We start from the raw sequence: 115343 nt of genomic DNA, 5'->3' as shown, positions 1-115343 counted from the left end.
GAAAGCAAGCCTTATCGGATCACGCTCCAGCTTGCCATACCGTCACCGAAGATCGAGCCCGGCGCATCCAAAATCCAATACGAAACAATTGATGCTCCCAGCATTGCCGAAGGCGTACGCATGCTGAAAGCCTATGTAGACAAGGAGCTCGACTTCGGCCATTGCAAGATGATGATTATCGGCGAGGAGCTGGCCAAGCGGGACATTAACCATTCCATCGATTGGATGCTGCGCAGACGGGACATTCAAAGCGTTGCTACACTTGCCGTGGGAAGGCCTACGGCAGAGAACGTGCTGCACGTACAGCCGGCATCCGAACGTTATCCAGGCAACTCGCTGCTGCTGTCCTTCGGGGCTGATGGCACGGAGTCATCGTACAATTATGCCGAGACGTTATCGGGGCTATCACGGAGAGTGACGGAGAAGGGCATGGATCCGGTGCTCGCGATCATTACGAATGACGGCAAGGAAAGCTACGTCATTAACCAGGTCGCTCTATTCGACAAGAGTAAGATCAAATTGATTTTATCTCCTACCGAGACCCAGTTGTTTAATCAAATGTCGGACCACTTTACGAAAGCATCCATGCATGGCATGTTCAAAGGCACACCCATGGTTATTGCGATCAATCAATTGAACTCCAGCTTCCGAATTAATGAAAAAACCGATCCTCTGCTCATAGCCGTGAAAATTAAAATGGATGTTGTATTTGAGGAAGCACCGAGCGGCCTGTTCGACAAGCCTTGGCAGCCGGTGGAGGATGCCTTGGCTTCCGAGTATGAAAAGGCAGCCGTAACGCTGCTGAAGAAGATCCAGCGCCATGGCATTGACCCCTTCGGATTCGGTCTTCGTTACCGCGCGACGCATTCCAGAGCGGATTCCTGGAATAATTGGACCCAGCTCTACCCGGATGCCAAGTTCAACGTAGAAGCGATGGTCAAAATCGAAGGTACCGGATTAATCAGATAACGGCAAGCCTTATGAGCAGGCTTGCCGTTCGTCTTGTTGCTATGTCGAAGAGATTCTGATCAGCCTGTCTGTGCCGCCAAGCTCCGATATAGTGGCCGCACCGATACCGAACATAGCCGCTCTTAGCTCAAATTCGATCCGTTCGAACTGTTCAATCAGCCCCTCGATCGACAAGGCGCTATTCTCTCCTGCAGCTTGCGGGAGCAGCGAACGACCGAAGCCCGCCATATTCGCGCCAAGCGCAATCGCTTTGGCGGCATCCACGCCGTTATGCAGCCCGCCGCTGGCAACGATGGGCATCGAGGGCAGCACAGCCCGTACTTCCGCTACACTCTCAGCGGTTGGGATACCCCATCCGGCGAACGCTTCGGCGGCCTGGCGGCGTACCGGATCGCTGACGCGGAACTTCTCAACCTGGCTCCATGATGTTCCGCCTGCTCCCGCCGCATCGATAAAGGCGACGCCTGCTTCGCTCAATCGGGCAGCTGTCCGGCCGTCGATCCCCCAGCCCACTTCCTTCACGCCAACGGGAACCGCTACGTTGCGGCACACTTCTTCAATTCGGCCAAGCAGTCCGCTGAAATCCGTATCGCCTTCAGGCTGGAATACTTCCTGCAAGGCATTAAGATGAAGGACAAGCGCATTCGCCTCGGCCAGATCGACCGCGCGCTGACATGCCTCCGGTCCCATCCCGTAATTCAGCTGGACAGCCCCAATGTTAGCGATGATCGGAATACGCGGCGCAAAGGCACGAATCTTGAAGGTAGAGGCAAGCTCCTCCTTCTCCAGTGCCGCGCGCATGGAGCCGAGCCCGATTGCCCAGCCTCGCTCTTCGGCAGCCATCGCGAGCCGCTTATTAATGGCACCCGCCTCATTGGTGCCGCCCGTCATTGAGCTGACAAGCAATGGCGCCCGCAGCGGCTGTCCGAACCATTCCGTATCCAGACGAATACGCTCGAACGACAGCTCGGGGAGCGCATTATGCTTGAAGCGATAGTCGTCAAACCCTGTTTGGATGCCGACACCGGCTACTTCCTCCTGCAGACAGATTCGAATATGCTCGCCTTTGCGCTTTTCGATATGGCCCTCGCTAGTTGACTTCAAAGATTGACCTCCTGGTTGCATGCCGCACCTCATGTTTACATCTGTTATGGGCGAGCTCTGCAAGATTGCTTTACCGATTAGCATAGCATATTTTTGAGGTTTGCGCTTCCACGGGACTCCTCAGTGACGGAATGGGACGATCCATCTGGAAACGGCTGCCGTCGCACTTGGACATAGAACTTAGTTTGTATATGATTCCCTAAATAAACCAATTAAACCTTCATTATCCTATGATTATTCCAATCAAATATTTGAATTTGTCGATCAAAATTATTGTGTATTGCTGCTCTTTCATATACACTTAAGACATACGACAAACGGTATACAACGGCAGCTTTTTCGCTCGTTGTTTAATTCAAACAATCAGGAGGCATTATCATGGACATCCGTATTTTTGAAACATCCGAAGAGCTTGATCTGTACGCAGCGGAGATCTTCCGCAAACTGATTAACGAAAAACCGAATGCGGTGCTGGGTCTTGCGACAGGATCGACACCTGTCGGCATTTATGCCAAAATGGTAGAAGACTACACTAACAAAAAAGTGAGCTTCAGCGGCGTTACAACGTATAATCTCGACGAATATGTGGGGCTAACGCCGGATAACGATCAAAGCTACGCCTACTATATGAATAAGAACCTCTTCTCGCATGTCGACATTCCGGCAATTCAGACGCACCTGCCCGACGGTATGGCTGAAAATCCGCAAGACGAATGCGTCCGCTATGAAGCGATGATTAACGCATGCCCTGCCGATATTCAGTTGCTCGGCCTTGGCCATAATGGACATATCGCATTCAACGAGCCAGATGAGCATCTGTCCGCAGGCACGCATGTTGTGAAGCTGAAAGAAGAGACTCTCGAAGCCAACGCCCGCTTCTTCGCATCCATCGACGAAGTGCCGAAGGAAGCGTACACGATGGGCATCGGCTCCATATTGAAGGCGAACACCATCTTGCTGGTCGTTCGCGGCTCCGACAAGGCGCATATTGTGAAAGAAGCGCTGACCGGTCCAATTACGACTAAGGTGCCTGCTTCCTTGCTGCAGACACATCCGCGAGTAACGGTTCTGCTTGATCGTGAAGCGGGAAGGATGCTGGGATAAATGACAATGAGCTCCCTGACTTGGAACATTCATAACGTTCATATCGTGCTGGAGGATCGGGTTGTAAAGGGTAGCGTGCAAGTATCAAACGGTCGTATTGCCGCGATCGTGCCGGAGGAGTCCTCCGAGGAGCTGCCTGCTGATGCAGAATCGGTGGATGGCAAAGGAGGCTGGCTGCTGCCAGGCTTTATCGACGTTCACGTGCACGGCGGCTTCGGAGGCGACTTCATGTATGCCAATAGCGAAAGCTTTGACCGGATTACGAAGTTCCATGCATCGCAAGGAACAACCGGCATGCTGGCTACCACGATGACGGCTTCGAAGGAAGCGATTGATGCTGTACTGGACGCCGTTGCGGAGTACCAGCAATCAGGCAATCAATATGCTCCGCTGCTGGGTGTGCATCTAGAAGGTCCATTTATTAGCGAGAAGTGGCCTGGCGCCCAAAATCCGGCTTACATTCAAGACCCTCAGCTGGAATGGCTGAAGGAATGGAATGAGAAGCATCCTGGCATGGTGAAGCTGCTGACGCTGGCTCCGGAGAAGAACAACTCCAAGGAAGCAATCGCTTGGATGTCGGAGAATGGCATCATTGCGGCAGCAGGCCATACGGATGCCGTCTATGACGAGGTCAAAGCTGCAGCCGACGCCGGACTGACGCATGCCGTTCATACGTACAACGCTATGCGAGGCCTGCATCACCGCGAGCCTGGCACGCTAGGCGCCGTATTGACCGATGATCGCATCTACACGGAGATTATCGCCGACGGTGAGCATGTGCATCCCGCCGCTATCGCGCTTATGCTGGCTGCCAAGCCGCTCGACCGAGTCATTATCGTGACGGACGCAATCGAAGCAGCAGGTATGCCTGACGGCACGTACGAGCTGGGCGGACTGGCCGTTGTGGTGAAGAACGGAACCGCGCGCCTGCGCGAGGGCAATGCGCTGGCTGGCAGCAGCTTGACGATGATTCGCGCATTCCGCTACATGCTGAACCATTCGAAGCTAGGCATTCTTGAAGTGAGCCAACTGGCTAGCGGCAACCCTGCGCGCGAGCTTGGCATCTTCGACCGCACCGGCTCCATCGCTGAAGGCAAGCAAGCCGATCTCGTGCTGGCAGACGCTGAATTCAACGTGGAATGCACTTGGGTGCAAGGCCGTACCGTATTTCATAAATCCGAATAAGCTTGAATTATAGATGCCAATATGACGAAATGAAGAAAAGGCGGTGCCGAGGATATAATCCCAGGCATCGCCTTTCTGGTTCTTACTTGATTGCCTGCTTCTGGAGGTCTGTATATCCAGCCACGATGCAACCCTTTAATCGAAAAAGAGCTGTCCCTTCGTCATGTCAGACTTTCGGGACAGCTCTTTATGGTTAATCCGTAAGGTGAATGGATACATGATGGCGCTTCAATTCCTCAGCCAACTCGCCGGTCAGCGGAGAATCGGTAATAACCGCCTTCAGCTCCGAGATTGCGGCTACGGAGAACAGCGACGTCCGATTCGCCTTCGTATGGTCGAATACCGCATATGTTTCCTGCGAACGCTTGATCAGCGCTTTGGCACTTTGCGCCTCTTGCTCGGAGTAGCTGGAGATGCCGCCCACTGCGGAGATGCCGTCAATACCGATGAACATCTTGCCGATATGCAACTGGGCAATCATCCCTTCGCCAAGCGGCCCGCACAGCTCGAAGCTATTATGCCGCATAATGCCGCCGGTCACAACAACCTGGATCGGACTGCCCGCCAGCTCCATAGCGATGTTGACCGCATTGGTGACGACGGTAATTCCTTTACGGGCCTTGAGCAGCTTCGCAAGCAGGAAGTTGGTTGTACCGCCGGAGAGGCCGATAACATCGCCTTCGACAATATGCTTGGCAGCCGTCTGGGCGATCTTCTCCTTCTCCAGAATCGACAAGCCTTCCTTCTCGGCGAAATGAAGCTCTCTCATGGTGCCCATCCCATCGTACATGGCGCCGCCAATTGTACGGATAACGGGATAAACGCCTTCCATCTGCTCCAGGTCCCGTCTGGCTGTCGCTTCCGAGCAGCCGAAGCGCTCGACCATCTCGACGATCGTGATGCGGCCCTGCTGCTTAAGCAGCTGCAGAATCGCCTCTCGGCGGCGCTGTCCCTTCGAACCGTTCCCTTCGATCACCATTAGCGCTCCACCCATGCCTTAGCCGACATGCGTTGCTCTACGACTTCCCATTCCGGCAGCGCTTCCCAATCTCCGCGCATCTGGACAACCAGTGAACCGTTAATGCTGGCAAGGCGAACCGCCTCGATTGGCGTCAGCCCCTTCATGATGCCTGCGAGGAAGCCTGCGCAGAAGCCGTCGCCGGCTCCTACCGTATCGACAACCTGCTCCGCCGGATAGAACGGGATAGCGGTCTCGACGCCCTTGTCGAGCACAACGGTCGCATCCCCCATACCTTTAATAACGCTAACGCCCTTCAGGGCATTCAAATGTTCCTTTATTTCTGCATAATCATCTGTATCATACAGCAGCTTCAGCTCGTCCCAGCCCGGCAAGAAGTAATCGGCGTCCGCAGCAAGCGGCAGCAGCGTCTTGCGCGCTTCTTCGATCGACCACAGCTTGAGACGCAAGTTAGGATCGAAGCTGACCAGAACGCCCGCTTCCTTGGCAATATCGACCGCCCGGCGAACCGTTCTGCGGCAATCCTCGCCCAAGGCGCAAGTAATGCCGGTCACATGCAGCAGCTTGGCGCTGCGAATATAATCCTCGTCCAAATCCTCTGGCGTCATTCTGCTTGCTGCCGACCCTTTGCGGAAATAATGGACGGCCAGTCTGCCCGCAACATGCTCACGGAACATCATGCCTGTCGGCGCTTCTCCGTTAAATCTCACACGGGAGATGTCAACACCTTCTCCGCGCAATGTCTTCATGATCAGCTTTCCGAACGGATCGTCGCCGAGCGCTCCGAACCAGCCCACGGAAGTACCGAGTCTGGCAAGGCCGATTGCAACATTGCTTTCCGCGCCGCCGAAGCTCTGCTCAAGCGTCGCTGCGCGCTCGAGCGATTTATGCTCTTCCGGCATAAATAGCGCCATCGACTCTCCGAACGTTACGATCTGAGGTGAACTTTCACGCACAACCATATCCCCCTAATAACCCGTTCTTTATCATTTTCCCTAGAGTGGTTTGTAAATAGGCTCCACCATGAAATAGATCATGGCAACGTACAGCACCAGGATAATAAGGCTCATCACTTTTGCTTTGTTGATTGGTGCAGAAGCGCTTTGACCGGCTTGAATCTGGCTTACAACCAGCTTAAGCGGCTTGGAGATAATCCCGCCGATTGCGGCGATAGCCAAAAATAAAACGGTAACAATTATCATCCAGATAACGGCATAGTCGCCTTGCGACATTAAGTAGCCGCCCGTCAATAATTGCAGCACCAGAAAATATTGGGCGATACGGTTCGCCGAAAGCAAGCCGGAGGCAAGGCCGCCTTGTCCCGTTCCCGCAAGCTTCGAAGCTCCTCCCAGCATAATAGGCAGCACGATATAGAATCCCATACCGACAGCGCCCAGAACGTGCAGTAACATCATTGCTCCAGACATTCTCAATTCCTCCTGTTTTGTTTTACCTATAATAAGTAGTTTATCAGAAACCGGACAATTTTCAAATGAACAAAAAGCAAAAACTGCCACAGCGAGCCTATTCGCCTGGCAGTCTTCTCTCTCATCATAGCGATTCATTGAGGGGCAATACAACCTCGAATACGGTTCCTTCGCCCGGTGAGCTCTTGACTTTGACTGTGCCTCCGTGAAGCTCCGTAATCTTATGGACGATCGACAGGCCCAGACCGTTGCCCTCTGCGGTTCTGGTCCGCTGCTTGTCGCCCTTGTAGAAGCGCTCGAAGATCCGCTGCTGATCCTCTTGCGAGATACCGATGCCCGTGTCGGACACCTCTACTCGCGCCGCATCCTCCACCTTCTTCAGCGAGATTCGGATGCTGCCGCCATGTGGTGTAAATTTGATCGCGTTATGCAGCAGATTCAGCCATATTTGACTAAGAAGCTCCTCATTGGCGCGAATAGGGCAGGGCTCTGTATCCAGCTCAATATCCAGCTCCTTGTCCAGCCATTGCGGCTCGCAAGAGAGGACAACATGCTCAAGCTGCGTATCCAGCCGGTAACGCTGCTTCTCCCACTCCACGTGATCGGATTCCAGTGACGTCAGCTTCATTAAATTATCGCTCAGCCGGGATAGCCGGACCGTCTCCTTTTCGATGATAGAGAGGTAGCGCCTTTGCTCCTCGCGGGAGAGATCCTCGCGCTGCAGCGTATTGGCAAATCCGCGAATCGAGGTGAGCGGCGACTGAATTTCATGCGACACATCCGAGATGAACTGCTGTCGCAGCCTCTCCACCTGCCGCAGCTCCTGCGTCATCTCATTGATGGAGTCGACGAATTCGCCGATTTGGCCGCGATACTTCCCTTCTTGATCAATAACGACATTGAAGTCGCCTTTGGCAATACGGCGAAGAGCTGCCATCATCTCATTCCAGACGACAACCTGCTTTGGACGCGTCACGATGCTGACCACAAATCCCAATAGGATCAGGATGAACAGGCCCAGCCCCCAGTTCACCAGTTGGACGATAAAATCGTTCCAGGAAACCGGATGCGTCTCATAAAACCATCTGGTGAGGAAATACGCCGCCGTAAACGCAACGCAGCATAGCAGAAACATTAGTGCGAGTGCGCCTGAGCCTTTCACCGCCATCTCGGTTTTGGAGATTTTCCGGTTCATTCCGCAGCCTCCATCCGGTAGCCGAGTCCCCGAACTGTTGTGATCTTGGCTGTGACGCCCCAGCCCGCAAACCGCTCGCGCAGCCGGTTCACATGGACATCGAGCGTTCGCTCGTTGCCGTCGAAGTCATATCCCCAAATGGACTCAATCAACGAGCCCCGCGAGAGCGTACGCCCCTTGTTGCCTATCAGCACGAAGAGCAGCTCAAATTCCTTCGGCGGCAGCGTCACGGCTTCGCCATTCACGCTCATCTGGTACGTAGACCGGTCCATCGTCAGCCCGCCTGCCGACACTTGCTGGGAGGTTGCAATGCGGTACCGCTTCATGAGTGCCCGCACGCGGACGACCAGCTCCTGCGGATCAAACGGCTTGACAATATAGTCGTCTGTCCCGATGTGGAAGCCCTTCACTTTATCCCGCAGTTCGCCTTTGGCCGTGATCATCAATATAGGGATATCATAGTGCTCGCGCAGATTGCGGCACAGCTCCCAGCCATCCATATTCGGCATCATAATATCCAAAATAACCATGTCTGCCGGTGACGCATCCATAATGTCCATCGCTTCCATGCCATCGGACGCCTGCTGCACCTGATAGCCTTCCTTTGCCAATATGACGCTCACAAGCTCCCGGATATGGGGATCATCGTCTACAATAAGCACATAACCCATATGCTATCCCTCCTCGCTTTGTCAGGCTGTTTTATTCATCTTCAATTGTCCATCCGCAAATTCCCGGTACAAGGTATGCGAGCGGTACAATTGCTCATGCGTTCCTTTGCCGGTTATCTGTCCCTTTTCCAAAAATATGATCGTATCCGCATCCACCACCGTAGATAAGCGATGTGCGATGACGAGCGTCGTACGGCCGGCCATCAAGTTTTTGAGCGCGTCCTGCACGACCTCCTCCGACTTGCTGTCCAGATTGGAGGTCGCTTCATCCAGCATAAGCAGCTCCGGGTCGCGAAGCAGCGCTCTTGCGATGGCGATACGTTGGCGCTGTCCCCCAGACAGCTTGATGCCACGCTCGCCCACTTCCGTATCATAACCGTCCGGCAGCTCGCGGATGAATCCGTCGGCATATGCCATGCGGGCGGCATTCTCCATCTCTTCGTCGCTGACCGCCCGGTCCAGCCCGTAGCTCAAATTATCGCGAATCGACCCGGCTATAATTGGACTCTCTTGGGAGACGTAGCCGATCTTGGACCGCCAGGAACGCAGCTTCACGTCCGACAGCTCTTGACTGCCGATGCGGATGCTTCCTGAGGTGGGCGAGTAGAAACGCTCCAGCAGGGAGAACATCGTCGTCTTGCCGCTGCCGCTAGGTCCTACGATCGCGGTAACCTTGCCCGCTTCAATCTTCATACTAACATCTTGCAGAATCGGCTCCTCCGGCTTATAAGCGAATGAGACCCGATCCAGTGTTATGGTCTTGCGAATATGCTCAGTATCGCTGCCGCTATTCTGATTCTCTTCCTCCGCGCCCATAATGGCGATAATGCTGTCGGTTGCGCCCATCGCCTTCTGAAACTGCGTGAAAAACTGTGAAATTTGCGTAATCGGCAGCATGATCTGGAACAAATACATGATGAAGGCGACCAGCTCGCCGGCTGTCATCGCCCCCGACGATACCTGCACGCCGCCGAAGCCGATCAAGCCAACCAGCAGCAGCAATATAATAAAGGAAATGACTGGCGCAATCAATGCCTGCATCTTGGCTTCCTTTAGACCGAAGCGGAATAGATTCATAATGCCTTTACGGCCTTGCTCATACTCCATCGGCTCTGAGCCGGATGCCTTCACCAGCCTGATCTCCGAGATGACCCGATTGATAACTGATGTAAACTTCGCGTTTTCCTCCTGCGTTTCCTTGGAAATCTTGTACATGCGAGATCCAATCGGAACCATAATAAGCGCCGCTACCGGGAAGACGACCAGCATCACGAGCGTCATTTGCCAGTTCATGTAGAACAAAATGGCCAGCGCCCCGATTACAGACAAGATGCCGGTGAAGAAGCCTGTAATATGCTCGGTAATTAAGCTTTTCAGAATAGCCGTATCATTCGTGAGTCTGCTAATCGTCTCCCCCGATGACTTGTTGTCGTAATACGGCACAGGCAGGCGCAGCAGCTTGCTCCATAGCCGTTCTCGAATGGAGGATACGATCTTGTTGCCGCTGTAATGGAGCCAATAGACCGACAGCCCTCCCGCTACAACCTGCGCGATGAATGCCGCTGCAATACCGATAATCTGCCCGGAACCAAGTGATCCGAATGAAAAGCCGTTCACCAGTTCTTTTGTAAATAACGGAATCGTAAGCCCGACCAGCGTCGTGACCACACTTAACAGCACAGCCAGCCCCAGCAGCAGCTTAGGAGGATTCGTCTCCATAATGAGCCGCGCAAACCGCTTGACCGCACCTTTCTTTTTCCCTTGTTCCATCTCTCCACTTCCTATCTGTATCTGTTCTATATCCTTACTGTACCTTCCCTGTTTAAACGGAATGTAAACAAGGATACAAAACTGAGCCGTCCCCAAAAACTTAGATGACTACAGGACGGAGCTTATAAATACCTGCGCACGGCTGTTCATACCAACTGCACAAGAACAATTCTTCCAATCGATACAAAAGCGAACGAAATCGCTTCTCCTTCAAAAAAAGAAGCCCGACCTTTGTAAAATGGAAGGGTCGAGCAACCATTTCAAAGGAGACTTCTTTTGTCATTCAAAAGTATGAGCGTATGATGCTGATTCTGTATAAAAGGAGAGAAGACAGAATGCTGTGACTTTCATTGTCTGTCCGAACGATTCTCTAAGCCGAGTTTCTCGGCTTAGAGCGCGGGCGCGGGCTCGCGGAGCGACTGCAAGCCGAGTTTCTCGGCTTAGAGCGCGGGCGCGGGCTCGCGGAGCGACTGCAAGCCGAGTTTCTCGGCTTAGAGCGCGGGAGCGGGCTCGCGGCGCGGCTGCAGGCCGAGTTTCTCGGCTTAGAGCGCGGAAAGAAGCTCGTAGGTTCATCCGTCCTTTGTCCGCTTAGCGTGTGTTATGCTTTCGGAAAAAGTAGAACGTGAGCGGTGCGAAAACTACGATGAACAGAGCTCCAATGCCGATGCCCCATGCAAGGTCAGCTGCAGTAGCCGTTCCATGCATAAGCCCTCTGAGAGCAGATGCCGCAAGGCTGATCGGGTTATAATCAACGATGCTTCCCAGCCAGCCAGGCATCGTAGCCGAGTCGACAAAGATGCTGCTTGCAAAGAGCAGCGGATAAATCATGACCATGCTTGTGCCGGAGACCGTCTCTGGCTTCTTCACCACAATGCCCATCATGGCAAATATCCAGCTAATGCTGAAGGCAAAGAAAACGGCATAACCAAGAGCCATCAATACGCCTCCCGCTCCTCCTTCTGGGCGAAAACCGAGCAGAAGACCGATGCCGATCGTGACTATCGATGCGACCACATATCGCAAGGAATCGGTGATGATCGGCCCCAGCACGCTCGCCGGCGGCCAGACGGACATCGTCCGGAACCGGTTATGCACACCCTTCGCAATATCCTGGCATAACGTGGTCCCGCTATAGACGGTCATAGGACCCACAATGAGAACCAAAGCGCCGGGGAGCAGGAACTGAATGTATTCGGAGGTAGATCCCGCAATGGCGCCGCCGAACAAATACGTGAAGATAAGCAGCATCAGAACGGGCGATGCCAGACAATCCACGATAAAGCCAAACGGGTTGTTTTTAACGCCAAGGAAGGTTCTTCTCATAAATACGCCTGTTGCGGCAGCACGCCCCGGCCTCCGCGGAACAGCACGACGGATGAGCCAGATCGGCTGGCCCGATGAGTCCACAGAGTGGGTTTTGTTCATGTTACCGCCTCCTTGTTGCGCGCATCAGTTAGCGAGAGGAATACCTCATCAAGGCTTGGCTCGGAGAGAGCGAATTCCACTACTGGACAGTGATGATCCATAAGCGTCTGAATGGCCCGACTAGCCAGCCGCTCATCCGGCGAAGGAACCCTGATCATTAGCAGATCTTCCTCATCCTGCGTGATATGCAGTCCGTGATCGTCAGCCAGCAGCCGGATATAAGGTTCAAGCACGACCTGCTCCTTCAAGTGAATCGTCAGCGTCTTCCCCCCGACGGCAGCTTTCAGCTCCCTTGGCGTTCCTTCAGCTATGATGCACCCCTCATTCAGCACAGCGACCCGGTCTGCCAGCCGGTCAGCCTCCTCCAGATATTGGGTTGTCAGCAATACCGTCGTACCCTGCTTCAACAAGGAGCGCACGACCTCCCATACTTGCAAACGGCTCTGAGGGTCCAGTCCCGTCGTCGGCTCATCCAGGAAGATAACCTCCGGCTGGGCCAATACGCTTGCCGCGATGTCCAGACGCCTTCTCATGCCACCCGAGTATTGCTCTACAAGGCGGTGCTTCGCCTCCTCAAGTCCGAAGGCGGGCAATAGCTCATTGGCTAATTGCCGCGCTTCCTTCCAAGAGTAGCCGTAGAGCTTGGCGAACATCGCCAAGTTCTCAAAGCCGGACATCCCTTCATCCAGCGCAGCGAACTGCCCTGTCAGACTGATTTTGCCCCGGACAGCTGCCGCCTCCTTCACGACATCGAGCCCCCCGATCCGCGCCGTACCGCCATCCGGCAAGATCAGCGTGGACAACATTTCGACAACCGTTGTTTTGCCCGCGCCATTCGGGCCTAGCAGGGCGAACAGCTCTCCTTGGCGAATCTTAAGATCAATTCCTTTCACAACTTCCCTGTTGCGGTATGACTTTCGAAGCTGATTAACTTCAATGGCAAGTGACATCGCCTTACTCCTTTCATACGAAAAAGCAAATACTTGGATGTACCGGATATCCGGCCGTATACCATACAGGACCTATCTGCCCCATAACGCTTTAAATAAATTGATCCTTATGCTCGAGCACCCACTCGGTGAGCGTTCTCGCCGGCTTGCCGGTCACCTGCTCCACCGTCGGCAGCACCGTGAACCCGATTTCAGGCGGATTTTTGCCCATCTGGACAAAAAATGCGATGGATTCCTCGTCATAGCCCTGCTCGCTCCATCTTTGTCTGGCTTCCTCCTCCGACAGCTCCTCGAAGCGAATGTCCTTGCCTGTCGCATCCGCGATCACCTTGACCGCCTCAATCCTTGACAACGCCTCCGGCCCTGTCAAGTAATAGCTTTGGCCATGATGCCCGCCATTAACAAGCGCCGCGACGGATACGGCCGCGATATCTCCTTCGTGAATTCGGGCGCTGCGCACAGAGCCGAACGGCTCCCGGACAACCCCCTCCGCTTGAATTGACGGCTGCCAATCGATTAGCGCATTGGACATGAATTCCACAGGCATAAGCATCGTCCATTCCAGCAAGCTTGCTTTAAGCGCCTCTTCAAGCGGCCCTTCTTCATATGACATCAGCAGGGATACCCGCTGCACGCCCGCTTCCTCTGCAAGCCGGATTAGGGCTGGATCGGTATTCCACGGCAGATACGAATCATAGCTGGAAGCGATCAAATGAATGCCGGTAACGCCCGTCAGCGCCTCCCGCAGCGTATCCGCCTTTGTCAAATCGCCCGCTACCGCCTCTGCCCCTTCGGGCAATTGCGCCGTCTCCGGATTACGAGTAACAGCCTTTACCCGCACCCCTTTATTCACTAGCTGCTCCACCACATGTCTTCCAATCGTTCCTGTTGCGCCAGTTACCAGAATCGTCATCTGTTACGGCCTCCTTTAGTTTTCATATCTTGTACGAATAGCATCAAGCTGGTTCAACAATTGCTGCCTTAGGTCTTCTGGAGATACAATCTCGACAATCGGACCGAAGCTGAGGATTACGGATAAGGCATAAGCTGGCGAAAAAAACAGCGTATGCACATCGATATGCGTGCCCCGGTGTGCGCACTGGCCTTGAAACTGCTCGAAAATACGCGGCTGATTAGTGGCCTCAAAACGAAGATGAACCTCAATGGCCTGCACATTCTCCTCCCCCATCGATGCAGACATCTCGAGCCTTGGGCGGAATGGTCCCTCCGTCACCTGAAGCTGAGACATACGGGATACCTTGAAGCAACGCTGAGCCTGCTTCAACAGGCAGTGTCCCTCCACATACCACCAGCCCCGGTCCCAATACAACCGGACGGGCTCCACGCTTCTCTCCGATTCGTTCCCCGCCGAGTCCCTGTACGAGAACGTAACGACTCGTTGCAGTCCGATCGCTTCATACAGAGGCTTGATCGCATCCTTCTCCAATACCGAAGCGCTTGCGTCGATAATAATGGGGTTCGGACTGCCTCCGTTCAGCAGGGCGGGCTGCAAGCTGCCCAGCTTATGAACGATCGACGTGATTTTGTTCCCGACCGCTTCTTCCATCCCTTTTAGCAGATGAAAAATGACGGACAAGTCATCGATGGAAAAATGCTGCTTCGACAAGTAATAGCCGTCCATCAGCTCGAAGCCCCCGACCACGCCGGAGAAGGACACAACGGGTATTCCGGCCTCGTTAATCAAATCCAAGTCACGGTAGATCGTACGGATGGACACTTCGAAGCGGGCGGCCAGCTCTGCCGCTGTAACCCGTTTTTTCGTCATCAGCTCTATCGTAATACCAAGCAAACGTTCCAGCTTCACACCGTTCCCCTCTCTTCCGGGATACTAACTCCGATCCGCTACAAGGATCATAACGCAGAAAATATGACATCTTGTATGTCAGTGTTTAAAGACGATAGTTAACTCTTTTCAGCATTTATATCTGATAAAAAAAGAAAAGCGGCATCAGGCATTGTGGCCAGATCCCGCTTCATGTATGAATTAAATGCCTTTCACTGCAAACCGCGTGAAGTGCGTATGGCTTCCATGCATTGTCGCAAAGCCGACGCCGCCATTCAGATAAGGCTGGTCGTTATCCTCGTAAGACAATAACGTCTCACCATTCCATTCTACCGTGAACTTAGCACCCTTTGCCGTAACAGCGATGGTATAGGCTTGTCCTGCCTCCCAAGGAAAATCAACTTCCTTTAAGACCTCATAGCCGTTGTTGTTTTTGAGAAGCGCAAGCTTGCCGCCTAGCGCCAGGCCCACAGCATAGCTCCGAATGCCCCCTTGTACGCGAGTCAACATATAATGGCCCTCACCCAGCTTCGGAATAAGCTCGGCCTCCAGTCGATAATCGGTCCAAGCAGGATCTCCGGTATAGCATTCTGCCGGTTCACCCGCATAGCTGCCGCTCAACTCGCCATCCTCCAGCGTCCATATGCCTCTCAAATATGAGAATTGGCTGACTTCGACATGCAGGTTGTTCCAGACTTCAAGACGCTCTTGTTTGAAGTCAATCTCATAATGTGGCTGACCAGAGAAGCTGAATTCATCCACATAGACAATTAAATCCATCGACCGTCCATCAAGCGGGATAAGCTCGACGCCGGCTTCCTCCAGACAAGCACCGGACAAATAAGGGATATCAAAGGCAGCCTCTTGCCATTGCCCAGGGATAAGCTGAATCGGCTCCCCATAATATCTTTCATTGCGATTGCCATCCTTCACATACATCACCGCTTTGACCGGTACTGGCGAGTCCTGCGGCAGCATCAGCTGCGCCGAGATAGATTGTCCCGGGTACAGAATCGGCGAGAAGCTAGGGTCATAGCGGCTGTCATCGAAGTCTGCTGGACGGTAATACGTCTGATGATAAAGCCGGTAGGCTTCTCCGCCTTGCACCTTGTCGAACACAACTTTTAATGAACGAGAGCCTGAATAAGCGTACTCTGTCGTATTTTCAAGCAAAGCCCTCACATGAGCTTCGTCGCTCGTATCCGTCCTCATCGCATGCGTAGAGCCAGGGTATTCGAAATGGAATTTCGGTCCTTGGCCCAGCAAGATCGCTGCCCATTCCTGCGGCATTGCCTCGCCAGCTATGAGATAGCCGAACCGGGATATATAAGCTGCACATGATGGCAAATCCGTAATATTAAGCGATCCCATCACGCTGGAGCTGCACATAAAATCGTTGATTGGAGCTCTCCACCCGTCCCCAATGCCGTCCAAGCCTACGTATACACCTAGAATAGCACCAACATTGCCTACATTACAGTCGGTATCCCAGCCACACATGTTGCAAATATTGATCGTACGCGAGAAATCGCCTGCGCCATATAACATCGATAATAGGATAACACCCGAGTTCGGAATGATATGGCAGTTGCCCGGGTACTTGTCATACCCAAAGTGGTCTCTGACATACATAAAGCAATCGCGCCAATTGTCCGGATGCTCCAGGTGGAAGGCTATAATAGCATCCGCCATTTTCCGATAATCGCTACTCTTTGGAATAACATTCAATCCTGCATCGATTACCTCCTCTATACTGCCAGCCGTATATGCGGCCGAGATTGCGGCAGCGATAAAACGACCTCCATATATGCCTTCGCCATCATGCGATACACTGGCTGCCTTCTCCGCGTATTCAGCGGCTAGCTCTGGATTGCCTGGAGCAATCATTCCCCAAACGTCGATGAAGATCTGACCGCCAATTTGTTCTGCAACCACTGCGCCATTTTGCTCAATTGATCCCGATCTAGGCGCCATGATGCCATTCTTCAAATTCAGATAAGCAGTATGCTCCGTCGACACTCCGTAGCCGCCCCACCAGTAGAAGCCATGCTGGTCTGGCGCATAGTTCAGCCAAGTAAGTCCGATCTGCTCCGGCGTGATCTCCCGTGTATGTGTATAATCCTCAAGAGCCCGAAGGAAAAACATAGGCCCATTTGTGTCATCATCGGCTGCAAAGTTGCGGAAATGATGCGGGTAGCTTGTGATTTCCCCAAAAACGCGCTGCAGCCTTTCATAGCTCCAATTCTCTACATTTGCGCCATGCCGGACACCCACCATCTTGCCGAGCCATCCCGCATAGGTACGTTCGATGTAATCGGGTTGCAATCCTTTAGAGCTTACGGGAGGTACTGTCGATTTTCCCATGTCACTGTCTCCTGTCCTTTTATATGAATTTGGTATGGGTCAACTTTTGATTTCAGAATTATAGGATGAACAAGCTCATGTCTTGTTATCAAGACTGGGTTTACTTCTCGTCCATCATCCTCAGTGAATGAAACAAAACACCCGGGTCGTCGTAAATGATCGGAAAAATCGCATCCGTGCGCCATTTATTAATGGGTTTTGCAGGTTGCCTAAGCATTCAAGTCATGTTGCTATCAATCTAACGAATTATTTTAATGAAACTTTTCGAACCGGTTCGAAAATTAGTATCACACGGTCTTCTTGAATTGTCAAGAGACCGAATGTACAGCTTTGATGTCATTCTATCAGGACTCCGTTACCTTTACTGTAGATTCCCGCACGATCAGCCGAGGCTCCAGCTGCACTTTACGCAGCGGCGTAGACTGTCCCTCTTTGATCCGTTTTATCAGCAGCTCTGCGGCAATTCGCCCCGTCTCTGCCGTCAGGTTGGAGACAGTAGTCACTCGCGGCTTGGTAATCGTTGACCAGCTAATATCGTCTACCCCTACTACCGTAATGTCCTCCGGAACTCGAACGCCGATCTCCAGAAGCCGCTGGATGAGTCCAATGGCGATCATATCGTTGGCAGCATATACGCCGTCTGGCAGCTCTGGAAGATGGGTTAAGTAGTCCGCCGCTTGTATGCCTGTCTGCAAGGAGAATTCGGAGCCAATGTAGACATTATCGGGCTTAAACTTCATGAAATTGGCGCTAAGCGCCCCTTCATAAGCGGCGTACCTCGTCCCCTGATGCACCTCCTTGGGACCACCGGCGTACGCAATATTGATACAGCCGATTCGAATCAGATGCTCCATCGCAAGCGTTCCTTCCGGCTTGGAGAGATGCACCATATCCGCATTTACATCGTCACCCAGGTTGCCGATGAGGCATACGGGTACTGTGGAATGATTGATATACTTCTTTAGTGCAGCCGGGAAGCTAATTGTCGACATAATGATTCCGTCGATATGCATTTCATTGACTTTGCCCATAATCGAGAGCTCTTCCGACGGATTGCCATAATGGTTGATCAGCACAAGGCGGAAGCCGTTCTCCTTCGCCACCTGCTCTACCGCCCAAGCCAGCTCCGGGTAATAAGGATTGCGAATATCGTCTATAGCAAGCGCAATCTGCTGCTTCATATTCGTCTTTAGACTTCTTGCCAGCATATTAGGCCGGAAGCCTAGCTCTTCAATCGCTTGAAGCACTTTGCTGCGCGTTACCGGCTTGACGCCGGGTACATCGTTAATGATCCGTGACACCGTTGATTTCGCTACGCCTGCCCGCTTAGCTACATCGGCAATCGTAACCGAATCTGATTTGGACATCCCAATCTGCTCCTAAGTTTCGTACTTGTTCTATTCCGATTCTCATGGTACCGGTTCGATTTCATTATGTCATGAAAAGCGATACCCGACAACTGATCGCTAGGATGGGTTATCGGAAATTGAAAAAGACTGGCCCAACCTCAATGCGGCAACTTCATTAAATCGGCCATCCGGCAAACAAAAGACGGGGCTTTTTCTCCCCGTCTCTCACTTGATGAAGCTTCAAATCACTTGAATCACTTCGCGCCGCTAGGTATACCGTGCTTGCAAAGCACGCCGTGTATTGCGAAATAAGCTACGTCTGAAGGAAGCTCATCCTTAATCGGCTTCAGCCGCTCTGTGCCGACAAGCTCTATTGCTTTTAATATATTCTCTTCTTGGTGGGGTGGAATAATTCGGTCCCAGTCCACCTCATAGCCTTCGCCTGCACCGCGAATGATATGGCCCTCCACCGTCACTTGACTGAATCCTCGTTCCTTTGCAATCTCGGCTGTCGACATGCCAGAGTTGAATAGCTCCAGCGAATGCAGATGGCTGGGCTGCTCTCCTTGATCCGATTTTCTGGCAGCCGATGCTTGCTTGCTAGACCGGGAATAGCTCCCTGCTGCGGAACCACCGGATGATTGCTGGAAGCCGGCAACAATACCGATAATATCTTCCCCGTATTTGCTTCCCTTAGCCGCCCCGATCCCTTTCACGTCAAGCAGCTCGTCAATGGATGCCGGGTGAGCATTCGCAATATCTCGAAGGGTAGCATCGAAGAAAATCATAAATGGAGGCACGCCTTCCTTCGCCGCCGCGTCTCTGCGCCACGCTTTAAGCGCATCGAATAATGGGGACGAAACGGATGATGCCGATGCCGCCTGTCTTACGGACGCCCGCACCCGCTGCGATATCCTCTCCTTGCCTTCCAGAACAGGCAGCGCATTCGCCGTTAGCGAGACCGTCGGATATTGGCCTTCGCTAAGCCTCATGTACCCTTCCGCAACAAGCCAATACAGCCAATCCGCAACTTCCTTCTCCGGCAAGTGACGCATGAGTCCGTACGTCGTTAGCCGGTCCAGGCCAAATTCCAGCAGCCGCTTGTCGCGGGAGCCCTTCAGCACTTTTGCCGCCATCATCACGCCGAAGCGTCCCTTCATTCTGCCTACGCAAGAGAGCGCCATCTTTGCATCTTCCGTACGATCGACCGCTTCGCTCTTGTCCAGGCAGCTGCTGCATTTTCCGCATTGGGGGACGTCACTCTCTCCGAAGTAGTCTACAATAAACTGCTGCAGGCAGCGCTGCGTCCGGCTGTAATTCATCATCAAATGAAGCTTGGACATCTGAACGGACTTCCGCTCCGTATCCCCTGTTCCCTGCTCAATCAGGAAACGCTGAACCTGCATATCGGCCGGTTCGAAGAGCAGGATACAATCGCTCTCTTCCCCATCCCTGCCGGCTCTGCCCGCTTCTTGATAATATGACTCCAGGTCGCCTGGCATCTGCCAATGCAGGACGTATCGGACGTTGGGCTTGTCGATGCCCATGCCGAACGCGTTAGTCGCCACCATGACGCGGACCTGGTCGAACCGAAAGTTCTCTTGCGTCGCCGCCCGCTCGGTATCTGACAATCCGCCATGATAAATGCCTGATTCCAGCCCAAATTGCCGAACGATACCGCCGACTTCATCCGCTTCTTTTCTCGTAGCCGTATAGATAATTCCGGATTGATCCTCTCGTTGCTTTAAAAAATCTTTCAGGAACCGCTTCTTATCCACCCCACTCACGACGGACAAGGACAGATTGGGACGGGCAAAACCCGTCACATACCGGCGCGGATCATTCAACCTGAGCATATGAGCAATATCATCGGCTACCTCTTCTGTAGCCGTGGCCGTAAAAGCGGCCACAAGCGGACGATTCGGCATTCGGCCGATCCATCCGGCAAGCTGGCGATAGCTTGGACGGAAGTCATGTCCCCACTGGGAGACGCAATGCGCCTCGTCAATCGCGATGAGCGGAATGTGCAGCTGCTCCGACAGCGTCTGGAACATTGGGGCGTCCAGCCTCTCCGGTGCTACATACAACAGCTTGTATTCCCCTTGCATCGCCTTACGGAGCACTTCCCGGTACTCCGCCGCACCAAGCGAGCTATTCAGGAACGCTGCTGCTACACCTACGCGGTGCAGGCTGTCGACCTGATCCTTCATCAGCGAGATTAACGGCGATATTACCAAAGTTGTACCCGGCAGCAGCAGGGCCGGAATTTGATAACAAATCGATTTCCCGCCGCCCGTCGGCAAGATGGCCAGCGTATCGTGACCATCCACTATGCCCGCAATAATGTCTTCTTGACCTTTTCGAAACGAGTCGTATCCGTATATTTCCTTAAGCAAGTGTAATGCTTTCTCCATCTCTTACCGCAGCCTCCTCTCTTCCAAAACGGAAAGAACCCTGGCAGCGTTCTGTCAGGGTCCTCCCGTACTTTAAGTTAAAGCTATATAGGGATGAGACGAACGAGCCGCTGTTATTGTCCATTACTGCGTACGGCAAAACGGCTGTATATTTCTGTTTATCCCGTTTTTTGTTCGGATTAACCGGCTGTTACAATTTGAATCACGTTGCGTACGGATTGTGCGGACTGATCCAGCGCCGTTTGCTCTTCAGCCGTCAGCTCAAGCTCGATTACCTTCTCGATGCCGTCACCGCCGATTACAGCAGGCACGCCCATGAACAAATTCTCGTATCCGTATTCGCCCTCGAGGTACGCGATAACCGGAATAATGCGTTTTTTGTCTTTCAGCACAGCTTCCGTCATTTGTACGAGAGAAGCAGCCGGTGCGTAATAAGCGCTGCCGTTGCCGAGCAGATTGACAATCTCGCCGCCGCCAACTCGCGCACGCTTAACGATGGCTTCGATGCGGTCCGCCGGAATCAGCTTCTCGATCGGGATGCCTGCGACGTTGGAGTAACGTACAAGCGGCACCATGTCATCGCCATGCCCGCCAAGCACAAACCCGCGAACATCTTCCACCGACACGTTCAGCTCTTGCGCGATGAAGGTGCAATAACGGGCTGTATCCAGAACGCCGGACTGGCCGATAACGCGATTTTTAGGGAAGCCAAGCGACTGATAGGCGACGTAAGTCATTGCGTCTACCGGATTGCTCAGGATGATTACGTAAGCGTTAGGGCTTGTCGCTTTTACGCTTTCGCAGACGGATTTCACGATGCCGGCGTTGGTATTCACGAGATCATCACGGCTCATGCCGGGCTTGCGCGCAATGCCAGCCGTAATAATGACAACATCAGAATCCTTTGTATCCTCGTAGTTCGATGTACCGATAATGTTCGCATCAACACCGATAACCGGAGTGGCCTCCAGCATATCGAGCGCTTTGCCCTTCGTAGGGTTCTCCAGAGGCGCAATATCGACCAATACGATATCGCCAAGTTCCTTCTGCGCCAGCATAAGCGCTGTCGTCGCACCCGTGAAACCTGCACCTACAACCGTAATTTTCTTACGTTGAATAGCCATTACCAATGACCTCCCTATTCTCATCTATCGCGTAATCACATGATCATGCATCTATACCCTTTTATACACCTATCCGCATCAAAAGATACTCCTACCGCCGCACATCCTGCACGCCAGCGAGGTTTTAGTGGTGCGCGCCGCTCTAATGCCGAGTTTATCGGCTTACAGCACTCCAACTGCTCGCTGCACGCTCTCTAAGCCAAGTTTATCGGCTTGCAGCGCTCTTTTAAGCCCCACAATGCCTATGCGCCCCTGTACTCCCTCGTGCTTCGAGCGGGAATTCAGAGGCGCATCGCCGTGGCTCCCCCTAAGGGAGAGTTAAAGTAGATTCAATCAGGCGATCCCTCGGACGGCTTTATAGCCGCCAGCGAATAGGAAACCTAAACTACATGTTTTTGATGATTTCGTCAGCAAATGCCGAGCATTTCACTTCTGTTGCGCCTTCCATCAGGCGTGCGAAGTCATAAGTTACCGTTTTGTTGTTGATGGAAGTTTCCATGCCTTTATAGATCAGGTCAGCCGCTTCTTGCCAGCCCAGGTGCTCAAGCATCATAACGCCGGACAGAATTACGGAACCTGGGTTCACGACGTCTTTGTCCGCGTATTTAGGTGCAGTACCGTGAGTTGCTTCGAAAATAGCATGTCCAGTTAGGTAGTTGATGTTCGCGCCCGGTGCGATACCGATGCCGCCTACTTGTGCAGCCAGAGCGTCGGACAGGTAGTCCCCGTTCAGGTTCAAAGTAGCGATTACGTCGAAGTCAGTTGGACGAGTCAATACTTGTTGCAGCGCGATGTCCGCAATTGCGTCCTTCACGATCAGTTTGCCAGCAGCTTCAGCTTCTGCTTGTGCTTTGTTCGCAGCGTCAACGCCTTCAGCGTCTTTGATGCGGTCGTATTGGCCCCAAGTGAAGGTTTGCTCAGCGAATTCTTGCTCAGCAACTTCATAGCCCCAGTTTTTGAACGCGCCTTCTGTAAATTTCATGATGTTGCCTTTGTGAACCAGCGTAACCGATTTTCTGCCGTGCTTGATCGCATATTCGATCGCAGCGCGAGCCAGACGTTTCGAACCTTCAGCAGATACTGGCTTGATGCCGATACCGGAAGTTTCAGGGAAACGGATTTTGTTAGCGCCCATTTCATTTTGCAGGAACGCGATTACTTTTTTCACTTCTGCGGAACCTTCAGCGTACTCGATACCAGCGTAGATATCTTCAGTGTTCTCGCGGAAGATAACCATGTTAACCAGCTCAGGGCGTTTAACCGGGGAAGGTACGCCATCGAAGTAACGAACTGGACGCAGGCAAGTGTACAGGTCAAGCTCTTGACGAAGCGCAACGTTCAGGGAACGGATGCCACCGCCGATAGGCGTAGTCAGAGGACCTTTGATTGCTACGATGTATTCACGGATAGCTGTCAGTGTATCAGCTGGCAGCCACTCGCCGTATTCGTTGAATGCTTTTTCGCCGGCAAAAACTTCGTACCAAGCGATTTTTTTGGAGCCGCTGTAAGCTTTTTCTACAGCAGCGTCAAGAACGCGTTTCGAAGCGCGCCAGATGTCGCGTCCAGTACCGTCGCCCTCGATGAACGGGATGATCGGGTTGTTTGGCACTTGAAGCACGCCATTGTCAATAGAAATTTGCTCGCCTTCAGTTGGAAGAGCGTATTTTTCGAACTTAGCCATGAATAATTCCTCCTAAAAAGTTTTGTGATTAGAATCAACGATTAGCTGATTAGAGCAAAACTTACTTCGTAAGCATCGACCTAAGTTTTGTGATTAGAATCAACGATTAGTTGATTTGGAGCAAAACTTACTTCGTAAGTATCAACCTTAAGTATAGCGATCTTCTGCGACGATAACCAGCCCGCACGGGAAGGAGAACAAGCTTGCCGCTTGCCCTCGCTATATGCGGAAGCCTATGATCGATTAACGTTGCTCGATCGGGATGTATTTTGCATTGACAGGGCCGACGTAGTCCGCACGTGGGCGAATCAGACGGTTGTCTTGGTATTGCTCAAGGATATGTGCGCACCAGCCGGATACACGGCTAATTGCAAAGATTGGCGTGAACAGGTCGCGCGGAATTTCCAGTGCTGTGTATACCGATGCGGAGTAGAAGTCAACGTTCGGCTTCAGACCTTTTTGACCGGTTACGAGCTCTTCGATTTTAACTGACATTTCGTACAGCTCCATGTTGCCAGTCAGCTTGCCCAACTCGCGGGACATTTTTTGCAAATGCTTGGCGCGCGGGTCGCCGTTTTTGTAGACGCGGTGACCGAAGCCCATAATTTTTTGCTTGTTCGCAAGAGCATTGCCGATATAGCCTTCAACGTTCGCAAACGTGCCGATTTCTTCAAGCATAACCATAACGGCTTCGTTCGCGCCGCCATGCAGAGGGCCTTTCAGAGCGCCGATTGCGGAAGTTACACCGGAGTAAATGTCGGAAAGCGTCGCTACCGTTACGCGAGCGGCGAACGTGGAAGCATTCAGCTCGTGGTCGGCGTGCAGGACAAGCGCTTGATCCAAAGCCTTCACTGCCACTTCAGCCGGTTCTTTGCCAGTAAGCATATACAGGAAGTTGTAAGCAATGGATACGCCTTTCTTCGGAGCAACCGGTTCCTTGCCTTCGCGAATACGCGAGAAAGCAGCGATAACTGTAGGCAGCTGCGCCTGCAATTTAATCGCTTTCAGTTGGTTAGCCTCTGCAGTCATGTCGTTCGCCGAAGCGTCATACAGCGCTAGGCTGGATACTGCCGTACGAAGAGCCGCCATGGAGTTTGTATCTTTCGGATACAGTTTAATTTGATCGATTACTGCGCTAGGCACTTCCGAATATTCGTCAAGCTGCTTTTGCAGAACGTCAAGTTCGGAACGATTCGGGAGTTTGCCGTACCAGAGCAGATAAGCTACCTCTTCAAAGGAAGCGTTTTCTGCAAGATCGTCAATGTCGATGCCGCGATAAGTGAGGACTCCATCAATGATCGAACTGATGGAAGACGCTGCTGCGACGATTCCTTCCAGACCTTTAGTTGCTGTCATCGTTCTCTCTCCTTTATACTCGATATAGTTCTCATTCCAGGAATGGTAACGTTATTGATGCACTATCTTTAATCATAAATGATTTTTTCAATGAAGCCAACAAAATAGGACATAAAATTGCTTTATCGGCATCATTGATAATTTGAATCGGTTATGTACGCAGAGTATGCGCGGCCGTGCCGCGCAAATGTTCCCGACAGCTCATTATTCCACAATCCAAACACCAATATACTTCAAAAAAACCGGGACGATATGATAGAATGTCCCCAATACAGACGGCATGCTACCATGCCGGAACGGAGGTTTAACATGACTGGACAACGTATCGGCATCATCGACATCGGCTCCAACTCCGTCAGGCTCGTCGTGTACGAGAGAACAGCAGGCGGTGCCAACCGCGTCGTCGATGCCAGCAAACGATCCGCCAGACTAAGCGGAAAAATAGATGAAGAAGGCGCATTAACCGAAGAAGCGGTGTCCGAGCTTGTAGAGACGCTCCGACACTTCATGCGCATCTGCTCGCATCATGGCATCGGACATATTAGAGCCGTTGCGACAGCAGCTATCCGCAACGCGACCAACCGGGACTACGTCCTTGAGCGAATCAAGACCGATACCTCATTGACCATCGAGCTGCTGACCGGCGAGATGGAAGCTTCATTCGGCTTTCTCGGCATGATTAACTCGCTTAACGTGACGGACGGCTATCTGATTGACATCGGAGGCGGAAGCACAGAGCTGTCGCTATTCCGGAACCGGGAGCTGATCCATTCTGTGTCCTTTCCGTTCGGCTGCGTCAGCTTGAACAAGTCCTTCGACGCCAAAGAAGAACTGTCGGACGAGTCGCTGAAGGCGATTGAAGCCATAGTGACCGACGCCGCAATAAAGCATGACTGGATACATGAAGCGCCGGGACTTCCCCTCGTTGGCGTCGGAGGAACGGTTCGCGCGCTGGGCAAGGTGCACCAAGCCGTGCATCATTACGCATTCGAACAGACGCATAATTATGAACTCTCAGGAGCAGGCGTAGATGAGCTGTTCCAGACCATGAGAAGCCAGCCGCTGGAACGCAGACGCAAGCTGCCCGGCTTGTCCAAAGACAGGGCAGATGTCATTGTGCCAGGCGTTGCCGTGCTACGGATATTGTTCCGATTAGTGAGAGCATCTCATTATCAAATTTGCGGAGCTGGCCTTCGGGACGGTCTGTTCCATGCGACACGCTTTCCCGCACAGCCTAAGCTGAATGACCCGCTAGCCTACAGTTTGCAGAACTTGAACGCCCTGCATACTGAAGCGCCAAGACAGCATGTGATGCAAGTGAACCGTCTATCCCTGGAGCTATACGATGAGCTGCATCGCCGTATGCCCACAAGAGGCGACGCTCGCTCCAGACTGCTCCTTGATGCCGCCTCGCAGCTCCATCGAATTGGAGCGTCTATCGACTATTACGATTATGCGAGGCATTCCTTTTATCTAATAATCCATTCCCATTTGAATGGACTCTCACATCGAGAGATTATTATGACAGCGGCAATCGCATCGTTCAAAAGCAAAGGACGCATCAAAACCCAAACCGCGCCTTATCGCACGCTGATCCAAGATGAGGATATCGATCAAATATGCAAATTAGGCTTAATCCTTCAGCTGGCCGCTGCGTTAGATCGAAGCGAGACACAGGCGATCGGACAGATCGCCATCCGTCAAGCCGAGCCCCAGCTCCTTCTGCGGCCGCTTCATCCCCGCGGATCGCTGGCGGTAGAGCGCCGGGAAGTCGAAGAGCTGGCTTCCGATTTCAAGAAGCACTGGCATCTCACGCCTGTACTTGATCATTACCGAATGCACCGCTAGACTTCACCTTTCCACAGCGGAATCACCTTGGCTTCGAATTGGCTGCGGAATGGCTTGTCGCTTTTGCTGACAACCGGCTCATAGAGTCCGCTCGGTTTTAATTCCCTGGCCTTGACGTTATCCTCCAGGTTCAGCTTCAGCATATTGATCAAGATGACGCGCAGCTCAGAATCGAATACGGGACACATCAACTCGATCCGCTTCATGAGATTTCGCGTCATCCAATCTGCGCTGGAGAGATACACTTCCTCTTCCCCGTCATTGTAGAAATACATCACTCTGGCATGCTCCAAATAACGGTCCACTATGCTGATCACTTTAATATTTTCGCTGCGCCCGGCCACACCCGGCCTCAAACAGCAAACACCTCGTACGATCAAATCGATTTTCACACCGGCCTGTGACGCTTCATACAATTTATCAATTATATCTTGATTGGATAATGAATTCATCTTGGCGATAATATGCGCTTTCCGTCCGGCCAGCGCATTGGCCTTCTCCCGGTCGATCAGCCGGAATAGCTTCTCTCTCAGATCGGTAGGCGCCACTCCGAATGCCTTCCAGTTATAAGGAGAGGAATAGCCTGTAACCTCATTAAATAGGGCCGATGCGTCTCCGCCAATGACGGGATGCGAAGTAAATAAGCCGATGTCCGTATACAGCGTTGCTGTATTGTCATTGTAATTCCCTGTACCTACATGCACATAGCGGCGAAGCGTCCCTTGCTCGCGCCTGACGACCAGTAATATTTTGGCATGGGTTTTCAGTCCCACAAGACCATAGACGACATGACAGCCTGCCTTCTCCAGCTGTCTTGCCCAAGCGATATTGCGCTCCTCGTCAAACCGGGCTTTCAGCTCAACCACGACCGTAACCTGCTTGCCTGATTCCGCTGCCTTCGCAAGCGCCTGCACGAGCGCCGATTGTCCGCTGACGCGATAAAGCGTCATTTTGAGAGCCAGAACATCAGGATCATAAGCAGCCTGTAGTACAAAATCATTGACCGGCTCAAACGACTCGTACGGATGATAGACCAGCACATCCCGCTGCCGTATCACGTCAAACATATCATCCGACTCATCGAATTCACGAGGGTAGACCGGCTCCAGCTTCTCGTATCGCAAGTTATCATAGCCTGCCAAGCTCCCGGCAAACCGCAACAGAAAGCTGAGGTCAAGAGGTCCTTCGATCTCGAACAGATTATCCTCAATCTCCAGCTCCTCCCTAAGTGTTTGCAGTGCGTACGGATGCATTCCCTTCGCCACTTCAAGACGGACAGGAATACCCCACCTGCGCCGGCGCAGCTCCTTCTCAATCTCTTCCAGCAAATCCTCCGCCCCTTCTTCGTTCAGCGTCAGATCTGCGTTGCGGGTCAGCCGGAACGGATGGACAGAAAACGGCTCGTAGCCGTTGAACAACGTATGAATAAATTGCTCTATCAACTCTTCAAGCAGCACAAACTCTTGTTTCTTGCTATTCACTCTTCCTGGCACAGCTACGAATCTCGATAAAATCGATGGCACCTGCACAATGGCAAATAGCGGCTCTTCTTCTTCCTCTGCCCCTTCACGCTTCAGCAGTACCGCCAAATACAGTTCCTTCGTATGTACGAGAGGAAACGGTCTGCTCTGGTCTACGGCCATCGGCGTAAGGACCGGAAATACGATTTCATGGAAGTAATCGGATACGGATTTCTGCTGATTCGCATTCAGCTCATCCAGCGATCGAATACATATTCCTTCTTTGGCGAGGCAGCGTGTCACTTCACGATAGGTGCGGTATTGTTCGAACATCATACTGGTAGCGCGTTTTATTAGCCGCTTCCATAGACCTGCAGGCGTATATCCCGTAAAGTCCATTTTCGTCAAACCCGCTCTCATCTGATCCTGAATACCGGCCACTCGTACGCTCATGAATTCATCTAGATTACTGGACACGATAGACAGAAACTTCGCTCTCTCCAGCAATGGATTACGCGTGTCCTGCGCTTCTTCGAGCACTCTCCGATTGAATTCGATCCAGCTTAAATCCCGATTGACGTATGGGGACAACTGCTTCGTCATGGTAATCCATTTCCTCGCTTTCGATGTAACTTGCTATAGCAAGCCAAAGCATATGCTATCGATACCATTATGATAGATGACTATTTTTGGCACATTATCAATTTGTTAACTTCATGTAAACATTAAAAACGCCTGATCGTAAAGCCTCCATTGCGCATTCGTTTCTCCAGCCACTGCAATATCATATTGCGGAAGAGGGGTCTGGTGAACGGCAGGAGCATGATGATACCAAACAAATCGCTGAAAAATCCTGGAAGCAGTAACAACAGCCCGCCCAGCAGCACACATATCCCGTCTATCATTGCCCGGCCAGGGATTTGCCCAGATTGCATTTGTCTCTGCGCCTCCACCCATACTTTCCGGCCTTCAAACTGAGCGACCAATGCGCCTGCAGCGCTTAGTACGAGAATAAGCAGGAATGTATTCCAGCCGCCGATCCAATCGCCCATTCGGAGAATGCCCCAAATCTCAATGATGGGCACTATTATTATCGCTGCTAATATCCACCTATACATCATATTCCACCTTTCGCTTGTAGCATGCACATGATTATTTCCGGACCAGCAAGCGGTAGTAAGTCGATGTGATCGACTTACTTGGTGCGCATCAGCCCAGCGAGCGAGATTAAGTCGATGGGATCGACTTATACGGTGCGCCCTAACCCAGCAAGCGGGAATAAGTCGATGAAATCGACTTATATCGTACGCACTTACCCTGCAAGCAAGAATAAGTCGATGAGATCGACTTATATCGTACGCACTGGCCCGCAAGCAGGAATAAGTCGAAATAATCGACTTATACCGTACGCTCCAGCCCCTCACGCCTATCACTTACTTCCCGCTAATGAGCGCATACAACTCTGGAAGCACCCGGCTTAGCCTTGCCGGCTGCCACTGTTCATTCACCCAGACATGCTTGGTGCCGCCTTCGACCAGCAATTCTCCCGGGAGCTCATCGCCATATGCTGCCTTTGCTGCCTTGAACTCAGCCTCCGTCACTCTGCGGACCTGCGATTGAAACTCCACGCGCAGCGGTGAGCTGCTGGCAATACGAGTGCACACGACAACGAGATCGTCGTATTTGGCCGGAGCGACATACGTGCACTGAAGATCAACGACCGGCAGCAGCAGTCCTTTGCTTTCAATCGTCTTATAGTCGTATCCGGCCGACCTTATCCATTCCGTACGTCCAACTTCGAACCAGGTTACATAATTACCGTGAAAAACTACGCCCATCTGATCCGTTTCCTGATATCTGACCCGAATGGGATATAATGTCCATGCGCCTTCCGTCCCCACTTTTTCATCCCCCGTTCTATTGTTTGCGACTATGGCGTGCCCTAAGCTTACGGTTTGAAAAAACCTCTAACGAAGCCGTCATTAAAGAAGCGGCCGCATTAGAGGTTAGTCCGATAGTTGAATAAAAAGCGACGGTGAAGGCACCATCGCTTTCTATCCATTTATAAAGTTAAATTACAGTACTTTGGATTGGCCGGAGTAGATAAAGCCCGTTTCCGCATATACGGTAACTTCCATGCCGTCTTTCAGTGTATCCGTAGCACCTGTCACACCCAGAATGACCGGAACGCTCAGGTTAAGACCGCATACTGCCGCATGGCTCGTAATGCCGCCTTGCTCCGTAATAACCGCTCCCGCCTTCTCGAATGCAGGCATGTATTCCTTGTCTGTCGAGACAGCTACCAGAATGTCGCCTTGCTGTACTTTTTCATTCGCTTCTTGCGGCGTGCGAGCTACTACCAGCTTGCCCGTAACCGTCTGGCTGCCGATGCCTTGGCCTTTTGCCAAAAGCTCGCCAATGTGGTGGATTTTCATCAGGTTGGTTGTGCCTGCAAATCCTACCGGTACGCCTGCCGTAATGACAACCGTGTCGCCCAGTGCCAGCAAACCTGTGCCCATTGCGCCTTTGACCGCATTGTCGAACATTTCGTCTGTAGTGTCCGCGTCAGCTCCCTTAACCGGGATTACGCCCCAGCCCAGTGCCAGACGCTTCATTACTTTCGCATCCGTCGTAACCGCGATGATCGGTGCTTTCGGACGGTATTTGGATACCATGCGAGCTGTAAAGCCGCTTTGCGTGGAAGTAATGATCGCTTTTGCATTCAGATCCAAAGCGGAGTTTGCTACCGCTTGGCTGATTGCTTCCGTTACGGACGTTTGCTGAGCGTTCGCTTGCTTCGTGAAGATCTCACGATATTCAAGCGCGTTCTCCGCGCGCTCTGCAATACGGGACATCGTTTGAACCGATTCAACCGGATATTTGCCCGCAGCCGTCTCGCCGGAGAGCATGATGGCATCCGTCCCGTCGAAGATCGCATTCGCTACGTCACTCGCTTCTGCGCGAGTCGGACGAGGGTTGCGCTGCATGGAATCCAGCATTTGTGTTGCTGTAATAACCGGCTTGCCTGCGCGGTTACACTTCTTGATCATCATTTTTTGAACCAGCGGCACTTCTTCCGCCGGAATCTCAACGCCAAGGTCGCCACGGGCAACCATCAAACCGTCGGACACTTCCAGAATCTCGTCCAGGTTGTCTACGCCTTCCTGGTTCTCGATTTTGGAGATGATTTGGATGTGGCTCGCGTTGTGCTTCTCCAGCAATTCGCGGATTTCCAGAACGTCGCTTGCTTTACGCACGAAGGAAGCAGCGATAAAGTCGACGCCTTGCTCGATACCGAAGATGATATCGTTTGCGTCTTTTTCCGTGATGCCCGGCAACGAGATTTTGACGCCAGGAACGTTCACACCTTTTTTGCTCTTGATCGGACCGTTGTTCACGATACGGCAGTGAATTTCCGTGCCTTCAATCGCTTCTACCGTCAAGCCAATCAGGCCGTCGTCAATCAGGACGGTCGAACCGATAGACAGGTCATTGGGAAGATTATTGTATGTTACGGGAATACGCGTGCGGTCGCCCAGAATTTCTTCCGTAGTCAGCGTAATCGCATCGCCTTGCACCAACTCAATCGGCTCTTCCTTCAGCTTGCCCAGACGAATCTCAGGACCTTTCGTATCCAGCAAGATTGCTACCGACGTACCCATCTCGGCATTAGCCAATCCTACGTTTTTGATCCGGTTGCCATGTTCCTCGAAGTCACCGTGCGAGAAGTTAAGACGGGCTACGTTCATCCCGGCTTGGATCAGTTTTTTTGTGTTTTCCAGTGATTCGCTGGAAGGTCCGATTGTACAGACGATTTTAGTTTTGCGCATGTTATGTTTCCTCCGTTTAGTGCCTGAAATGTCATTATTGAATATAAATACACGCCTTCACGGGCTTGTCCCCCGCGTAATAGCGATTGTATACGTTAGTTAAGGGTTGGGGCAGCTTCCTGTCCCGCAGAATGGCTGGCTGCTGGTCCGCCCAGCTCGTTCCCTTGCTCCGCAGCCGCGGACGGCTCCCGGACTTCCCCAGCCGCTTCAAGCTCGGCCATCTGGAAATATCCGATTTTACGGAACTTGTTGTAGCGATCCTCAATCAGCTCATCAGCGCTCATTGCGAGAAGTTCTTGAAGATGAGTCCAAAGCCCTTCCTTAATACGCTCCGACTGATATTCAAGGTCGCGATGGGCGCCGCCTTGCGGCTCTTCGATAATCTGCTCAATAATGCCGAATTCCAGCAGATCCTTCGCAGTAATCTTCATGGCTTCGGCTGCCTGGTCGGCTCTCGAAGCGTCCTTCCAAAGAATCGATGCCGCGCCGTTCGGCGATATCGCCGAATAGATGGCGTTCTCCAGCATCAATACACGGTTGCCGACGCCAAGCGCCAGAGCGCCGCCGCTTCCGCCTTCACCGATGACAACGCAGATAATAGGCACACCGAAACCGGCCATCTCACGCAGGTTGCGCGCAATCGCTTCCGATTGACCGCGTTCCTCTGCCGTATTGCCCGGATAGGCGCCTTTGGTATCGATAAAGGTAATGATCGGGCGATTGAATTTGTTCGCCTGCTGCATGAGTCGCAGCGCTTTGCGGAAGCCTTCCGGATGGGGGCTGCCGAAGAAACGGGCGATATTCTCACGCGTATCCTTGCCCCGCTGATGACCGATGACCGTTACCGGCACCCCGTTCAGCTTAGCCAGACCGCCTACGATCGCCAGGTCGTCGGCGAATAGCCGATCGCCGTGCAGCTCCATAAAGTCGGTAAAGACCTCGCCGATGAAATCCAGCGATGTCGGACGTTGATGATGACGCGCAAGATGCATCTTCTGCGCTGCCGTCAGCTCGCTGTACAGCTCTTCTTCCAGCTGCTTGCAGCGTTCCTCCAGCCGAAGAATCTCTTCGGAGAAATCAATGCCTTTACCGACGCTCAAACTTTTCAGTTCTTTGATTTTTTGACGCAATTCCACAATGGGCTTCTCAAAGGGCAGTTCATTCGGCATGGAACGATTCCTCCTTCACGCAATGCATGTCCAGCAGCTTTGTAAGCGTCGCCTTCATATCCTTGCGGTGCACGACTTTATCCAGCTGACCGTGCTGCAAGTTGAACTCGGCCGTCTGGAAGTTGTCCGGAAGCTTCTGGCGGATCGTCTGCTCGATGACGATGCGTCCCGCAAAACCGATCAATGCGCCGGGCTCGGCCAAATTATAGTCGCCAAGACTCGCGAAGCTGGCGGATACGCCGCCTGTCGTCGGGTCAGTGAAGACGGAGATGTACAATCCGCCAGCCCCTTGGAACTTCGCCAGCGCAGCGCTTGTCTTGGCCATCTGCATCAGGCTCAGGATACTCTCCTGCATACGAGCGCCGCTCGATGTCGAGAAAATGATAAGAGGCAGCTTCTTCTCATGAGCCGCTTCGATCGCTCTTGTAATTTTCTCGCCAGCGACTGAGCCCATGCTTCCTGTAAAGAAGTCAAAGCTCATCACGGCAACAACCACAGGAAAGCCGCCAATCTTGCCTTCGCCCGTTATGACGGAATCGCGAAGATTCGACTTGGCTTTCTGCTGTTCAAGCTTATTGGCATAACCCGGGAAGGACAACGGATCGACCGATTCCATAGCGGCATCGTATTCCGTCAGCTTGCCGTCGTCCAGCGTCATGCCGATCCTCTCCCAAGCATTCAGCCGGTAATGATGCCCGCAAGAGGAGCAAACCTTCATGTTTTTTTCCAGCTCTTTGCTATATTGAATCGTGCCGCACTTGGAGCACTTATTCATCAAGCCTTCTGGAATATCACGCTTGGGACGCTCCGAAGGGATCGTCGCATATTTTTTTTTCGAAAATAAGTCCTTAATTTGCACTGTTACACCTCTCAAGGCGCAATAATGAACAATTAGCCATCAAGAGCGGAACAAGGAATTGAATACTTCCTGTACTTCCTCAAGCTCGCCTGACGGAACTAATATCTCATATTGCTGTTTAGACAGATTGACGGGCCGGACCTTTATCAAAAAACCTTCTTCCGTGAGCCGCTTCTTGATGTTTTCTGCCATTTTTGCTGTTGGTGCGATATAGATAACCGTCCACATCTTGGTACCTCCTGATAACCCCGCGTTAGCAAAGTTAACCTGTCGAACGTTCACGACTGTCGCCGTCCTGTCTAGTAAAACCAAACTAATCCCGCCAAAAGGCCATATGATGCCATAATGATAACATAGTTATGGCGAATCGGGCAAATGATATTGGATGGCTTTCGGATCGCCGTGAGCGATGCGGGCAGATGCCGCAGCCGCCAGACCGGCTACCAAATCGTCCAGAAAGACATGGATTTTTTCGCCTTTGACATTCAATTTGCGAATGATGCCTGGCTTCATTTTGTCCAAATATCCGAAGCTCGTAAGCCCGATCATGCCGTACACGTTCGTAATGCCAAGGGCAAGCGTCTCATCGACGCCATACAGCGATTCGTCGCGCTCCATAATGGATTGCAGCGGCTCAGGCAGAAGCTTCCGCTCAGCCAGCTCATCCAGAGCTATGCCTGTATATAATACATATTGCACTTCTCTCTTCTCCAGCACTGCTCGCACGCTTTCCCGGCACTCCTCTATGCGTAGATCTGAATTATACGGCGATTGCAGCGTATATACAATCTCTGCAATATCCTCAACCGTCACGCCGCGTGTCTCCAGCCATTTTTCGATTGCGTTCACGGACATCCTTCCTCTCGGGGCCTGCTTGTATCTCTATGCATATGCGTGGACAAGCCATAATGTGCATAGAAATACAAAATCCGATAAGAAGAGCGCCTGAGTGCTTATCTGATTACAGCTGAACCGGTACCCAGCAGCTCCTCGATCGCCCCCAGCAGCTTGGGTCCCGGCTTTACGCGATGGCTTGCGCTGAGCGCGATCGCTTTGCCTTCCCGTTCATAGAACAACGCGCAATCTATCGTTCCCGGATGGGACAAGAGCAATTCCTTCAGAGCGTTCAGCACATCCGCACGCTCGTTGCTCTCCGTAATTTTGATGTAGAGCAGCTGGCGCTTACCCGTCCTTGTCTCGCCACCGGCGGCAGGCCGGACAGCAGCGCTCGTCCCGGCAGGCTGCTGCCGATCACCGTCTCCATTCGAACGGAATGATGACTCTGTGGAGGCTTGACGCTGCGGCGCTTCTCTCGTAGAAGACATTCTACCAGATGCCCCGTGGGAAGAGGAATCTACGCTGGCGGCAGTCCGGGATTTCGATTCGGCAGCTTGCTGCTGAGTCCCGCCAGCCGATGCCGGACGACTGCTGTCCATTCTGGCCGACCGAGTGCGCGCTGCGTTACGCAGTCGTCTGACCTGGGCCGCCATATAGTCATCGGTTCCCTCGATCGGAACGACATCATCGACCAGCAGCTTGAAATCCTCGTCCTCATGCTGGACCTTCGCTTGTACAATGACGAGCCCGTCTTTGGCAAGCTTGGCGCCGACACGCTTCCATACGGCCGGGAATACGACAGCTTCCACTCGCATGATGCGATCCTCTACATCCATAAAACCCATCGCATTGCCTTTCTTATTGGTGAAAGGCTTGAGGCCCGCAACCATGACGCCGACTACAGCAATCGTCCCGTCCGCCGCATCGTTCAAGTCCACCAGACGGTCAAGCTCCAGCTGATCAAGCCGTTCTGCTACGGATTCCAGCGGATGGCCCGACAAATACATGCCTAGCAATTCGCGCTCGAAGTCCAGCTTTTGGGAAGTCGTGAACGGCCTGATGTCCGGCAGCTCTACATCCCAATTCTGCACCTCCTCGAAGCCGAACATCTCAATCTGCAGCTCTTCCTTCTCCTTGCGCCACTTCACCGCCGTCTCCACCGTCTCCTCCAGCGAAGCAAGCAGCTGGGCGCGGTGGCCCGGCAAGGAATCCAGCGCGCCGGCCTGGATCAGCGATTCCAGAACGCGCTTGTTCACGACGCGCAGATCGACCCGCTTACACAGATCGAGCAGGCTGGCGAACGGTCCGTTCTCCCGCTCCCGCAGCACAGCATCTATCGCTTGAGTGCCGACGTTCTTAATGGAAGCCAGCCCGAATCGTACCGCAGATTCCACAGGGGTGAACGACACGCTGCTTTCGTTCAAATCCGGCGGCAGCACCTCGATCCCCATCCGGCGGCATTCATCGGCGTATTCTGCCGTCTTGCGCATATTGCCCGTAACCGATGCCATCATGGAGGCCATAAAGGGTACAGGATAATGCGCCTTAAGCCAGGCTGTCTGGAATGCAAGCACACCATATGCCGCGGCATGCGCGCGCGGGAAGCCGTAATCGGCAAAGCGGACGATCATGTCATAGACCCGGTTGGCCTCCTCTTCACTGTAACCTTGCCCCAGGCTGCCCTTCACGAAGTGGGCGCGCTCCTCATCGAGCACCTCGCGCTTCTTCTTGGATACCGCACGGCGCAGCAAGTCGGCTTCACCGAGCGAGAAGCCCGCCATCAGAGAAGCAATCTGCATGATTTGCTCCTGGTAGACGATGATTCCGTACGTATCCTTCAGGATAGACTCAAGTTTCGGGTGAGGATAAGTGACATCCAACACACCATGCTTGCCCCCGATATACTTGGGTATAAATTCCATCGGACCCGGACGATACAAGGCCACCACCGAGATGATGTCTTCGAAGGCCGACGGCTTCATCTCCCGCAGTACTCGCCGCACGCCAGTCGACTCCAGCTGGAAGATGCCTGTCGTATCGCCTCGTCCAAGCATCGCATAGGTATCTGGGTCAGAATCGTCTATCGTGCGGAAATCAATTTCCTTCCGGAACAGCTCCTTCACCCAGGCAAGCGTTCGTTCAAGAATAGACAGCGTTCTTAGGCCCAGGAAGTCCATCTTGAGCAGGCCGATCGCCTCCAGATGCTCCATGGAATATTGGGTCAGCGGAATCGATTCGCTCCCGCCCTGCAGCGGAACGTAATCCGTCAGCGGCTCCTTCGAGATAATGACGCCTGCGGCGTGAGTCGAGGCATGACGGGGCATCCCCTCTACCTTGATCGCCATCTTCAGCAGCGCATCTGTCTTCGGCTGCCGCTCGCAGGCGGCTCGCAGCTCCTCGCTCTGGCGCAGCGCCTCCTCCAGTGTAATGCCAAGCTGATTCGGGATCAGCTTCGCGGCCCGGTCCACCTCTTGGAACGGCACGTTGAGCGCTCTGCCTACATCTCTGACCGCAGCCTTCGCGGCCATGGTGCCGAACGTAATAATTTGCGCCACATGCTCCTCGCCGTACTTGGCGGATACATAGGCAATAACTTCGTCGCGGCGCTCGTCGTTGAAGTCGATATCGATATCCGGCATTGATATCCGCTCTGGGTTCAGGAAGCGCTCGAACAGGAGCTTGTATTTCAGCGGATCGACATCGGTTATTCGCAGCGCGTAAGCGACGAGACTTCCTGCGGAGGAACCCCGGCCAGGACCGGTGCGTATGCCGCGTTCATGGGCGAAGCGAATGAAGTCCCATACGATCAGGAAGTAATCGCTGAACCCCATATTCTCGATAACGGACAACTCATAAGCCAGCCGCTCTTCAGCCTTCGCTCGGAAATCCGAGCCGTCCGTCCACTCCGGCAAACCCGCGTATCGCGACACAAGACCGCTCCCGCATAGCTCCGCCAAATATTGAGCAGAGGACGCTCCGGCGGGAACAGGCCGGAATACGGGCAGGGCTGCCCTGCCGAATGTCAGCTCCAGATTGCATTTGTCCGCAATTTCTACCGTATGGGCGATCGCCTCCGGCACATGGCGGAATAAAGCTGCCATCTCTTCGCCGCTCTTCATATATAGCTGGTCCGTCGACATGCGCATGCGGTCCCCATCCTCGACGGTCTTGCCCGTGCCGATACAGATGAGCACATCCTGCACGCTGGCATCTTCCGGCCGCAAATAATGCACGTCATTGGTCGCAACCAGCTTGATCCCCGTCTCCCGGGCAAGTTCGATCATGGCCGTCGCCACCTTCTTCTGCTCCAGCATCCCGTGATCCTGAAGCTCCAGGTAGAAGTCGTCCCCGAAGATCGTCCGGTAGCGAAGCGCGGCTTCCCTCGCCTCATCCATGCGGTCGTAGAGCAAATGCTGGGAGACCTCTCCCATCAAGCAGGAGCTGAGGCAGACCAAGCCCTCAGCATGCTTAGCCAGCGTCTCCATGTCCACTCTCGGCTTATAATGGAAACCCTCCAGATGGGCGATAGAGCTGAGCTTCATCAAATTGCGGTAGCCCGTCTCATCCTTCGCCAACACGATAAGATGATAGGTCGGATTATCCTTGCGCGCCCCCTTCTCGAATCGCGATCCCGCTGTCAAATACAGCTCGCAGCCGATAATCGGCTTGATCCCGTTCGCACGGCAAGCGCGATAGAACGGAATCGCCCCGTACATCACGCCGTGATCCGTCAAGGCAAGCGCGCGCATGCCCAGCTCGGCAGCACGGGATGCCAAGTCCCGTATGCGGGCGGCGCCGTCAAGGAGGCTATATTCGCTATGCGCATGCAGATGTACAAATGCCTTTTCTTGTCCGGCACTTACGCCCATGGTATGACCACCTTTCCTAGCAAACCTCTGTTCTCATTTTAAAGTTATCGCTATTTTATCATAATCGGGTTGGACACGCCCATAGAATGGTATAAAGCGCTGGGATTACGAATTGGAGGCAATGGGCATGAGCTATTTTTTATCAAAAGCGGGTATGGATTTTTTTATCGCCTTTGGCGTCGTCATCGGAGGAGCCACGCTGGCGGGCGTCGGCTCTGTCTTTATGCTGATGCCTCCTGCCACCGTTATGCTCGACACCGCACTCCGGCTGAAAATATGGGCCATCGTAGCCGCGATAGGCGGATCGATCGATCCCGTCAGAGTCATTGAAAGCAATATCTCATTAGGCCAGCTGTCGCCGGTGGCGCAGCAAATCTGCTTCATTCTGTTCGCCTTTCTGGGTGCGCACATGGCCACCGAGCTGGTCCGATTAATATGCAAAGGAGCGGTGTAGTCGATGAGACTGCCTCCGTTCGAACGATATATAAGAGGCATGCAGCTTATAGGCGTCTTCCTGCTGGGCATGCTGGCCGGAGCTGTCACGCTTAACTCCCTGTTTGTTGCGCAGTTTGAAGCTATGTATCATACAAAGAATGAACTGGAATCCAAGCTGGAGCAATACGAGCAAGATATTCGGGGGTTAAATCAATACAAAAACCAGCATACGGTCATTAAGAGCATTCAGTTGAGGCTCGCCGAAAACAATGGCAAGCGTACTCATCTGGACAAAGTGACCGAAGCGGAGCTGATTAAGCGTGTGAAGGAGGACCTCTCGATCTTCCTGGGCCAAAGCATCTATGAGGTCGACTCCGACGCCAAATTCACCCGCAAGATTCTGGAGAGGAAGGTCTATGAGGACATTAACGGAAAAGATTATGTGGTTGAGCTGCAGACGGTGCTGCTTGCAGACAATGTGCTTCAGATCTGGATGATTGCGCTGCCCCATGCCAAAGCTCCCGCTTCTTAAGAGGTTGTTCAAAAAATCCACTTTTGATCACGAAGGGGATCAGGAAGCCTACTCGACATCGAATAGGGCATTCAGCCGGAACTTCAGGTGCTCACAAAAGCTTCCACTACGCTCCGCTCCTCACTTCCCAGCTTCATCCCATCTTCTGCAGCGTTTTGAAAAAACGCATCATCGGAAGCATAAGCTCATGTGCTGAAAACCGGACTTTTTGAACACGCACTTGAAGCAAACACACACACAATCTGATACAATAGAAAACGATTGACAGCCGTGAACGCCGATAGCGGCGCCGGCCTCTATTTTTTGAATTAAAGGAGCTGTATAGGTAACATGGATCAACTGCTGCAATGGCTGCTCTTCCCGGGCATCCTGATTACGCTGGCGCTTTCGACCGTATTCAGTTTCAAGTCGCGGCGCGCTACAGACCCTAGAACAAGGGGCATTCAAGCCGCAAGAATGAACATAAGCATGGGTGGCATGCTGCTATTTATCGCCGCTGTCCAGCTATTCCTGTCCGCCGAATCTACGCTTCGCATCGTGATCGGCGCGATCTTTATCGTCATCGGCCTGTTCAACCTGTTCGCGGGCATCCGCAACTTAAGCGTCTATCGTTCCATGGCTGCAAGCGAGCAGACACAGCGTTAATACGGATCGATCATCTGGGCCGTCAGCATCGCCTTCGCGGCGAGTCCCTGCCGGTCCAGCACCTCGATCTCAAGCTTGGAGAATTTGCGGCTTAGCTCAAGCGGCCGCGGCTTTATCGTAATCTCACTATCGATTTGCACAGGTCTGACATAATAGGATGTCATGCTCTCCAGCAGGAAATCCCGCTTGCCGGTATCACGGATCATTCTTCTGGCGGCTTGCGCCATAAGTGTCGTCAAGAGCCCCTCTGAGGCCATACCGAGCGCGCCTGACATTTGCGGCGTAATAGCCCCTTTGTAGCTGATCCCCGCATCGTCCTGGCTGCTCTCCTCCGTCTGAATGAAGCCTGCCCACATCAAATCCTCGAACGTCTGTCCTGATTCCGGCTGCTTGCCCGCGAATCGCATTGCATCCAGCACCTCTTGCCGCGTCACGACGCCCAGCAGCTTGCGATGCCGATCGACGATCGGCAGCAGATCAATGCCCTCAGCCGCCATCGTATGTGCTGCGGATGTGACCGTAATATTGGGCGCTGCCGTAATAGGCTGCCTGGTCATCACCTTGTCCACCGCAATATCTTCCTTGGAGCCTACTGCATCCTTCGCCGTCATCATCCCGATTACCCTGCCCCGATCATCAACGACTGGAAAACGCGAATACCCTGTTTCCTTGGACAGCCTATTATAGTCCGTTACAGTAGCTCCGGTGCGAAGCACATCAGCTGGACGGCTGAATGTGACGATATCCTCGATCAGCATAATCTTCCGCTTGATAAGCCTGTCATACATCGCCCTGTTGATCATAGAAGCAACGGTATACGTATCGTGTCTGGATGACAGAATCGGCAAAGAGAGCTCGTCCGCTAGCGCAATCACCTCTTCGCTAGGCTCGAACCCTCCTGTAATCAGTACGCCTGCGCCCTGCTCCAGCGCCCTGCGGTGGACGTTCACGCGGTTTCCTACAATAAGCAGACTGCCTTGGTCGATATACCGAAGCATCGCTTCCAGCTCCATCGCGCCAATGACGAATTTGTGCAGCGTCTTGTCCAGCCCCTCGCCGCCTCCGAACAACCGGCCTTCCACAATTTGCGCAACCTCGCCGAACGTTAGTTGGTCCAGCGCGTCACGCCGCTTGCGGTCGATTCGCACGGTGCCGATTCTCTCCTTCGTGCTGACGAGGCCGGACGCTTCCGCTTCCTTGAATGCCTTGTATACGGTGCCTTCGCTCACGCTCAGCTCTTTTGCAATGGCTCTAACCGATATTTTCGTGCCGATCTTAAGTCCCTGTATATGTTGAAGAATTAGCTCATGCTTGGTCGTCGTATCATTGCCTGGCTCATGGATCGTACTCACGTTCGTTCCCTCCTCGTTAGCTCCATTATAGGACATGGAAACAAGAATCGGAAATCCGGAACGCTTGTCCTGAGCTTGGCAGCTTAATCTACCATTGCAACTCTACCTTCTTCACCTTCAGATGGGCGTCGACCGGCTGGCCGCTCGCCCCAAGCAGCTTCCATTTCTTAAGCAATACGTTCATGCTGTTCGCGTTAATGGCGCTCTCTGCTCCGTCTACTATAAATTGCTGCCAGTCATAATCGATCGGCACACGGTAGCGAAGCTTATGAATCGGATAATTCATATAATCGATAACCTGTTCCGGAATGGCCTCATAAATACTGGAAAACAGGAACGAACCGCTTTCGCTATAGGGCCTTTCTATCGGTTCCGATTTCAATTGCATCAAGTATTCGACCGTTTGCGTGTGCGCATTCACTCCGCAACTGAAAGTCCCCTTTGCTGTCGCGGACTTGTTAAGCCTGTGCGAGAAGCGATAGGTGAAGGACAGCGAGAACGACACATTGCAATAAAAAGCCCGGACCTTTCTATAAAATTCAAATTCCTCTACCATCATCCCTTCTTCACCCTGCTCCTTCAACTATTATCCCACCATTCTAACACATTTGTCATATTTATGTTAATTATAATAAATCATCCACCCCCGAGTCAATGACTATAGTAACGATTTAATATACATCCTATATAACGTTGAGACGCTGCGTTTAACCTTTTATCGTTAGGCTGAGGTGACTTTATGAGCGACATCGGACGTTTGGTCGGCGAGAACATACGCGCATTGCGCAGAGCCAAAGGGCTTAGTCAGGAGCAATTGGCGCTGCGCGCGGATATCAACGCTTCTTATATGGGACAAGTCGAGCGTGGTGACAAAAACCCGACGATCGACGTTCTGAGCAGAATTGCCGCCGCGCTGCATACGCCGCTGGAGACGATTGTGAACATCCATGCGGAGCCGCCAACCGAAGAAAGCGACGAGGCTGTGCGGTATGCTGACAAGATCGCAAGCCAGCTGTCGGGTCTAAGCGTCAAAGAACAAGAAGCCGTCTATAAACTAGTCAAGCAATTGGTTCAGTTCAAAGATTTGGAATAATACCAGCATCTATTGCCGCACACCAAAAAGGCCCCTATCAGGGGCCTTTATTGTTAAGCTTATTCCACCTAGAGACTATAGGGGCAGGCCTCGCGCCTCTCCCTTATCCTCTGCCTCTAGTGCGCTGCACAGTCTCTGCCCGCTTCGATATCCGCTTCTCCAGGGCCCGCTCCCACCGCTGCGCCTTCGCCCGCTTGATGCGGGCCATCTCCTTGCGCTTCCCTTCGCTCATGAGCAGCATATTCACATTGGCCGCTATGATGACCGCCGTAAAGGCGAGCCATACATACCAGAACAAATGGGCAGTACCGCCTCCCGCGCTTTGTCCCATTTGGGTCAACGCATAAAAAAGCATGCCCGAAGCAGCGATCAGATAGAATACATGACGGCCTTTACCCGGCAATTTTCGTTTGCGCTCCATACTCTCCTCCTTATTCACCCCGATGCGGACAACAATAGTCTTGTCCTTTGTACTTCTATTCTATGATCCGAATTCCGACTCTATGACTGCGGGAAGCGCTTCGCTCCGAACACGCATTCACCATCCGGTAGGCGAACTCATATGATGAATTAATTCGTGTAAAACACCTACAGGCCTCCATATCCCTCATCGCATGACCTTCTGGCTTGGAAGGAGATTAGAAATGCTAAGAACGAAAGTCGCCATACAAGTCATCGCTGCAAATCAGCTGCCCGAAGATACCATCGTGCTTGGCGAAGGCTACATCAAGCATTGGAAGATCCCTAGAGGACAGCATGTAGAGCTCAAGTTCGGCGCTTTCCGCCGGCACTTGAAAGTTATACCGGCAGCGAAGCTCGACGGCATGCGCATCAGCCAGTCGCTCGCAGCCAAAATGGGCTGGCCGCCAGACTCACCCGCACGCATCCATCTGCGTATGCATTACAAGACGGCTACCGGCATGCTGTCGCTTGGTCCGCTCATCGGCGTACTGGTAAGCCGCGACTTCCCCCAGACACCGGATAAGCCGTTCGGCACCATAACGATGTTCTGCCGAGAGCTGGTGGAAGCGTGCACGGCGCAAGGCGCGTACGTCTACTTCTTTACGCCCAACCACATCGGAAAGAGCGCCGATGCAGTCGAAGGCTGGACCTATTCAGGCGAATGGAAGCAGAGCCTGTTCCCCGCGCCCGATATTGTGAACAATCGCCTGACGACGCGAAAGCTGGAGAACAGCTATGAGGTGCAGAGGTTTATGAAAGAAACAAAGCTCTATCATTCCACCGTCTTCTTCAACGAAAAGTTTCTGGATAAGACCGAGGTGTTCGAAGCGCTTCAGAAGGACGAATCGCTCGTCCGGTACTTGCCGGAGTCGCATCCGCTGCGCAGCTATGCCACACTCCGGAGCATGTGCGGCAAATACAGCAATGTTTTTCTCAAGCCGGTACGAGGCAGTCTGGGCAAAGGCATCATTCGCATCTCCCATCTGGAGGGCGAAAGTTACCAAGCGCTGCATGCCACCCCCGCAGGCTCGCGCAAGCAGGTGTATCCCAATCTGACAAGGCTATACGCCTCAATCTCTTCAAAAATGAAATCAGTCCGCTATCAGATCCAGCAGGGCTTGCAACTGATTGAAATCCAGAAGAGGCCGGTCGACTTCCGTGCGCTCGTCCAGAAGAACGCCACCGGCAAATGGATGATCACCTCCATCGTCGCCCGTACAGCGGGCAATCAGCATTTTGTGTCCAATCTCGCGCGGGGTGGTACGCTCAGCACGGTAACCGCAGCCGTGTCCAAGTGCAATATGAACAGCAACATCAACCGGCTGGATACGACCGGGCGGCTCCGCAATGCGGCGCTTCAAATCGCCAAGGGCATCGACACCCATATTCCCGCCCACTTCGGGGAGCTTGGCATTGACCTTGCGCTCGATACAAGCGGCAAAGTATGGCTGCTCGAAGTCAATTCCAAGCCGTCCAAGAACGACAACACGCCGCTGAACGAAGGCAAGATCAGACCTTCCGTTCGAATGATGATCCAATACGCCCGCTTCCTTGCGGGCTTCTGACGGAGGCAGCTATGGAACACACGATATTGTACCTGGGCATTCTGACCGCACCGTTTCTTGGCCTTGCTTCAGAGGGGCGAATGACACCGCCGGAGCCTCGTCTATGCAGGGATCTGTCCGAGACTTCCGACCGATTGTCTGTGCACGCTTATGTCTTCACCTCTGAAGACTACGATCATGCTGCCGGAGAGCTGCGCGGCTGGTGCTGGCAGAACGGCGAATGGGTAAGGCAGTTAGTGCCGCTGCCGGATATCGTGTACGACAGAACCTTCTTCCATTCCAAAAGGGAGCGGCTGCGCTGCGAAGCTGCGCTGTCGGCCATCCATGCACGCAAAGCCCATCGCCGTATGAACGGAAGCTTGCCTTCGAAGCCGGTCGTCTACGACCGGCTTGCCGAGGACACGAGGCTTGCGCGTCACATCCCGCCAACCATTCGTTACGCTCCCGAGAGGCTGAAGCCGTTCCTCGCCTCGCATGGAGGGAGCGCCATTATAAAGCCCGCCGCCGGCATGCAAGGCAGGGGCGTCATCCTGATTCGGCAAGGATTGTGGAACGACGCGCTGTCAATCAAGGGCAGAACCCGCAGCAACCGCCCGTTCGAGCGTATCCTGCCGAATCTGGCGGAGCTGTCAGAGCGGCTCTCCCGATTTATGGGAGACTCCCCTTTTCTTATCCAGCCCTATCTGCAGCTGCGTGATCGCGAGGGACGCCCTTACGATATACGCGCGCTGATTCAGAAGGACGGGAGTGGCAAATGGAGAATAACCGGAGAGGCTGCGCGGATCGGCCGCAGCGGCTCCTTGACGTCCAACCTGCACGGGGGCGGGGAAGTTATGGACTCCTTCGCCCTGCTATCTGCCAATTTTGGCAAGCCTATGGCCGAACGTTTAATCCGTGAAATCCATACAATAAGTGGGCATACAGCAATACGGCTGGAGCATGGCTTTGGAAGATTCGGTGAGCTTGCCATGGATTTCGGGATTGAGCCGGACGGCTCGATATGGCTGCTGGAAGTCAACTCGAAGCCTGGCCGCGAAGCCTTCCGCCAGACCGGTCCGGATACCGTCTACGCCATGTCCATCGAACGACCGATTCGTTATGCCAGATACTTGAAGGACCGTTTATCGCCGACCTTTACCGCATCCGAGTCTGCATACGACCTTTTTCAGCCGCAACGTTAGATGGCCCATTCTAGGCAGGCCGAGGTCTTTACACGTTCAGGAGGTTCATCGATGAGTTTGACAACTTGCAACGTACACTTCTCACAGCAGTCCGATAAAATCGTCTATTTGTCCAGACCGCTCTACAGGCAGCTCAATCTAATTGACAATCGGTCGATCCATCTCAAGCTGGGCAATGAAGTCATTACCGCCGCGGTCAAGCAATTGAAGCGCGCCGGCAACCATCTCTATCTGTCCGCCGGGGTCCGCAATTCCATAAAGGTGCCGAAGTCGGGCAATGTCTATTTGCTGAGCACCGGGGAGAATGAATTGCAGCTTGGACCGCTAGTCGGCATCTTGACCGATACGATTCATCCCGCAGAAAGCTATCCCTTCGGCTCCCGCTCAGGCTTTATCAAGCAAGTGATCCGCACGGGCGACCGCAAGGCTTATATGTTCGGCTTTACACCCAGCGATATCAACTGGCAGCAAGAGACGGTCAACGGGTATTTCCTGAACACCCAAGGCAACTGGTACCGCAAAATCGTGCCTTTGCCCGATGTCGTCTACAACCGCCTGCCTAACCGCAAAGCGGAGATCTCCCCCTACATCAGCTCCGTGCGGGAGAGATTCGTGAAGAAGCAAATTCCGATCTTCAACTGGAGCTTTCTCAATAAAGCGGATGTCTACAAGCTGCTCGACAATGATCCGGAGGCGCTGGCGCATCTGCCGGAATCCGTATCCAATCCAACCCCCGCCAAAATGAAGGAGATGCTCGACCAGCATCAGTTCATCTATTACAAGCCGGGAGGCGGCAGTCTCGGGATCGGCATATACAGGCTGACCTACAATCCAAAACGGGGCTATTTCGTCCGTTACCGGAAAGGAAGCCAGAACGTACTGGCCCGCTACAGTACCTTCCAAAGCATGATGAAGATGCTGCAGGCCCGGCACGGCAGCCGGCTTAGTCAATATGTCGCCCAGCAAGGCATCCGCCTCATCGAGATAGACAAATGCCAGTTGGACTTCCGTTTTCATATGCACAAGAATGGCAGCAATCAATGGATTGCCGCCGGAATCGGCGCCAAGAAAGCCGGGCGCGGCAGCGTCACAACCCATGTCAAGAGCGGCGGATCGCTCATGACGCCCGAGCAGGCGCTAAGCCGCACCTTCGGCACTGAAGCCGGCGCGGTATTGGAGAAAGCGAAGCGCGTTGCCGTCAAGCTGTCCGAGGCCATCGAGCGGAATTATTCGCACCGGCTGGGCGAGCTCGGCCTTGATATCGGTATCGACAAATCCGGCAGCGTATGGATGTTCGAGGCCAACGCCAAGCCGGGACGCTCCATCTTCAAGCATCCTTCGCTGCGCTCTGAAGGAAAAGCATCCATCTCTTACATCTTTGATCATTGCCTGTATTTGAGCCGATTCAAAGGAGGTACCAACCTATGAACAGCTTAATCCAGGATGAAAGGTATGCGAAGGAGTCTTCCCGCCCTTCCGCCCACGTACTGGCGATCTTGACGGTAGACGATCCCGCAGGCGACTTCCGCGGCAACCGTTCCAACTTCGCCGATCTGATCCGTACCGGGCAATCATTAGGCTTCCTAGTCTATGTGCTGACCGTCAAACACTTGCATCTGCACCGAAAAATGCTGCGCGGCTACGTGTACAACAAAGAAGCAGGGGGCTGGCAGAAGCAGCCCGTTCCCTTCCCCGACATTATCTATAACCGCATTCCGCTGCGCGAGAACGAGGTTCAACCTGCTGTCCGCCAAAAAATCAATGCGTGTCGCAAGCATTCACGCGTCATTCTGTTCAATCCCTCCTTCTTCAACAAATGGGAACTGTTCGAATGGCTGAGCCAATCGAAGTCGACTCGGCCGTTCATTCCGACGACCAGGCGACTTATGTCAGTAAGCGGACTGGGGAGGCTGATGCGTAAGCACAGCTATCTCTATTTGAAGCCAGAAAGCGGCAAAGCGGGCAAGGGCATTATGACCGTCAAGGTGCACGGGGAGAAAAGCCTCCCCTATCGCCTTAAGATCCAGGAAAATAAAACCAGCTCCACCTACAGCTGCTCTTCCCTGCAAAAGCTCTGGACGCGAATCCAGAAGCAAAGCGGGGGCGAAGCCTATATTGCGCAGCAGGGCATTCAACTGGCATCCGTCAACGACCGCAGATTCGACCTGAGAGCGCTTGTGCAAAAAAATCGCAGAGGCTACTGGGAGCTGACAGGCATGGGCGCCCGTCTGGCAGGTGCGACCAGCATTACGACGCATGTGCCGAGAGGCGGACGGATCGAAGATCCAGAGAAACTGTTGACGTATTCATTCAACTCGGAGCAGGCTCATAAGCTATTGCAAAAAGCCAAATTCGCCGCCCTGACGATCGCAAGACAGATTGAGCGCGCATCCGGGCAGCGCCTTGGCGAGATGTCGATGGACCTTGGCGTCGACAGCAATGGGAACCTGTGGTTTTTTGAAGCTAACTCCAAGCCAATGAAATTCGATGAGCCTCACATTAGGCAAAAATCGCTTGAGCGCATATTCCACTACGGAGCTTATCTGGCACGGAAGAAAAAAATAAAACGAGCGGGAGGCGCGTAATGTGGAGCTGCTGCTGCTGACACCTGAAATGTGGATAAAAGAAAAGAGAAAGCTGCTTGGCTTTATTATACGATTCGGGGAAAAACGCATTACAGTAGCGTCGCTTCATGCGCTTCGAAGCCTTGAGCCCGCCTGGCTCATGGCGGATGAGAGCGGCTACAGCAAAGCAGCGGTAGTGATATCGAAGTCAGGCGGCCGCATCACCGGCCTCGGCTTCGCTGCCGAATGCGGTGATGGAGGCTGCGTTATCGTCGTCCATCCCGGCGCCCGCCGAACCGGCACGGGCAGCGCGATTATGCAGCGCATGATGCATGCGCTTGGCCATCTGGCTTGTCACGTCGCAGCCGATAATATCCCCAGTATGGCTCTCTGCTTCTCTCTCGGCATGAAAGCCGTCTCGATCCACAAAGGGCCTACCGGTAAATCGACGCTCCGTTTCGAGGGGGGAATTCAGCATGACGCAGCCCGTCCTGGGCATATTGACGCTATATCTCAATGACGCCGGCGCCCTGGAGGAGAGGGATTACTACCAAAGGATGACGGAAGAGGGGCGGCATCTTGGCATTGATGTATTCGTCTTTACGCCGGAGGATGTGCATTATAAGCGGAACCGGATACGGGGCCAGTTCTATCATCCCGATACGCGATCCTGGCACAAAAAATGGACGGATTTTCCCGATATGATCTTCGACCGCTGCCGAATCCAGCGCTCCCACAGGTTCGAGCAGTTGCTGAAGTTCAGGGCGCGTTATCCTAGCGAAACTTTCCTCAATCGCCCGCTTCGCAATAAGTGGACGATCCATTCCCTATTGGCCAAGGACGCCCGATTCAGTCCGTACTTACCGGCTACACGCTACTATGAAAGTGTGCAGGACGTCAAAGAAATGCTCAGAGTTCACTCCCAGCTGTACCTGAAACCGATTAACGGCACCGGCGGGCGGGGCATTCTCCGCATCGAGAAGGAACGTGACGGATTGCTGCTCATCCAAGGCCGAAACCACTCCAGGCGCATCATCCAGCCCAAGCGGATGAATGCCGGGCAACTGGGCGACTTCCTGGCCGGCTGGAAAGTGAAGGACACCCGGTATATCGTGCAGCAAGGTCTCCACTTAAAGCTGAAAAACGGACGCGTCCACGATTACCGGCTGCTCGTACAAAAGGACGGCAGCGGACAGTGGCAGGTGACGGGCTGCGCAGGCCGGGTTGGTGCGGCCGGCAGCATTACCGCCAATCTGCATGGCGGAGGCCGAGCCGTCAAGATGGATATTTTGCTTCGGTCATGGATCGGAGATGAAGCCAAAATGGCGAAGATTAAAGAGGATGTCGAGCGTTTCGGCGTATCCGTCGCTCAATATCTGGAGCTTTGCTATGACGCGCTCTGCGAGCTTGCCGTCGATATTGCCATTGATCGCAAAGGACGCATCTGGATGATTGAGGTCAATCCGAAGCCTGCCAGAGAAGTGTTCATACGGGCAGGCGAATCCGACGTCTACCGCAGCGCTATCGTCAAGCCGCTGGAATACGCCCTCTGGAAGTACAGGAGCATGAAAACCAGAGACGGCAGCGACGAGAAAACCAACTTATGATAGAACAAGACTGAAATAAACGCGTTCCTTCACCTCAGCAGTTCGATTAAGTCGGTAAGACCGACTTAATAGCGTCTGCTCGCCTCGGTGGTGGAAAAAAGTCGGTAAGACCGACTTAATGTTGTCCGTACGTCTCGGTGGCGGAAATAAGTTGGCAAGACCGACTTAATAGCGTCCGCTCGCCCCCCGTAGCGGGAAATTAGTCGGTAAGATCGACTTAAAGTCCTTCGGTAGAGGCCGGACCAGCAGTTTCAAGAAAGCGGCAATCGGCCAAAAGCAAGAAATGGCGATGCAGAGGGTCTCCTTAGCATCGCCATTTCTTTGCTGTTTTTTGATCAAACGATTCTTCTCGCCAATCGAGCTTACTAGCTTCTGTGACAGCCCCCTTCAGCTACAAATGCAAATCTGTCAGAATGGCTGCATGCCCAGCGTATCTACTTTCTCTCCTGTAATATCAACGCCCATCTGCTTCGTAATATCGCGGTAGTGGCCTGCACGGCGCTTGACCGGGCTGCCGTCCGTCTCGCCGAGATTCGCTTCCAGGCCGTTCAATACCATGATGGTGACGCCGAAGCCGCGGTTGCCGAGACCCTTGTCGATCTGCTCCTGCGTAGGCTTCCATTTGTTAATGATCACATCATGCGCGGATGGCTTCGGATCTTGCGGCGTCATCCAGAACAAGATGGCGGTCATATAGCCGACCTTGCCATCCTGCGCCAGAATTTCCGGCTTGTTCAGCAGCACGTTTTTGTCCCCATAAATAATGGAGCTGAATAGACCGTAGTTAAAGTTCCAGCTCATCATGATCGGACCGCGCCCGTAATAACGCTTGCCCTCTGCGCCCGGATACAGCTCGGCGCTGTTCGGATCGACGAAGTCGGACATATTGGCGCCTGTTCTGCCCGCTATGTTCTCGTTCCAGAAAAGCCCCCACTTCAGCTCGCCGCCAGGAGCCGTCGCCCAGCCGCCTCCCGTCTCATGGGACAGGTTCGCAAGGAAAGCTGCCAGCTCGCGCTTGCGATCCTTCTTGAAGCCTTCCTTCAGGAACGTGCCAAAATCAATGATAACGGTTTCAATTTCCTTCTTCTTGTTTTTCGAGGAGTTGAAATCGGCTGAGCGGCTGACCAGCGTCTCAATTCGGGCATCCTTGTCCAGCCGGTAGATTTCCTGTACGCCCGGGGCGTCACTGCGCGTACTGATCTTCAGCTTGATGTTCGCTACCTCCGTTACGGCGCTGATCAGATTTTCGTAAGAGAAATAATCGGTCTGGTTTTCTTTGTAATACTCTTTCTCCTTCGCGACTTCCTTCCAAGCCTTCGAACCCAGCCGGTACGGGAACAGCTCCTCGAAGTCCTGCTTCGTCAGCAGCGCACGTACCGCCTGGACTGCCTGGTCGGGCTTGTAATCCGGGTCGATCCCATCCCATTCCCTGCGAATATCCTGACGCGTCAGGAAGCGGTTCTCTCCAACGGCCAGATTGCTGCCTTCATACACAGCGGCGGCTTCGTGCTTCGTTGTGCTTATGACTGGCTGAGGCCCTGGCGCGGCAGATGCGGCAAGCGGCGTCAGCAGCAGGGCGGCACCAAGAGATAGGCAGGCCGTACGGTAGAGCATGTTGCGGGAACGCGATTCATTGCGTTGTAGCATGAACAAGTCTCCTTTACGAAAAATTAGTTTACCACTAAAAGATAAGCACGCAGACCGCGCTTGTACATAGAGCCGGAATCCTGCATAGAAAGGCCGATATGCCGATTTCCGATTCGTTTCTTCCATTGTCCGGCGGCGGGGCGGGATCAGCTTTAAGACTTCGCTGTCGAATTAGACAAAATGGTATATTATGCCATGTTTCCAAGGAACTACGAGAGAACTCGTTATCCGGGCGCTCCTGAGCGCAAAAAAATAACTGTCGAAATGAATTCGACAGTTCATTGTTGCCCAGATCTTACAGCTGAAGCTGCAGCAGCTCCCGGAAGTCGGAAATCCGCACATCCGCATCCGCAAGCTCCGAAGCACGGCCATAGCGCGCATAGGCGCATCCGATCGTCTTCAGGCCGTTGCCTCGTCCCGCTTCCACATCCGAAGAGCGGTCGCCCACCATCCACACGGCATGCTGTGAGCCCAGCTTATGGTCGTGAAGCAGCCTTGCGACCAGATCAACCTTGCTCGCCGTTTCGTATTCGCCCGCACTGTAGATGCCATTGAATAGCGAAGCAATCCCCTTATGCTCCGCAACTCCCTTCACATACCATTCCAGGCCATTGCTGGCGACAAACAATTTGGCGCCGTTCTCCTTCAGCTTCCGAAGCGTATCCTCAACATGCGGATACAGGGCGCCTTCGCCTTCCGCCAGTCCCTCCAGCTCATATTGCAGCAGCAGCTCATCCGCCCGCAGACGTGCCTCTTCGGTGCTGCCCGGCATAATCTCGCGCCATATATCATCCAACAGCATGCCGAGACATCCCAGCAAGCGCTCCGCTGGCGGGGCCTCTTCTACATACAATCCCTCTTCGCGAAGCGTCCGGAATACGCGCTCGTGCACCGGAATCAGCAGCTTATCCGTCTCAAATAATGTTCCGTCCATATCAAAAATGACGGCATCTGGCCGTCCTTGTTGCCCTATCGTCATGAAATGCGTCATCCTTTCAACCAAATTCCATCTATCATATCGGATGCCGACTGTTCCCGCAAGCCTCGCCCTACTTCCCCCGCCATGCGAGCAGAGCTAATCTGGAGACGCCATAGGGTCCGAGGTATGCGCCGCTGATCAGGAATGCAGGATTCAACAGCACGCTGTGAACCTCTGTCATGAATACTGTATCGTCAAGCAGCGTCTTCAAGACAGCTCCCGACACGGCAACAAAAAAGACAAATGCCGCGAAGCAACCCAGCCCGTCAAGCCATCTTCTTACCTTCTCGTACTTTCCCCCTGCTGCCGTGAGTGCGAGTGAAGCTGCCGCCAAGCCAATTACAATCATAATGATCATTCGATCTCCTCCTTTACTTGTTCGCCGCTATTGATAAAATGAACCGATTATGTCAAACTGTGTGTTGGACCAAAGGCCTCCGGCCAACACATGCGCATGACGCAAGGAAAGGACGTGACGGTGCCGTTATGACCAAATGGCTGCTTCGCGCCATGACGGAGCTTAGCTCCCGCAAATGGATTTCCCGCCTGACCGGCAAATTCGCCCAATCTTCGGCAAGCCGTCTTATGATTCCCCGATTCGCCAAGCTGTATGGCATCGCGGTGGAAGAAGCCGAGAAAGAGCTCCGGGAATATCGCACATTAAATGAATTTTTCACCCGCAGACTAAAGCCAGGCATGAGAACGATCGATTCCGGACCCGCTGCGCTGGCAAGCCCGGTCGATGCGGTCATAACCGGACTTGGCCCGATCAACGCGGGTACGATGATGAATATTAAAGGACAAGACTATACCGTCGATGAGCTCCTGAACGGTTCGTCAAGAGCGAAGTGCTATTATCACGGTTACTATATGGTTCTCTATTTAAGCCCGACCGATTATCACCGCATTCACGTTCCCGTATCGGGAGCCGTCACAGAGAATGTACATATTCCGGGCAAGGTTTATCCTGTCAATGATTTCGGCCTGAAGCACATGAAGCGAGTGCTCAGCCGGAACGAACGCCTGATCACGTACATTCGCCATCAGGGCGGAGAAGCGGCTGTCGTCAAAGTCGGCGCGATGAACGTAAGCAGCATCAAATACGCCGCTCCGCTGCCGAAGTCGGTGGAGAAGGGCGCCGAGCTTGCTTATTTTGAATTCGGCTCGACCGTTGTCCTGCTTCTGGAAGAGGACACCTTCACCCCGCGCCCTGATTTGAAGCTTGGCACAAAAGTGCGAATGGGCGAATCACTGGGCGAGTTGCGCGGGTGACCTCACACTCGCTCACCAGCTATGCTGTAATTGCAATATCAACTTATATGAAATTCATGCATACAGAAATGGCGGCGCTCCGTTTTATCTAGCGCCGCCATTTTGCTTGCCTTGACTGTCCAATTCAATTATTCGATATCTACCGGATGCTTGATCCCATCCTTGAAAAAATCCACATACAACTGCCCGTTGCTTCCCTTTACGGCATAGAAAACCTCCTGAACCGTTTTGCCGAGTACCTTTAGCTCTTTGTGCAGCCAATCGCGCGATATATGGTTATTTTCAATATTGCCGACTAATAATTGGCCGTCCATAATCAACTCGATCGGGACAGGCGTATGTACACTCGCCTTCAACTGCAAATCTTTTAGTGTCACATTTCTGTGCTCATCTTTTTTCATGACAGACAATTTGCCGTTCAGTTCCAGAAATGCGTGCTCCACCTCGCCAATATCAAAAATATCCTTCTGCCGCAGCAATTGATTCATCGAATCCAGCGTCAGATTATTTTTCTTTAAATTCTCTTCAAGAATTTTACCGTCTTCAATTAGGACTGTGGGAGTGCCCTCCGTCCACTTGCGGAGTTTTCTGTTGCGGATCAGAAGCTTAGCCAATACATAGGAGGTTCCTGTAAATACGATAAGCGATATAAGCAGATGGGTTACCTCAATTTTTTCGTTAAAGGCAAAATTCGCTCCAATCGCGCCCAAAATTACAGCTGTCACAAATTCATGGAAGTTCATGTTGGAGAGGGTCTGTTTGCCCAATATTCTAGTTATAAGCAGCAATGTAATAAAGGCGGAGATGCTCCTTATAAAGATGATGAAATGTTCGTACATTCATATCGCTCCAATCAGCCAGTTATCCAGTTCTTGTGTACCCGCTTGGGTATAAGTATGTTCCGAACCAGATAGGCATATCCCCATCACGCTCTTGCTCTAACATAAAAAAGAGCACAATCCGTAGATTGCGACTCTTGATCATGACACTATAGCATTTCACCTGATCTCAGACGGACTTCGTCCCGTATATTGCTTGAATTGGCGGCTGAAGAAGAAGATATCCCGATAGCCAAGCGCATCAGCTACCTCCGTCACATTCATGCCCGCATGCATAAGCAGATGCTGTGCACGATCGATTCGGGTGCGAATCATATAGGTCTGGACGGACATGCCGACCATCTCCTTGAATTTCGTCGAGAAATAACGGGGAGAAAGCTGGGCTCTCGTAGCCAGATCCTCTACCCGGTGCGGAATACCTGGATGCTGCCGGATATAATTCGCAATTTCATGTATGGCTTCAGTCAATTGATTGCTCGCCTTCTTCTCGATCGGGGCATGGTTATGATTGTCAGCCCTCAGCAACTGGATCAGAAGCGCCTTCAGCACGACCTTGGCTTCTTCCTCCGCGGCATAGGTTTGAACCAGGAACAGCCTGACGTATCTGGATAGCATATATTCGAAATCGACCGTTTCGTCCAGCACGCGATACCGTTCCGGAACTTGGTCTACCACACCATTGACCGAGAAATGAATATAGGTAAGCACTAAAGGCCTCTGCGGGTTATGCGTCGCGCTTGTGTAATCCCCAGGCCGGAACAGGAAGCAGCTCCCCGGCCCCACCTTGTAATGGACGCCGTTCACTTCAACCTCTCCTTCTCCGCTCCAGACATAGAACAAGTCGTAGTTCGCCATCGGCTTCTCGCGTCTGGCCCATCTCCACCCGGGCTCACAGGAGATCTTGGCGAAGGCTGGCTGCAGTCCTAGCGAATCGGGCGATATATGAAGCATAAGTGATCCTCCCTCGCATCATGCGCTGTTTCTATCGCGGGTAGGCGATGCCACAACGCTTCCTTCCTTTATTATAGTGGATTAACGCTATCAATCAATAGAAGGACTGCAAGCGCTAGCAACGATTATCCCAAAATTATTCACAATCCTGAATGGTTTGCGGCGAACAAAAATGGTATAATATCACGAACATTAGAAGTACAATAACGATTGAATTCGGAAGGATGGAATGAAATCCATGAACCCACTGGCAGAGCAATTAAATGAGACGTTGCAGAAGGAGAGTCCGAACGTCTACGCCATGTTGTCAAACCTAGGTAAAGCGATCTATTTCCCAAAAGAAGGAATTCTCAGCCAATCTGCTGAAGCGAAGACGAAGGCAACCAAGTTCAATGCTACCATCGGCATCGCGACAGAAGGCGGAAAGCCCATGCATCTTAAGCTCATTCAAGATACGCTAAGCGCCTATAATCCGAAGGATATATATGAATATGCACCACCAGCCGGAAAACCTGAGCTGCGGAGCGCTTGGCGCGCCAAAATGTTAAAGGACAACCCGTCGCTGGAAGGCGTGAGCTTCGGCAATCCGATCGTAACGAACGCGCTCACTCACGGACTAAGTATCGTAGCTGATCTCTTCGCTGACGAAGGAGACGCTGTCGTCATTCCGAATAAAAACTGGGAAAACTACGAGCTCACCTTCGGCATCCGCCGCGGCGCCGAGATCGTGGAGTACCCGCTCTATAACGAAAACATGCAATTCAACAGCGCTGCTTTGCGCGACGCGCTGCTCGCTCAGAAAGGTAAAGGCAAAGCGATCGTCCTGCTGAACTTCCCGAACAATCCGACCGGTTATACGCCTGGCGTTCGGGAATGCGAGGAAATCGTAGCTGCCATTCATGATGCTGCAGAGGCCGGCATTCATGTCGTTGCCGTAACCGACGATGCCTACTTCGGCCTGTTCTTTGAGGACTCGATTCAAGAATCGCTATTCTCGAAGCTGGCTGCGCTGCACCCGCGTGTCCTAGCTGTGAAGGTGGACGGTGCTACGAAGGAAGAATACGTATGGGGCTTCCGCGTCGGATTCATCACATTCGCTTCCGAATCACAGGCAACGCTGGCTGCGCTGGAGCAGAAGACGTTAGGCATTATCCGCTCGACGATCTCCAGCGGTCCGCATCCGTCACAGACCTTCGTGCTGCACGCGCTGCAGTCACCGGAATTCGAAGCACAGAAAGCCGAGAAGTTCGACATTATGAAGGGACGCGCCAATCGCGTCAAGTCACTGCTGGACAGCGGCCGGTATGGCGATACATGGGAATACTACCCGTTCAACTCCGGATATTTCATGTGTCTGAAGCTGACGACGGTATCCGCAGAGTCTGTCCGCCAGCATCTCTTGAACGAATACGGCATCGGCACCATCGCTTTGGGCGAGACAGATCTTCGTGTTGCCTTCTCCTGTATCGAAGAGGAGAATCTGGAGGAGCTGTTCGACTCGATCCACAAAGCGGTAACTGAAGTGGCCGCGCGATAAACTGATCTTTATACATGCGTTTATAAACAGCAAACCGCCCGGGGCATCTGCCTCGGGCGGTTTGCTTATGTTCTTCAGTCTTCGTCGGCATCGGATCTGATCTTGCGCCGCAGGCGCATTGGTCTGATCGCCAGATACGCCAAGGCGCCAATTAGCATGACAACAGGCGGTGTTACGATGCCGGTTAGCAGCAGCGGCAACGCTGCGGGCAGCCAAAGCAGCAGCAAACCTGCCGCCAGCGCAACCCGATCCACCTGAAGCAGCTGACTGGTCTGCTTGTCATCAGGAAGCGGATAGACATGCTTCCATACCGAATAGCGATGTACGCTCCGAAGCCCGCCAAGCTGCAGGCTGAATACGATGCCGAACAAGGCATATACAAAGGCGGTAACCCAGCCCGACAAGGAAGCCGCATCCGCAGTCATATAGTTCACGAGTGCGCCAAGCAGCAGGATACGAATCAGTATGCCGCCGATCTCGGAGCGGAACAGCGTGGCGCTGAACAGATAGTTGAACGTATACCGGTGCGCAAACGGAATACGCGGCAATAGCCAAGACAGATATGCTCTGCGCTTGATGCTGGACGGGAGCACCGGCACATCAATGAACAGGCCAAAAAACGCATAATAACGCCTCCGCGTCACCGCTTCCTCCGCAATCAGCCTCTCCCAAGGCAACCGATGCCGCTGCGGCAGCCGGTAGCACACGAACGCCAGCACCGCGCATAAAACGGTGAACAGCAAGGCTTGCCACGGAGGAGTTAATAGCCAAGCCGCAACCGCAAGACCCGTAAGCAGCCACCGCGCCGAACGCAGCAGCAGCCTCATACTGTTCCAGGCCAGCTTGCGCTCCTGCCATCCCCCGGCAGCATTGGCCGCTTTCAGAACAAGCGCGGCGAGTACGATCCATACCATGTCGCTTCCGGTGCCTGCTTGCCTATAGATAGGCAGATATAGCAGCATAACGGCAGCTGTAAGAAAAACGCTCTTCACGATGGTTCGCTGAAAGGAGGATCGAAGATAAGGCCCCATCTCGTATTCCCGCGGCATGAGATAGACGACGTCCGCGCCTGCTAGATAGGTACGCATGGGACTCCAGCATAATACAGGCGTCAATACTAACACCCCAACCTGCACAATGGGAAAGTCTGCTGGCACATCCCGTACAAGGGTGAAATATCCAATAGCCGAAGCGATGAACACCAGCGACAAAAAGGATGGAAAACCGCTCATCGCCATATAGCGGATATAAGGCTTGATCTCATTCCGGAAGTCTTTGGCCCTGCTGCGCCACAGCGCTGCCGGTTCATGATTGGCGGGCAGCATCAGTCTACTCCTCCGGCTACCAGCTTGTAGAAAGCATCCTCCAGCGTCCCGCTTCCGGCATCCATTCCCGCTGCGAGTCTGACGTCATCCAGATTGCCTTGCGCGGCAATTCTTCCATGGTGCATCACGATATACCGATCGCAATACGCCTCCACTGTGGATAAAATATGCGAGCTCATTAATATAGCCGCTCCTCCGCGCTTCACTTCGACCAATTGGTCAAGCAGCGAGCGAATGCCAAGCGGGTCGAGTCCCAGGAAAGGCTCGTCAATAATGTACAAAGGCGGCGAAGCCAGCAGCGCACTCATAATCATGACCTTCTGCTTCATGCCCTTGGACAGATGTGAAGCGAATGCCTTCCGCTTCGGCACCATCTGATACTGCTCCAGCAGCTTCGACGCTTGCTCCTCGTAATCCGAGCCAGGAACATTGTAAGCCATGCCGCTCAGCTGCAGATGCTCCTCTACGGTCAATTCATCGAAGAGCACCGGCGTCTCCGGCACATAGGCGAATGCCGAACGGTATTGCTGCGGCGATTCGTTCAGCGTGACGCCCGCTACCTTGATCCCGCCCTGATGGGGACTCATCAGCCCCAAAATATGTTTGATCGTCGTGCTTTTCCCTGCTCCGTTCAAGCCGATCAGTCCGACCATCTCGCCGGCCTTCAGCTCGAAGTTCAGATCATGGAGCACCGGTCTGCGCGGGCTATACCCGCCAGTCAATTGCTCGACCTTTAATATGGATTCCATATCAATCACCTTCTGCCTTCCAATTATCGCCTTCCTATTAGCTAGCATACCGAATCCTCAGCCTAATATCAAAAAAAGACTGTTTAACCCTATGGCTAAGAACACAAACTGCGTATGATTTATTAAACTTTATGGCTAAGACCACAAACTCCGCAAGATATATACAACCTAATGGCTAAGACCACAAACTCCGCAAGATATATTCTTCCGATCACTGTTGTATCCAGATTCCCTGAACAATAATATAGGTTGGAATCCGGATACAAAGGCGAACGCTATCGCTTCTCCAGAATATATCTTGCTCCATTTGCTTCGGCCACGCTGTACAACTTACGAAAATCCAATTCAAAAATCTCTAAAACCGGATTAATATAAAAATGGCGATGCCAGGAGTAATCTCCAGAGCACCGCCATTTCTCATTGTTGCAACTTCATATCAATTTACATGAGCATTATTTGATTTCAATCGTTTTAACGACGTTTTTGTCGCCCTTCACTTGAACCAGCTGGCCGTTCTTCAGCTTGGTAGCGTCGCCGACGATGGTGACGTTAGGATCGACATTATAGATAAGAACGGAATTTTGAGTGCTGTCAGCCGGGTTGATCGCAATGGTCGACAGCTTGGCCTGGGAGTTGAAGCCCAGTGTACTTACAACGCCTAGCTGTGTGAATGCAGTGCTCGCCTGGCCGTTTTCTGTCACTTCAATAAAGACCACTTTGTTCTGGTAAGTGCGCAGGAACAGCTTATCTCCCGCTTGCAGCGCGCTGATCGGCGACTTCTTGTCGTCGCGGAAGATGAAGACCGTCGGGTCAATCGCCAGCGTCAATTCCGTCTTGTCTGGCTTCACCAGCGTAAGCTTGCCATTCGCCGGCGCTGCTTTCAGCTGGCCGGAGATGGCTTGCGCGTCATGGTCCGGCATCTCGCCGTCTGTACGGTCAAGCAGCGCAGCAAGCTCAGCACGCGTAACCGGTTGGTTCGGACGGAATGTTTTGTTGCCATGCTTGTCTTCATAGCCGGTAATAATACCCTTCTGCAGCGCGAGCGCTACATAGCCGACGGAGCCAGCTGGAATCTCATGCGCATCCTTGAAGTCCAGCTTCGTGTTGTTCAGCGCTTTTGCTTCGTTCTCCAGCTTGAGCGCTTTGATCAACAGAATCGTCGACCATAGTCTTGATGCATTTTGCTCAGGCTTGATTTCTGTATCCGTCTCGAAGAACAGGTCGTTCTCCAGCGCTACAGCAACGTATCCGACTGCCCAAGGATATTTTTTCTTCAGCTTGTCCGCATCCTTGAAGTGAAGCTCTGTATTCATCTCCGTCGAAGATTCCGCTTGATCGCGCAGGCCCATCAGCCGTACCGCTGCAGTAAGCGTCTCGATGCGGGAGATTTTTTGCTTCGGCTTGAACGTGCCGTCCTCATAGCCGGTGAATACGCCTTTGGAAGCCAGACGCATAATGTATTCCAGCGCCCATTGCAGATCAGCCTCGTCCTCGAATTGCCATGTTATTTTCTTCTCTTTTTTATCGTCATTATCTTTGTCATGCTTGTTATCTTTATCTTTGCCTTTGCCTTTGTTCTTGTTTTGCTCATATTCCGATTTCCATTTGCCGTTTCCGTTGTTACTATGTTTCCCGTCAGCAAAGGCGGTGGTTGCTCCTGTTGCCAACATCACTAGCGCCGTAGCTGACAGCGCAGTTTTTTTCAACATTTTCATTTTAGACATAAAAAGCCACTCTCCTTTTTTTTGAACGATTGCGGGAAATACCGCTTTTTACCTTCGCCCATACCTTTCGGGGGGACTCGTTCGTTTAAAGGGGGTGGCTTTCTAAAAAAATATTTTATTCCGGCTTCGAAGCCGACTGGCGCTTCTCCTTCAACCACTTCGGAGCGCCCTTGTCTTTGGCTTCCCGTTTCCGGACCGCCTTGCTCTTCGCAGGCTTCACTTCAGGCTTGTCCTTCGCTCGCGCCGGCTTCTTCGGCGAAGGGGTCACACCACCGCCAGCGCGAGTGCGTGAAGCTGGTTCTGCGCTTCTTGCCGGGGCTGTCGGCTTCGCTGAGACGGATGCTTGTGCCGGTTTTCCGCCTTGCTCGGCTGATCGTTTACCAGTCTGCTCTACAGACGGCTTGGAAAGATTGCCTGTGCGTGCGCTCTCTCTAGCCAGGCGCTCCATCTTCGGTCTCGTCGCCTCGCGAAGCTCCTCCTCGGACAGCAGCTCGCCACGGTACATCGCCCGTTCGCTCAGATTGACGCCGAGCTGCTTGCGGAATTTCTCCATGATGAAGAGCTCATGCGGCGTGACGATCGTAATGACCGTGCCGCTGCGCCCCATTCTGCCCGTCCGGCCCGCGCGATGGACATAGTGATCCGCATCGACGGCAGGGTCAAGCTGAAGCACAAGCGGAAGTCCTTCGATATCCAGGCCGCGCGCCGCCACATCGGTCGCCAGCAGCAGCTGGCAGCGGCCTTCGCGGAACCGCTCCAGCGTCGCCGCTCTGCGCTGCTTGTCGGAATCGCCATAGAGCATCTCGACTGTGAAGCCTTCATAGCTCAGCTTGGATTCCCAATTGGCAATTTCATTGGTATCATTCAGGAACAGCAGCGCCGAAGACGGGTTAAGCAACCGGATGAGCCTTCTTGCTGTATCGGTCTTATCCCGCTTGTCGCTAATGACGTAATAGTTCTCGATCGTCTGCGAGACCCGGTGCTCCGGCGTCAGCTGGATACGCTGCGTGCCTCTCATCCAGCGGCCTTCGAACCGCGCCATAATGTCCGGATAAGTCGCGGAGAAAAACGCCGTCTGCCGCTCCTTGCCCATGCCGAACAATACGGCCTCCACTTCCTTCGTCGAGCCGAGCTGGAATACCTGGTCCGCTTCGTCGATGACGACATGACGCACATCGCTAAGCTTCAGCTTGCGATTTTTCAGCAATTCATGAATCCGTCCAGGCGTACCAATAACCAGCTGCGGACGAAGCTTCAGCTTCTCGACCTGACGCTTCATGGCGGCTCCGCCGATCAACTGCTGCACGCGGACGCCAATCGGCTCCGCATAACTCTGCGCAACGCGGACAATCTGCATCGCAAGCTCCTGCGTCGGAGACAGGATAACTGCCTGAATCGCTCCAGACTCCGTGTTGATCTGCTGCAACAACGGCAGCAGGAAGGCAAGCGTCTTGCCCGTGCCGGTCTGCGATCTTGCCGAGACATCATGTCCTGCCAGTATGGCCGGGATGGTCTCCGCTTGCACGGACGTTGGCTCCTTGATGCCGTTTTTGGCCAATTCTTCAATTAGTTTCTCTTGAATTCCTAGATCAGTCCAGGTTGTTCCGCTCATTGTTATACCTCGCTTATCTTCTATAACCCTATTGTTATCTTATTTCTTGTTGAACAGTCCGCCGAACAGCACATCCGCCATCCGCGGGAACAAACCGTAGAGCTTAATACCTATGGACGCCGTGCGCGGCAGATCCAGCTCGGCAGTCCGCTTCTCCATGACGCGCACGATGGCGCGGGAGACATATTCCGGCTTCATCATGAACCAGCTTACGTTTTTCACATAGGAGCCTGAAGGGTCGGCCAGCGCAAAAAACTCCGTGTCAATCGGTCCCGGATTGATGGCCGACACATGGATGCCTTGCGGCCTAAGCTCCATCCTAAGCGAATTCGTAAAGCCGAGCACAGCATGCTTCGTCGCCGAATAGCTGGTCGACTTGGAGGAGCCGATCTTGCCCGCCATTGAAGCCACGTTAACAATATGTCCCTCGCCGCGCCTCTGCATATAGGGCAGCACTGCCTTGACGCAGCGTACGATGCCCATATAGTTGGTTTCCATCATTGCCTGGAACCGCTCTACGGGCATCTCTGTAATCGTCTCGAATTGGCCGTATCCGGCATTGTTCAACAAAATATCGATTCTACCGTACTTTGCGATGACCGCAGCGACCGTGCTCTCTACGTCTTCGGTCTTCGTTACGTCCATAACGTAATAGGAGCATTCGCCTTGTATAGAGTCTGTCTGCTTCTTCAGCCTCTCGACATTTCGGCCGGTTAATACCGGTATCGCTCCCCGCTCGGCAAGCATCGAAGCCGTCATGGCGCCTATTCCGCTGGAAGCGCCCGAGATGAGTACGATTTTTCCTTTCAACATGCAGCATCACCCATCCCTCAGTGTACTCCATACCAAGCCCTCTAAGCAAAAAAAAGCTCCAAAAAGGAGCTTCTTCTGCATTAAGATGCAATAAGCACTTGAATGTCCAACTCGCCGATCCCGTCCATAATGAGAGGAATCGTCAGCGCTTGCGTAGCGTTGAACCCGGCCGACTGCGCCGATTGAATCAGCTTCGGCGGCGTAATATCCACCCTTACGCCCTGATTGTACAAGATGGTGCTGGCATTGCCGCTGATCATATTGCCAAGCTCGGAGATTGCGCTGCGTCCCATCTCATCGATCTCAGAGATGGCGTATCCGCCCATCATCGCCGATACCATCTTGAGAGCTACCTGTTCACTTAGTCCGAATACGATATCACCGTTCATTTGTCCGTTGAGGCCTATTTGAATCCAAATATAGTTTTCTACGAACTTAATGTCCTTGACTCCGAGCTGCCCTGTCGCAGGCTTGATCTGCACAAGCTGCTCGATTACGATTTTTGCTGACTCAAGAAACGGGTTTATATATTCTGCCTTCATAAAGAGGATGCGCTCCTTTTTCGACAAAATTCGCAATTTGTCTATTTTGCCACTATTATACTTGAAATAATAGGACAAGTATACTACTAGAAACGCATATCGATCTTAAGACCTACAAAAAAATAAGGCCGTATTCTAGTCTAAACGGCTTTGTCTTGGCTCGTTTTCCGGTAATGCATTCTAATTAGCCTAAGTCTTTCGTATAGGATTTCAACCGGCTGGCCGGGCTGAGCGGCTGCCTCATCCCCATACACATGCTGGAGTACAGGCTTCAGGTACCGGTCTCCGAGGGACGCCATTGCCTCCAGAATCTGCTCCCTCTCCTCCTCTGGAACTACGCTTAGCTCACGCTCAATAAGAGCGTCAACGTCATAACCTTCCTGCTCCAGCAATTCGATTCGCAAGAGAAGCTCCCTGCGCGGCAGCTTCAGCTCGGTCTGTAATTGGTCAAGCCCGCCCGCTTGCTGCAGAACGGCCAATATCCTCCGCTTCTCTTGCTGGCGGTCCATGATGCCCTTAAACTTGATTTCCTTTTGCTTATATAGCCAAGCCGTGTAGTGCTCTGCATCTAGCTTCTCCTGCACCCAATCCAAGGGAAATGACGTTTCCCGCGCCATGCCTGAGGTAAGGCCGATAATGGCATCGCCATAGGCCTCCTGCTTGCTCTTGCCCCAGCCCGGAATTTGCTTCAGCTCGTCCAGCGTCTGCGGGACAAACGCGCTGATCATCCACAGCATCCGGTTCGTTGCTACCAAATACGCGGAGCGCTTCTCTGCAGCGGCGGTCTTGCGACGCCACTCTCTCAGCGCTTGGAACAGCACTTCATCGGCATTCAGCTCTCCATAGCATTGCAGCATGGATGGCAGGCTGCCGCCGGAGGCGCGTCCGCTATCCAGCATGCCATCCATAATCGGGGCATAGCCCGCTCCCATCATTCTCGCTACGCCATACCGGAAAGCGGTCAGCATCTCCTCCCACGATATCCCCTCGAACCAGCGAAGCGGCTCCTTCTCTCCCTCTTCATCGGCACCAGCTTCCAGCCAGAGTACCGAATAACGCCCTCCCTCCTCGCATATGGACAGCTGGGCCGACTCGATTCGGCCTCCCTCCGCCGGCTTCTCAAACGTGTTCAAAAATACGATGTGCATAGCTTCTTCTCACCTTTCGTCATAGAAATTGGCGAATGCAAGAACGAACGCCCCCACTTCAGATATGCCGACAAATAAAAGCACCCCTTCCGCAAAGGCAGAAGAGGTGCTTCCTCACACGTCCATGATTCGATTGCCATTATACTAACATAATACGGAACAACAGGCAAGCATATCCTGTAATTCCGATGATGCTATTTCCTTATCTTTTACTCTGTATTCAGGTATAATGTTCTCAAAACCGATGCGGAGGTTATCACGATGGAACTGCCTCAATACGACTTTATGTCCGATACGACGGAAGACACGACTACGAGATTCACAACCTTTATTACGCCAAGCATGAAGCGTTTCGATCTGGCTGTGACGACGACGAACCGCTTCTACGGCAAGAAGCTCATTACGGATCTGCAGTCCGGCAAGACGGCTATCATCGGACCGGATGATCTGGAACAGGAAGGCTATCTGGAGCATACGTTCAAGCTGACTGAAGAAGAAGCCGGCGAGTTGGCCCAATTTCTTTACTTCGTCGTCGGCACGGTGAATTTTACCGATTAATTTCGGCAACCCTAGGATGGCAGACAACTGCTGAACAGGAGGAATTGACATTGGATCGGTTTGATTCGGAACAGCGTGACGCATACGAGGATCTGGCTACGGTCACTTCCCGTCAGAACGACCTTGCTCTTGAGGAATTCCCGGAAGGGCCTTACGGCTCGGATTTGATCAGTGAATCACTGGGCAAAAGCACGCCATGGAGCGTAGATCAGCGCTCCTCGCCGCGATTTGGATACGAGAACCAAGAGCTTCACGCCGGACTTCCTCGCCAATATCCAGGCGAAGACGATAACGCAACGATTCCGGAAGTGCAGGACGAACCATAGCCCTATCGATACAAAGGGGCTGTCCCAAGAGGGTAGCAACGGATAAGCCAGTCCCAAACGTTGAACGAAAAAGCCTTCAAAACCACCGCTAAGTGGGTTTGAAGGCTTCTTTATTGCTTGAAATCCTGTCTATAGCGGGGGCTAAAAAATCATAAAATGACTTTTGGGACAGCCCCTTCATATCTCATGAAGCGTAATCTCGCTTCTGACCATAAAACGCGCGTTTATGCCCGCTTGCCCGATCCCTTTGGAAATATAATAGGTCCCGCTCGGGCTGTGATGCAGTCCCTTGTAGATGCCTTTGGCCGGCAGCGGCCCCTTCTGTACAAAGGAAAAGAAAAACGGGATGTTCATCTGCTTCCCGTGCAGATGACCGGACATGAGATAGTCAAAGGGCCTGCGCAGGACAGGCACAATATTGGGGTCATGAGTGATGACGATGACCGGCTTCATGCCGTTGTTGCCGTCCACATCCCGATACGCTTCTTGTATCCGGCTATGGCCGGTTCCGTAGTTATCGATGCCCACGAGGATGAAATCAGCAAGCTCCCTCGATTCATTGCGCAGCACCGTTACGCCGTAACGCTCCATCACATCGATTATTCTCTGCACACCTGGGAAGTTATAATCGTGGTTGCCAAGCACCGAATAGACGGGTACACCTTCCTCGGCAATCATTCTAATATAGCGGTCCAGCTCCGGCAAACAACTTTCCTTGTACGTATAGTCGCCTGTTAGAAAAATATAGTCCGGCTTGGTTCTCTGAATCGCCTCTTGCAGCTTGCCGGAGGATACACGGAGCATATCCACATGCAAATCGCTAATCTGCAAGATACGGGCGCCGATGCCAAGCGGATGCCGCACCTGCTCAATCTTAAGCCAACGGGTAGGAACGATTAATGCAATATAGAGCAAAGCGGCCACAGCCGCAGCGACAGCGAGCAATTCCAGCAGCAGGTCCAATGGCGGCGCTCCTCTCCCCTCATCTTATAGGAATATAAGATTTAGTATAGAGAAATTGAGGCTACATTGCCACCGGCTGCTTGCTGCCGAGCAGGCTGCGGAACATGCCCCCCTGCTCCTCTGCGAGCGTCTGGAACTCTCCTGCCTGCACGATCCGGCCATCGTCGACCACGATAACATGATCCGCATCTTGAATCGTGGTATAGCGGTGGGCAATGACGATCATCGTCAGCTTCCCTCTCAGCCGCTCCAGCGCTTGCTGGATTTTGGATTCGTTCAGACTGTCCAGCGCGCTCGTCGCTTCATCAAGGATCAGGATCGAGGGCTTGCGCAGGATGGCCCGCGCCAGTACCAGCCGCTGCCGCTCTCCGCCGGAGAGCAGAACACCCCGGTCGCCAATGATCGTATCCAGCCCTTGGGGAAGCTCCCGCACAAATTCGATCGCCGACGAGAATTCCATGGCCTCCCACATCTCTTTCTCGGTCGCGTCCGGATCGATTGACAATAAATTGTCGCGGATACTGGCATGGTACAAGAAGGAATCCTGCGGTACGTAGCTGATGGACCTGCGAAGCCTCATCACCCCTTCCGGTTGAAGCGGCTTGCCGTCCACAGCCACGATTCCCCGCTCCGGCTCGATCAATCCCAGCAGCATATCGACAATGGTGCTTTTGCCAGCACCCGACTTGCCGACAATAGCCGTCATCCCGTTCACAGGAATGCGCAGGTTGACATCATGCAGCGTATAGTCCGGGCTGCTGCGGTCATAGCGGAAGAAAATATCCCTCAGCTCCAGCGCTTCATTCATAGGCAGCGGAAGCAGCTTCTCCTCGAACGCTCCTGTTAGCAATCCGCCCCGCTCTCGCTCCGCCTTGCATTCCAGTTGAAGCTCCATTAAAGCTCTGAAGGCAGGGATCGAGGAAGCCAGCTGCTCCAGATTGGATTGAATGCCGGTAAATCTGGGCCATAATCTGGCAAACAGCAGCGTGATCAGCAGCATCTGTCCACCCTGCGTATCGAACAGCGTCACCGCCGCAAAGATAAATACCGCGATCATGACGGCCGAAGCCCATTTATAGAACAGCTGCGAATTGTTTCGCACCTTGGTGAATTCGTATCGTTCGCGCTCGATCTTCGCCGACCAGTCTTGCAGCCAGCGATAACGGGATTGCTCGAGCGAGTTGCTTTTGATCTCTTTCATGCCGTTGAAGTGATCGGATATGCCCGCCAAATAGCTTTGAGCCAAGTCAACAGAGACGGCTCCCAGTTGTTTGGATTTGCGGATATAGCGCCGCGACAGCCATCCGATCAACAGGCCGCAGCCTAATATGAACAGCGTTAACGGCCAGGACAGCCACAAGGCCAGCCCAATCTGTATCAGTGTGAACGCAACAGAGGCGATCATCTGCAGGAACAAGAAGGCGCCATTCGTTACCCTTCCCAGCTCACCTGTCAATGCATTGATTAAATCCGATTTTCGTTTCCGTACAAAAAATGTCCAATTCGCTTGCAGCAGCAGCCGGTAAGTCTCCAGCCGCACATGATTGATAAAACCTGTATGTATGCGTACTTCCCGCAGGGATAAATTACGCTGGAGCAAGCTCTGGGCCGCTACCAATGCGATATAGAAACATAAAATAATAGTCAGTGACCAGGTGACCGGCATCTCTTGCAGGAAGGACAGAAAGCCAATACCCGGAATGATTGCCGTCGCGGACGGGATAATGCCGATAATGCCGATCAGCGGCAACAGCAATAGGACTGCCGCGCCATCCAGCAATCCGATCAACAGCATTCCGAAAAGATTGACATAAAGGATCTTTCCCGCGTACCTGTGGAGCTGGCCTGCAAAATACAGCAGCTGCTTCATACATTCATCGCTTTCCGGCCCTCGAATGCCATCGTTCGGGCAAACTTGCCTGTGACAGTAAATGACTTCATCTCTTCCGCCCCGGTAATATACCACGGGCCGCTGCGGAGCCAGGCATGCGCAATCATGCTGCCTTGTTCATTTTTGGCGGTCCCCAGATACAGTGTGCTTTCGATCCCGCGCCTCTCCAGCATTTTCATCCCGGCAACGGCACGTACGAGACACTTGCTCTCCCAGAAGGTATGCTCGCTCATCAAGTTAAGCGCATGCCGGACACGAGCCAGGTCCTTACGATGCGCTTCCGTCTCTTCATAATCCGTCTCCTTCATCGGCTCTCCCAGCCGGGCGGCCAAACCCGCGAAAGGACGGTGCAGCAGTTGGTACCGGGCCCAACCCATATAACAGGTTGCTTCGACAAGCAGCGCGATGGTGCGCCTATCATAAGACAACAGCAGCTTCAGCTTTCTCGCGATCGACATCGGTACACCAGCCTTAAATGCCGAACTGGACAAGCCGTTCCTCAGAGAGATGCGTCAGGAACGAGAATACTTGCTCCTCGCATGTCGTCCGGTCAATCTCGTATTCGTCCATCAATGTATTGACGATGGAACCGATCGTCTCCGGATACGCCATCATATCCCAGATGCGCCCGCCGATGGCGCCCAAATTGTAATACTTGCCGTTGTCGATGCTTAGAAGCACCTTCTCCCCGTTCATGTCGCTGGCAATATTGTTTTTGTTCTGCACAGCAAGCAAATCCAGCGAGAAGGCCTGGTGTTCCGGCTGGCTCATTAATTCCCCTTTATAAACCATGGACTGTTCCCTCCGTCGATATCGTATTCAAGACAAGATCGGCTAATTGAGGCGCAGTGAACGCGGATTCGCCACGGCGCAGCCGGTATATATTCAGCCTTGAGGCCAGTGCCGCCGATTGCTCAAAGTGCCACTTCATCACATTCATACGCTCGATCAGCTGATACCGGTATGTATGCTGGAACAATAGAGGCAGCCTCTCCAGCTTGCCGGCGGGCTCCACCGCAATGCCGTTATGCTCCGCATTCTTCGTCAGTTCGAAGACACCGCCGAGCGGCAACGAAGTGGACTCGAAGTTATCGGTCAGCGGAACGCAATATTTGGTCTCCCTGCCGAAGATCGAGCGCAGCGCTTCATAATTCTGCCCCATCGCCTCCAGACTGTTCTGCCATAGCTTCTGCTGGGGATAAGACGGCGCTACAGTCGGCTGTCCCGTAAGCGGATCGATCGACACGGCGATGACGTCATCGCTCAGCAGCCGGTAACCCTTTGCAATCAGCGCGGAAGCGAGCGTCGACTTGCCGGCGCCGGACTTGCCGACGATAGCATACGCCTTTCCATGAATGGCAAGCGCGCTGCCATGAAGCGGATAGATGCCCCGCTGCAACAGCACGATACCGAAGCAAGTGCCAAGCACATAAAGGCGGATTAAATCCTCATCCGCACCCGCATAAGGCGAGACAATGATCTTGTCGCCATCCTGCACGCGGAAGACGCCAGCATCAGGCATTTTGACCGTCACCGTATGGTCCTCGGCCACAAAATGATAGGGTTTCGCATCAAACCCGTTTTTCAGGAAGGGATCTACCTTCACCACGACATCCGCCGAAGCGCTGAGGCTATTCAGCTCCGAAAGCTCAGGCAGCACCATGTCGCTGTGGACGGATAAGCCGAAGGCTCTATATTGCAGTTTCACTTTCGTATCCAACATGTTTTGTTCACCCCACAAACGGAATCAACAAGCTCTTATACAGAACCGTATAAGAGCTTGCCCAGTCGCCATTTCCGACATTAGCTTGAAAACCGCGGGAACTCACTGTTGTTGCCAGGGTTATAAGCTTCATCAGTAAAAGGACCGTTGTGCGTCGAAGCCTCCGTCATTTGAACTTGAAGAACTTCCAATTCCGGCTTATTCCATTCTTTTTTTGCCATCATCATTCGTCACCTCCTTTCAAGCCGATTTCCGAAGAAACCGATACAGAATCATTAAGTACATGGCGGCGTTGACATCCCGTCCATACGCATCTGCGGATTGGACTCCATTCTTCAGACGGGCAAGCACACTCTCTACGACTCGTCCATCCACGATCTCAAGCATTCGGTCATCGCGGCCGATCTGCTGAAGCTCCTGATAGAACGATGTCCAATCCGGCAGCATCCGATGAAGCCAATCCGCTCCCTGCACACCGCGTACGGTCTCGTTCAGCCGGATCGAATCGGGCAGCAGCTTCTCCGTCGCACGCCTGACTAACGCACGCGACATCCCTTGCCTCACATATTGATCCTCTGGCAAAGACAGGCAGAAGCGAATGACTCGCAGATCATTGGTTGGATCGCGTTTCCACAGCTTATAGCGATGGGAAAGCTTGGCCGCAAGCGTATTGCTGGCATTCCAATGGAACAGCTCACGGAAGTGGTTCTTCTTGTCCTTGTACGTATCACCCGAGGCCAGCCAGCCGGAGTCGTCGATTCCGTATTCGCGTAATTGCTCATACACCCGGGTCCTTGCGGCAAATTCGGGATTGATGAGCGCATGATACGGACTCTCGGCAAGCTCTCCGTTCTTTCCTCTCAGGAAGGGGAACGCTTCTTTGCTGACGAGTGACAAGAGATGCCCTCGTCCCGAGCCGATCTTATAGCTGCGAGACCGAAGCTCGCCCATCAGCTTGATCCACCTCATTCGCTTTAGCAGCCGGGCATAATAAGGAATCGCGTCCCCCCACGAAATGGACAGGTTCCCTCTGCCTCCATTAAGAAGCACTCCGATGTTACGGTCGCTCGCTTCCTTGAAGATGCCCTTCAGCCAATACGAATTGCTATAAAATTTATATGGCATTTCCATTACATTCAACATGTCGTCGATATCCGAATAGGGATCAAGTCCTTCAAAATCGAGGCAATGGGACTGGATACCCCCGATATGCGTGACCGTCTTCTCGATATAGGGTCTCTCATTGGGCATATACCACTTGGACGTGTAATCCACAAAGTCGTGGACCGGCACATAACTGAACGTTTGAAGCGTCCGATTCTCTTCGCGAAGCCGTCTGGCGGCAAAGCTTACGACGGCTCCGGAATCCAGTCCGCCGCTGAGCTGCGCCCCGACCCCCCCGGCAGTGCGCACTCTGGCGTCGACTGCCTGCTGGAATACGTCGCGGAAAGCCTCTACATATTCACCGTCGGACTTCAGCTTCAGCATGCCAGGCGATTCCAACCTGCAATACCGGGACAAAGTGAGCTTGCCATCCTCCAGCACAAAGTAATGGGCAGGCGGGATTTGTCGAATGTCCTCGTATACCGTCTGGTCAGCGCTCGCGGCATCCACCACGGTCGAGATAGCCAAATATTGCGCAAGCCACCGCTCGTTGATGGTTCGGGTTCCCGCAGGCAGCTTCAGCAGCGGCTCCATCATAGAGCAGAAGCGGAACGCTATCCCGTCCCAGCTGTAGTAGAGCATTCTTCCGCCGGAGAAATCCCGCGCCCCATACAGCCTGCCGTTGCGATCGTCCCGAAGCACGAACGAAAAGTCGCCTACCAGCCGGGCAGCGGTCCCTGTCCCCCATTTCTCATAAGTCAACAGAATCAGTTCCTGATCGCTTATAGAGGCTCTGTCCCGCCGATGTACGCCAAGATTGTCGAACAGCTCCTCGCGATTGTCGATAATCGCGTCAGCAACAACGGCTAATCGGCGTTCCCGGTCGCAGAACGGATTAGGTACGCCGACCGATTCCGGAGTGATCCAGTGATTGTGCGCGCCCAAGTATGTAAGCCGGTCTTCCCAAGCCAGGACATCATCCGCAGTCTGATTGTCCCATGCCTGCAGCATGCGACTGCCCTCTTCTCGCAGCCGAACCCTTCCGATATCTCCGTGTACTCCCGCAATCGCGCTCATGTCTGCCTCCGAACCGGTCAGTTTCGTTCATTTTAACGAACAATTTTTCTATAAACTCATCCCGTCAGCCGACAGAACTAAGTTCTTTATTAAGAACACAATCTCATATTATCCTCAAATCATTCGGGTGTCAACCGTATTTTTCGCCCTTTTTTGGTTCATTTCGCAATCTTTTTGTTCGTTATTAAAAACAATAGAAAGCTTTCACTTCAATGGAAAATATTGAATGAACAGATCTTATTCTGTTATGCAATATCTTTTATGTACGGCAAATGGAACATAATCACTTTCGTTAATCACTATATTTCGCTATAATAAAAAAAAATGCATATAAGCATTAACGGAGGAGTTTGCTATGATCGGACAACGCATTCAGATGCTTCGCAAACGGAAGGGCCTTTCGTTAACTGAGCTCTCGCAGCGCGCAGGGGTTGCAAAATCGTATTTGAGCTCCATTGAACGTGGTCTTCAGCAAAACCCTTCCATACAGTTTCTTGAGAAAATAGGCGAGGTATTAAACGTGCCGGTCGAGGAATTTGTAAATAACGACCAATCGGAACGCCCAGCCGGGCTGGATCGGGATTGGGAAGATTTAGTAAGAGAAGCGATGAATTCCGGGGTAAGCAAAGAACAATTCAAAGAGTTTCTCGAATTTAATAAATGGAAATCAGGTCGTGAATAGCGCTGTATATCGTTATACAGCGCTCTCCTGTATAATGGATTGCCCTTCCTCTTGAAGGATACGCAGAACCTTGCTCACTTCTTCGGTTGTGAGTCCCTTTTCGCGCGCGCATATCATGAGCTCTACCCACTCCGCGTCCAGTTCCTGCTGGTTGTCCGATATTACTCGTCTCATCCTTTATATCCCCCATTCGTCGGGGCCGGTTGCACCACTGACTCCATGCGCTTAAGGTGCCCAGATACTAAACGCATTTCAACGTCTCCCTTTTTCCATATTGATTCCACAAGATGTATATTATCCTAACTCAAATGCACATGCTGTCGGTTCATGTCTCCATAATTTGAGAGATTATTTCTCAATTTGTCGAAATAATTAGAATGATATTTTTGCAATCGCATACATCACAAATTTCTTTGGCAGGCTGATCTGGTAGTCCCTTTTCCCCAATCTGGATAAATAAGCGGCGTCCCCGTTTTGAATGGCACGAATGTAGCGAAGGGGGAAATAAGCCGCCGCCGCCTCGTCCCTGGCGCACTCCAGAACAGCCGGATGAGAGCAATATTCGCGGATCGCGGACAACTGCTCCCGCTCCGGCAATCGTCCCGAAGACAGATTGCGCAGACAAGTGCGGAGCGTATTTAGCAGCATGACTCTGATTCCAAAGTAGTGGAATTGGATCTGGTGCCGGTAATGAGATTCCACCACTTCCTTCTGAATGAGAAATCCGTTCACCATATCATGGAACAGATGCGGCATATAGCGGCTCGTAGCTCCGCCTGCACGGTAATAGTAAAGGACATCGGGGATAATCTGAACCGACCGCGCCTTCAAAAACATCTCCAGATTCAGAAAAAGATCATCGCCAAAAAAACGAATCCGCGATACATAATGCCCGCTGGACAGCAGAAGCTCCCGCTTGTAGAGCTTGCCGTGCAGCTGCGGCGGGAAGGGATGGCCGTGCAGAAAAGCAGGTACGAGCTCGCTGCGGATCTCGTCAGTCTCATACCTCCTCTTTTGCTTGAAGTAGCGGCTGCCGTTGCTCCGTCTGGGCCATGCTGAATCATTCATGACTTTATACATATTGCATACCGTAATGTCCGCGTCATCGGCAAGAGCCGCCCCTACCAGCTTCTCCAGCAGCCGCTTGTCGGCCCAGTCGTCTGCATCCATATACAGAATATATGGGGCATCGGACAGCTCCAGCCCCAGCCTGCGAGCGGATATGCTGCCGGAATGAGACTGCCGGACATAGGAGATTCGGCTATCGCGTTCGGTATATTGCTTGCACAACGCATCGCTGCCATCGCTTGAACCGTCGTCAACCAGCAGCAGTCTCCAATTGGGGTAGGACTGCAGCCGGATCGAGCGGATGCAAGCATGCAGCTTCAGACCGGCATTATAGACGGGCACTACGATATCAATCTTGCTCACAAGCAGCACCTCGCCGATGGTAGATTATAAATGGTCACGAGGATAAGAACCCTGTGCCGGTTACGGCCTACAGCCGCTGAGCGACAGGCTCCGGCGCGCGGTACCCTCTTGGATTCATCGATTGCCAGCGCCAGGCGTCAAGGCACATCTCATCGATTCCTCTGGCGGCTTCCCAGCCCAGCTCCTGCCCCGCTTTCGACGCTTCCGCATAGCAAATCCCGATATCGCCCGGCCTTCTGGCGGCGATCCGATACGGAATCGTTTGCCCGGAAGCGCGTTTGAACGCCTCAATCATCTCCAGCACGCTGTACCCTCTGCCAGTACCGAGATTATAGGTGTGAATGCCTGCAGTCCGTTCGATTCTGCCCAGCGCCTTCAGATGGCCGATGGCCAAATCCACGACATGAATATAGTCACGAACACCCGTGCCGTCTATCGTCTCGTAATCACTGCCATAGACGGACACCTCGGACAGACGGCCTACCGCAACCTGGGCAATGTAGGGCATGAGATTGTTCGGAATGCCGCTGGGGTCCTCTCCGATCCGACCGCTCTCATGCGCGCCAACGGGATTGAAATAGCGCAGTATGGCTACGCTCCAGTTGGCATTCGATTGCGCCAGATCCATAAGCATCTGCTCGATCATCTGCTTGGTCCGCCCGTATGGATTAATGGCGCCGACGGGAGCCCCCTCATCAATCGGCACGCTCTCCGGCACACCGTACACGGTAGCCGAAGAGCTGAAGATGAGCTTGCGCACACCGTTGTCCTCCATCACCTCGCACAGCGTCGTCGTGCTCATGAGATTGGAATGATAATACCTGAGCGGCTGCTGCACGGACTCCCCAACCGCCTTCAGACCCGCAAAATGGATAACCGCCTCGATGCCGTGCTCTTTGAACACATGATCCAGCGAATCGCGATCGAGCAAATCGATAAAGTAGGAAGGGAATGTTTTGTTCGTAATCTCCGATACTCTCTTGAGCGCCTCCGGATGGCTGTTCGATAAATTATCCACAACAACAATGTCATAACCGGCATGAAGCAGCTCCACACAGGTATGACTGCCGATGTATCCGGCTCCGCCCGTAACAAGAATGGCCATGTTCCATCTCCTCCGCAATTTTCTAATGAGAACATTTTCGTTCTTTATAAAGAACATTGTAGCAGAACAATACCATTTTGTCTCTAATAACGAACAAAAGATTGCGATTTCGTCCAGAATTGCCGACGACAGGCAGAAGCATATTCTATAAAACGCACATACCATCTTCACCCGTCTATCATATGAATATCAGTGAACCGTCTTTATTCATTTTGAGAGAGGAGAGTAGATTGTATGGCTTCAAATAATAACGGTTACATCGATGTGAACGGACAGTCCTTTCTGATATACGACGATTCAGCCATCCAGTCCAGGCTGGATGCGATTATCGATCCTGATACCGGACAAATCAAGGCGTCCGCCATTCCCGACAACATCGGCCAAACGCCCGGCCCCACGGGACCGCAGGGACCACCCGGAGTGCAAGGTGCAACTGGCGCGACTGGCGCTCAGGGGCCCGCCGGGATGCAAGGTGCAACTGGCGCGACTGGCGCTCAAGGACCCGCCGGGCTGCAAGGCGCAACTGGCGCGACTGGCGCTCAAGGGCCGGCTGGGCTGCAAGGCACGACTGGCGCGACTGGCGCACAAGGCCCCGCCGGGCTGCAAGGTGCGACCGGAGCTACTGGCGCTCAAGGAACTGTGGGACTGCAAGGTGCGACTGGCGCAACAGGCGCTCAAGGTCCGGCAGGGCCAGCGGGTCAAGCAGGACCACAAGGACCGGTCGGTCCGCAAGGACTTCCCGGTCCCGCTGGCGCTGCCGGACCAAAGGGCGATACCGGGCCTACAGGACCGCAAGGGCCGCCCGGCTCAGGCTCAGGAGGAGGCGAAGCCGCAGCCTATCTGATCGAGCTTGCGAGATGGGGCATAACGCCCGGGCTTCCATCGAAGCCCTATACCGATCAGCATTACTTCATGGCCGATAAAAATATCGACGGCTTTAACAATGCCATCGCATGGGCATACGACAACGGGTATCGTTATCTATTTGTCCCGAAGAACGAATACGCCATTTGCTTCCCCAAGAGCATAACGATTGCCCAAAGCCATATGACGATCGATTTTGAAGGCTCGACCCTCAAGGTGCTCTATGATTCCGACCGCAAATCGCCATTCGATACGCGCACAGGTACGACGGCTTATTATCAATTCCCCGTCCAAAGCGGCATGAGCATTCAGCTCCCGGGGGTCACCGATTCCCATATCAAAAATCTGATTCTCATAGGCGACAAGGCAGACCGCAGCTTCACGAATGCAGCCGAAGCAGCGCATGAGGGCACCTACGGCATTCATCTTACAAAAGGCTCCTCCTTCTGCTCCGTCCGCAACAGCGTCATTAGCAGCTATATGGGAGACGGCATCTCCATCGACAGCGTATCCTTCTACGATTATGCCGAATTTGCTTTGGGGCTTACGGTCAATGAAGTGCATCGCCAGACTGGCGCTCTAATCCAGGCGAACGGCAAGACGCTTGTGTCGCAGCCCATCAACGTTCCAGCAGGCTATGACAGCTTCCTCGTTGCCGGGGCCGGCTATACCCGCCAGACCGCCTTGAATACGAAGGAAGTTGACGTCGCCTATTACGGTGCCAATAATACCTACCTTGGCCGCTATGACGCCAAAAAAATTTACACACCCATCTCCATTCCCCCCGGCGCCCGAACCTTCCGATTTATCTTCAACAACGAAACTTCCACGACTAAAAACATGCAAATTACGCTGAAGTTCGGATTGACTCCCCATCATAACCTGATCGAATACAACGAAGTCTACAATACGCATAGAGGCGGCATTACGCTCGGCGGCAACTACAACACGATTCAGAACAATATCATTCGCGACGGAACGGGGCTTCTCGACCGCAAGCCCGTCTTCAATGATCCGACCCGTTATGGCATTAATCAGGAGGATTCCTACGGGGAAAATTGCGTCATCCGCAACAATGTATTCTACAACCTGTACCACGGCATTCTGGTTGGATGCTGGTCGGTCGAGGTCCACAACAATCATCTGTACAATCTGTCCGGCATCGGGATTAACCTGTATTCGCTGCAAGTGGCGAACGTACGGGAAAACTTCCTGCATCGCTGCCAGTCCGGCATCGGCCTGATGACTGCCCATCTCCCCAACGCGCATGTCAATATCGAAAACAATACGCTGGTTAGCATCAGCAACACGAGCATGGCGGGCACGGGCTACGATGTGAACTTCCGCAACAACACGCTGATCGATTCCGCCAACTTCTCCTTGCCCGACGATGACCGCTTCATCTGCCGTGAGAATCACTTCATCTGGACCGAAAACTTCTCGGGCACACCGTTTGTTGTCGCGAACCGGATCGAGAGCTGCTCCTTCGAGGGCGTAACGATCCAGCGGGAATTGTACCTGCGCGCCTACGAGGTCATCGGGACGATCATGACGAACGTCAATGTGCGCATCGAGACGCGTTACCAGACAACAGCAGCAGAGAGCGTCACGTTCCGGGATTGCAAATTCAGAAACAGCCTGCTGAACAATCATATATTCGGCATGAAGCAGCGGACAGCTCAATTCCACTCCTGCAAGCTGACAGATTCGATTCTAAAGATCGGGAACATTAACACGCCTGGCGAATCTCCCATAATGCGACTTGAGCAATGCGACTTTATCATCCGTACGGCCACTTATCTCTTCCAGAGTGAATTCAATACCGGCTACGGCTGGATCGAGGTTGCCGACTCTCGAATTGGAATCGCCAATAGCGGCTTCGCTTATTTCCTGACAAACAACTTCAATGTGACCGGCACCACTAGCGTCTATCTGAAGCGTTCAACAATTAGCTATACCGGCACGGGACGGCTGAACCTGCAATATTACAATCCAACGAACAAAAAAGCGGTCAGAACCTTCGGCAACATCCGCAACATTTATACGCAAATCAATTTGCCGGTACCTGAAGGCGCGATCTATCTCAATTACGATCCCGACATCGAAGGGGTCAGCCCTCCCGGCCACGGATACTGGTTCCGCGGCGATCTGTACGGCAACGCCGCACCCGTAGCAGGCGGGTATGCAGGCTGGATATGCCTAACAGAAGGCTACGCAGCTACCCTGGCCTGGTCGGCAGCTACAGGCAAAACCAAAGGCGACCGGATTCAGTCGGGGGGCTATGTGTACGAGGCAGTCACCTCCGGCACAACCGGCGCGGCAGTGCCGGCATGGCCATCCGCCACCGGAGCTACCGTAGCCGACGGAAGCGTCACCTGGCAAAGAGTCGGACCGCTTGCCGTCTTCAAGCCTTACGGCTTAATTGCCCCATAATCAAAAAAGGCCATTCGGCGGGAGCACCCAGGGCGAATGGCCTTTATTTTTCCTCCGTACGCAGCAGCCGTGATGGAAGAAGACGCTTGAACGGATTAAACTTGGATGCGAATGATGCCGCGATACGGGCCAGATAAGCAAACTCCGGCGTTTTGAAAAACACGAGCAGATAGAGCAGATTAACTACAATAAGCACGATCACACCTTTGGCGAGAAAGGCCAGCAGAGAATGTGCAGGAAGCAGGCTGCTTACTGCATAAGAGGCTGCTAGAGCGCCCAAGCCCAGCAACGTGTAGAACAGGTACGTCCTGTAATAATGAAAGACGGAACGCTTGAATACTTTTTTGTATACCAAATACGGTGTGGTCCAGAAGGGCACAAGCAACGCGCTTAACAGTCCGCCTACGAATACGCCGACAAGTCCGATCTGCTGGACGAGCCATAGGGACAGTCCCAAATTAATGGCGGCCTGAATAAGCGGCGCAAACCGGTCCTCGTGGAAGATCCCTGCTGTCGTCTTCACCGAAGTAATCGTATTGCGCATGCCGCGCTCATAGAACATGATGACGAGCACCGCCAAGATGAGCCCGCTCATGCCAAAGTCCGGTCCTAGCCACAGCAGGATAAGCGGCTGGACGAGCAAGAACATCCCGATCGACAACAGCGAATAGAGCCAGAAGCTGAGCAGCAGCATGACTTTGTAGACATCGAAGATTTTGGCGGCGGATTCGACGGCCACCATATTGCCCACGCTGTGGTTCATGCCGGCGAACACCTGATTCAGAAAGGTCCGGCTTATGTCGAACAGCATTTTGTAGTTGGCATAGATGCCGACGGCAATGATGCTGACAAAGGTCGAGATCAGAATGCTTTCGATGCCGAAAATAAAGTAGTTGCCCACATTTTGCATAAATATGGCCTTCATATTTTTCATGAAGTTCGCTCTCGTCTCCGGGTCCAGGATGTCGGCTTTGCCGAAGCGGAGGAATGGATATTTTTTGTCCACGATACGTGCCAGGATAATCGATGTTGCTATCGTGATGATGCTGTCCACCGCCAAATACAGCAAGTAATTTTCCGTGTAGTACAAAATGGCGATGCGGATGCTGGTTGACACAATTGCCGATATCGAAAACACGATGGTGACAATATAGTTTTTTTGGTTCACGTTCAGATACGAATGCTTGTAGACGAATAAATAAGGCACGGCTGTATTCAGCAGAAATATGAGGTAGACCCATTCCAGATGCTTGACATCGGCATCCTGCACGATGATGTCCAGGAAAGGCATCACGCTAAGCCCCAGCAGCAGTACGATGACTGCGATGACCCGGTACGTATTGCGGTAGAGCTTCATAAGCGCCAGCACCTTAAGCCTGTTTCGCTCCGCCACCGGTTTGTACAGATTATAGATGATGCTGGAGCCGATACCCGCTTCCGCCAGGGAAAGCATGGCCAGCACACTCGTAAACAACGCATTAACGCCCAAATATTCGATGCCGAGGCTATTAATAAAGACGGTTCTCGACACGAAGCTCAGAATCGTAATAATGAGCTGATTCAACAAGCCTGCCGAGATGTTCAAAAAGCTGCTTTTGACTCTCATGGCTTGCTCCATTCACGCTGACCTACAGCCATGCGCAGCTCCGACCCTCCATCTATGGCCTGCCCGTATCGCTGGCCGAGCCGAATCGCAAAGCCTTGCGTGAACGGCAAGATGCCGAATAACGTAGAATACACCCCAATATCCTTCGTATCGCCTTGGGAAAATTCTACGGCTCCGTCCTTTCGCGTCACGCCCCGCAAATAATGCATCGCCTTCTCCACGCACTTCATGGCGGGAGCGGACAACTCCTCCAGCTCCGCCGCCTTGATGAGGAACCAGGCAAGCGTCACCGTCGCAGAGGAGTCCGGCCGGCTCTCCTTCCGCGTGACCGTCCAGCTCCAGCTGCCGCCCGGCTGCTGCAGCTTCATGACTGCTTCGGCGAATGCCTTTACGACATGCCTCAGCTCGCGCTTATACACATGATTGCTCGGCAATTCGCTCCACATATCGATCAGTCCGATCGCAAACCAGCCCAGCCCCCGTCCCCATCCGATAAGCCCAAGCGGCGCTTCACTGCCGATATCATAGGCATGAGCAGGAATACCCAGACCTTCATGAAAACCGAACTTTACAAATGCCCGTATTTGCTTCATCGCCAGCTCAAGGCTGGTCGTATCTCCGAACTTCATCCCATAAGCGATAAGGAACGGACAGATGAAGCCGATCGTATCCACGTAGCGGTATTCGCGCATCGCATTCCGGTAGCGAACCGTTCCGTCCTCGCCCACATGATCCTCGATGAGCCGCCGGATAGCGTCGAGGGCCGGCCGGTACCGGTCTGCTTGTATTCCGGGAATTTTCATGACGGCATATGCGAGGATGGCAGAGTCGACATGGCGTGGCGCATTCCGCCAATCCCCCTTGTCGGTGAAGGTCGCAGAGAGGAAGCGCTCCATCTCGTGCTTTACTCCGCTTTCCTCCGGCAGCTCCGAGAGTCCGAGCAGCAACGAAGCCCGCTGCCAATCCTGCAGCGCCGAAGCCGAATACCGGCCGTTCAACCGCTCAATCACCGTCAGCCTTGTCTGATCGGTCACCTTCGCAACTGGCGTCCGGTTCAGCCATTTGGCCCCTCTGGCTGCAACAGCCGAATGCCAGAGCGCATGCTGATCATGCCTGCCGATATGAATGCGCCTCAGCCAGGTGCCAAGCAGCGGAACCAGGTCGTGAAGCGACAGAGCCGCTATACTAACAATCAATATAAAGGCAAGGATCCAACCTGCCGATAGGAGCTCCATATGTTCAGTTCGCCTCCAACCATTCTCCATCATGTACGAGCTCATACAGCTTGCGTACTTCATTCTCCGTTCCCAAAGCTTCCTCCGCCAGTCTGGCGGCAAAAGCTTCCCGCAGCTCCGGTTGCTCGATCAGCCGTCTAATCCCATCGGCGATCGCCTGAGGCTTGATCTCTACCACAAGCCCGTTGCTGCCATGCTCGATCTGGTCCGCTACCGTCGTGAAGGCGGTGGCGACGATCGGCTTCCCCATAATTTTTGCCTCGTCGATCGCAATGGATTTCCCTTCATACCGCGACGGCTGGACGACAATATCAGCCAGCTTCAAATAAGGATAGGGATTGTCTACAGCACCCAGCAGCCGCACATGCTCCTGAAGGCCATAACGCTCGATCAGCGACGTAAGCGACTCTCGTTCTTCCTTGCTACCCTCGCCGAGCACCGTCCAGTCCACAGCTACGCCCATGTCCCTCAGCAGCCTCGCCGCTTCGATGGCAAGATCGATCCCCTTGACATGATGCAGCCTTGCAATCGTCAGCAAGCGAACGGCGTTGCCCCGTTCGGCGGGAAGCTCTTCTTGGGCAAGCCTGCGAATGATGGCGGGAGACACGACATTATGAATGACCTTCACCTTGGCTTCAAGCTCTCCGAACATATCCTTCACGGAACTGCCGCATTCCTCCGACACGGTCACGATATGATCGAGCACTTGAAAGTACGGTTCATCCAGCCGCCGGTCCATGCCCATATTGGCATAGTTGGTATGAATCCAGCCGATTTTGCGCCGGGCCTTTACTTTATCGATCACATAATAGATCGGCGTCTTCTCCAGAAAACCGATCGCGGCATCGTATTGATCCTCCAACTGCTTGAACGTACGGACAATATGCCGCCAAGCCAGCTGCTCTCTTCTGGCCGCATTGTCCTCAGTGCGCATGACGAGACCCAGATATAAACGAGGCAGCACCGAGCGGAAGGCCCCTCTCCGAATACACTTCACTATTGCGGAGCGGATCGGCATATCGTAATAATGATAATCCGCGGGCGGCTGCAGAAGCTTCACCTGCTTCGGGACATGCCCGAGGAACATGCCTTCGCGCTTGAACAAGAGCAGGTCCACCTCAAACCGGTTATAGTCGATCACCTGCAATAGCGAGACGAGCGCTTTCTCCGCGCCGCCACAGTCCAGGTGATTCATGACGAACAGCAATTTCGGCTTCATGAATCAGCCTCCTACCAGCTTATAGAGCTTATGAATTTCTTCTTCCGTTCCCAGCTTCTCCTCCGACAGCGTCTTCGCAAGACGCCCCGCTAGCTCTGGCTCGTCGATCAGCCGGGCAATCGCCGTGGCGACGCCTTCAGGGTCCATCGATGCGATCAGCCCGTTGGCACCGTCACGGATCTGGTCCTTCGCCGTCGTAAAATTCGTAACGACGATCGGCTTATACATAATTTTGGCCTCGTCAATCGCGATGGACTTGCCTTCGAATCGGGAAGGCTGGACATAAATATCGCATTGGCGGGTATAGGGATACGGATTGGCCCGGAGGCCAAGCAGGATGAACCGCTCCTCCATACCATGCTTCCGGATGAGCTCCTGCAGCACTTCCCGCTCCTCCCCTTCCCCGATAATAAACCAGCGGATATTGTACCCGTTCGCCACGAGCCTCGCGCAAGCCTCTACCGCAAGCGGCAGGCCCTTCTGCGCATGAAGCCTCCCGATCGTCAGCAGAATGGTCTCGCCCGCCCGCCGTCCATATACTTCGCCGGCTTGCTGCTCGCCCAGACGATGGATAATGGTCGGCGACACGATATTGTAGATCGTGCTGATCTTTCGGTCATATTCCGGGAACCGGCGTTTCAGGATGTCCTCGCACTCCTCGGACACGGTAATGATATGATCCAGCTTCCCGAAATACGGCTTATCGAATTTGGGGTCCATCTCCAGCTTGTCGTAATCGATATGAATCCAGCCGATTCGTTTGTCCGCTCTCACTTTATCCACGCAGAAGTAGGTCGAAGACTTCTCCAGAAAACCAATCGCCACATCATATTTCTGCTCCAGCGTATCGAGCGACCGGGCCATGTACTTCCAGCTATGCTGCTCGGTAACAGAGCTGCCGCTACGGTGTTTGTTCCGCAGCGTATAACGCAGGCGGCTATAGGCCAGGCCGATATGGCCGGATGCCCATAACGTCCTCAACGAGCGGAAGAGAGGCAGCGTGAACGCATCGAACAACGACTGCGACTCCAGCAATCTCACTTCCTTCGGCAGCGCATCCAGGAAGATGCCCTCCCGGTTGAACAGAAACAGATCGACCTCATACCGGTCGAAATCGATATGCGAGAGCATCGTGACAAGGCTCTTCTCCCCGCCGCCCGCAGCTAGGCTCGGCATCACAAACAGCAGCTTCTTCTTCATAGTCACCTCACGCCAATTCGGCCAAGTATTGGACAGCCCGATGCGACAACTGCTGAAGACGGGGGACGGACCCGCGCAGCGCGTCCCTCAGCGCCGCCTCATCCCGTACCATCTCGTCGAAGGCGCCCTTCAGCTTATCGCCGCTTGATATGTCCTGTATGCCGAGCACCAGCTTCTCCTCGCCGAACAAGTCCTTGGCGATGCCTTTGGACTTAACGCTGTAGCCCAGCACCACCGTCGGAACCGTGTTGGAGTACGCGGCGATGGTCGCATGAGTCCGTGCGCCGATAAAAAACCGCATTCTCGCAATGTATCCTTTATACTGAATCGCGTTCAGATGATCCGGCAGCAGCAGCACACGGCCGGTATGCTTGTATTGCTCGTAGTACGCCTGCAGCACCTCATAGTCGTTGTTGCCCTCCTGCATCACATGAGGCGTCAGAGCGATCGTCATGTCGGTCGAATCCAGCATATGCCGGATCAGCTCGTGAACAGCGGCTTTGGACTCTTGATTCCTCTTCCAGACGAGCGGACTGAAGTTCAGCCCTACAGTATTGCCTTCCTGCCAGCCTTCAGGGAGCGCCAGCTCTTCCTTCTCCATCGTGAACGCCGGGTCCGCCACCAGCCTGACATTCGTCAGCCCTTTCGCCTTCAGCATCTCGTACGTCAGCGTCTCGCGGGCGAGAATCAGATCATAGCCGGCGAGATCCTGGAGCTTCGCCGGCGACATGTCTTCCTCGCCGATGGAGCAGCCCCACAGAACAAGCTTCTTCCCTTGGCGCTTCACTCTGCGGTTCACCTCATACCAGCCCGGCTGCTCGCCGTAGCAATAATTGTCTCCCCCGATCGACAAGCAGACATCCATATGGTCGATATGCCTGATGATATTGTCATGGATCTTCCCCAGCGCATAGGATTCGTCCTGGAACAGCTTGTTTCTGACTGAAGAGACCAGCCAGTCATAGGAGTACTTGCGCAGCGGAGAGGGCGAGCCGTCGTATACATCGTCCAGCTTCGTAATGGATTGATCGGTATGCGGGTTGTCGGACAGCAGATACACCTGCGCGCCGCCGATCCCCTCTTTAATAATGGAAGCCGATGAGCGGACGATCGCTTCGCAGCCGCGATTCATGCTTCCTCCATGGCCGTACATCATAATCTTCATGATGAAGTACCTTCCTTTATCCTTTATTTCGGGCATTGCTATAAGCGGTAATGCAATATAAGCCAAGCGGCGAACGGAGCAGCATAAGCCGGATCAGAACCCGCTCGTATCTTCCCATCCGCTCCTCATTCAGCCCCTTGTAGCGCTCCAGCGCCTCGCGCAGCAGCCATTGATTAAGCAGCGTGCGGACGTAGCGGTATTTTTGACTAAAGCTAACCGGCGTTGACGCGGAATAATAAGCATGAATAATGGAAATCGCCGACCTGACGAATTTATTCAGCTTAAGCGGCTCCAGCTTCTCCTTGTCGAGCGCAGCCGTCACATCGTCCGGCAATTCCGATTGATAGACCTCAAGGGTGCGGGCGAAATAATCAACCGACTCCGTCCGTCTTGTGGCGCTCCCCTCTGTCTCCCGGTAGTAGTAGCCGGCGTAATCGAGGCAGATGCCTCCTCTGGCGTAGCAAAGAAAACGCATGTTGAAAAGGCCGTCTTCGCCCAGCGCGACAGACTGAGGGAACGACAAGCCGTAAGTGTCGATGATTTCCTTCCGGTACAGCTTATTGCATACGGAATTGCAGCTGTCGGATTCTACGAATACCGGCAATACCCATTCCCGCAGGTAGGCCTGGTCCATCCGTACGCCAGTCAAGAACGGGCCGTGAATGACCGACTCCTTGCCGTCTGCTGATCTCATGTAGCCGGAGTAGACGACATCGCCATCCGCTACAGCGGCATACAGCGTGCCAAACAGCTCAGGAGCCGCCCAATCATCCGCATCGACGAAGCCGACGAACTCGCCCCTTGCTGCCGCCAGTCCCGCATTGCGCGCTGCGCTTACGCCCGCATTGGCTTGCTGAATGACGACGATTCGCTGATCCCGCTCACGATAACGCTCTAATATTTCGGCGCTTCTATCGCGGGAGCCGTCATCGACAAATATAAATTCGCAATTGGCAAGCGTCTGTGCAAGAAGAGAATCGATGCAAGCCGGCAGATAGGCCTCTGCATTATAGACCGGAATAATGACACTAACCTTGGGCCGTCCTGCCGACACGCTGCTTGTATGCATGGTTCTCCTCCTCCCGCTCTGGCGCTGCTCCTTCAATCCAGTTGTACAGCTTGGCAAGCTCGCCGGCATTTCCGTAATCCATTCCTTCGACCGCCGCTATCAAGCGTTCTCTTAGCGGAGTATCCCGGTACAAACGTTCAATGGCATCAGCAATTGATTCTGCATTTGCGTCGCAGATGATTCCATCCATGCCGTCGCACACCTGGCTGCCCGAAGTCGGGTAATTGGTAATGAGGACGGGTTTGCCCACAATTTGCGCCTCCGTTACCGTCACGGCTTTGCCTTCATAACGGGAAGGCTGTACATAGAGGTCGCAGGCTTTCATATAGGGATAAGGATTCTGCTTCTTCCCATGCAAAATAACCCGCTCTTGGAGCCCGTACTCCGCGATCTTCGCCCGCAGCTCCCCTTCAGTTCCGCCGAAGCCGACGATATGCCACTTCACTTTATGGAAACCTCTGGAATCCAGCAGCCGGACCGCTTCAATCGCCATATCAAAGCCTTTTACATAAGACAGCCTGCCTACCGATACGATGTTGAAGCTGTCGTTATCCATGCCCTCTGCCTCCTCTTCCAGCGCCTTGCTGCGAATATAGGCCGGAGAGGCGATATTCTCGACCAGAAACATCTTGCCGGACAAAGCCGGATACTGGCTAAGGAAGGCTTCCGTACAAGCCTCCGATATCGAGGCGATGCCGTCATACCGGGCCCACATCGCTTCATCGACCGTATTGTCGATCTGGAGCTTGGTGTAGTCCGTATGAATCCAGGCCAGCTTCTTATCTGCCTTGACCCTCTTCAGCATAAAGTCATGGGGCCAGGCGTAGCTGATGGCCGCATCATAGCGCTTGTCGATTGAAGGCAGCAGCGACGACATATATTTCGACACCAACTGCAATTGGATATACCCCGAGCCCTCCGACAGCTTGAGCCGTCTAGCCTTGGCATCGGCGATCAGCTTCACCAAGAGGCGCACAGCCACGCTGGCGATCCGGCCTTCCTTCAAGCATTGCTTCATCGGCTTGCGGAATACCGTGTAGCTGCTCTTCTCTGGAAGGAGCTGAACAGCGGGCGGCAATTGCTCCAGCAGATCGCCTTGGTGGGAGAATACAAGCAGGTCTACCTCATACCGCTCGTAATCGAAGTGCTCCAGCATATTAATGAGACTTCGCTCGATGCCCCCGATCTCCATGTCGTATACCGAGATGAGAATACGCTTCTTCATAGGGACTCCTTGGCGGCGAGCGAAGCCGATTCGGGATCGATCGGAATCAGTCGTTTCTCCCGCTTATTCGCAAATAAAGTATGGGCGGGCACATGACCCTTCACGACACTTCCTGCCGCTATAACCGCATGGTCTTCAATCGTGGTGTCCCGCAAAATGACCACATTCGATCCGATCCACACATGCTTCCCAATCGACACCTGACCAATCAGAAGATGCTCATCCCCCGTATGCTTGTAATTATGGTCATGATCGTTGATGCATACATTGGGAGCAATCTTCGTGTAAGCGCCGATGGATATCCGGTTGACGCAATTCATATTGCAATTGTCGTTAATGAACACATAATCGCCCAGCTCCAGCTCGCCTTCGTGGTCAATGCGAATGCTGGCATTTTTGCGAATGAATACATATTTACCGATGCGCATCCGCGACCGCTTGCCTAGCAGCTCGATGGTGCTGTTCGCTTGCATGAAGAAGATCGTGCTTTTGATCTTGCCGAAACTGAACAACCGCGCCAGCAGCCCTCTCAGCCATGCAAAAAACTGCACACGATTCATCGCCATGAAGCTGGTTATGCCTCTGGATCGATATTGGGTGCCGATCGTTTGCAGCGCTTTGACCCATGTTCCCATATTTATGCTCCCCTCCAGCGCGCCTGGCCTCTAGGCGCTTGCTTCCCGCTTCTTCTCCGAGGAGCGGCTACATATTTTCCTCGATGCCCACAAAATCGGCCGCAGCGGAAAATATAAAAAATGCAGCTTGGCCGGCAAAGGCAGCGTCTTGGTGTCCTCGGCCAGCGGATGCAGAATGCTGGCGAAAAACAGCAGCTTCTGTCTGGTCGTCATGAGCGCCAGCAAATATTGCCTGTGATAACGTTCGACGTCTTTCGGCACGGGCGGACTGTGCAGATTAACCATTCTCTGAACATAGAACAGCGTATCCTCCGCCAGCCACTCCGCTTTGCGGGACGCCAGAATGGGCCGCATCTCTTCCCGAAGAGGCGCGGCAAGCAGCTTGGCAGCGAGGCATAGGGCCTGCCCGCCGATATGGAGCAGCTGATGCTTCCGCAGCAGCAGAATGAGCTTCGGCCAATTCAGCTTCTGATTCATGAGCTGCTTAATATCGAGCAGCCAGCGCAGTCTCGACCAGCCATGGCGGGCTCCGTGAGATACGAGAAACAGGAACAGGTCCTCACGTCCCAAATAATAGATCGGCCGGCTGATCAGCGCGCTCTGTCTTCTTCTGCTCCAGAGCTCCTCAAAGCCGGGCTCCTTCGACGGCGCCGGATTCAACCGCCAATGCACCTCGACCTTGATTCCCTTCTGGGGATGCATATAGGTCATATGGTGATGACGCCACTTCCAGTCATTGAGCACGCTCGTAATATATTCATCCTTCACATAACCGAGAGAAAGCAAATGCGCCTCCGCCGCCTCAAGGCGGTCCATTGGCACCAGAATATCGAGATCGCAGGACGTGCGCAGCGATACGTCGCCATAGAGATCGGCAGCGATGACCGGCCCCTTCAGGAACAGCACGCGAATATCTTTATTCAAAAATTGGCTGGCCAGCAGCTCCATCTCTCCGCTTAGCGCCAGCATCTGAATCGTATTCCGGTAATAGTCCCGCTGGAACATGCCCATGACGAATGCCGGTACCCGTATCGGTCTTAGCTCCTGAAGCTTGCGGTTAACCGTCGGGAACACCCGATGATGTCTGGCCAGCGCGATGAACTCATGCCAATCGGCGTCCTGCATCAGCTCCCAATGCTCGAACGTCAGCACCGCCCCTTCCTCCATCTCCAGCAGCGCGAGCAGCAGCTTCAGCTCCTGGGAGAATTCTCCGCTATGATCGTTTCTCATAAGTCTCCCCTTCGCAATCATTCGCAAATAACGAACAAAATTCTACTTTTGTTCTATAAAACGAACACAATTACAGATTATCATCCGTCTTCCAATCTGTCAATTATTGCTTGCGGATACAGCCAAATTTTATGGAAAGATGGCAATATGCTAGAATAATAGATAGGACGTGCTGCAGCCGGAAACCCTGACTCCGCGAGTCCGGGAACCCTTCCGGCTGCAAAAACGAACCCTTCATCGCTCCGCAACTGCGGGTTATCCCCGCTGTTAAAGCTATGCTGTCGTTCAACTTCAATCATTTTCTATTGTGAACTGTTCGGAGGAATGTCTGATGTCAAAACGTATCATTATATTCGGAGCCGGAGGCCATGCGAAGACGGTCGTGGATACGGTTGAAAAAGAAGGTATCTACGAAATTGCCGGCCTGCTGGATCAGCACCTCTCTGCGGGAGAGCAGGTATACGGCTGCACGGTGCTGGGGAGTGATGATTGGCTGGAGGCCCATGCCGATACGATCGACGGCGCGATCGTGGCCATAGGCGACAACTGGACGCGCGGCCTCGTCGTCCAAAGCCTGAAGCGCAGGTTCCCTGCATTGCCATTCGCAACGGCCGTTCATCCCTCCGCCCAAATAGCAAGAGGAGCCCGCATCGGCGCAGGCTCGGTCATCATGGCGGGCGCTGTCGTGAACAGCGACGCGATTATAGGCGAACATGGCATTCTCTATCCGGGCACATCGGTTGATCATGATTCAAGGGTCGGAAGCTTTGTCAGCTTTGCGCCGAGATGCGCCACTGGCGGCAATGTCACCATCGGCGATTACACCGCCGTCGCCATCGGCGCCGTCCTGATTCACGGCCGTACCATCGGCGAGCATTGTGTCATCGGCGCAGGCGCGACGGTCGTCTCGGATGTGCCGCCGCATACGGTAGCTTACGGCACGCCTGCCCGCGTCATTCGTTCCAGAGCCTCAGGCGACCGTTACCTTTAGTTGACTGCTTTGGCGGTTAATCCGGTTAATTGATGCATCACATCTTCTATCACATCGATCACTCTTCCCTGATCCTCCAGAGTCAGACTGGAACCGGAAGGCAGGCATATCCCTCTCAGGAACAGATCCTCGCAGACGGCCGTGCCTGCCGCCGAATGCGTATAGAAGGCATTGTCACTGAATAGCGGCTGCATATGCAGCGGCTTCCACAGCGGCCGCACTTCGATATTGGCCCTGATCATGGCTGCCATGATCTGCTGAATCATATAATCGGCATGCGGGCTGTCGATGGTCAGCGCGGTCAGCCAGCGATTGGAGCGCGTTCCCGGCAGCTCCGGCATAAAACGAATCTCTTCCCAATGCTTGAGCCCTTCCTCATAGATATGGTAGACATTCCTTCTGGCTTCGACGCGCTCGTTCAGCACTTCGAGCTGCGCTCTGCCGATGCCTGCCAGCACATTGCTCATCCGGTAATTGTAGCCCAGCTGGCTATGCTGGTAATGCGGGGCCTCATCCCTGGCCTGAGTCGCCAGAAAGCGCGCCTTCTCCAGTGCAAGAATGTCGTTGGATACGAGCATGCCCCCGCCTGATGTCGTAATGATTTTGTTGCCGTTAAAGGAGAAAATGCCGAACCGGCCAAACGTACCGCTTTGACGCCCCTCGCAGGTCGAGCCGAGCGACTCTGCGGCATCCTCCACAATGGGAACCCCATAGCGCTCACAAATACTCGTAATAGCCAACATATCGGCCATACACCCGTAGAGATGGACAACAATGACCGCCTTGGGAAGCTGTCCGAATCTTGCGCCAAGAGCTAGCGCTCGCTCCAGTGCAGCGGGTGACATATTCCATGATTCCGGATCGGAATCGATGAAGACCGGCTCTGCGCCCAAGTAGCGGATCGGATTGGCGCTGGCAATAAACGTGAAGCTCGGGCAGCATACGCGATCTCCCTCGCCCACGCCGAGCAGGCGCAGCGCGAGATGGATCGCCGCCGTACCAGAGCTGACAGCCGCTGCTCCGCCTGAGCCGACATAGCCTGATATTTCGCTTTCGAATGCATTAATATGGGGGCCGAGCGGCGCGATCCAATTGTTCATGAACGCCTCCCCGATATAGGCTTGTTCCTGGCCGCTCATATGCGGCGGCGATAAATAGATTCTGGCATTTGCAGATGCGGACAAAGGGCATCTCATCCTTTCTGATTGCTTGCATTGCCTTCGAAGAGGGGCATGGTCACATGATTGCCGTTGCTGATGCCATCGGACTTTGCCACTCGTTTAACGGTTAACAGCAATATTTTCATATCCAGCCAAAAGCTTCTGTTCTCCACATACCAGACATCCTTGAGGAACCTCTCCTCCCAGGTCACGGCATTGCGGCCGTTCACTTGCGCCCATCCGGTAATGCCCGGCCTGACCAGATGCCGCTTCGCCTGCTCCGCCGTATAGAGGGGCAAATACGCCATCAGCAGCGGACGCGGGCCGACCAGGCTCAGCTCTCCCTTTACCACATTCAGCAGCTGGGGCAGCTCATCCAGACTGAGCTTTCGCAGCAGCTGGCCAAGCGGCGTCAGCCGCAAATGATCCGACAGCAGCTTCCCCTCCGCATCTCTTCCATCCGTCATCGTGCGAAACTTGAACAGCTGGAACGGCTTCCCGTGCATCCCTGGCCTGATCTGCCGGAACAGAACCGGTCTTCCCAGCTTCGTGCCGACCAAGACGGCAACAACTGCCAGTACAGGCGACAGCAGCAGGAGCAGAGCGGAGGCGACGACAAGATCAAAACTTCGTTTCATCATCGTATGGTTTCTCCTCTTTCTCTATGTATAAAACCAGGTCGTGTCTGAGAACTCAGAGGGCAGCAAATTTTGCCGAATTTTCGTTCCATGCAAGGCGCGTTTGTGAAGGCGTACCGGGGGTACGTCAAGCAAACGGAACGCAGCAGGGGGCGAAAAGGCGGTGAAAGGTGCTACTGAACGGGTTTTCAGACACGACCCAGGTCGTGTATGCAAACTCCGAAGTAAGCAGGTTTGCATACACTCCCTAGGACTGCACGAGCCACTTTCGCATTTTGGAGATGACTTTGGGACCTACCACCCTCCCCGCGACCCGTTTAATTCCGCTCTTCAGCCGGACATGCGCCGGGAGCCAGGATTGGGCAAAGTGGTGGATCGTATAGCTGTCCGCCGTCAAATAACTGCCTCCATTAATGTAATCGTATGGACTGAAGAAGGTTCGCGGATAGAAGATGACGCCGTTGCTCAGGACTTGATGCTCGCCGTTCAGCTTCAGTCCGTCCCGCTTGCAATGCTCGGATATGACAGCGGTATTCGTCAGCATATCGAAGGTGCCGTCCGGCAGCAGGAACGCTCTGCCTGCATATTCATCCAGCAGCGCCTTAATCCACCGATGTCCTGGGGTCGCTCCCATGGTGCCAGACTGCAAATACGTCTCGTCTTCGAATCCCGTAAAAGCATCATGGGCCAGTAAGTCGTCAAGGGGCTTCACCACTTCCACATCGGTATCCAGATAGATCCCGCCGTACTGATGGAGCGCATGCAGCCTTACATAATCACTGACAAATGCGAACTTGCGGGCGTTGTACGCTTCCTTCGTGTAGCGGCTCTGCCCGACGTCGAACAGGTCCTCGTTCCACTCCATGAACTGGTATCCGCTCAGATGCTTCTCCCAGCTTCTCATGCATTTTTTGATCTTCTTCGATTTCTCCCCGCGCCCGAACCAGCAGTAATGGATGATGCGCGGGATTCGTTCCGAATCTTGCATAGGGCTTCCTCCTAAAAAGTTTGCGTAAGCAAACTTATCTTCGTAAGCATAGGCTTAAGTTTGCGTATGCAAACTTATCTTCGTAAGCATAGGCTTAAAACGGCCATTTGATATAGTCGCTGGTGTAGCGAATATCGAGAATAATGACATTTTCATAGAAGAAATACAGGAAATAAAAGCATATGAACGTCAAGTATACGAAGCGCTGATCCTTTTCCCGGAACAGCTTAATCATCCACCCCATCAGAATGAGCTGGTACAGGGTGAAGTAAATGCCAAGCCGGGCAAAAATCCAGTTTTGGGTCGAGATCAGCATAATGACCGCTCCCACCAGCGACAGATTGACGATCACATCGCTTTGCGGAAATATCGCCTTCAGCTTATCTCTGCCAAGGTAAGCGATAATAAGCGGAATCGCGTAGATGACCACCCGGATAAAGTTCGCTCCGCCCTCCTGGAAGTTCTCATACTCCGAATATTTCGTATTCTCGATCACGCTGAAGAGCGCTGTGGAAAAGTAGTTGAAGCCGACCACGATGAGAATCGCTACCCCGAGCATCAAGCTCGTCGTCAGTGTCCAGGCCCTTCTTCGCACCAGGAAGTAGATCGGCACCATGATGAGTGCACTCTGATGAAAAAACGATGCGATCAGGACAACCGGGAAGTATACCTTCCACTTTCCATCCAGCAATGACTTGATTGCCGCAAATACGATCGCAGCCGCCAGGTACTGGCGAATGCCGTTCATCGATACGATGAACGCGCCGGTTGTGATATAGGCGAACAGGCTGAACTCTACCAGCCTTGAATACCGATAGAAGACGATCACGATCAACAGATTCGTCACGAGCGCCGTCAGGAATATCATCAGCTGCGGATCGGGCGTCAATTGCTTCAATAGCATTTGAAATAGATTAAAGCCGATATCCTCCGACTGCAGAACAGATTCCCATGTAAAGTCAGTCACTTGATAGCCGTGCATGTAGAGATAGGTATCGCCTATGTTGTTGCGCAAGCCCGCCACCAGAATCAAGCAAAGCGCTGCCAGAACGATATATCCTCGATTCGGCCGTATGGTCAGGGGCATTCTCCCGGTCTCCAGGGACAGGAACCTGCCCATGAACGCGCACAAAAACACGGCCGTCAGTGTGAACCATATCATTTCCATTTGCGTTGTTCCCTCCAGGCTTGCGCGATAAGCGTCATCCGTTCTTCATGACGGTGCTTCGTTTCGTCCGGTTCAAATAAACATACAGCGCCACACCGAGCGGCACGGCAAGCAGCGTCGTCCATCGCCGCGGCGACTCGGACAGAAACCGCCGGTTGCGCAGAATCAGATTGCTGGATACATAATGAACGGCTTCCCGAAATCTGTCCTTATAGGTGATGGCATATTGCATGGCAGTTTTGCGGAAGAAGGAAAACCCACGCGGATTGCGCAAATATTGCTTCAGAATGTTCATACTGGAGCCGTCTGTCCGATATTCGACGATGCAGACCACCTCATCCATCAAGAGAAGGGGCTGCTGCTGATCGATCAAAATATACTTGTAGGAGAGAGGACAATACTTCTCACCTTCGAACACCGGATACGGCGGACAGCCGCGTGTCAGCTCCGAGCGGTAGATCAGCTTTTTGTCACCCTTCACCCCATGCTTGGCATACAGCTCCGACTGGGTCGCACTCTGGAGTCCGGCGGGCAGCCTTGTGCCGATGACCGCTCCGTCCGGCGAGGCGTCGAGCGCCGCGATGCCGGCGTATCGATCGCTGCCGTGCCACTTCCAGAACGTCAGAATGGCCTCCATCGCATGATCGGTCATATAGTCGTCCGAATCGATGCAGACGTTCAGCTCCGTACGGATATGCTCATACGCCGTATTGTGGGCGCCATGCATCCCTTGATTCGCCTGATAAATATATTCAATCGGGAAATCCGCTTCCCGCTTCCAGCCCTCCACCAGCTCGGCCGTGCCGTCAGTAGACCCGTCATCTATGATGAGCCATATAAAATCCTTGTTGGTCTGGCGCAGCAGACTTTCATAGCAAAGATGCAGCGTATAGGCGCGATTGAACGTCGGTGTAAACACGGTAATTGAAGGTTCCATCCGTAAGTCCGCTCCTTCTTATTGCGATGATGCCGCAGCAGTCTCAAGCTGCTGCCGATAGAATGCGTCCAGCCATTCCGCCATGGCTGCTGCGTCATAGCCTCTGTCCCGAAGCATGGCCTTCGTATCGGCATGCTCATACGATGCGCTTAGAATAGCGCTGCTCCACTCGTCAGGCGACAGATCCAGCGAGAGGAATGACACCCGGTTCGTCACATCCGTCTCCTTCGTAATGCGGTCGGATACGATGCAGGTCAATCCCGCAGCCTGCGCCTCTACCAATACGACGGGCAGTCCTTCGAATAAGGAAGGGAACAGGAACAGGTCCATCCCTTGCAGCAGTCTTGCGACATCCTCGCGTACTCCCAGGAACCGGATCGACTGCGTCAGGCCCCTTCTCTCGGCCTCCTTCTCGATAGCGGGACGCAAGTAGCCGTCTCCCGCAAGCACCAGCAGCGCGTCCTTCCTGCGCCGATGGAGCGATTCAAATATATCGAGCAAAAACGCGTGGTTCTTCTGTTCGTTGAACCGTCCGATATGGCCGATCACAAGCGAGTCACCCGCATTCAGCTCTGCTCTGACCTCCGCTCTCGTCCCCTCGTCGAAGCGGAAGTCTTCCGTATTGACGGCATTGTTCAGCACCGTCACCGGCTGCCCCTGCTTCTTCCCGTACAGCCATTCGCCCGCCCTAGCCGAGCAAGCGAAGTAGTGGCTCGGATTGCCTTTGATCGCCGCTCTAGCGTAGAGCCGGAACGGATATTTGTAATCCAGCGCGAGGTCGCTCAAGTGGCTATGAATGATGCGGCATGGCACACCGGCTTTTTTGGCCGCGCGTATGGCGAATCCGCTGTTCTCATTCATGTGGGCATGAACAACCTTGTATTCCTTGTGCCCTGCGAAGAAGGTGTCCAGCTCCTTGAAGTAGCGGCGGTAATTGCCCGGCCTGATCGGGGGCATGCGGAAGATGTTGCCGCCCAGCGAGATAATTTCCTTGTCGTAATGCCCTTCCTCCGACCGGTGCACGAGGAAATCAAACTGAATGCCGTTTGTACTCATTTGCCGGTAATAGTTCATGAGCATCGTTTCCAGCCCGCCCCGGTTCATGATGGTGACGACCTGCAGGATGCGAATCGGCTCCATGGTTGTTTCCCCCTTTCCTTTTCATTCGCAGCAGCTCTATGCCGTTCAGCATGGCGTATATCGGCAAGGCCAGCCTTAGCTTCGCCGCCGTAAAAAACAGCTTCCATACAAGCGGAGAAGCCGAAGCGTCGAATTCGGCCAGCGCCGCCTTCATCCTGGGCTGCGCCAGCAGCTCTTTGATCTGATTCAGCTTCCCCCTGAATGTAGAAGGGTTGGAGCGGCTAATGATATTCAGGCCCAGTCCCATCACATTCAGCGCGATCCTGTTGCTCAGCGCCTTGCGGTATTCGGCAGCATTCTTGCTGTCTTCAACCGCAGCCTCCAGCTCCTCGTATTGCACGAGGAACCGCTTCAAGAGATCCGGCTTGTGGCGGGTCGTAATGGAACCTTCGTTGGCTTTCCAATAATGATAATAAGGCCGGTTCAAAAACAGGAAAGAGCTTGCCTTGCGGAATGCCATCACGTTGAACAGCGTATCCTCGTTGCTTCCGATCACAGACAAATCCTGGAATGCGATGCCGGTTTCTTTCAACAGCTCCGAGCGATACAGCTTCGACCATACCGTTCCCCAAGCATCCAGATGCTCCGGCGATGCTGTCTCCGCTCCGATCGGCCCAACCAGCCGCCGGGTCATGCCAGACTGTACCTCATCGCCTCTAAGGAGCGTCATATCCGGCAGCGGGAACGCCTTGGGATTGGCATGCGTGCCGAACTCCCGCGTATAGCCGCACATGACGATATCCGCATCATGCTCAAGCGCAGCGGCATGCATCTCGCCGTACATCTCGCCATCCACCCAATCGTCGGGATCGACAAAGCCAATATATTGGCCGCGGCAGGACGCCAAGCCCAGATTGCGGGCGGCAGCAACGCCTCCATTGGCGGAATCGATAATCCGAATTCGGGCATCGGCAGCGGCGTACCGCTTAAGTACGGCCAGGCTGCCATCCGTCGATCCGTCGTTGACGGCAATAATCTCGAAGAGCGGGTACGTCTGCGCCAGCAAGCTGTCCAGACATCTGGGAAGGTAGCCCTCCATGTTATATATAGGAACGACGATACTGATAATGGGCTTCATCCCGGACCTCCATCATTGGCTTGTAGAGCTCCTTCAGCTCCTCCAGCACTCGGTCGAGCGAATAATCCTTCACACGCGCCAGGCCATGCTCACCCATACGAAGGCGGGTGTCGCGGAAGCGGAACAAGAGGAGCAGCCGGCTTGCAAATTCATCCGGATCGCCCGGTTCTACGATAAAGCCGCTTTTGCCCTCCAGCACCAATTCCCCATGGCCGCGATTTCTTGTCGCGACAACGGGCAGTCCGCAGGCCATCGCTTCCATAATATTGACCGGCAGCCCTTCCCGAAGGCTGGAGGCGACAGCCACGTCACACATCGGAAGGAGCTGATTCAGATCCTTCCGATAGCCAAGAAAATCAACTTGGGGAGCAACGCCCAACTGAACGGCAAGTGCACGGCATTCGTCCAGCAGAGGTCCTTCTCCGGCCAGCAGCAGCCGCGCGCTGGGCACGCTGTCCTTCAGCTTCGACATGGCGCGCAGGAGCAGCTCATGATTTTTGTTGGCATTAAATTCCGCAGCATAAATCATCAGGAAGTGATGCGGCGTATAATTGAAAAGATCCCTCATCGTACGCTTCTCCTCCGGCGGAAGCGGAGCGAATCGCCCCGTATGCACGCCGACGCCATGCACATGATGAATGCGTTCCGCACGGAAGCGGCTGTCGATGGCGCGCCGGTAATCCTCATGATTAATCGTAATGAGACTGTCCGTCATCGCCGCCAGCAGCTTCTCGACTGGGTAATAGAGAAGCCAGCTCGACAACGGAGAGCCTTTATGAAAGTGAAAGCCGTGCGCGGTGTAGATGATTTTGGCGCCCCGCTTCCGGGCGCCCCGCGCGGCCATTCGGGCAAGCGCCCCGCCGACCGGCGTATGAGAATGAATGATGGCATACCCTTCCGTGTCGATGATGTTTTTCAGTTCCCGGTAAGCCTTCACGTTTTCGGCTTTCATGGGGGCGCGGTGAATCGGAATATTGAATTTGCGGTCCACATGCGGAATGTCCAGCTCTCCGCGCGCCGCAATATGAACCTCCCATCCCATCCTGCGGAACCATTCCATAACCGGCAGATGAAAGGCTTTGAAGTGATAGTCCACTGTCGCACAGAACAGGATTTTAGGACTCATAAGGCGCCGTTTCCCGCTGCAGCGTTCGTGTCAAATAGTCCAGCAAGTCATAGCGAAGATCATCTCTTTGCAGAGCAAATTCAATGGTTGTCTGGATAAAGCCCATCTTCTCGCCGACATCGTAACGCTTGCCTTCAAATTCATAAGCGAATACCGCTCGTGAACGGTTTAGCGTCCCAATCGCATCCGTCAGTTGAATCTCTCCGCCGGAGCCCGGTTCCTGACGGCCTAAGATATCGAAGATTTCCGGCGTCAGAATATATCTGCCCATAATCGCCATATCAGAAGGCGCCTCGTCACGCGACGGCTTTTCGACGAGATGGTTAATCCGGTGGAAGGATGGCTCCATGACCATACCGTCTACAATCCCATACCGGGATACCGCTTCCTCCGCTACCCGCTGAACACCAATCACGGATGAGCCGTATTGCTCGTATTTTTCAATCATTTGCTTCAGACAAGGCTTCTCTGCGGATATGATGTCATCGCCGAGCAAGACGGCGAAAGGCTCGTCACCGATGAATTTGCGGGCGCACCAGATGGCGTGGCCGAGACCTCTCGGTTCCTTTTGGCGGATGTAGTGAATGTCTACCATGTCGGAGGACTTGCGCACTTCCTGCAACAGCTCGAATTTGCTTTTGGCGGTCAAGATCTGCTCAAGCTCCATTGAATTGTCGAAGTGATCCTCGATCGCCCTCTTGCCTTTGCCCGTCACGATAATAATGTCTTCGATGCCGGACTCGATCGCTTCTTCTACGATGTACTGAATCGTCGGCTTATCGACGATCGGAAGCATTTCCTTCGGCATCGCTTTGGTCGCCGGGAGAAATCTCGTCCCTAATCCCGCAGCCGGTATAATTGCTTTTCTTACCTTCATCGCTATTCCCCCGCTTCTCTACCAAAATAATGGAACCTCTCGTTCCTTCCTTACCCGGAAACCGTCGCCAGCGTCTTGACGTCAACCAATGCATGATTGGCCATATCCAGCAGCCTCATCCTCAGCTCTGCATTATTCATGGCAGGGAAGTCCTCAATGAGCCGCTCAATTTCTTCATATAAAATAGCGGAAGCTTTGCCGATGTAAATTTTGGGATGCACCTGCTGCTCCATCACCTCATCGTCCTTCAGCATCTCCTCGAACAGCTTCTCGCCCGGCCGGATGCCGGTATATTCGATGCCAATATCGTCGACCGAATAACCCGACATGCGGATAACGTTTGTGGCCAGCTGCGTGATGTTCACCGGCTCGCCCATGTCGAGTACGAAGATTTCGCCGCCCTTTGCCAGCGCTCCCGCTTGAATAACCAGACGCGACGCTTCCGGAATTGTCATAAAGTAACGCACCATATCAGGATGGGTGACGGTTACTGGACCGCCTTTGGCAATCTGTTTCTTGAAGAGCGGAATAACGCTGCCCCTGCTGCCCAGCACATTGCCGAAGCGGACCGCGACAAACTTCGTATAGCTGATCCGGCCCATATGCTGAATAATCATCTCGGCGACACGCTTCGTTGAACCCATGACGCTTGTCGGGTTCACGGCTTTGTCGGTAGAGATCATCACGAATGTCTCAACGCGGCTCTTGCTTGCGGCTTTTGCCGTATTCAGCGTACCCAGCACATTGTTTTTGAACGCTTCTTCCGGATTGCGCTCCATAAGCGGCACATGCTTATGGGCTGCCGCATGGTAGACGACATGAGGCCGATGGGCCATCATAACCGCCATCATCTTGTCGGCATCCTGAAGATCCGCAATTTCGGTATAAAACTTGATGTTCGTATCCTTGAACGTCTCCTTCAGCTCCATCTCGATTGCATAGATGCTGTTCTCCCCATGCCCAAGCAGCACCAGCTTCTCCGGCAGGAACCGCGAAATTTGGCGGCATACCTCCGAGCCGATCGATCCGCCTGCGCCGGTGACGAGCACGACTTTCTGCGTCACGTATTCCGAGATGCTCTCGATATCCAGCTCCACTGGCTCGCGTCCCAGCAAATCCTCCACCTGCACGTCGCGGAATTGCGTCACGGAGATTCGGCCCGTCGCCAGATCCTCCAGCATCGGGATCATTTGGGTCTTGGCGCTCGTCTTCGCGCACTCCGTATAAATGTGATAGAGCTCCTTCTTATGCATAGAAGGAATGGCAAGGACGATATTGTCGATCTCCAGCTTCTTCGCGACGCTTACGATGTCCGCAATATTGCCGGCTACCGGAAGGCCCATGATGTCGAGCATCTGCTTCTTGGCGTCATCGTCTACGAAGGCGACGGGAAGCAGCTCGGTATCCGGGTTATTCATCAGTTGACGAGCCAGCATCGTCCCCGCGGAACCTGCGCCGACGATTAAGGTCCGCTTGCGCTTGCCGCTTTGCTTATTGAAGCTTCCGCGAATCATCCGCCATCCAAGCCTGGAGCCGCCGATGAGCAGAATATGAATCATCCAGGCGACAGCGAGCCACTTCAATTGAAGCGTTCCATAGACGACGACTTGCGCAATAGCAGTCAGCAGGAAAGATAACCCCACCGCCTTGGTCATGATGACCAGCTCGCCGATGCTCGCATATTCCCAAGCTTTCTTATAAAGCTTGAAGTACAGGAAAAGTCCATGGTGCAGCACGAGCAGCGTTCCCGCCAGGAAATAGAAGCCTGTTCCTGCGGCGGTATTCGGCTCCAGAAGCCAGCGGCTGACAGCCAATGCCGTAATAACGATTCCCGAATCAAGCAGCACAAGAAGCGAAAGCCTACTTCGATAAGTCATGACATGCTCATCCTTTCTCCTTGCATGATAACGAACTCGTTTGTGCTTTATAAAGAACAATTTGGCCGAAAAAAAGACGTTATCCGATGAGTCATCATCTAACGTTCTTTTTGTTTAGAATCGCCCCTATAATATTCGCTCCTGCAAAGGATAGAGATTGTTTCGCTTCAAGGGCCTTGCCATGCGTGGTTTTGCCGCAATTCAGCAGCAATACGACACCGTCGCATTTATTCACCAGCGCATTCGTATCGGGTGCCGACAATACTGGCGGACAATCGAATACAATGCGGTCGTAGTGCTGGACGGCACTCTCTATTAATTCCTTCATGCGGTGAGAATCCAGCAGATCGGTGGAATTGCCTTGCGACAACCCGCTTGTCAGAAGGTCCATGCCTTCGACTTCCGTCTCCTGCACGGCTTCGTCGAATGCCAGTTGCTGAGCCAGCACGCTGGAGAGTCCCGGCGATATTTGGGTATTGAAAATTTTATGAAGGACCGGATTGCGGAAGTTCACGTCGATGAGCAGTACACGCTCCCCCCGCTGCGCCATGCTGACCGCCAGGTTAATGGCAGCCGTTGACTTGCCGTCCCCTTCCTCAGGCGATGTCACAAGCAGCGTACGGACCGGCGCTCCCTCTGCCGCGTATTGAATGTTGTTGCGGATCGTCCGGTATTGCTCCGCTATTCTGTGGGAGGGATTCAAATAGGCAATCAAACTGCGGTTTACAACTCGTTTAGCTATTTTTGCTCGTTCACGAACCAATCGTCTCACTCCTAATTATCGCTTGCTTTGTCTTTTTTGTATGTATACGCGAATGACCGCTCTTGATTTTGGATACCTGACCTAGCATATTGATGCCAAGTGTGCTTTCGATATCATGCTCCGTCCGGATTGAATCGTCCAGCGATTCCAGCAAGAACGCAAGGCTCAAGCTTAAGATCAGACCGACGACAAACGCCACATAAACGATCGTGTTGCTCTTCTCATTAATAGGGGACGGCTCAGGCACCGCCGATGTCAACAGTCGGATACTGCTAATGCCGAGTGTCTCCGCAGCTACGCTTCGATACACCGTTACAACGGCGTTCGCGATATCAGCCGCACGATCCGGATTGGTATCCGCTACGGATATAACCGTAATGAGCGATTGCTCCACGCTGTCTACCCGGATTTGGCTTCGCAGCTGCCCGGCTGTGGCATTTAATCCCAAATCCTCAATGACCTGATTCAACACAATCGGCTCGCGTACAAGCGCCCTTACCGTGGACATCATATCATTGGTCGCCGCAATCATGACCCGTGAGGAAGAGGAGTAGACATTGGGTTCCGACTGAGAGTTGTATAGAATTCCAAGGACGGTGATCGCGCCCGTCAGCAGCACAATGAGCAGAATTTTGTTCTTGATCGTGCTGAAAAGCTTGCGCAAATCAATTTCCTTGCCGCTTGCCGGCACAAAACGTTCTTTCATACGATTCGTTTCCATTCATACACCCGCTTATTGTGTTAGTTATAATGAACGATAACACAAGTTTAGTTCTTTATATAGAACATGTCAACAGTAAAGTAGTTTATTTTTCGTAAAGGAAGCTAATGGTCGATATGCAAAATAATAATATTGGATTTCTTTTTGCTGTCGATATCCCGGTAATCCCTGCGCTGCCCATGCTCTTCCCGCCACTTGTTGGAGCGAACCAGATCCTTCAGCGCGCGGAAGTCCCCTTTGCTCATGCCTTCGTCTACAGCATCCCTAATGATGTCATGCCACTCTTCATCCAGCACTTCGTCCACCCACACCTTCGGAGCGAGCTCCTCACCCAGCAAATATTCAATGTTCGTATCCAAATGAAACGCGATCTTGGCCAAAACCTGAAGCGAGGGATTGTTTTGCACGTTACGTTCAATATAGCTTAGATAAGATTTCGAAACTCCGGCTAGATCGGCCAGTTTCGTTATGGAGTAGCCTTTTTGTTCTCTAAGTGATTTGATCCGTTCCCCAATCATAATATTCTCCTTCAGTCAGATTAGATCCGTGCTTTTATTTGTACGCGAAGCTTATCGGGTTTCTTATAACGGACAATAACTATATTTTAGTTCTTTAAAAAGAACAGGTCAATACCTTTACAGCGCTGTCTTTCATAAAAAATCACTCATATTATTCACTATAGCGAACATTGTCGTCATCAAACACATTTATTTACAGACGATTCAGGTTCTATTGAATGACTAAAATACGAACTGAAACCTCGGCGAAAAATACAACCTGCGCAAGAAGTATTCTTCCGATCGCTGTTGTATCCAGATTCCCTGAACAATGATACTAGGTTGGAATCCGGATACAAAGGCGAACGCTATCGCTTCTCCAGAACACTTCTTGCTCCGGTTGTTCCCCGCCATGACCATTTCATAATGAAAACATGAAAAAGCGATGCCCAGGATTGTTATCCTGAACATCGCCCAATTGCTATTGAAGTGAAATAACATTCGACCATAACGAACTATCACAGCTTCCTACCGATCCTGAATGAACTCGACCAATTCGCCGCCCGGCGCTTCCACATAGCAGAATCTTAAGCGGACCGTCTCGCCCGATCGGGCCGGGATATCGGAGTTTCGCGGCTCCCCGAGTTGTCTTGCCCCTGCCGCCACCGCGCGTCTGACCGAGTCGTCGACATCCGGGGTGCGTACGGCGAGATGCTGCCATTTGCCCTCTCCGAATATTTGCTTCGTCTCGAAGATTTCCAGGAAATCGCCGTCAGCCAGATCGACCAGCACGGCATGATCCTCTGCGCCATCCTTGCCCCACTCCACAACGAACCGGGCGCCCAGACCTTCCATGTAGAATTGAACGGACTGCTTGATGTCATTGGTCTTCAGACAGACATGATGAATGCCGACTTTCTTATTCGTTGTATACACAAGGCAACGCCCCCTAAGCTACAGTTTTAAATACGGCTCCAATCAAAGATCGCACAGGTTTTCTCCATCGTTCCATCAGCCATGCTGCTGTAGATGTCGTCGCAGCGCTCCGGTGCCGCCACTTCGTAGATACCTTCGACTTTGATATGGCCGTCGCGAATCCACTCCATCGACTTCGCAATATTCGAGAAATTGCTGTTCGGCATAAAATCTCTGGAATGGCGCGGCAGCGACCATTCGAAGCCCGAGCGCAATTGGATGAAACCGTAGAAAACATTTTTCAGAAGCTCATGGGCAAACGTATCCGTCGAGCGATACCATGGCACGCCGACCAGATACAGCTCTCCGCCTCTTCTCAGATTGGCGACTAACGAATAAGTGCCTTCCTCGCGGCCCGAGCACTCCATCGCCAGTCCCGCAACGCCTTTCACTTCCGGTACTTCGTCCAGCGAAGCGTAGACATGGCGAATCCCGCAGGCTCTAGCTGTCTCTCTGCGATTCTCGTTCGGATCGAAAGCATAGACCTCGTAGCCGCAGTGGCGCATCATCTGGGCGCACATGAGACCAACCACACCAAGCCCCGTCACCAGCACGGGCTCCGTCGGCTTGATGGCCGTATGAATCATGGACGTCATCGATACTGCCGGGAATCGGCCCATCACCGCATGCTCCGGGTTCATCCCTTCCGGAACAAGGCTGATTTCATCACTCTTCACCCGGTTGTACAATTGATGAGGTGCAAGGGCAAGCACACGATCGCCGACTTTCACGTTCGTTACCGCATTCCCGATTTCCAGTACCTCCATGACGGCAGCGTAGCCCGTCGAGACCGGGTACACCGTACCGCCGAAGTAGTCCATATATGCGCCGCGCTCCGAACCTGTCGAAATCAGTGACACAATCGTACGGCCCGCTATCTCATCCGGCGTCAGCGGCGATTGATCAATCTCGCCCTCTACCAGCGCCGCTTTTCGCTTCTCTATAAATTGAATGGCATATTGCCTCTCTGTCATCGTAATCACTCCTGCCCTTCTATCTATGAACGGCTCTATGGCTTCACGCCAGCATCCGTTATCTGCTTGCCAGCGCAGCGCGCAATCCTGCCAAACAGCGCTCCGCGCCGATAAAGCCCGGATAGGCCGTCTCCGATTCATGCTCTACGATCAGCCATTCTGTTCCCGCACGCTCGCATTGCTCAATGATATCTCTCCAGTTGTTCTCGTCTTTGGCATCGCCAATATAGGTTTCATGGCCGTCCGTACGCGAATACGGCTTGCCGTGCACCAGCAGCGGCCTGCCGGGCACAACCGCAATGACCTCAGCCGGATCTGCTCCCGCTTCAATGCAATTGCCTGTATCCAGCTCCAGCAGAATGCTGGAATCGGTATGCTGGCATAACAAATCCCACGGTGTAACGCCGCCAAAGTCCGTATCGAACTCATGGGCATGCGTATGGTAGCCAAGACGGAAGCCTTGAGCTGCAACTTGCTGCGCAATCTCATTCATCCGCTCTGCATGGCGAATCCAAACCTCTGTACTGTCTTCATCCTGCTTATGTCCGATTTCCCAAGGGCCGCCCAAGGCCGGGATCACAATATTCCGTGTGCCTGCCCGCAGATGGTAATCCAGGGTCGCTTCAATCGTATCCGGTTGAAGCAGCTTCCACTCCGTATGCCAGCCGCAATTGGCAAGCTCCAGCTCCTCCAGCAGCCCCTTGATCATCTCCGGCTCATGCGTAAATTCGCCGTAAAACTCCACGCCCGCGTAGCCCATCTCCTTCACGCGGCGCAGCGTAGACTCCAAATCCTGCTGCAAATCTCTATAGACGGAATAGAGGCCAAGTGCAATTGATATCTGGCTCATGCGCAGTACTCCCCCTCCTGTCTCAGATCAGGCCAATCGCCCAATCGGAAGCGTTCCTCATTAATTGCACCATTTGCGGATTGCCGAGCGCATCCGTCGTATGGCCCGGCGTAAGCGCCGCGACACGGCCTTGTCCTACGCTGTGAGCCCAGCCGCCAGCCGCTGTCACATGCTTCGAGGTGCTCAGCAGCCATACATCCGTTCTTGATGTATCTACTTGGCAGTAATAGTGCTCATCGGTTGCCGTGAACGGCTCGATACCGCGTGTAATAGGATGGTCGAAGCTGCGCACCGGCACATTGGTAACGGGCACATGATGCGGAGAATGCTCGATAAAGCGGCCGGAATTAAGCTCCGCATAGAAAGGGCTGTCCTCTTCAATCAAAACAAGGCCCGCATGAACGAACAACATGCCCATGCCGGCCTTCACCCGATCCACAATAATTCCCTGTTCCTCCACGCTCAGGTTCGTCTCGCCCTCGGGACGCCCGTTCGTAAACCACATCGCCAAATCCGCCTCTGCGACATGCTCAATCAGATCGCGCGCGCGGTCAGTCAACACGACGTTCCAGCGTTCCGCATCAAAAACCCGCTCCATCACGGGATCAATCACTTCTTTAGGATGGTTCACATCATCGCGAATAATATATACCGTTTTCTTAGACATTGGCTCTCCTCCATCTGTATGCTTCTGCTGCCTTGCCTACATTATAGAAGAGCCCTCCCGTCTGAATAAGGCTTCAGATTTCATATATGGTGCCGATTTTTCAGGTCTGCGGCGGATTGCTCCTTCTGCCGGAACTCATTAGGGGAAACGCCCTCCAGCTCTCTGAATACGCGGTGAAAATGCTTGGCGTTCTCGAAGCCGGCCCGCTCGCCGACTTCATGCACCTTCAGATTCGTGCTGGCGAGCAGTTCCTTCGCCTTGCCAATCCTGATTTTTTTCAAATAATTGACGAAGCTCTCGTTCGTATACTCTTTGAAGGCTTGGCTGAAATAGGAATAGTTCATCGAGATATAATTAGACACCATCGCCATATTCAGCTCGTTATTATAGTTCTCGTGAATATATTGAATCGCTTTGTTCATCTCGCGATTGTCGTTGTGGATGTTCTTCATATTGCCTACGTACAAATCCAGCTTTTTCAGCAGCGTCTCGACATGATGGTAATAGTCTTGAAAATCCCAGAAGCTATATAAATCGGCGACAGACTTGTACAGCTTCAAAATTTCAACTGATTCCTCGCCGTATACATTGAACACTTGATCGAAGATGAGCTCATTGAACGCGCGGCTGATGCCTTCCATATAGGAAATATCGTATTTCATCACGACGCGCAAATCGACCACTTTCTTGAACAAACCCATCACATCAGACTCTCTATCGGTGCCTAGCATATTCGATATCTTCTTGATCGACGCGATCGGCAGCTCGTAATTCGATTCCCTTCCCTCCAATTCCTCATAACGAAGACATACCGAATGCTTGTAAAACAGCGAATAGTTAAGCGCCCTCTCCGCTTCCCCGTAAGCCTCATTCACGCGTGCCAGCCGACCAGTCCATTTGCTGGCCCCCATCTTCACCCGCATCTCCACCTGCTGCTGGATCAGCTCCTCAATAGCCGAGAGCAGCTCGGGATAACCCGTCAGCACAACAAGGTGGCCATGCCGGTTCATGAAGCGCAACGTCAGCGCCTCCGCCTGACTCCCCAGACGCTTTAAGACCAGGTCCAGAAAAGCAAGCTTCTGCCCTTGATCCCGACCGCGCTGTCCAGCATCGGGCCATTTGAGCAAGGCAAGCCGATAGCCTCCGCCCAGTTCCGGCAGCTCCAGCTTGCCGAGCCGCTCCTCGATCTCCCCCTCCTCCAGGTCGGAGCGCAGGAACACATAATTGAACTGCGTCTCAATATGCTCCTTCATCTGGTCGGATATTTGCTTGAACTGATGAGAGATCGTCTCCTTCTTGACCAGCGTCTCCTCCAGCATCATCAGCGCTTCTACCAGCTCCTCGCGCACGATCGGCTTAAGCAGATACATGCGTACCTCGCATCGCATCGCTTCTCTGGCATACTGGAAATCGTCATGTCCGCTCAGGATCATCACTTCCGGCTTGCCCTCCATCTCCTGAAGCTGATTGATCAGCTCGATGCCGTCCATGACAGGCATACGAATATCAGTAATAAGCAGATCGATAGCCTGCTCCTTCAATCTCTCAAGCGCATCCGCCCCGTTCACGGCGAACGTTATGTCATAGCGGCCCGGCAGTTCCCGCTCAATCATCGCTTTCAGGCCAATCCTTATATTTTTTTCATCATCCACGATCAGAAGTTTCCGCATGTCCCGCATCTCCCTTGGAGAATAGTAGTGTCGGCAGCTTGATGCTGACAGTCGTATATTGACCCTCTACGCTTTGCACTTGAATGCCGTAATCATTGCCATAATTCATCTTCACCCGCTGATTGACGTTCCGCAGGCCGATTCCGTTGCTCTTCTCTTCCCCGGACTTGACTGCTCCTTGCACCTGGCGGAAATCCGCATCGTTCAGACGGATCATATAGTTAATCCGGTTCACCCTCTCGGCGTCCATCCCTTTGCCGTTATCCATCATCTCGATCAGCATATGATCATTCGCTTCATGCACCCGGATCGACAGAACCAGCGGCAGCTCCTCGCCTTGCTCATTGGTATACAGGCCATGCTTGATGGCGTTCTCCACCACAGGCTGCAGCGACATCTTCAATATCTCATGCTCCATATAGACCGGCGGCACAAATAACTGGAGCGAAATTCTGTCGTCGTAACGGATATTCATAATCGCAATGTAATTCTGGATATGATGGACCTCGTCGCGCAGACGGACATAATTGCTCGTCCATTGCAGATTGTAGCGCATCATGCGGCCAAGGGAGGTCAGCGCATCAGAGAGCACATACTGTCCCTCCACCTCCGCCAGCATCTTCAAATTTTCCAGCGTATTGTACATAAAATGCGAATCGATCTGGTTCTTCATCGCATTCAGCTCCGCTTCCTTGGCCGCCGCTTGCTTATTGACCGCATCGACGATGAGCGAATTAATTTTTTTCATCAGCATCTTAAAATGAAGGGCAATCTCGCCAACCTCTCCGCCGCCGCTTACATCGATATTGACCTGCAAATCTCCGTTCCGCACGCGATTCATAGCGTTTTGCAGCATGCGAAGCCTCTTGAAAATAATACGGCTCAGCAAGTACGTGATCAGCGACAGAATGACGATCAATACAACGCTGACGAGGATCAGATTTTGCACCGTATCACGAATCGCCTGAAGAGGCTCCTCCAAGGACACGGCGCTTATAATAAAGGCGTCCAATAGATCGATTTTTTTGAAAATCATAATATAAGGCACGCCGTTATAGGTTATTTCAAAATGAGACCCGTCCGTAGCTGCGGCAGACTTGATGCGCTGCTCCAGATCATCCAGCGGAATATTGGCTACGAAGGACGTTTGGTCATGATAGAAAAATTGCGACTTCCGATCCAGCAGCAGCAGCTTCGATTGGCGATCCTGCTCGTCATGCTCCACTCTGGAGAAGAAATCGTCCAGGTACATGTCAATCTGCACGATCCCCGCATGCTTATCCGTCCCATAGCTAATTTGCCGAAGCAGTGATACCTTAGACTTCTCCTTCTGGAACGACTCGCTTGTCGGCAGGCTCATCACGTTGCGGTCCTCCGTATCGAACTCCCACAGCTCCATCCCGTTGCGCTCCTTCAGCTCCTGCATCCAGGGAACATTCACGATCCGCTTCTCGTCCAGGAAGATCGGCCACAGCTCTTTGGTATACGGGTTGTTGAAGTACATACGGATATGCGCAATATTGGGATTGTTGAATTGAAGCCGCACCAGATCCGGCAGCACGTTCCGCGAGAAATCCATTAATGAGAGCGTATCCATTTCTTGCTTCAGGACCAGATAATCCAGCACCTTGTTGTCCAGCAGCATCAATTGCGCTGTCCGCTCCATCAGATCGATATTGTTGGTAATTTTGTTATACTCCACGTCGAGCAAATATTGATTGGACTGAATCGTATCATGGATCGTATTATTGTAGAAGTTGTTGGACATGTAGCTTGAAAAGATTAAAATCGGAATCAATATAATCAGGATATACGAGACAACCATCTTCGTCTGCAATCGCATATTTCCAATATACTGCGCAAGCCTGTTCCATCGCAGCCGTTGTCCCACAGATCGTCACATCCATAAAGTAGAGTAAGCAACAATACAGCAAAGCCCATATCCAGATGGGCCTTGCTGCTTGCTGCTTTAGTACACTGTTATTATTTGGTTAGTTTAGCCACGTTCTCTTCATATTTCTTCTGCTGGTACGCAACCACTTTGTCGAAGCCAAGCTTCTCGCGGTCCTGCAGGAAATCATTGAAGATCACATCGAAATCCTCATCCGACTTGGACAATATCATCTTCGGCAGCGCTTTGCCCCATTGCTGGCGGATCTTCTGCGAAATGATGCCTTCCTCGGTTGTGCCTTGCGGATTCAGATTGCTGAAGGCGGAGAAGTTATGCGTCTTGCCTCTTGTCCAATCCTCCAAAATCGTATATTGCTCCTTCGTAGCCGGAGCCCATCTGAGCCACATGCTATAGTCGGTCAGCATGAAGTAGCTGTATTGCGTGCCGTAGTCAAACTCCGTCTCGTCGATAACCTTTTGATACAGCTGATCCTTGCCGTCAATCGTATCATAGGTTACCCCTTTTTCACCAAGGGCGAAGTCCTTCTGGCCTTCCTCGCTGATCATGTACGTCAAGAACTCGATGGCTCTTTTCTTATCCTTCACATCTTTCGAGATAAGCGTGAGGCCCCAGCCCCCGATTTCTGGTCCGCTCAGTGTCGGATCCTCCAGCTTCGAGTTAGAAGGTCCGTCGATCGACATATAGATGCGGTTCGGGTCTTTCTGGTATACGATGTTTTGCTGCGAGCTCATATCCTTCCATTGGAACAGCATCGCGAAGTAGCGTCCTTGCGCAATCTTCTCTTCCATCTGCGGTCTCTTGTCGATGAAGATGTCTTTGGACAACAAGCCTTCACTATTAATTTGACGGAATGCCTTCAGCCAGCTGATGTATTCAGGATCTGTCGTGCGGTCGTTCAGCTTACCGTCCACCTCTTGCGGGATCGCAAGGAAGTTCTGCAAGTAGTTTTCCAGCGCATAGTTTCCCGTGTCGGTAAACTCATGCAGACCAAGCGGAATGAGCGGCTGGCCGTCCACTTCCGGGAACTTCTCCTTCGCAAGCTTCAGCGCGTTGATGAAGCCTTCCGGCGTTCTCATATCCGGCTTGCCAAGCGCTTCATACATATCCTTACGCACCATGAAGGTTTGCGTCGATGTGAACATCGTTTCATTCGCCTCATAATCTCTCGGAGACGACGAGTTGTTCGGATAGCCGTAGAAGTTGCCGTCCGGCTCAGCGAACCAGGAAGCCTTGGACGGATCGATTACTTTGTAGAAATAAGGATCATACTGGTCTGCCAGCTCGTTCAGCGGCAATACCATCTTGCCTTCGATCAGTCGCTTCACCGCATCGTCATTGGCATCCAGCGTAATGAAGTCTGGCATCTTACCGGAGGCAATCATCGTGTTGATTTTTTCGTTTTCGTTGCCTGCGGGAACGATCAGGTTCAAGTTAACGCCTGTTTTTTTCGTAATATACTGAGACGTGGGATCAGAGCCCCATTTCTTTTGGAACCAGGAGTAATTCAAATACCAGTCGAATGTAATCGGCTCGGTATTGCCTTTCCAGCCCGGCGCATCCGGATTAACTACTGTTTGCTCCGCGGACGGCTTAGGCGTCTCGCTGCTTTTGTTGCCGCCATTCGAGGCGCAGCCTGCCGCAGTCAGCAGCAAGCTGATTAATGTAACTGCGGTAATGAATTTACGCATAACTGCCATGCTTGATACCCCTCTCTATGATGATTATATATGCTCTCAGCTTTGCCTGGCCAATAGCATTGCTGTGAAAGCCGACGTTATTCTTTCATGGAGCCAATCATAAAGCCTTTAACAAAATATTTTTGCAGGAACGGATACACGAATACGATAGGCAGCGTCGCCACAACCATTGTGGCCAGCTTGACCGACTGCGAGGTGACGGTCTTGGTCACACCCGTTACGGTCGATACGATCTGATTGGAGCCCGACAGCGCCACAATCCGGTACAGGAAGGTTTGGATCGGCTGCAAATTCGGATCGTTGACATAGATGACGCCGGCAAAATAATCATTCCATTGATACACACCGTGGAATAACGCGATGGTGGCGACGACCGGCATGGAGACCGGAATGATGACCCGGACAAAGATGCTGAAGTCATTGGCGCCGTCCATCTTGGCCGCTTCCTCCAGGCCATACGGAATCTCTCTGAAAAAGGTCATAAAGATGATAAGGTCGAAGAAGCTGAACATTGCCGGGAAAATATAGACCCAAAATGTATCGAGCAAGCCCAGATCACGAAGCAGCAAATATTGCGGAATAAGGCCGCCGCTGAAAAACATCGTAATCGTGCCGACTATGAGATACAGCTTCCGGCCTACCAGCTCTCTCTGCGAGATGGCATAAGCGACCATCGCCGTGAAGAAAACATGGATGAAGGTGCCGAGCACCGTCTTCGCTACTGTGATGCCGAATGCGGTCATCAGTCCGTCGTTTTTGAACACGGTCGTATAGCTCTCCAGACTGAACACCCGGGGCAGCCAGTAGATGCCGCCGCGCATGGCGTCCGTTCCTTCATTCAACGAATTAATGAGTACATACCAGACCGGATAAAGCGTTGCGAAGCAGATCAATAGCATGACCAGCGTATTAAACCAGTCGAATATTTTTTCTGATCGTAAGCGTGTTTGCATAGTCCGTCCACCCTTTAAAATAATGATGTGTTATTGAGTCGCTTGGTGATGCTGTTCGCCGTGAGCAGGAGTATAAACGCAATGACTGACTTGACGAGACCAACGGCTGTAGCATAAGAGTAACGGCCTTGCGAGATGCCGATCTGGTAGACATAAGTGTCGATGACGTTGCTGGCTACTTCGTTCAGCTGGTTTTTCAGCACGAATATCTGATCGAAGTTCGAGTTCAAGATACCGCTGACCGCCAGGATGAACAGGATCGTGATCGTGCCTTTAATCATCGGCAGCGTAATGTAATACATCTTCTGGAAGCGTCCGGCGCCGTCAATGGTGGCTGCCTCGTACAGCTCCGGCGAAACCCCTGTAATCGCTGCCAAGTAGATGATGGCGGACCAGCCGAGCTCCTTCCATATATCCGAGCTGACGATAATCGTCCAGAAATAACTAGGTTCAGCCAGGTAGCTGATCGGCTCGTGGATAAAACCTAGCGCCAGCAATACTTTATTTATAATGCCCACATCCGCTAGCCAGGTGGTCAGGATGCCGCCCAGAATGACCCAGGATAAGAAATGGGGCAGGTATGAGATGGTCTGAACCGCTTTTTTGAAGCGGACCGATCTGAGCTCGTTCAGCAATAGTGCGAACAGGATCGGCATCGGGAAGCCGATTAGCAGCTTCAGCAAGCTCATCCCGAATGTATTTTTAATGACGTAGCCGAGGCTGTCGTCTTCGAAAAACTCCTTGAAGTGATAAAGCCCAACCCAAGGCGCGGAGCTGATGGAATGAACGATGTTGTATTCCTTGAAGGCGATAATGATGCCGTATATGGGGATGTAGTGGAAGATAACCAGCCACACCATACCGGATAACGCCATCAGTTGCAGAATCTTTTGCCTTTTCAGCTTCTTGAAGAAGAGAGCCGCCTTGTGTACGCGGGTTGCTTCATTGCCGTGTTTCTCTGGGATGGTAACCTGTGAGTCCATCGCGGCATTCCTCCGTATCTGTTCATATCTCTATTTGGTAATCCAAGTATAGAACAGGTGGCAGGAGGGTCATAAGGAGGGAGATTTCGTTTATGGTTGCAATTTTTCAGGTGAGGGGATATGGCTGAGCGCGCACTGCGCAAGAAAATATTCTTCCGATCGCTGTTGTATCCAGATTCCTTGAACAATGTGTATAGGTTGGAATCCGGATACAAAGGCGAACGCTTCGCTTCTCCAGAACATTTTCTTGCTCCGCTTGCTCTCAGCCATGGAGGGGGTAAGGGAGGAAAACAACCCGAATAAATCGTAACTAATCATTTTCGGCTGCAAAATTTCAGATCGTGTGACTTATAGCTGAAAGCGCCCACTGCGCAAGAAATATTCTTCCGATCGCTGTTGTATCCAGATTCCTTGAACAATATGTTATGGTTGGAATCCGAATACAAAGGCGAACGCTTCGCTTCTCCAGAACATTTTCTTGCTCCGCTTGCTCTCAGCCATGGAGAGGTTAAGAGAGGAAAACAACCCGAAAAAATCGTAACTAATCATTTTCGGCTGCAAAATTTCAGATCGTGTGACTTATAGCTGAAAGCGCCCACTGCGCAAGAAATATTCTTCCGATCGCTGTTGTATCCAGATTCCT

At 53.0% G+C, this 115343-nt stretch carries 102 protein-coding genes, 1 pseudogene and 1 riboswitch (1 of these 104 running past the window's edge); of the genes and pseudogenes, 21 read left to right on the top strand and 82 right to left on the bottom strand.

Annotated features, from left to right (window positions below; all coding sequences use genetic code 11):
* On the top strand, positions 1 to 969 hold the 3' portion of the coding sequence (locus AC0YNW_RS00515; protein WP_475830351.1) for a Ger(x)C family spore germination protein. The gene continues 123 nt to the left of window position 1, outside the view; only the last 969 of its 1092 coding nucleotides appear in the window; its start codon lies beyond the left edge, outside the window; its stop codon occupies positions 967 to 969.
* Positions 970 to 1008: 39 nt separating this feature from the next.
* On the opposite strand, the gene fni is transcribed toward AC0YNW_RS00515, so the two are convergent.
* Positions 1009 to 2094, bottom strand: coding sequence for a type 2 isopentenyl-diphosphate Delta-isomerase (fni, locus tag AC0YNW_RS00510; protein ID WP_475830350.1), 1086 nt, complete (start codon positions 2092 to 2094; stop codon positions 1009 to 1011).
* Between the two features lie 357 nt (positions 2095 to 2451).
* On the opposite strand from fni, the gene nagB reads away from it, so the two are divergent.
* Together nagB and nagA are read left to right on the top strand one after the other, a co-directional pair.
* Positions 2452 to 3177 (top strand): glucosamine-6-phosphate deaminase, encoded by a 726-nt coding sequence (gene nagB / locus AC0YNW_RS00505; RefSeq protein WP_387472832.1) that lies wholly within the window; start codon positions 2452 to 2454, stop codon positions 3175 to 3177.
* On the top strand, positions 3178 to 4362 hold the full coding sequence (gene nagA, locus AC0YNW_RS00500; protein ID WP_475830349.1) for an N-acetylglucosamine-6-phosphate deacetylase: 1185 nt from the start codon (positions 3178 to 3180) through the stop codon (positions 4360 to 4362).
* Between the two features lie 193 nt (positions 4363 to 4555).
* Here the strand turns inward: nagA and AC0YNW_RS00495 are convergent, their stop codons facing one another.
* The 16 genes from AC0YNW_RS00495 to citZ all read right to left on the bottom strand — a co-directional run bounded on the left by AC0YNW_RS00495 (position 4556) and on the right by citZ (position 24871).
* Positions 4556 to 5341 carry a DeoR/GlpR family DNA-binding transcription regulator gene (locus AC0YNW_RS00495; RefSeq protein ID WP_387472836.1) on the bottom strand — a complete coding sequence of 262 codons (786 nt, stop codon included), beginning with the start codon at positions 5339 to 5341 and terminating at the stop codon, positions 4556 to 4558.
* Positions 5341 to 6303: a sugar kinase gene (locus tag AC0YNW_RS00490; RefSeq protein WP_387472838.1), complete on the bottom strand. Its 963-nt coding sequence runs from the start codon at positions 6301 to 6303 to the stop codon at positions 5341 to 5343. Before AC0YNW_RS00490 ends, AC0YNW_RS00495 begins: the two co-directional genes overlap by 1 nt.
* A 33-nt stretch (positions 6304 to 6336) precedes the next feature.
* Positions 6337 to 6768 (bottom strand): hypothetical protein, encoded by a 432-nt coding sequence (locus AC0YNW_RS00485; RefSeq protein ID WP_387472840.1) that lies wholly within the window; start codon positions 6766 to 6768, stop codon positions 6337 to 6339.
* A gap of 124 nt (positions 6769 to 6892) precedes the next feature.
* Positions 6893 to 7963, bottom strand: coding sequence for a sensor histidine kinase (locus tag AC0YNW_RS00480; RefSeq protein ID WP_475830348.1), 1071 nt, complete (start codon positions 7961 to 7963; stop codon positions 6893 to 6895).
* Positions 7960 to 8634 carry a response regulator transcription factor gene (locus AC0YNW_RS00475; RefSeq protein WP_475830347.1) on the bottom strand — a complete coding sequence of 225 codons (675 nt, stop codon included), beginning with the start codon at positions 8632 to 8634 and terminating at the stop codon, positions 7960 to 7962. Before AC0YNW_RS00475 ends, AC0YNW_RS00480 begins: the two co-directional genes overlap by 4 nt.
* 21 nt (positions 8635 to 8655) lie before the next feature.
* Entirely contained in the window at positions 8656 to 10404 is a 1749-nt protein-coding gene (locus AC0YNW_RS00470) for an ABC transporter ATP-binding protein (RefSeq protein ID WP_475830346.1), read from the bottom strand.
* A gap of 588 nt (positions 10405 to 10992) precedes the next feature.
* Entirely contained in the window at positions 10993 to 11829 is an 837-nt protein-coding gene (locus AC0YNW_RS00465) for an ABC transporter permease (RefSeq protein ID WP_475830345.1), read from the bottom strand.
* Positions 11826 to 12779 (bottom strand): ATP-binding cassette domain-containing protein, encoded by a 954-nt coding sequence (locus AC0YNW_RS00460; RefSeq protein ID WP_475830344.1) that lies wholly within the window; start codon positions 12777 to 12779, stop codon positions 11826 to 11828. The genes AC0YNW_RS00465 and AC0YNW_RS00460 overlap by 4 nt, the downstream gene beginning before the upstream one ends.
* A 91-nt stretch (positions 12780 to 12870) precedes the next feature.
* The gene (locus tag AC0YNW_RS00455; protein ID WP_475830343.1) at positions 12871 to 13692 is read right to left on the bottom strand and encodes an SDR family NAD(P)-dependent oxidoreductase; all 822 of its coding nucleotides are present in this window, start codon (positions 13690 to 13692) and stop codon (positions 12871 to 12873) included.
* A gap of 15 nt (positions 13693 to 13707) precedes the next feature.
* A complete protein-coding gene (locus AC0YNW_RS00450; protein WP_475830342.1) occupies positions 13708 to 14604 on the bottom strand; it encodes a helix-turn-helix transcriptional regulator in 897 nt (298 codons plus the stop codon).
* A 180-nt stretch (positions 14605 to 14784) separates the two neighbouring features.
* Positions 14785 to 16947, bottom strand: coding sequence for an ADP-ribosylglycohydrolase family protein (locus AC0YNW_RS00445; RefSeq protein ID WP_475830341.1), 2163 nt, complete (start codon positions 16945 to 16947; stop codon positions 14785 to 14787).
* Positions 16948 to 17291: 344 nt separating this feature from the next.
* The gene (locus AC0YNW_RS00440) at positions 17292 to 18314 is read right to left on the bottom strand and encodes a LacI family DNA-binding transcriptional regulator (protein ID WP_475830340.1); all 1023 of its coding nucleotides are present in this window, start codon (positions 18312 to 18314) and stop codon (positions 17292 to 17294) included.
* A gap of 236 nt (positions 18315 to 18550) precedes the next feature.
* Complete coding sequence (gene recQ / locus AC0YNW_RS00435) at positions 18551 to 20710, bottom strand: DNA helicase RecQ (protein ID WP_475830339.1); 2160 nt, start codon at positions 20708 to 20710, stop codon at positions 18551 to 18553.
* A 179-nt stretch (positions 20711 to 20889) separates the two neighbouring features.
* Positions 20890 to 21834: a malate dehydrogenase gene (mdh, locus tag AC0YNW_RS00430; RefSeq protein WP_475830338.1), complete on the bottom strand. Its 945-nt coding sequence runs from the start codon at positions 21832 to 21834 to the stop codon at positions 20890 to 20892.
* Positions 21835 to 22219: 385 nt separating this feature from the next.
* Positions 22220 to 23515: an NADP-dependent isocitrate dehydrogenase gene (gene icd / locus AC0YNW_RS00425; protein WP_387476268.1), complete on the bottom strand. Its 1296-nt coding sequence runs from the start codon at positions 23513 to 23515 to the stop codon at positions 22220 to 22222.
* Positions 23516 to 23758: 243 nt separating this feature from the next.
* Positions 23759 to 24871 (bottom strand): citrate synthase, encoded by a 1113-nt coding sequence (citZ, locus tag AC0YNW_RS00420; protein WP_475830337.1) that lies wholly within the window; start codon positions 24869 to 24871, stop codon positions 23759 to 23761.
* A gap of 309 nt (positions 24872 to 25180) precedes the next feature.
* On the opposite strand from citZ, the gene AC0YNW_RS00415 reads away from it, so the two are divergent.
* Positions 25181 to 26719, top strand: a complete 1539-nt coding sequence (locus AC0YNW_RS00415) for a Ppx/GppA phosphatase family protein (RefSeq protein WP_475830336.1) — start codon at positions 25181 to 25183, stop codon at positions 26717 to 26719.
* Here the strand turns inward: AC0YNW_RS00415 and ppk1 are convergent.
* From ppk1 to AC0YNW_RS00370, 9 genes and pseudogenes are all read right to left on the bottom strand, one after another.
* Positions 26716 to 28800: pseudogene (gene ppk1 / locus AC0YNW_RS00410) on the bottom strand (polyphosphate kinase 1); the annotation flags it as partial. The gene AC0YNW_RS00415 and the pseudogene ppk1 overlap by 4 nt on opposite strands.
* 104 nt (positions 28801 to 28904) lie before the next feature.
* Complete coding sequence (locus AC0YNW_RS00405) at positions 28905 to 29297, bottom strand: FxsA family protein (protein WP_475831242.1); 393 nt, start codon at positions 29295 to 29297, stop codon at positions 28905 to 28907.
* Between the two features lie 315 nt (positions 29298 to 29612).
* On the bottom strand, positions 29613 to 30080 hold the full coding sequence (locus tag AC0YNW_RS00400) for an acyl-CoA thioesterase (protein WP_475830335.1): 468 nt from the start codon (positions 30078 to 30080) through the stop codon (positions 29613 to 29615).
* 174 nt (positions 30081 to 30254) lie between these two features.
* The gene (gene pyk, locus AC0YNW_RS00395; protein ID WP_475830334.1) at positions 30255 to 32009 is read right to left on the bottom strand and encodes a pyruvate kinase; all 1755 of its coding nucleotides are present in this window, start codon (positions 32007 to 32009) and stop codon (positions 30255 to 30257) included.
* A 95-nt stretch (positions 32010 to 32104) separates the two neighbouring features.
* Positions 32105 to 33178, bottom strand: a complete 1074-nt coding sequence (locus AC0YNW_RS00390; protein WP_475830333.1) for an acetyl-CoA carboxylase carboxyltransferase subunit alpha — start codon at positions 33176 to 33178, stop codon at positions 32105 to 32107.
* Positions 33168 to 34037, bottom strand: coding sequence for an acetyl-CoA carboxylase, carboxyltransferase subunit beta (gene accD / locus AC0YNW_RS00385; protein ID WP_387476281.1), 870 nt, complete (start codon positions 34035 to 34037; stop codon positions 33168 to 33170). The genes AC0YNW_RS00390 and accD overlap by 11 nt, the downstream gene beginning before the upstream one ends.
* Before the next feature lie 39 nt (positions 34038 to 34076).
* Complete coding sequence (locus AC0YNW_RS00380; RefSeq protein WP_116042381.1) at positions 34077 to 34265, bottom strand: glutamate decarboxylase; 189 nt, start codon at positions 34263 to 34265, stop codon at positions 34077 to 34079.
* Positions 34266 to 34394: 129 nt separating this feature from the next.
* Positions 34395 to 34892 (bottom strand): phosphatidylglycerophosphatase A family protein, encoded by a 498-nt coding sequence (locus AC0YNW_RS00375; protein WP_387476284.1) that lies wholly within the window; start codon positions 34890 to 34892, stop codon positions 34395 to 34397.
* A gap of 98 nt (positions 34893 to 34990) precedes the next feature.
* Positions 34991 to 38743, bottom strand: coding sequence for a DNA polymerase III subunit alpha (locus AC0YNW_RS00370; protein ID WP_475830332.1), 3753 nt, complete (start codon positions 38741 to 38743; stop codon positions 34991 to 34993).
* 127 nt (positions 38744 to 38870) lie between these two features.
* Between AC0YNW_RS00370 and AC0YNW_RS00365 the strand changes: the two genes are divergently transcribed.
* The 3 genes from AC0YNW_RS00365 (at position 38871) to AC0YNW_RS00355 (ending at position 40355) form a co-directional block, all read left to right on the top strand.
* Positions 38871 to 39197, top strand: a complete 327-nt coding sequence (locus AC0YNW_RS00365) for a YtrH family sporulation protein (protein WP_475830331.1) — start codon at positions 38871 to 38873, stop codon at positions 39195 to 39197.
* A 3-nt stretch (positions 39198 to 39200) separates the two neighbouring features.
* On the top strand, positions 39201 to 39710 hold the full coding sequence (locus AC0YNW_RS00360) for a sporulation membrane protein YtrI (protein ID WP_475830330.1): 510 nt from the start codon (positions 39201 to 39203) through the stop codon (positions 39708 to 39710).
* A 330-nt stretch (positions 39711 to 40040) separates the two neighbouring features.
* Entirely contained in the window at positions 40041 to 40355 is a 315-nt protein-coding gene (locus AC0YNW_RS00355) for a YtpI family protein (protein ID WP_387476292.1), read from the top strand.
* Here the strand turns inward: AC0YNW_RS00355 and AC0YNW_RS00350 are convergent.
* Positions 40352 to 41743 (bottom strand): DRTGG domain-containing protein, encoded by a 1392-nt coding sequence (locus AC0YNW_RS00350; RefSeq protein WP_475830329.1) that lies wholly within the window; start codon positions 41741 to 41743, stop codon positions 40352 to 40354. The genes AC0YNW_RS00355 and AC0YNW_RS00350 overlap by 4 nt on opposite strands.
* A 52-nt stretch (positions 41744 to 41795) precedes the next feature.
* Positions 41796 to 42290, bottom strand: a complete 495-nt coding sequence (locus tag AC0YNW_RS00345) for a hypothetical protein (protein ID WP_387476296.1) — start codon at positions 42288 to 42290, stop codon at positions 41796 to 41798.
* Between the two features lie 156 nt (positions 42291 to 42446).
* Between AC0YNW_RS00345 and AC0YNW_RS00340 the strand changes: the two genes are divergently transcribed.
* A complete protein-coding gene (locus AC0YNW_RS00340) occupies positions 42447 to 42800 on the top strand; it encodes a helix-turn-helix domain-containing protein (RefSeq protein WP_475830328.1) in 354 nt (117 codons plus the stop codon).
* Positions 42801 to 42903: 103 nt separating this feature from the next.
* On the opposite strand, the gene AC0YNW_RS00335 is transcribed toward AC0YNW_RS00340, so the two are convergent.
* The gene (locus tag AC0YNW_RS00335; RefSeq protein WP_387476300.1) at positions 42904 to 43221 is read right to left on the bottom strand and encodes a hypothetical protein; all 318 of its coding nucleotides are present in this window, start codon (positions 43219 to 43221) and stop codon (positions 42904 to 42906) included.
* Positions 43222 to 43444: 223 nt separating this feature from the next.
* Here AC0YNW_RS00335 and AC0YNW_RS00330 point away from each other — a divergent pair, with 223 nt between their 5' ends.
* Genes AC0YNW_RS00330 through AC0YNW_RS00305 form a run of 6 tightly spaced genes read left to right on the top strand, consistent with a single transcriptional unit; the run spans position 43445 to position 50179 of the window.
* Positions 43445 to 44827, top strand: coding sequence for a YheC/YheD family endospore coat-associated protein (locus AC0YNW_RS00330; RefSeq protein ID WP_475830327.1), 1383 nt, complete (start codon positions 43445 to 43447; stop codon positions 44825 to 44827).
* 11 nt (positions 44828 to 44838) lie between these two features.
* Positions 44839 to 46008 carry a YheC/YheD family endospore coat-associated protein gene (locus AC0YNW_RS00325; RefSeq protein ID WP_475830326.1) on the top strand — a complete coding sequence of 390 codons (1170 nt, stop codon included), beginning with the start codon at positions 44839 to 44841 and terminating at the stop codon, positions 46006 to 46008.
* Positions 46009 to 46059: 51 nt separating this feature from the next.
* On the top strand, positions 46060 to 47436 hold the full coding sequence (locus tag AC0YNW_RS00320) for a YheC/YheD family endospore coat-associated protein (RefSeq protein WP_475830325.1): 1377 nt from the start codon (positions 46060 to 46062) through the stop codon (positions 47434 to 47436).
* Positions 47433 to 48593, top strand: a complete 1161-nt coding sequence (locus AC0YNW_RS00315; protein WP_475830324.1) for a YheC/YheD family endospore coat-associated protein — start codon at positions 47433 to 47435, stop codon at positions 48591 to 48593. The genes AC0YNW_RS00320 and AC0YNW_RS00315 overlap by 4 nt, the downstream gene beginning before the upstream one ends.
* Before the next feature lies 1 nt (position 48594).
* The gene (locus tag AC0YNW_RS00310; RefSeq protein WP_475830323.1) at positions 48595 to 49092 is read left to right on the top strand and encodes an N-acetyltransferase family protein; all 498 of its coding nucleotides are present in this window, start codon (positions 48595 to 48597) and stop codon (positions 49090 to 49092) included.
* Positions 49049 to 50179, top strand: coding sequence for a YheC/YheD family endospore coat-associated protein (locus tag AC0YNW_RS00305; RefSeq protein WP_475830322.1), 1131 nt, complete (start codon positions 49049 to 49051; stop codon positions 50177 to 50179). The genes AC0YNW_RS00310 and AC0YNW_RS00305 overlap by 44 nt, the downstream gene beginning before the upstream one ends.
* A gap of 408 nt (positions 50180 to 50587) precedes the next feature.
* On the opposite strand, the gene AC0YNW_RS00300 is transcribed toward AC0YNW_RS00305, so the two are convergent.
* The 3 genes from AC0YNW_RS00300 to AC0YNW_RS00290 all read right to left on the bottom strand — a co-directional run bounded on the left by AC0YNW_RS00300 (position 50588) and on the right by AC0YNW_RS00290 (position 53163).
* Positions 50588 to 51826 (bottom strand): chitinase, encoded by a 1239-nt coding sequence (locus tag AC0YNW_RS00300; protein ID WP_475830321.1) that lies wholly within the window; start codon positions 51824 to 51826, stop codon positions 50588 to 50590.
* Positions 51827 to 52121: 295 nt separating this feature from the next.
* The gene (locus AC0YNW_RS00295) at positions 52122 to 52805 is read right to left on the bottom strand and encodes an HAD family hydrolase (RefSeq protein WP_387476316.1); all 684 of its coding nucleotides are present in this window, start codon (positions 52803 to 52805) and stop codon (positions 52122 to 52124) included.
* A gap of 70 nt (positions 52806 to 52875) precedes the next feature.
* A complete protein-coding gene (locus AC0YNW_RS00290; protein ID WP_475830320.1) occupies positions 52876 to 53163 on the bottom strand; it encodes a hypothetical protein in 288 nt (95 codons plus the stop codon).
* Positions 53164 to 53291: 128 nt separating this feature from the next.
* Here AC0YNW_RS00290 and asd point away from each other — a divergent pair, with 128 nt between their 5' ends.
* The gene (asd, locus tag AC0YNW_RS00285; protein ID WP_475830319.1) at positions 53292 to 54077 is read left to right on the top strand and encodes an archaetidylserine decarboxylase; all 786 of its coding nucleotides are present in this window, start codon (positions 53292 to 53294) and stop codon (positions 54075 to 54077) included.
* A gap of 128 nt (positions 54078 to 54205) precedes the next feature.
* Here the strand turns inward: asd and AC0YNW_RS00280 are convergent, their stop codons facing one another.
* Positions 54206 to 54916, bottom strand: coding sequence for a DUF421 domain-containing protein (locus tag AC0YNW_RS00280; RefSeq protein WP_475830318.1), 711 nt, complete (start codon positions 54914 to 54916; stop codon positions 54206 to 54208).
* A gap of 159 nt (positions 54917 to 55075) precedes the next feature.
* A complete protein-coding gene (locus AC0YNW_RS00275) occupies positions 55076 to 55867 on the bottom strand; it encodes a helix-turn-helix domain-containing protein (RefSeq protein ID WP_475830317.1) in 792 nt (263 codons plus the stop codon).
* Positions 55868 to 56105: 238 nt separating this feature from the next.
* Between AC0YNW_RS00275 and AC0YNW_RS00270 the strand changes: the two genes are divergently transcribed.
* Entirely contained in the window at positions 56106 to 57404 is a 1299-nt protein-coding gene (locus AC0YNW_RS00270; RefSeq protein ID WP_475830316.1) for an aminotransferase class I/II-fold pyridoxal phosphate-dependent enzyme, read from the top strand.
* A gap of 74 nt (positions 57405 to 57478) precedes the next feature.
* Here AC0YNW_RS00270 and AC0YNW_RS00265 read toward each other — a convergent pair whose 3' ends face one another.
* The 7 genes from AC0YNW_RS00265 to AC0YNW_RS00235 all read right to left on the bottom strand — a co-directional run bounded on the left by AC0YNW_RS00265 (position 57479) and on the right by AC0YNW_RS00235 (position 65317).
* Complete coding sequence (locus AC0YNW_RS00265) at positions 57479 to 58729, bottom strand: ABC transporter permease (RefSeq protein ID WP_475830315.1); 1251 nt, start codon at positions 58727 to 58729, stop codon at positions 57479 to 57481.
* A complete protein-coding gene (locus AC0YNW_RS00260) occupies positions 58729 to 59478 on the bottom strand; it encodes an ABC transporter ATP-binding protein (RefSeq protein WP_475830314.1) in 750 nt (249 codons plus the stop codon). The genes AC0YNW_RS00265 and AC0YNW_RS00260 overlap by 1 nt, the downstream gene beginning before the upstream one ends.
* A gap of 452 nt (positions 59479 to 59930) precedes the next feature.
* Positions 59931 to 61202, bottom strand: coding sequence for an S-layer homology domain-containing protein (locus AC0YNW_RS00255; protein ID WP_475830313.1), 1272 nt, complete (start codon positions 61200 to 61202; stop codon positions 59931 to 59933).
* A gap of 115 nt (positions 61203 to 61317) precedes the next feature.
* Positions 61318 to 62814 (bottom strand): DEAD/DEAH box helicase, encoded by a 1497-nt coding sequence (locus AC0YNW_RS00250; protein ID WP_475830312.1) that lies wholly within the window; start codon positions 62812 to 62814, stop codon positions 61318 to 61320.
* A 39-nt stretch (positions 62815 to 62853) separates the two neighbouring features.
* Complete coding sequence (locus tag AC0YNW_RS00245) at positions 62854 to 63627, bottom strand: SDR family NAD(P)-dependent oxidoreductase (RefSeq protein WP_387476336.1); 774 nt, start codon at positions 63625 to 63627, stop codon at positions 62854 to 62856.
* A gap of 80 nt (positions 63628 to 63707) precedes the next feature.
* Complete coding sequence (locus AC0YNW_RS00240) at positions 63708 to 64169, bottom strand: chemotaxis protein CheX (protein ID WP_119798676.1); 462 nt, start codon at positions 64167 to 64169, stop codon at positions 63708 to 63710.
* A gap of 140 nt (positions 64170 to 64309) precedes the next feature.
* On the bottom strand, positions 64310 to 65317 hold the full coding sequence (locus AC0YNW_RS00235) for an HRDC domain-containing protein (RefSeq protein WP_475830311.1): 1008 nt from the start codon (positions 65315 to 65317) through the stop codon (positions 64310 to 64312).
* Positions 65318 to 65578: 261 nt separating this feature from the next.
* Here AC0YNW_RS00235 and AC0YNW_RS00230 point away from each other — a divergent pair, with 261 nt between their 5' ends.
* Together AC0YNW_RS00230 and AC0YNW_RS00225 are read left to right on the top strand one after the other, a co-directional pair.
* Positions 65579 to 65875 carry a DUF3055 domain-containing protein gene (locus tag AC0YNW_RS00230; protein WP_475830310.1) on the top strand — a complete coding sequence of 99 codons (297 nt, stop codon included), beginning with the start codon at positions 65579 to 65581 and terminating at the stop codon, positions 65873 to 65875.
* 50 nt (positions 65876 to 65925) lie between these two features.
* Positions 65926 to 66201 carry a hypothetical protein gene (locus tag AC0YNW_RS00225; protein WP_475830309.1) on the top strand — a complete coding sequence of 92 codons (276 nt, stop codon included), beginning with the start codon at positions 65926 to 65928 and terminating at the stop codon, positions 66199 to 66201.
* A gap of 177 nt (positions 66202 to 66378) precedes the next feature.
* Here AC0YNW_RS00225 and AC0YNW_RS00220 read toward each other — a convergent pair whose 3' ends face one another.
* The 7 genes from AC0YNW_RS00220 to AC0YNW_RS00190 all read right to left on the bottom strand — a co-directional run bounded on the left by AC0YNW_RS00220 (position 66379) and on the right by AC0YNW_RS00190 (position 72959).
* Positions 66379 to 67164, bottom strand: a complete 786-nt coding sequence (locus tag AC0YNW_RS00220) for a metallophosphoesterase (RefSeq protein WP_475830308.1) — start codon at positions 67162 to 67164, stop codon at positions 66379 to 66381.
* A gap of 61 nt (positions 67165 to 67225) precedes the next feature.
* A complete protein-coding gene (locus AC0YNW_RS00215) occupies positions 67226 to 69034 on the bottom strand; it encodes an ABC transporter ATP-binding protein (RefSeq protein WP_475830307.1) in 1809 nt (602 codons plus the stop codon).
* Positions 69031 to 69513 carry a lasso peptide biosynthesis B2 protein gene (locus AC0YNW_RS00210; protein WP_387476349.1) on the bottom strand — a complete coding sequence of 161 codons (483 nt, stop codon included), beginning with the start codon at positions 69511 to 69513 and terminating at the stop codon, positions 69031 to 69033. Before AC0YNW_RS00210 ends, AC0YNW_RS00215 begins: the two co-directional genes overlap by 4 nt.
* Before the next feature lie 13 nt (positions 69514 to 69526).
* Complete coding sequence (locus AC0YNW_RS00205; protein WP_387476351.1) at positions 69527 to 69847, bottom strand: lasso peptide biosynthesis PqqD family chaperone; 321 nt, start codon at positions 69845 to 69847, stop codon at positions 69527 to 69529.
* On the bottom strand, positions 69837 to 70778 hold the full coding sequence (locus tag AC0YNW_RS00200) for an aldolase (protein ID WP_475830306.1): 942 nt from the start codon (positions 70776 to 70778) through the stop codon (positions 69837 to 69839). Before AC0YNW_RS00200 ends, AC0YNW_RS00205 begins: the two co-directional genes overlap by 11 nt.
* 80 nt (positions 70779 to 70858) lie before the next feature.
* On the bottom strand, positions 70859 to 71005 hold the full coding sequence (locus AC0YNW_RS00195) for a paeninodin family lasso peptide (RefSeq protein WP_387476355.1): 147 nt from the start codon (positions 71003 to 71005) through the stop codon (positions 70859 to 70861).
* A gap of 13 nt (positions 71006 to 71018) precedes the next feature.
* Positions 71019 to 72959 carry an asparagine synthase-related protein gene (locus AC0YNW_RS00190; protein WP_475830305.1) on the bottom strand — a complete coding sequence of 647 codons (1941 nt, stop codon included), beginning with the start codon at positions 72957 to 72959 and terminating at the stop codon, positions 71019 to 71021.
* 355 nt (positions 72960 to 73314) lie between these two features.
* Between AC0YNW_RS00190 and AC0YNW_RS00185 the strand changes: the two genes are divergently transcribed.
* Positions 73315 to 73641 (top strand): helix-turn-helix domain-containing protein, encoded by a 327-nt coding sequence (locus AC0YNW_RS00185; protein ID WP_387476359.1) that lies wholly within the window; start codon positions 73315 to 73317, stop codon positions 73639 to 73641.
* 12 nt (positions 73642 to 73653) lie between these two features.
* On the opposite strand, the gene AC0YNW_RS00180 is transcribed toward AC0YNW_RS00185, so the two are convergent.
* The 3 genes from AC0YNW_RS00180 to galE all read right to left on the bottom strand — a co-directional run bounded on the left by AC0YNW_RS00180 (position 73654) and on the right by galE (position 76177).
* Positions 73654 to 73815: a hypothetical protein gene (locus tag AC0YNW_RS00180; protein ID WP_165867318.1), complete on the bottom strand. Its 162-nt coding sequence runs from the start codon at positions 73813 to 73815 to the stop codon at positions 73654 to 73656.
* Positions 73816 to 73831: 16 nt separating this feature from the next.
* A riboswitch (cyclic di-GMP riboswitch) is annotated at positions 73832 to 73913 on the bottom strand.
* A 100-nt stretch (positions 73914 to 74013) separates the two neighbouring features.
* Positions 74014 to 75072, bottom strand: coding sequence for a glycosyltransferase family 2 protein (locus AC0YNW_RS00175; RefSeq protein ID WP_475830304.1), 1059 nt, complete (start codon positions 75070 to 75072; stop codon positions 74014 to 74016).
* Between the two features lie 67 nt (positions 75073 to 75139).
* The gene (gene galE / locus AC0YNW_RS00170; RefSeq protein ID WP_387476364.1) at positions 75140 to 76177 is read right to left on the bottom strand and encodes a UDP-glucose 4-epimerase GalE; all 1038 of its coding nucleotides are present in this window, start codon (positions 76175 to 76177) and stop codon (positions 75140 to 75142) included.
* Between the two features lie 234 nt (positions 76178 to 76411).
* On the opposite strand from galE, the gene AC0YNW_RS00165 reads away from it, so the two are divergent.
* Positions 76412 to 79474 (top strand): right-handed parallel beta-helix repeat-containing protein, encoded by a 3063-nt coding sequence (locus tag AC0YNW_RS00165; RefSeq protein ID WP_475830303.1) that lies wholly within the window; start codon positions 76412 to 76414, stop codon positions 79472 to 79474.
* Between the two features lie 43 nt (positions 79475 to 79517).
* Here AC0YNW_RS00165 and AC0YNW_RS00160 read toward each other — a convergent pair whose 3' ends face one another.
* Genes AC0YNW_RS00160 through AC0YNW_RS00120 form a run of 9 tightly spaced genes read right to left on the bottom strand, consistent with a single transcriptional unit; the run spans position 79518 to position 90058 of the window.
* Positions 79518 to 81080, bottom strand: coding sequence for a lipopolysaccharide biosynthesis protein (locus tag AC0YNW_RS00160; protein ID WP_387476368.1), 1563 nt, complete (start codon positions 81078 to 81080; stop codon positions 79518 to 79520).
* Positions 81077 to 82315 carry a glycoside hydrolase family 88 protein gene (locus AC0YNW_RS00155; RefSeq protein WP_475830302.1) on the bottom strand — a complete coding sequence of 413 codons (1239 nt, stop codon included), beginning with the start codon at positions 82313 to 82315 and terminating at the stop codon, positions 81077 to 81079. The genes AC0YNW_RS00160 and AC0YNW_RS00155 overlap by 4 nt, the downstream gene beginning before the upstream one ends.
* A gap of 4 nt (positions 82316 to 82319) precedes the next feature.
* A complete protein-coding gene (locus AC0YNW_RS00150) occupies positions 82320 to 83534 on the bottom strand; it encodes a glycosyltransferase (protein ID WP_475830301.1) in 1215 nt (404 codons plus the stop codon).
* 3 nt (positions 83535 to 83537) lie between these two features.
* Positions 83538 to 84734: a glycosyltransferase gene (locus tag AC0YNW_RS00145; RefSeq protein ID WP_475830300.1), complete on the bottom strand. Its 1197-nt coding sequence runs from the start codon at positions 84732 to 84734 to the stop codon at positions 83538 to 83540.
* 7 nt (positions 84735 to 84741) lie between these two features.
* The gene (locus AC0YNW_RS00140; RefSeq protein ID WP_475830299.1) at positions 84742 to 85899 is read right to left on the bottom strand and encodes a polysaccharide pyruvyl transferase family protein; all 1158 of its coding nucleotides are present in this window, start codon (positions 85897 to 85899) and stop codon (positions 84742 to 84744) included.
* 16 nt (positions 85900 to 85915) lie between these two features.
* Positions 85916 to 86968: a glycosyltransferase family 2 protein gene (locus tag AC0YNW_RS00135; RefSeq protein WP_475830298.1), complete on the bottom strand. Its 1053-nt coding sequence runs from the start codon at positions 86966 to 86968 to the stop codon at positions 85916 to 85918.
* Positions 86928 to 88193, bottom strand: coding sequence for a glycosyltransferase (locus AC0YNW_RS00130; RefSeq protein WP_475830297.1), 1266 nt, complete (start codon positions 88191 to 88193; stop codon positions 86928 to 86930). The genes AC0YNW_RS00135 and AC0YNW_RS00130 overlap by 41 nt, the downstream gene beginning before the upstream one ends.
* Positions 88190 to 88828, bottom strand: coding sequence for an acyltransferase (locus AC0YNW_RS00125; RefSeq protein WP_475830296.1), 639 nt, complete (start codon positions 88826 to 88828; stop codon positions 88190 to 88192). The genes AC0YNW_RS00130 and AC0YNW_RS00125 overlap by 4 nt, the downstream gene beginning before the upstream one ends.
* Before the next feature lie 30 nt (positions 88829 to 88858).
* Positions 88859 to 90058: a nucleotidyltransferase domain-containing protein gene (locus tag AC0YNW_RS00120; RefSeq protein ID WP_475830295.1), complete on the bottom strand. Its 1200-nt coding sequence runs from the start codon at positions 90056 to 90058 to the stop codon at positions 88859 to 88861.
* Between the two features lie 331 nt (positions 90059 to 90389).
* Between AC0YNW_RS00120 and AC0YNW_RS00115 the strand changes: the two genes are divergently transcribed.
* The gene (locus AC0YNW_RS00115; RefSeq protein WP_387476386.1) at positions 90390 to 91049 is read left to right on the top strand and encodes an acetyltransferase; all 660 of its coding nucleotides are present in this window, start codon (positions 90390 to 90392) and stop codon (positions 91047 to 91049) included.
* Here the strand turns inward: AC0YNW_RS00115 and AC0YNW_RS00110 are convergent.
* The 22 genes from AC0YNW_RS00110 to AC0YNW_RS00005 form a co-directional block, all read right to left on the bottom strand.
* Entirely contained in the window at positions 91046 to 92188 is a 1143-nt protein-coding gene (locus AC0YNW_RS00110; protein ID WP_475831241.1) for an aminotransferase class I/II-fold pyridoxal phosphate-dependent enzyme, read from the bottom strand. The genes AC0YNW_RS00115 and AC0YNW_RS00110 overlap by 4 nt on opposite strands.
* Before the next feature lie 53 nt (positions 92189 to 92241).
* A complete protein-coding gene (locus AC0YNW_RS00105; RefSeq protein ID WP_387476909.1) occupies positions 92242 to 92847 on the bottom strand; it encodes a sugar transferase in 606 nt (201 codons plus the stop codon).
* 247 nt (positions 92848 to 93094) lie between these two features.
* Positions 93095 to 93835: a glycosyltransferase family 32 protein gene (locus AC0YNW_RS00100; RefSeq protein ID WP_475830294.1), complete on the bottom strand. Its 741-nt coding sequence runs from the start codon at positions 93833 to 93835 to the stop codon at positions 93095 to 93097.
* A gap of 94 nt (positions 93836 to 93929) precedes the next feature.
* Positions 93930 to 95003 carry an EpsG family protein gene (locus AC0YNW_RS00095; protein WP_387476390.1) on the bottom strand — a complete coding sequence of 358 codons (1074 nt, stop codon included), beginning with the start codon at positions 95001 to 95003 and terminating at the stop codon, positions 93930 to 93932.
* Positions 95004 to 95037: 34 nt separating this feature from the next.
* Positions 95038 to 95940, bottom strand: coding sequence for a glycosyltransferase family 2 protein (locus tag AC0YNW_RS00090; protein ID WP_475830293.1), 903 nt, complete (start codon positions 95938 to 95940; stop codon positions 95038 to 95040).
* Positions 95941 to 95958: 18 nt separating this feature from the next.
* A complete protein-coding gene (locus AC0YNW_RS00085) occupies positions 95959 to 97080 on the bottom strand; it encodes a glycosyltransferase family 1 protein (RefSeq protein WP_475830292.1) in 1122 nt (373 codons plus the stop codon).
* Positions 96971 to 98158, bottom strand: a complete 1188-nt coding sequence (locus tag AC0YNW_RS00080; RefSeq protein ID WP_475830291.1) for a glycosyltransferase family 2 protein — start codon at positions 98156 to 98158, stop codon at positions 96971 to 96973. The genes AC0YNW_RS00085 and AC0YNW_RS00080 overlap by 110 nt, the downstream gene beginning before the upstream one ends.
* Positions 98121 to 99284, bottom strand: a complete 1164-nt coding sequence (locus AC0YNW_RS00075) for a glycosyltransferase family 4 protein (RefSeq protein ID WP_475830290.1) — start codon at positions 99282 to 99284, stop codon at positions 98121 to 98123. Before AC0YNW_RS00075 ends, AC0YNW_RS00080 begins: the two co-directional genes overlap by 38 nt.
* On the bottom strand, positions 99274 to 100161 hold the full coding sequence (gene galU, locus AC0YNW_RS00070; RefSeq protein WP_475830289.1) for a UTP--glucose-1-phosphate uridylyltransferase GalU: 888 nt from the start codon (positions 100159 to 100161) through the stop codon (positions 99274 to 99276). Before galU ends, AC0YNW_RS00075 begins: the two co-directional genes overlap by 11 nt.
* A 50-nt stretch (positions 100162 to 100211) precedes the next feature.
* Complete coding sequence (locus AC0YNW_RS00065; RefSeq protein WP_475830288.1) at positions 100212 to 102038, bottom strand: polysaccharide biosynthesis protein; 1827 nt, start codon at positions 102036 to 102038, stop codon at positions 100212 to 100214.
* Between the two features lie 94 nt (positions 102039 to 102132).
* On the bottom strand, positions 102133 to 102801 hold the full coding sequence (locus tag AC0YNW_RS00060) for a CpsD/CapB family tyrosine-protein kinase (protein WP_387476404.1): 669 nt from the start codon (positions 102799 to 102801) through the stop codon (positions 102133 to 102135).
* Positions 102791 to 103522: a YveK family protein gene (locus tag AC0YNW_RS00055; protein WP_387476406.1), complete on the bottom strand. Its 732-nt coding sequence runs from the start codon at positions 103520 to 103522 to the stop codon at positions 102791 to 102793. Before AC0YNW_RS00055 ends, AC0YNW_RS00060 begins: the two co-directional genes overlap by 11 nt.
* Before the next feature lie 104 nt (positions 103523 to 103626).
* Positions 103627 to 104040, bottom strand: coding sequence for a helix-turn-helix domain-containing protein (locus AC0YNW_RS00050; RefSeq protein ID WP_387476408.1), 414 nt, complete (start codon positions 104038 to 104040; stop codon positions 103627 to 103629).
* 507 nt (positions 104041 to 104547) lie between these two features.
* Positions 104548 to 104955, bottom strand: a complete 408-nt coding sequence (locus tag AC0YNW_RS00045) for a VOC family protein (protein ID WP_387476412.1) — start codon at positions 104953 to 104955, stop codon at positions 104548 to 104550.
* A gap of 26 nt (positions 104956 to 104981) precedes the next feature.
* Positions 104982 to 105968 (bottom strand): zinc-dependent alcohol dehydrogenase, encoded by a 987-nt coding sequence (locus AC0YNW_RS00040; RefSeq protein ID WP_475830287.1) that lies wholly within the window; start codon positions 105966 to 105968, stop codon positions 104982 to 104984.
* A 58-nt stretch (positions 105969 to 106026) separates the two neighbouring features.
* Positions 106027 to 106818 carry a sugar phosphate isomerase/epimerase family protein gene (locus tag AC0YNW_RS00035; protein ID WP_475830286.1) on the bottom strand — a complete coding sequence of 264 codons (792 nt, stop codon included), beginning with the start codon at positions 106816 to 106818 and terminating at the stop codon, positions 106027 to 106029.
* Positions 106819 to 106840: 22 nt separating this feature from the next.
* On the bottom strand, positions 106841 to 107485 hold the full coding sequence (locus AC0YNW_RS00030; RefSeq protein ID WP_475830285.1) for a ThuA domain-containing protein: 645 nt from the start codon (positions 107483 to 107485) through the stop codon (positions 106841 to 106843).
* 80 nt (positions 107486 to 107565) lie between these two features.
* Positions 107566 to 109155, bottom strand: a complete 1590-nt coding sequence (locus AC0YNW_RS00025) for a response regulator (protein WP_475830284.1) — start codon at positions 109153 to 109155, stop codon at positions 107566 to 107568.
* Positions 109130 to 111046 (bottom strand): sensor histidine kinase, encoded by a 1917-nt coding sequence (locus tag AC0YNW_RS00020; RefSeq protein ID WP_475830283.1) that lies wholly within the window; start codon positions 111044 to 111046, stop codon positions 109130 to 109132. Before AC0YNW_RS00020 ends, AC0YNW_RS00025 begins: the two co-directional genes overlap by 26 nt.
* 92 nt (positions 111047 to 111138) lie before the next feature.
* Positions 111139 to 112764, bottom strand: a complete 1626-nt coding sequence (locus tag AC0YNW_RS00015) for an extracellular solute-binding protein (protein ID WP_475830282.1) — start codon at positions 112762 to 112764, stop codon at positions 111139 to 111141.
* A 77-nt stretch (positions 112765 to 112841) separates the two neighbouring features.
* Entirely contained in the window at positions 112842 to 113717 is an 876-nt protein-coding gene (locus AC0YNW_RS00010; RefSeq protein ID WP_475830281.1) for a carbohydrate ABC transporter permease, read from the bottom strand.
* A 14-nt stretch (positions 113718 to 113731) separates the two neighbouring features.
* A complete protein-coding gene (locus AC0YNW_RS00005) occupies positions 113732 to 114700 on the bottom strand; it encodes an ABC transporter permease (protein WP_475830280.1) in 969 nt (322 codons plus the stop codon).
* Between the last annotated feature and the right edge of the window lie 643 nt (positions 114701 to 115343).

It is taken from the genome of Paenibacillus sp. J31R120, from assembly GCF_056269225.1.
The sequence above is the reverse complement of the archived record's forward strand: the minus strand, read 5'-3'. Positions and strand labels throughout refer to the sequence as shown.

Coding starts and splice junctions, on each gene's coding strand:
- AC0YNW_RS00280 (WP_475830318.1), bottom strand. CDS start 54,916: ATGTACGAACATTTCATCATCTTTATAAGGAGCATCTCCGCCTTTATT.
- AC0YNW_RS00015 (WP_475830282.1), bottom strand. CDS start 112,764: ATGGCAGTTATGCGTAAATTCATTACCGCAGTTACATTAATCAGCTTG.
- recQ (WP_475830339.1), bottom strand. CDS start 20,710: ATGGAGAAAGCATTACACTTGCTTAAGGAAATATACGGATACGACTCG.
- AC0YNW_RS00190 (WP_475830305.1), bottom strand. CDS start 72,959: ATGAGCGCGATTGCGGGAGTACACGGAGATATCGGAAGGGTTCGGCTG.
- AC0YNW_RS00205 (WP_387476351.1), bottom strand. CDS start 69,847: ATGGTTTATAAAGGGGAATTAATGAGCCAGCCGGAACACCAGGCCTTC.
- asd (WP_475830319.1), top strand. CDS start 53,292: ATGACCAAATGGCTGCTTCGCGCCATGACGGAGCTTAGCTCCCGCAAA.
- galU (WP_475830289.1), bottom strand. CDS start 100,161: ATGAAGGTAAGAAAAGCAATTATACCGGCTGCGGGATTAGGGACGAGA.
- AC0YNW_RS00405 (WP_475831242.1), bottom strand. CDS start 29,297: ATGTATAGGTGGATATTAGCAGCGATAATAATAGTGCCCATCATTGAG.
- AC0YNW_RS00130 (WP_475830297.1), bottom strand. CDS start 88,193: ATGAAGAAGCGTATTCTCATCTCGGTATACGACATGGAGATCGGGGGC.
- AC0YNW_RS00330 (WP_475830327.1), top strand. CDS start 43,445: ATGCTAAGAACGAAAGTCGCCATACAAGTCATCGCTGCAAATCAGCTG.
- AC0YNW_RS00240 (WP_119798676.1), bottom strand. CDS start 64,169: ATGAAGGCAGAATATATAAACCCGTTTCTTGAGTCAGCAAAAATCGTA.
- AC0YNW_RS00090 (WP_475830293.1), bottom strand. CDS start 95,940: ATGGAACCTTCAATTACCGTGTTTACACCGACGTTCAATCGCGCCTAT.
- AC0YNW_RS00085 (WP_475830292.1), bottom strand. CDS start 97,080: ATGGAGCCGATTCGCATCCTGCAGGTCGTCACCATCATGAACCGGGGC.
- AC0YNW_RS00495 (WP_387472836.1), bottom strand. CDS start 5,341: ATGGTGATCGAAGGGAACGGTTCGAAGGGACAGCGCCGCCGAGAGGCG.
- AC0YNW_RS00375 (WP_387476284.1), bottom strand. CDS start 34,892: ATGTCCGTGAACGCAATCGAAAAATGGCTGGAGACACGCGGCGTGACG.
- nagA (WP_475830349.1), top strand. CDS start 3,178: ATGACAATGAGCTCCCTGACTTGGAACATTCATAACGTTCATATCGTG.
- AC0YNW_RS00065 (WP_475830288.1), bottom strand. CDS start 102,038: ATGACTTATCGAAGTAGGCTTTCGCTTCTTGTGCTGCTTGATTCGGGA.
- AC0YNW_RS00290 (WP_475830320.1), bottom strand. CDS start 53,163: ATGATCATTATGATTGTAATTGGCTTGGCGGCAGCTTCACTCGCACTC.
- AC0YNW_RS00305 (WP_475830322.1), top strand. CDS start 49,049: ATGACGCAGCCCGTCCTGGGCATATTGACGCTATATCTCAATGACGCC.
- AC0YNW_RS00440 (WP_475830340.1), bottom strand. CDS start 18,314: ATGTCCAAATCAGATTCGGTTACGATTGCCGATGTAGCTAAGCGGGCA.
- nagB (WP_387472832.1), top strand. CDS start 2,452: ATGGACATCCGTATTTTTGAAACATCCGAAGAGCTTGATCTGTACGCA.
- mdh (WP_475830338.1), bottom strand. CDS start 21,834: ATGGCTATTCAACGTAAGAAAATTACGGTTGTAGGTGCAGGTTTCACG.
- AC0YNW_RS00095 (WP_387476390.1), bottom strand. CDS start 95,003: ATGGAAATGATATGGTTCACACTGACGGCCGTGTTTTTGTGCGCGTTC.
- AC0YNW_RS00235 (WP_475830311.1), bottom strand. CDS start 65,317: ATGCACATCGTATTTTTGAACACGTTTGAGAAGCCGGCGGAGGGAGGC.
- AC0YNW_RS00040 (WP_475830287.1), bottom strand. CDS start 105,968: ATGACAGAGAGGCAATATGCCATTCAATTTATAGAGAAGCGAAAAGCG.
- AC0YNW_RS00370 (WP_475830332.1), bottom strand. CDS start 38,743: ATGGGCGTAAGTGCCGGACAAGAAAAGGCATTTGTACATCTGCATGCG.
- AC0YNW_RS00185 (WP_387476359.1), top strand. CDS start 73,315: ATGATCGGACAACGCATTCAGATGCTTCGCAAACGGAAGGGCCTTTCG.
- AC0YNW_RS00210 (WP_387476349.1), bottom strand. CDS start 69,513: ATGTCGATCGCGAGAAAGCTGAAGCTGCTGTTGTCTTATGATAGGCGC.
- AC0YNW_RS00480 (WP_475830348.1), bottom strand. CDS start 7,963: ATGAACCGGAAAATCTCCAAAACCGAGATGGCGGTGAAAGGCTCAGGC.
- AC0YNW_RS00325 (WP_475830326.1), top strand. CDS start 44,839: ATGGAACACACGATATTGTACCTGGGCATTCTGACCGCACCGTTTCTT.
- AC0YNW_RS00265 (WP_475830315.1), bottom strand. CDS start 58,729: ATGCTGCCCGCCAATCATGAACCGGCAGCGCTGTGGCGCAGCAGGGCC.
- AC0YNW_RS00455 (WP_475830343.1), bottom strand. CDS start 13,692: ATGACGATTCTGGTAACTGGCGCAACAGGAACGATTGGAAGACATGTG.
- AC0YNW_RS00470 (WP_475830346.1), bottom strand. CDS start 10,404: ATGGAACAAGGGAAAAAGAAAGGTGCGGTCAAGCGGTTTGCGCGGCTC.
- citZ (WP_475830337.1), bottom strand. CDS start 24,871: ATGACAGCAACTAAAGGTCTGGAAGGAATCGTCGCAGCAGCGTCTTCC.
- AC0YNW_RS00460 (WP_475830344.1), bottom strand. CDS start 12,779: ATGTCACTTGCCATTGAAGTTAATCAGCTTCGAAAGTCATACCGCAAC.
- AC0YNW_RS00145 (WP_475830300.1), bottom strand. CDS start 84,734: ATGAAGAAGAAGCTGCTGTTTGTGATGCCGAGCCTAGCTGCGGGCGGC.
- AC0YNW_RS00115 (WP_387476386.1), top strand. CDS start 90,390: ATGTCAAAACGTATCATTATATTCGGAGCCGGAGGCCATGCGAAGACG.
- AC0YNW_RS00230 (WP_475830310.1), top strand. CDS start 65,579: ATGGAACTGCCTCAATACGACTTTATGTCCGATACGACGGAAGACACG.
- AC0YNW_RS00465 (WP_475830345.1), bottom strand. CDS start 11,829: ATGAACAAAACCCACTCTGTGGACTCATCGGGCCAGCCGATCTGGCTC.
- AC0YNW_RS00475 (WP_475830347.1), bottom strand. CDS start 8,634: ATGGGTTATGTGCTTATTGTAGACGATGATCCCCATATCCGGGAGCTT.
- AC0YNW_RS00165 (WP_475830303.1), top strand. CDS start 76,412: ATGGCTTCAAATAATAACGGTTACATCGATGTGAACGGACAGTCCTTT.
- AC0YNW_RS00110 (WP_475831241.1), bottom strand. CDS start 92,188: ATGAGCGGCCAGGAACAAGCCTATATCGGGGAGGCGTTCATGAACAAT.
- AC0YNW_RS00295 (WP_387476316.1), bottom strand. CDS start 52,805: ATGACGATAGGGCAACAAGGACGGCCAGATGCCGTCATTTTTGATATG.
- AC0YNW_RS00055 (WP_387476406.1), bottom strand. CDS start 103,522: ATGGAAACGAATCGTATGAAAGAACGTTTTGTGCCGGCAAGCGGCAAG.
- pyk (WP_475830334.1), bottom strand. CDS start 32,009: ATGCGCAAAACTAAAATCGTCTGTACAATCGGACCTTCCAGCGAATCA.
- AC0YNW_RS00255 (WP_475830313.1), bottom strand. CDS start 61,202: ATGTCTAAAATGAAAATGTTGAAAAAAACTGCGCTGTCAGCTACGGCG.
- AC0YNW_RS00355 (WP_387476292.1), top strand. CDS start 40,041: ATGGATCAACTGCTGCAATGGCTGCTCTTCCCGGGCATCCTGATTACG.
- AC0YNW_RS00075 (WP_475830290.1), bottom strand. CDS start 99,284: ATGAGTCCTAAAATCCTGTTCTGTGCGACAGTGGACTATCACTTCAAA.
- AC0YNW_RS00140 (WP_475830299.1), bottom strand. CDS start 85,899: ATGAAGATTATGATGTACGGCCATGGAGGAAGCATGAATCGCGGCTGC.
- AC0YNW_RS00340 (WP_475830328.1), top strand. CDS start 42,447: ATGAGCGACATCGGACGTTTGGTCGGCGAGAACATACGCGCATTGCGC.
- AC0YNW_RS00260 (WP_475830314.1), bottom strand. CDS start 59,478: ATGGAATCCATATTAAAGGTCGAGCAATTGACTGGCGGGTATAGCCCG.
- AC0YNW_RS00250 (WP_475830312.1), bottom strand. CDS start 62,814: ATGAGCGGAACAACCTGGACTGATCTAGGAATTCAAGAGAAACTAATT.
- AC0YNW_RS00150 (WP_475830301.1), bottom strand. CDS start 83,534: ATGAAGCCGAAATTGCTGTTCGTCATGAATCACCTGGACTGTGGCGGC.
- AC0YNW_RS00100 (WP_475830294.1), bottom strand. CDS start 93,835: ATGCAAGATTCGGAACGAATCCCGCGCATCATCCATTACTGCTGGTTC.
- AC0YNW_RS00300 (WP_475830321.1), bottom strand. CDS start 51,826: ATGCTACAACGCAATGAATCGCGTTCCCGCAACATGCTCTACCGTACG.
- AC0YNW_RS00350 (WP_475830329.1), bottom strand. CDS start 41,743: ATGTCCTATAATGGAGCTAACGAGGAGGGAACGAACGTGAGTACGATC.
- AC0YNW_RS00105 (WP_387476909.1), bottom strand. CDS start 92,847: ATGAAACGAAGTTTTGATCTTGTCGTCGCCTCCGCTCTGCTCCTGCTG.
- AC0YNW_RS00200 (WP_475830306.1), bottom strand. CDS start 70,778: ATGTTGGATACGAAAGTGAAACTGCAATATAGAGCCTTCGGCTTATCC.
- AC0YNW_RS00160 (WP_387476368.1), bottom strand. CDS start 81,080: ATGAGAGTCAAAAGCAGCTTTTTGAACATCTCGGCAGGCTTGTTGAAT.
- AC0YNW_RS00360 (WP_475830330.1), top strand. CDS start 39,201: ATGAGACTGCCTCCGTTCGAACGATATATAAGAGGCATGCAGCTTATA.
- AC0YNW_RS00320 (WP_475830325.1), top strand. CDS start 46,060: ATGAGTTTGACAACTTGCAACGTACACTTCTCACAGCAGTCCGATAAA.
- AC0YNW_RS00135 (WP_475830298.1), bottom strand. CDS start 86,968: ATGCATACAAGCAGCGTGTCGGCAGGACGGCCCAAGGTTAGTGTCATT.
- AC0YNW_RS00315 (WP_475830324.1), top strand. CDS start 47,433: ATGAACAGCTTAATCCAGGATGAAAGGTATGCGAAGGAGTCTTCCCGC.
- icd (WP_387476268.1), bottom strand. CDS start 23,515: ATGGCTAAGTTCGAAAAATACGCTCTTCCAACTGAAGGCGAGCAAATT.
- AC0YNW_RS00415 (WP_475830336.1), top strand. CDS start 25,181: ATGACTGGACAACGTATCGGCATCATCGACATCGGCTCCAACTCCGTC.
- AC0YNW_RS00180 (WP_165867318.1), bottom strand. CDS start 73,815: ATGAGACGAGTAATATCGGACAACCAGCAGGAACTGGACGCGGAGTGG.
- AC0YNW_RS00215 (WP_475830307.1), bottom strand. CDS start 69,034: ATGAAGCAGCTGCTGTATTTTGCAGGCCAGCTCCACAGGTACGCGGGA.
- AC0YNW_RS00245 (WP_387476336.1), bottom strand. CDS start 63,627: ATGTTGAAAGGAAAAATCGTACTCATCTCGGGCGCTTCCAGCGGAATA.
- AC0YNW_RS00030 (WP_475830285.1), bottom strand. CDS start 107,485: ATGTCTAAGAAAACGGTATATATTATTCGCGATGATGTGAACCATCCT.
- AC0YNW_RS00120 (WP_475830295.1), bottom strand. CDS start 90,058: ATGAGAAACGATCATAGCGGAGAATTCTCCCAGGAGCTGAAGCTGCTG.
- AC0YNW_RS00380 (WP_116042381.1), bottom strand. CDS start 34,265: ATGTGGACGGTTATCTATATCGCACCAACAGCAAAAATGGCAGAAAAC.
- AC0YNW_RS00365 (WP_475830331.1), top strand. CDS start 38,871: ATGAGCTATTTTTTATCAAAAGCGGGTATGGATTTTTTTATCGCCTTT.
- AC0YNW_RS00270 (WP_475830316.1), top strand. CDS start 56,106: ATGAACCCACTGGCAGAGCAATTAAATGAGACGTTGCAGAAGGAGAGT.
- AC0YNW_RS00050 (WP_387476408.1), bottom strand. CDS start 104,040: ATGATTGGGGAACGGATCAAATCACTTAGAGAACAAAAAGGCTACTCC.
- AC0YNW_RS00490 (WP_387472838.1), bottom strand. CDS start 6,303: ATGGTTGTGCGTGAAAGTTCACCTCAGATCGTAACGTTCGGAGAGTCG.
- AC0YNW_RS00155 (WP_475830302.1), bottom strand. CDS start 82,315: ATGGAGCTCCTATCGGCAGGTTGGATCCTTGCCTTTATATTGATTGTT.
- AC0YNW_RS00445 (WP_475830341.1), bottom strand. CDS start 16,947: ATGGGAAAATCGACAGTACCTCCCGTAAGCTCTAAAGGATTGCAACCC.
- AC0YNW_RS00485 (WP_387472840.1), bottom strand. CDS start 6,768: ATGTCTGGAGCAATGATGTTACTGCACGTTCTGGGCGCTGTCGGTATG.
- AC0YNW_RS00335 (WP_387476300.1), bottom strand. CDS start 43,221: ATGGAGCGCAAACGAAAATTGCCGGGTAAAGGCCGTCATGTATTCTAT.
- AC0YNW_RS00005 (WP_475830280.1), bottom strand. CDS start 114,700: ATGGACTCACAGGTTACCATCCCAGAGAAACACGGCAATGAAGCAACC.
- AC0YNW_RS00390 (WP_475830333.1), bottom strand. CDS start 33,178: ATGCCGAATGAACTGCCCTTTGAGAAGCCCATTGTGGAATTGCGTCAA.
- AC0YNW_RS00025 (WP_475830284.1), bottom strand. CDS start 109,155: ATGCGGAAACTTCTGATCGTGGATGATGAAAAAAATATAAGGATTGGC.
- AC0YNW_RS00125 (WP_475830296.1), bottom strand. CDS start 88,828: ATGGGAACATGGGTCAAAGCGCTGCAAACGATCGGCACCCAATATCGA.
- AC0YNW_RS00035 (WP_475830286.1), bottom strand. CDS start 106,818: ATGAGCCAGATATCAATTGCACTTGGCCTCTATTCCGTCTATAGAGAT.
- AC0YNW_RS00080 (WP_475830291.1), bottom strand. CDS start 98,158: ATGAAGCCCATTATCAGTATCGTCGTTCCTATATATAACATGGAGGGC.
- AC0YNW_RS00010 (WP_475830281.1), bottom strand. CDS start 113,717: ATGCAAACACGCTTACGATCAGAAAAAATATTCGACTGGTTTAATACG.
- AC0YNW_RS00195 (WP_387476355.1), bottom strand. CDS start 71,005: ATGATGATGGCAAAAAAAGAATGGAATAAGCCGGAATTGGAAGTTCTT.
- AC0YNW_RS00275 (WP_475830317.1), bottom strand. CDS start 55,867: ATGCTTCATATATCGCCCGATTCGCTAGGACTGCAGCCAGCCTTCGCC.
- fni (WP_475830350.1), bottom strand. CDS start 2,094: ATGCAACCAGGAGGTCAATCTTTGAAGTCAACTAGCGAGGGCCATATC.
- galE (WP_387476364.1), bottom strand. CDS start 76,177: ATGGCCATTCTTGTTACGGGCGGAGCCGGATACATCGGCAGTCATACC.